Here is a 115,343-nt window from a genome sequence, read left to right on the forward strand (position 1 = left end):
TCGCTTACCTAACCATGGTGAGCCTGTTGAAGAACTTCAAACACGTGGCATATTAATGGATGGCACCATTGAAGATGGCCCTCGATTACTGCTTCAAATATTCTCTGAAACCCAGTTGGGTCCGGTATTCTTTGAATTTATTCAGCGCAAAGGCGATGACGGTTTTGGTGAAGGTAACTTTAAAGCATTATTCGAATCTATTGAACGTGACCAAATTAATCGTGGTGTGTTGAATACTGGAAAAAAATGAGAAAAGGGGGGCGTCTGAGCCACCCAATCCAACTAAATGGTTTTCATCATGTAGCTTATCGCTGCAAAGATGCTAAAGAGACTGTTGAGTGTTTAAACAGCACATCGGATTTCGGGGAAAGTTTACTTAACCCAGCCTACTTTAAGGGATTAAGTTAACTGTTCCCAGAATCCCTCCCAATAATTGCACGAATTACGGGACAGTTTACTTAATTCAATCTGCGAATTACGGGACAGTTTACTTAATTCAACCTGGCTTAGGACTAGCTACGTGCGGACTTTACATACGAATCGCACATAGCGTTTTACTAAGAGTGATGTAGCTTGATCCAAGTATCGCACCCAGATGTTTAAATAGGTATTGGATAATGTCTGATTAATACCGGACGTTTAAAGTAGCTATAACAAATACAGCGTCTGATACGTGCTCAACTACTGAATGCGCAAAACACCTGAATAAAAAATACTATTACCGTTGTGATGGTGGTGACTGCCCTATACAAGCAAACACTTGGTATTCTATTCTTGGTAGCTGCACTTCTGGCGGACAGTCGTACCTTTCTTCATGCAAAGTATACTTTGGCTCAGTTGACGCATGCAGTTAATTTCCTCTAAACAGACTGTTATGTGTTTAAACAGCACACCGGATTTCGGGGACAGTTTACTTAACCCAGCCTACTTTAAGGAATTAAGTAAACTGTCCCCGTAATTATCATACCTTTGTCGAATATAGTTTATCGCACCAGCGCTGAGGAATTGAGTAAACTGTCCCCGGAATTCCTGCCCGGAATTACCAATTCTATTTAAGGAAGAATATTGATGAAGTTAAAATCCACCGTATTATCTTTATTGGCAGTCACAGCCATTGCACACGCTCAAACATCGTATGCTGAGGCTTGCTACGATGTCAGCGGTTCTATTAAAACCAAGAATATCTCCCCTACTGCTCAAGTTGGAGAAATAGATTTAACCTTGCAAAATGACTCTGGGGTGTTTTTTAGTGAAAGTGGATCCTTAGACGGTAAGGTGACTAGCAGCTCTGCAGAACTTGGAACAACTATTTTGGATCACAAAGTTAAATTCCCAAAAGGCAACCACTTCAAAACGAAGGGTGATTTGGCGAAAATAACCGGAATATCAGGGGCTGAACAAGATGGCACGCCTTGTGCGTTTTTTGTTAGTGAAGCAATAAGTGACATTCCCAAGGGAACTAGAATGTTTAAAAATGTTACCAGTGTCAACGTTACCGCAAACGGGGTTCTGAATAATTGTTCTTACCTCAATGAAAACGTTTTGACGCTCTCAGGGCAAATTTGCTTAAAGTAACGTACTAGCACTTGGCCTCAACTAGAACTGCTGTTGAAAGGTTCATCTAAATGATGAAGCTCTGTATAGTTCAGTTCGGGGCTTCTATCCCTTTGTTCAGTTTCCTGCTGGGCTGTAAGCTATTTAACAATTCCAGTAAGACACATTTTTTCTGCGACTGAAAAATATTTTTGACGTCGCTGCTTTTCCGCCGTGCCACAAAATAACTTCGTTAATTGTTCTTGATCTACCGTTGTGCAAGATGAGTAATCAGTCGATCCTATTTATTTCTATTCATTAAACAGTCACCACAAAACATTCGTCATCCTATCTGACCAGACTCTTCTAGCCGAGACTTCCAGCTTAAGTTTAAGCTACTACATATTAGTCATATTTTTTCTGACTAATGGCGGCGGACTTTTGACTAACTTGTAAGCGCCTGACTTGTAAGCGCCTGACTTGCAGGCGCTTAGCCAGGCTACCCTGCTAGAATTATTGAATTTTTATTTTACTCAAAAAACGTGACTTCGCCCGTTTCCAGCGAATATTTGGCACCGATGATTTTTAAATCACCTTTCATCACCAGTTGCTCAAGGATCTGTGATCCGTGTCTGAGATGATTGGTGGCGGCTAGCATATTGGCATGGATGCAGGCGGTTAACAGTTTATCCGGATCCTGATGCACCCCTGACTCAAACAGGGGTTGTATGCTGGGCCTGATGCGATTGACGATGGACATTACATTGGATGACGATGTGGCCTGCGACGGATTTTTTAGCTCATTCAGCGTTGCGGTCACTGCGCCACATTTTGAGTGGCCAAGCACAACAACTAATGGGGTGCCGAATTGTTCGGCAGCAAATTCAACGCTACCCACTTGAGAGGGCGCAACTATATTACCGGCGACCCGGATAACAAACAGATCGCCCAGCCCCTGATCAAAGATAATTTCTGCGGGGACTCTGGAATCTGAGCATCCCAGCACGATAGCGAACGGTTCCTGCCCTCCGACAAAACCTGCCCGGTTAGTTGATTTTATGTCAGTCTCGAGGCTGCGCACGCCTGACATAAAACGCTGATTGCCTGCTTTCAATCTTGCGAGTGCTTCATTTGCTGTAATCATGGTGCCCTGCTTATAAACATTGCTAAATTAATTTTTTATGGCTTTGGCTGGTGGTTTTTTCAGCATCGCCATTAATCCTGCCAGTGTTATTAACATCATGCCCAGCCAGGTGTTCCAACCGAGGCTTTCTTCCCAGATCCACCAGCCAAACAGTGCCGCAAACACAACCGAGCCATAAGTAAACGGCCCTAACTGCCCTGCGGGTGCGTAACTGTAGCCTTTACTGAGCAACAATTGCGCTACCGTAGAGGTGGATGCCAATAGTATTAACCACCCGTATTGAATGGTCGTTGGCGTTTGCCACACCAGCAAAGCGGGAATAGCTGATAATGTAGCACTGAAAAAGGCGAAGTAAAATACGATTCTTTGCGGACTTTCTGTACCCACCATGCGGCGGATAGTGACTTTTGCCAGTGCGCCTAGCATGGCACCTAACACAGCGATGATGACAACAAAGTTGAGACTGCCTTCATGCGGGTTAAGAACAAAGTAGACGCCTATAAAGCCAACCAGTATTGCCAGTTTAGCGCGTCCGCTGATACTTTCGCCCAGCCAATAAAGCGCGATTAACGGCATAAAAAACGGCGCAGTTTGTTTAAGCAATGCCGCCTGCGCCAGCGGGAGGTGTCCCCATGAATAGAACAAACAGCTCATGGCGGTTACGCCAACGGCAGCACGCATAATATGAAAGCGTAACAGCTGTGTGCGGATCGCTTTACTGCCATTTCTGAGCAGCCAGGGTATGAGTAACATCAGCCCAAACAGGTTGCGCATAAAAACGATAATTTCGGTGGGTAATTCACCGCTGATCTGCTTAATGACCATCCCTGAAAAAACCAGAAACAGTTCAGCCAGCAGGATCAGTAAGGCGCCTTTATAGATGGCGTTATCTGTAGCGGTGGAGTTCGTCATAACGACAAGAGCACCCTTGCGGGTGCTCCAATGGCCTTTTGCTGATGGGATGGCTTACAGCGCGATCACTTCAAACTGATCGGCCAGGCTTTTGGCTTTTTCGACACTGGTGACTGCCGCAATACTCGCCAATTCAGGCTTAAGGTACTGCGCGGCAACACGTTTCAGATCTTTCAGGCTGACCTTGAGAATCTGCTGACGGAATGCACGGCGCTGTTCTGCCGTACGACCAAACAAGGCGCTGTGATATGCCCCTTTCGCTTCGCCTGCGGGTGAGCCGGGTTTATCGATAGAGCTGACGACACCGAGTATCGCTTCTTCCAGCTTGGCTGCATCGTGTTCATTATCCAGCAACCAGTTTATCGATGCGTCAAAATCCTCCAGCGTTTCCGTTAAGCGCGGATCACGGTAGGAGAAGAAACGGAATACCGCTTCGCCGCTATCCTGCCCTGCTCCCGAACCATAAGCGCCGCCTTTTTCACGGATGGCGCGATGCAGGTAACCATTTCGCAGAAAATCTCCCAGAATGGTCAGCGGTGCCGCATCAGCATGATCTACCGGTACCGTTGGGTAGGCTTTTGCACAGAAGCTGACTTGTGTGCTGGTAGTCCAAAGCTGCTTAACCGTTTCACGGGTTGCTTTCAGTTTCAGGCGTGAAACGCTGGCCACTGGTGCTGTCTGCCATTGATTCTTCAACGACGTAATGAGCTGATCCTTCTGCTCTGGCTCAGCCACTAAGAGGAAGCGACGTGGTGCCTGTTTGATTTTCTCATGCATCGCCACCAGCTTGGCTGAGAGCGCCTGCAAGGCAGCGGCATCATCCAGCTGCTTATCCAGCGTTTTAACAAAACGGATGCTTTCCAGCCCGCGGGATTGTTGATCAACCCATGCTGCAGGACTGAGACGCGCCGCCGCTGCCATGATCGCCAGACTATGACCCTGGCCGGTGATGCTCTGTTCTTTACGGCTACGTTGTTGTGAAACAATTTCACGTAGACGTGTAGTTTCGTCAAAACGTGCATCGTTGAGTGTTTCATATAGTAGGTGCGTTAGCGCCTCCTGATTATGTAACAATGCTTTACCAGAGATAACAAAGTAACCACTGACGTTTTGTTCATCATCAGTTGCACCTCGCATGGTAGAGAAGGCATGGACGCCACCGGATACCTGCACATGATACTGCTGGTTTTCCTGATAAGAACGTTCGCCACATCCCAGCTCTGTCAGACAGTGACTGAACAGCGGCATAATCTGTAGTTCTTCTTCACTCAACTCAGGAAGGTCGACAATTACCTGCTGATAAACAAGGCCGTTGGTGCCCTGCCCATACCAATCCAGTGACTGCCCTGCCAATACCTGCTGCTCACTTACCGGAACATGCATCTCGACGGGTACATCCTGCAGGGTGACTTTAGGTAGGATTGATTCATCATCCTGTTGCGTCTGACGTGCTTCCAGCGCCGCTGCCTGATCTATCACAAACTGTTTTTGCTCGTCTGACATAGCCGCTTTTATGGTGGCCAGCTTGGCTTTTTCGTCACGCTCTTTACGTTCTGTCATTTTATTATCAGGACGTAAGGTTAGGCGTACACGATGGGTGTTTTCAATCAGTAGTTCGCGAATCATCGAAGGAATAAAGTCGGTATCCTTAATCAACTCGTGCAGCTCTTCCAAGACAGGGTCAAGATTCAAGAGTGCAATGGGATCACCACGATGAACCGCGGATGATACCGATGCCATGATCAGATTAAGACCATAAGGATAGCCATCACCGCTAATCTCGCGCTGACCTAATTCCAGCTGATGCAACTGCGCTTCAACCATGGATTGGGGTACGCCCTCTTCTGCAACGCGTTGCAATGTATCGATGACCAGCTTTTCAAACGCCGCAGCGCTTTCCGGCTCACTGCCTTCAAGACCGCACATGAAAGACATCTGGCGATTGGAATCTTCCAAACCACATAAAGGCGAAGGCGCGCTACCCAGCTCGGAAGACTCCAGTGCATAACGCAATGGCGATGCACTGTTATCCAGTAATACGCGTGATAACAGATGGGCTTTGAGCTGTTCTTTCAGGTCAATTGAATTCCCCAGCAACCAGGACATTACATGATGGGTTTTGCCAGAAATATCTTCTTCGTCCAATGCGTATGCTTCTTCTACGCTTAACGGCGCAAACAGACGCTTTTCATCGGTCACAGCAATATTAATATCCAGCTTTTCAAACGTATTGAGCGCCTGATCTTGCATACGGCTTTGTAACTCTTCAGCCGGGATGTTACCAAACGTCATAAAGACGGCGTTACTTGGGTGGTAATGCGTACGATAAAAAGCCAGCAACTCGTCATAGGACAGATCAGTAATGCTGTCTGGATCACCACCGCTGTTGTAATGATAAGTAACCGTCGGGAACAGGTACTTAGTCGCTGTTTGCCATAAAGTAGAAACAGGTGAGCTCATGGCTCCTTTCATTTCATTAAGAACCACACCTTTATACACCAGCGCGGATTCTGCGTTGTCTGCTTCTTCAAACTCGACACGATGACCTTCCTGAGCAAAGTCGAGCGGATCCAGGCGGGAAAAGAAAGTTGCATCCAGATACACATCCAGCAGATTGAAAAAATCTTTACGGTTCTGGCTGGCAAAAGGATATGCCGTCCAGTCTGAGCTGGTGAATGCATTCATAAAGGTATTTAAAGAACGGCGGGTCATCATGAAGAACGGATCACGAACCGGATAGTGTTCACTGCCACACAAGGCAGTATGCTCGAGGATATGAGCCACTCCTTTTGAGTCCATGGGCACTGTTCTGAACGCTACCAGAAACACATTTTCATCTTGGTCTGCTGCGATGTGATAATGCATCGCACCAGTCACTTTATGCTTGTACTCTTCTACACAGACATTAAGCGACTCTATTTTTTCAGAACGGATAAAGTCAAAACTGGGATGACCATTTGCTGCTGGCATATAAATTTACTTTCCTTATTTCATCAATCTGTAACAGGCTCTCAGCACACTATTGTGCGTTGCGTAAGTGAATTGTAACGGCAAAAGGTGGCTTTGCGTATCAGATTTAGGCCAAGTGCACCTGCAAAATAGATTTTTTCTTATTTAAGATATGAAAATATATTGATAACAATCAAATCAATTTTTTTTAAGATATGCTCAAATAGCTTGATTAAACTTCATAAATACAAACAATTACCTCTTTTTGATTGCACCTATAAAATATTTTATTGCGCTGCACAAAAAGGATTGACAAGCGAAAAATCAATCTCTATTATTAGCCCATATGTTGCATCGCAACAAAAAAGAAAAACTGCTGCTTACCGAGGATTTTAAAATGTACGAAGATATGATGAAAGATGTTCATACTAAAATGAAGCCTGTAACTGATATGGCTGAAATCAATAAAACTACTGCTGAAAAACTTATATCTCTGCAGACTGAATACGTTACTGACCTGTTCAATTCTGGTCTGGCTCAGATGAAAGCATTGAGCGAAGTTAAAGAGCCTAAAGCAGCTATCGAACTTCAGGTTAAATACTTCAAAGACTTAGAAGCTAAGCTGACTAACGTTGCTGAAAAAGAGATCGCTACTCTGACTTCTGCTAAAGAGCAGTTGACTGAGCTGGTAGAGAAAGGCGTTTCTGAAATGTCTGACGTTCCAGCAATGGCTGATGTAACTAAATTCATGCAGACAGCTCAGGAAAAAATGACTGAACTGACTGAAACTCCAGTTGTGGCTGAAATGACTAAGTTCATGCAGACTGCTCAGGAACAGATGACTGAAGCTGCTAAAGCTTTCACTCCAGAAGTTGTTGCTCCTAAAGCTGCTCCAGCTCCTGCTGCTCCTAAAGCTGCTCCTGCTGCTGCCGCTCCTAAAGCTGCTCCTAAAGCTGCTGCACGCAAAGCAAACTAAGAAATATAATCAGGAGGTTTTCGCCTCCTGATCATCTAAAAAGCCGCTTCTATAGCGGCTTTTTTGTGTCTGCTTTCCTGCTCTATAACGCTTGTTCCTTAGTCTTGATAACTCCCGTTTGTCACACTTGTTTACTCATTATCTCTTGCAAAGATCACAGCGTAAGATCAGGCCTGATAACAAAGTCGTTGTAGGACTCATCAAGTTCAACTGTTTCAGAAACTACATCAACAACATTGGCGAGTTCCGGGCCTAGTTGCAACCAGGCTTCAACCTGTCTAACCGCATTACTTTCACCACACAGCATCACCTGCACACGCCCATCAGACACGTTGCGGGCCCACCCGGTTAAACCTTGAGATAATGCCTGATCAACCGTAGACTGGCGAAACCATACGCCTTGCACATGCCCGCTGACAAAAGCACTGATACAAATTTTTGCCACAGCTACCTCCCTCTCTTTAAACATTTTGGTTGAACGTTGATTATACTTTATGCATAGAACGTATATTGGCAAAACGTACTTACACTTTACCTGCATCGTCAAAGAGCTGCTCAAGCGTAATGCTGAGCTCCTTATTTTGAAGATTTTTTACTTCCAACAGATGTTGATCCAGATTTTTTTGCCAGCTCGTCTCGCTGCCTGTTGGTTCCAACGGGTCCGGGATTGGCCAGGGCAGGCGCCGACACAACTCATTCAAGGTGAAAGCCCCTAACCCTCTGGATAGCAAAAACTCGCCCTGATCGGTTCGTCGAATAATATCTTCCTGCAACAGCATTTGTGAATATTCATCCCAGCGCGACTGCTCCAGGCCAACCACCTGTTGTAACAGCTGGTCATCTGATAGCGCCTGCCCTGTTTGCTGCCCCTGCCATAAGCGATGCAAAATACCCACAATAGTATGCAGATGTGATTTCTCATAGACTCTGCCCTGAGATTGATACACCGTCAGTGCGCGGGTCAGTTCGCAGCCCATCAGAATAATAAACCAGGAGATAAAAATCCAAAATAAAAACAACGGAATAGCAGCAAAAGCACCATAAATAAGCTCGTAAGACGGGAACTGGGTCGCATAAAAAGCGAAGCCTCGTTTTGCGCTTTCAAATAAAATGGCCACCACAACCGCACCAATAAACGCATTTTTTAACGGCACTTTACAATTAGGTACCGCTGCATAGAGGAGTGTAAAAGCAGCCGTTGACATAACAATCGGTAATACCGTCAGTAATCGTGCCTTTCCTACCAGATTTGTCGCGTCAGATATAAAAGACAATGAGGCGATGTAAGACGATACTAATATTCCAAGTCCTATTAAAATAGGACCCAGACTCAACACTGCCCAATAAAGCAGAAAACTGGACATGCCTTTTCGCTGATCAGACACGCGCCATATTCTGTTAAAGGCCACTTCGATATTGCGCATCATCATGATGGAGGTCACCGCTAAAAAAGCAACACCGACCGCTGTCAGCTTTTGTGCCTGACTGGTAAAATCTTTCAGGTAGTTCTGAATCTCTTCACCCGTCGTTGGAACGAAATTTGAAAAAACCCATCCCTGCACCTGCTCTCCAACACCCTGAAAATCAGGTATCGCTGCCAGCATCGCAAAGGACACCGTCATCAACGGAACGACAGCAAACAATGTTGTGTAGGTTAATGCCGAGGCATTGATCACTCCACCATTGTCTAAAAACTGATTAAATAAATAACGTAAAAAACGTATGGCCGGAACATCCAATAACCCACTCATCAAGCAATTCCTTACAGTAAACTTTAATGTGAACCTTTTTTTGTGTGAACCTTTTTAATCTGAACCTTTGTTGCGACTTCCGAGACGTATACAATAACGACTTCTTCAGTTTAATGGCTGTTTTATAACAGTTTGCACGGGAAATCATTATGAGCCAAGTGACAATCTACCATAATCCACGTTGTTCAAAATCGCGCCAGACATTAGCGCTGCTAAAAGAACAGGGTATCGAACCCGATATACGTGAGTATTTGAAGGATGCACCTTCCGCTGCTGAGTTAACACAGGTACTGGATTCACTCGGCCTTTCTGCCCGGGCACTGCTGCGAAAAAATGAAGCTGAATACAAAGAAAACAACCTGAGCAACCCTGAATTAACCGATGAGCAAATAATCACGGTGATGGCGGCTAACCCGAAGCTCATCGAACGCCCTATCGTTTTGAAGGATGGTCAAGCCCGTATCGGACGCCCGCCAGAATCCGTTTTGGAAATCTTATAAGTGTCATCACCTTATGTCTTAGTGCTTTATTACAGCACACATGGCGCGACTCGTCAGATGGCTCAGCAGATTGCCCGCGGTATTGAACAAGCAGGCGTGGAAGCTCGCTTACGTACCGTGCCAGCGATATCAACAGTCTGCGAATCAACCGCTGCCGATATTCCTGATCAGGGCGCGCTGTATTGCAGCGAGGATGATCTAAGCCAGTGCGCGGGCCTGGCGCTGGGAAGCCCCACCCGCTTTGGTAATATGGCGGCCGCTTTAAAATACTTCATTGACTCTACCAGTGGCATCTGGATGTCTGGTGGGTTAATCGGCAAGCCAGCAACCGTTTTCAGCTCTACTTCCAGCCTCCATGGAGGCCAGGAAACGACGCTGATCAGTATGATGCTGCCGTTGTTGCATCATGGCATGGTGATCAGCGGCATCCCTTACAGTGAAACTACGCTACTGACAACGCAATCGGGTGGCACCCCTTACGGCGCAACTCACGTGGCAGGACGCGACAACAAACGTGCCCTGGATAAAGATGAAATTTCCCTGTGCACGTCACAAGGTAAGCATTTGGCGCTGCTCAGCAAAAAACTTTCTGCTTAATATTTCTTCTTAACATTTGTTCTTAATATTAGTAAAACGACACAGGATAACAGATGGAAGCATTACGTAAAAAAGCCCGCATCACACGCGTGATAACCATTGCCAGTTACATTGGCCTGATGCTGCTGTTTACGCTCTGGTATATGGTGATACACCCTCTTGAGGTAGGAAAGCCCTGGGTTATATGGGCGCTGCATGTATTACCATTAGCGTGCTTTATTCCAGCACTTAAATCAGGCAACCCGCGAAGCCATGCCTGGCTCTGCTTTGTTTTACTGCTGTATTTTATTGAGGCGGTGTTAGCCACAACAACCAGTGTTGAGACACGTATATTTGGCGCAATCTACACACTACTTACCGCGACTTTATTTACTGCTGCGATGATGTACGCCCGCTGGGGTGGCCGGTTTGCTAAGGCATCTCAGCAAGCAGAGAAAACATCCGACTAAATATGTCTGATTTCAAAACGTTTGACGCCAATAAAGCGCGCCGCGACTTCCCGATTCTTTCAAGTAAGATCAATGGGCAAGCATTGATCTATCTTGATAATGCAGCAACTACGCAAAAGCCTCGCTGTGTTATTGATGCGCTTTCACGCTTTTATAAACTCAGTAACAGCAATGTACATCGTGGCTCTCATACTCTTTCCAACCGTGCTACCAGCGATTTTGAAGCGGCACGTGAAACTGTTGCCGGGTTTATCAATGCTGCGTATTCCCAAGAGATAATCTGGACACGCGGCGCCACTGAAGCGATCAATCTGATTGCACATGCTTTTGCTGATACTCAACTACGTGCCGGTGACACTGTGTTGGTGTCTGTGATGGAGCATCATGCCAATATCGTTCCCTGGCAACAGATAGCCATCAAAAACAAAGCACAGGTCATCCCTATTCCGCTAACACCGGAGGGCCGCTTAGATCTGATTGCCTATCAACAACTGCTCAATCAGTTCCAGCCAAAAATAGTCGCGATTACGCATGTCTCTAACGCGTTGGGGGTTATCAACCCTGTGGTCGACATAACCCGGATGGCCAAGAGCGTGGGAGCAACCGTTGTGATTGATGGCGCACAGGCGATTGCTCATGAGGTCGTTGATGTCCAACAAATAGGCTGTGATTTTTATCTCTTTTCTGGCCACAAATGCTACGGGCCGACAGGCATTGGCGTGTTGTGGGGACGCAAAGCATTACTAGAGGAGATGCCACCATGGCAATGCGGAGGCGAGATGATTGAGCGAGTCAGTTTTGCAGGCACAACATTTAATACACTGCCTTTTAAATTTGAAGCAGGCACGCCCCCGATTGCTGATGCTATCGCTTTTGCTGAAGCGCTTCGCTACCTGAACAGCTGGGATCGTAAAGCTATCGCTAAGCACGAACAGGCCCTGCGCCAACAGGCCGTTGCCCTCTGCCAGAAAATTGAAGGCGTCACGGTCTTGGCCGCCGCCCCTGATAATGTCGGTATCCTCTCATTTATTGTTGACGGCGTTCACCCTCAGGATTTAGCTACCTTACTGGATCAGTCAGGCATTGCTATACGCAGCGGCCATCATTGCACCATGCCATTAATGGAATACCTGGGTTGCAGTGGTACGATACGCGCTTCATTTGCCTTATATAACACAGCAGCCGAGGTTGAACTTTTTGCTGGCGTATTGAAGCAATACATCTCGCAGTTGCGCAACACAGCTCTACCCTTTGCAGCCTCAGGCGCAGACCTACTCAGTGCAGACCTACTCACAGACTCAGGCAATACAGATATCATCTACTGTGATTCTGCCGATCAGCAGCAACTGATCGATGCTCTTTCTTCTACTGCTGACTGGCAGGCACGTTTTGCACTGCTGTTGAGTTTAGGTAACCGTTTACCGGCTCTGGCCAAAACCTATAGAAGCGAAGAAAACAGAGTCAGCGGCTGCGAATCCAACGTATGGCTTATTGCTACACAGCAAGCCGATCTTTCGTGGAAGTTTGCAATCGATTCGGATGCGCGCTTAATGCGTGGGATCAGCTATCTGATTCTCAGCGCTATTCAACATCAGCACAGCGCAAGCCTAAAGACACTGAATATAGATCAGCTGCTGCAATCATGTGACCTTAGCCATTATTTGAGCCCGTCACGTACCAACGGCGTGCAAGCCATTGTAGAACGGGTTAAATACCTGACTGAATAGACAAACTCGCGCTGTGCTTGATATTTATTCAACAATAACAGAAGATTATGTTTATTCCTGCAGGTTGGCAGCCAAAAGAAGCATAATAATATTACGCTCCCCTGCGCACTATTTTTCGGACTTAGCTACTCTTCTCAGCTTTTTTCAACTTTCTTAATTATCCTCAACTAAGCGACGACACTATGAATCTTAATGACGTAAGCCTTTTTATTCGCATCGTTGAAACAGGTAGCTTTACCTCTGCAGCAGAAAGCCTGGGGATACAAAAATCTACTATCAGCCGTCGTATCGCGCAACTTGAAGATGATTTAGGTGTTCGTTTATTGCAAAGAACAACACGTAAACTCAAGCTTACCGACGACGGGGAGGAGCTGTTTGCCCGCTGCCAACCGCTTATTAATGAACTGGATACAGCAAAAGATTACCTCTCTTCTACGCAGATAAACCCACGCGGGCGCTTAAAGATTACGATGCCATCCGATCTTGGCGTATTTATGATGAACGAGGTCGTGGGGACCTTCATGAAGCGCTACCCTCTGATTATGCTTGAGGTTGAATTGAGCACCCGGCTGATTGACCTGATTGAAGAAGGGGTTGATCTGGCAATTCGGGTTGGCGAGCTGGCTGACTCCAGTTTAATCGCACGCCGCGTTGCGACGGTGTCGCGAGGACTATACGCCTCGCCTGCTTATCTTAAACAGCACGGAACACCGAAAACGCCTGATGACCTGCAAAATCATGAATGCTATGGCGTTCTTAAAGCCGTTGACCTATGGGAGTTTGATAACTGGGATGAAGCCGTTGAGGTCAAAGGAAAACTCAAAGCTAACAGCATCAGCTTCATTCGCGAAATATTATTACAGGATATGGGCATTGCCAGAATGCCTAAAGTCTTTTGTCGGGACAGTGTACAACAAGGTAAACTGGTAGAAATTCTCGAAAGCTATGTATCATCACCAATAGAAGTTAATGCCCTGTACCCCAGCCGTCGCCACCTGAACCCCAAAGTACGCCTCTTTATTGACCATATGATGGAGATGATAGGTGACCATCCCTGGGTCACTGAGCAGATGATAGTGCCTGTAGCTGGCCCTAAAAAATATTAGCGTCTAACACAGACCTGGCACGCTGATAACTCAGAGATATCCATCTTATTAACCCCTATGTATACAAGTATCATTGCTATCGGTGCAAGCTCCGGCAGCAGGCATGCAGACAGAACAAATTGGCCACTATAACGGTGCTTTGATTAAAGCATCCGTGTGCTGGACCCGGCATAATCAGCAATCTGCGCGCGCCTATCCTGTTTTATCGCTATACTGACAACCAGTTTTCGTCAGCGACGTTTTTTGAGTGGTATGGTTAACAGGACGCTATGGATACCAATACATTATCTGCCTTTATTGCGGTCGCAGAAAGCCACTCTTTCTCGCTGGCCGCCGAACAGCTTTTCATAACGCAATCGGCTGTCAGTAAACGTATCGCTCTGCTTGAAGAGCAGCTCAGCCAGAAACTCTTTGACAGAATAGGACGAAAAGTTACGCTGACCGAAGCAGGCCGAGAGTTGCTCCCCCGTGCTAAAACGATCATAAGCGCCATTAAAGATGCAGGTCGCGCCATGGGTAACCTTTCAGGAATAGTCAAAGGCCCACTATCGCTCGCCGCCAGCCACCATATCAGTTTGCATCGCTTACCTCCGGTACTGCGCCGCTTCACGAAAGAACATCCGGATGTACAACTGAATTTACGTTTTGATGAATCTGAAATTGCTTATAACGGCGTTTTGCACGGTGATTTGGAATTAGCCCTGATTACTTTGGCGCCCCAGCCTGATCCAGCCATTTATTCACAATCCATCTGGATTGATCAGCTGCAGTATGTGGTCTCACGAGATCATGCGCTGGCCGATAAAAAACATGTCAGCTTAGAGGAGTTAACCAATTATGCAGCGATCCTGCCGGGAGCATCCACCTTTACCCAACAGATTGTAACCGAACAGTTTCGCAGAAAGGCGCTTGATCTAAATGTAGGAATTTCAACGAATTACCTTGATACGATACGAATGATGGTTAGTATTGGCTTGGGTTGGAGCCTGTTACCTGAGACAATGATCGATTCAACGCTGACCGTCATTGAAACGGGTTCAGCGCCAATTCAGCGTCACTTAGGTTATATACACCATCGGGATAGAACGCTGTCTAATGCAGCAAGCAAATTGGTTGAAATGTTATCTTATTCATAGCGCTTATACATAGTTTCTATCCATAGTGCCTATTCATAATGCACACTAACTCCATTAAACTCTTTTTTTTAAGTACGATTTGAGGTAAGTGCGTGTCCGCTGATACAAATGAACCGATGCAGGCGCTACTTCAACAGCAGCAAGCACTTTTCAAACAATGGATTGATGAGCAAACCTCACGCGCTGAGCCAGCGGAAAAAATATCGCCTGATACATCTCGCGATATGGCACGGGTCGCTGCAATTTTATCTTCTCAAACCACTGACTTTTTACAGTTCGGCAATAACATTCTTACTCAGTTGGAAACTAACCCTACAAAAAGCAGCCTTGAAGAACCCTTAACTCAGTTTCGGGATTTTGTTCAGCAGCAAAGCGGTGAAGCACTGCTCACTCAATGGCAACTACCCGAAAATGTAGCCGCGTTATTTCGTACCCACAGTTTTCAGGATGACATTCTTTTTGAGAACCCCTACACCAGCGGGCTGAAAAGTTTACTTAATTTCCCCTCCGTTGGCGCTACCCATGAATTTCAGCAAAATACTCGCGATGGTATTAAGTACCTGCTGGAATACCAGGATGCAATGAGTGAATATATTGAGCAATACAGTCAGATTAATCTACAAGCAACCAAAGCCCTGATGCAAGACCTGACCGAAGGCTCTGATGTCATTGAAACACTGGGGCAATTACATGACCTCTGGGTCAATTGCTATGAGCGTACTTATGCTGATTGTCTTTACACCGAAACATATCAGAAAAGCCATGGAAGAGTTTCCAATGCGGTCATGCGATTACGCAAATATGCGCAGGATATGCGTGACATCCAGTTTGAAGCGCTAGGCCTGGCCACACGTAAAGGGCTGGATACCGCCTTGCAACGCCAGCACACACTGCGCAAAGAGATGCGAAAAATAAACAAAACCCTGTCCTCACAAGATACGCCTCTGGTTGCGGATCGCGTTGAAGAGTTAACCACTATTATTCATCAACTATCAGCAGATATGACCCAGTTACAGCAAGAGCTTGCAGAACTTAAGTCACAGACTGTCTTAACTACGGGGGTCATAAACGATGAAAAATCTTAAACTGGACCCCAATAAAATCGAAGAAGAACTGATCGCGTTTGATGAAAAACTTCAACGCAGTTATGAGACGCTTAAAGCGATTTCTCAGATTGATGTAGCGCAGTCAAAAGGGATAGAAATATTTTCACAGGACAAACTGAAACTTCTCTTTTTTGGCGGCAATAAGCACATTAGTAAACGCTGTCGCACACCGCTTCTCATTACCTATGCGTTAGTTAACCGCTGGTATATGATCGACCTCGAGCCGGAGAAATCACTACTAAAGGCGCTGAACGATCTGGGGCTTGATGTCTATGTCATAGATTGGGGCTATCCAGACCAGGCCGATCGTTTTCTCGATCTTGATGACTACATCAATGAGTACATGAACAACTGTGTAGAGCATGTTTGTATGCACTCAGAAGCAACCCAGGTTAACTTATTAGGTATCTGCCAAGGTGGCACACTGAGTCTTTGCTACACAGCGATTTATCCTGAGAAAGTCAGAAACCTGATCACCATGGTGACGCCTGTAGATTTTCAAACAGAAACTAACCTGCTAAGTCTGCTGGCACGCTCTGTTGATGTCGATCTGGCAGTTTCAACCTACGGAAATATTCCGGGTGAAATGCTCAATGATTCTTATAATTCACTCATGCCGATGCGGCTGGGCATTCAGAAAAACCTGGGCATGCCTAAGCAGTTGAATACAACTGAAAGTGCCTTGAGTTTCTTGCGTATGGAAAAGTGGATCTATGACAGCCCGGATCAGGCCGGAGAAGCATTTCGACAATTTATCAAATGGTTTTTCCAGGAAAACCTTTTAATAAAAGGTCAAATTACTATTGGTGATTATCCGGTCAGACTGTCCGCTATCACACAGCCAGTACTGAATATTTTCGGCGCTTATGATCACCTTGTTCCCCCTGATGCATCCCTTGCGCTAGGCGATCATGTCGGCAGTCAGGATTATCAGACGTTGGAAATAAAAGCGGGACATATCGGGGTATTTGTCAGCGGAAAATCACAGGCGATAGTACCCGCGAACATTAACGATTGGTTATTGCGAAGAGATTAAGAAAGACTAGAAGCAGTACGCCTTTCTTAATCCCGGGACTCTCAATTAGGCCCTATCGATAAGGCTCTGTAAATTAAGAGTCTGTAAATAAGCCCTGTAAATAATTCTGTTGGCTTATTTGACAGGCTTTTCAGGTGCTTTAGTAGGCTTTTTAGCCTCCGGCGCATCCTTAGGGGTGGGCTCTGAATCGTTTTCAGCTTTGCCGTCAGCAGGCGGTTTAAACATATTCCACACCGCCATATTACGATCAGCAAGGCTGTTCATCATCGTCAGCGGGTTGGCAACCCCCATCATTGTTTGCATCTGTTCTTTAATGCGATCCTGATGTTCCAGAAACGAAGCGATACTCTGCTCCAGATACTGACTCATCATTCCCTGCATACTATCACCATAAAAACGAATCAATTGCTGTAAAACCTGATTTGTCAGTAGCGTTCCATGCCCCTCACCTTCTTGCTCACTAATAATTTGAAGAAGGATATTTCGAGTCAGATCATTACCTGTTTTCGAATCGAGTACTTGAAATGCTTCGCTGTTTAAAACCAGTTCTTTGACATCTTCAAGCGTGACATAGCAACTGCGTGAAGTATCATAAAGGCGTCGATTGGTATACTTTCGAAGAATTCGCAACGTGTTCTCTCTCTCTTTACTACAGCATCATTATCGATGAGTGATGATTAGCTTTTTTTACTATCGGATTTTACAGAGCCCTGCATCATATTAAGTATTAGCTTTTGCAATGATTCCATCGAGCCAACACTATTGGTGATGTAAGGTTTAAGCAGCGTCATTGGATCATAACCCTCTGCCCCTGCATCCATTTGCTCCCTGACTTTTTTGATCATTTCATCCTGAAGTGATGCAACATCCGGAAGCCCCATAACCTGACGCAACTCACTTGGCGTCATCTCAACATCTACTTTAAAATTCATGTCATAACCCTTTGTTATGCCGCAGAATACAAGACTCTTGTTAACTATATAGCGATACCTACTGCAGTGCAAAATATTAGGAGCTATTTTGCTGCACTTTTTCCGGATGAATCCATACATATGCCAACACGATAGCCACAACAGAAACGAAGACTGCAATAGCAAATGTCACCTGAGCACCATGAGTATCCCATAATAACCCTGCAACAATGGCACCTGCCGCACCGCCGGCTCCAAACCCCACACTGGAAAACAGAGCCTGCCCTCGTCCCTTCATATCCTCGGGGAAGTATTGGTGCACCAAGGATATTCCAACCGCATGCAGACTTGCAAATGTTGCCGCATGCAGCAGCTGAGCGACAATAACCAAGAAGATATTTTCAGGCCAAAAGCCTAGCAGACTCCATCGAATCACACATAAAACCAGACTACTGATCATAATCAATCGCAACCCGAACCGGCTGATCAGCGTATGCATAACAATAAACACCAGCACCTCAGCCACGACACCTAACGACCACAGCATGCCTATTTCGCTCCGACTGTAATTCAGTTCCTGCATCATCAAACTAAAAAAGGTGTAATACGGGCCATGAGAGAACTGAATCAACATGGTTATCACAAAAAAAGCGATAACCTGTGGTTTTTTTATAACCTCTGTAAAACGCAGTGTTGACGAACGCTCTACTTTCGCGGGCAAATTTGCAGCAGGGATGAGCAGTGAGTTAATCCAGATAAGAATCATCAGAATGAGAAGGATAGTGGGTATCCAGGCAACAGAAATACTATCTAAAGCACTGCCTAATAAAAGTACGGAAAGAATAAAGCCAATGGATCCCCAAAGCCTTATACGACTGTATTTAGTCGACGCCTCACCCAGATAATTTAAGGTCACTACTTCAAACTGCGGCAGCACTGCATTCCAGAAAAAACTGTAACCCAGCATAACCAGGCCGATCCCAAGCGCATTTTCCTGCCAGAACATTGCGATAAAAACAATCCAGGTTAACAAAGCTCCCAAACGGATGATTCGTAACCTTTGCCCGGTTTTATCTGCAATCCATCCCCATAATGCCGGCGCAAATATCCTGGAAATATGCAGTGTCGCCATCAGCAAGCCAATGCTTTTGGCATCAAACGCTAATGATTTAAGATATAAAGACCAATAAGGAACCATTGCACCCAATAGTGCAAAATAAAAAAAATAGAAACCTGAAAGACGGATATACGGCAATGCAATTAACCGGTAGCTGAATCGACATTGAGCCAAAATAGCGTCAATGCAATGATGATAAATTAAAGCAGAATAAGAATGAAGGGAAGTAGTACGTTGGCTGATGCAGAAGATCAGCCAACGCAGATTTGTTACAAAGGCTTTACAACTATTTTACAGTTCTGTAACGCCGCCCATATAAGGCTGAAGCGCTTCAGGCACCATAATACGCCCATCGGCAGCCTGGTAGTTTTCCAACACAGCAACCAGCGTACGACCGATCGCTAAACCAGAGCCATTCAGCGTATGCAGCAACTCAGGCTTACCCGTTTCAGGATTTCTCCAGCGGGCTTTCAAACGTCGTGCCTGAAAATCAGTCATATTCGAAACCGAGGAGATCTCACGGAATTTATCCTGCCCGGGCAACCAGACTTCCAGGTCATATGTTTTAGCCGCACCAAAGCCCAAATCACCGCCACAAAGCGCGACAACACGGTAGGGTAAATTGAGTTTTTGCAGAATGACTTCCGCATGGCCGGTCATCATTTCCAGCGTTGCCCATGAGGTCGACGGCTCGACAATCTGCACCATTTCAACTTTTTCAAACTGGTGCTGACGAATCATACCGCGAGTATCTTTCCCGGATGCGCCCGCTTCTGAACGAAAACACGGCGTATGCGCTGTGAATTTAAGCGGTAGCTGCTCAGCGTCAACAATCTCATCACGTACAATATTGGTTACCGGCACTTCAGCGGTAGGGATCAGGTAATACTGACGATCACCAAACGGAACTTTAAACAGATCTTCGCCAAACTTTGGCAACTGCCCTGTTCCTTTTAAGCTGTCTTCATTTACCATATAAGGCACGTAAGCTTCAGTATAACCGTGCTCTTCTGTTTGAACGTCCAGCATAAACTGAATCAGAGCGCGATGCATACGCGCCATTTTACCTGTCATCACGGCAAAACGTGAGCCGGTAATCTTAGCAGCCGTTTCAAAATCCAGACCACCATTTTGCTCGCCTAAGGCGACATGATCTAAAGGCTCAAAATCAAATTCGCGCGGTGTACCCCAACGGCGCACTTCCACATTATCATCTTCGCTTTCGCCAGCAGGAACAGAAGCATCGGGAAGATTGGGAACACCTAACAGGATATCATCCAGATCAGTGGCTATTTCATTTAGCTTTTGTTTTGCATCATTTAGCTGATCACCCAAAGTCTGGACTTCTGCCAAAAGCGGCTGAATATCCTCACCCGAGGCTTTGGCTTTTCCGATCTGCTTTGAACGGGTATTTCGCTCGTTTTGTAGATTTTCACTCAGAATCTGCGCCTCACGACGCAACGCTTCCAGCTCATTAAATCGAGCAACAGGAAAGGCATACTTTTTCTTGGCAAGCTGTGCAGCGACAGCTTCAGGGTTCTCGCGAACAATTTTTATGTCTAACATGAGTTTTTAAACAACCTTATTTAAAACAGGCGGGTGATCCAGATACCCGCTGACAAAGCAGCGATGCACATCAAAACGCTTAATAATACATAAATTAATGCGGACATTATATGTCCTTCCTGCAGCAACGCCACTGTCTCCAGAGAGAAAGAGGAGAAAGTAGTGAAGGCACCTAGAAATCCAACCATCAATAGTGGCCGCAATTCCGGCGAGAGACGTGCTTTCTCCATAATAAGTACAAATAAAACCCCCATCACCAGCGAACCTAAAATATTACATGTCAGGGTACCGATAGGGAGTCTATCCGCTTTCTCATTGAGTATTCCCGCTAGCCAGTAACGACTCACCGCTCCCAGTGCACCTCCTGTGGCGACCGCCAGGATAGTTTGCATACCTTACCCTTTATTCTGATAACGTTTAATTGGGCTTTGCTCATCCAACATTTTAAGCTGTTGAAGTTTAGCACTTATTTTCTGTTCAAGACCACGCTCACTGGGGTGATAATAGTGTCTGGACGTGATCTCTTCAGGCATATACTTTTCGCCTGCCGCATAGGCATTCGGTTCATCATGTGCGTAGCGATATTCGTCACCATAACCCAGATCTTTCATTAGCGACGTCGGTGCATTACGCAGGTGAACCGGTACTGCATAATCAGGATCGCTTTTAATATCGGCACGGCATTGATTAAACGCACTATAAACCGCGTTACTTTTAGGCGCGCTGGCACAATAGATGGCAGCCTGAGCAATGGCACGCTCCCCTTCAGCAGGGCCTACTCTCTCAAAGGCATCCCAGGCAGACAATGCAACCTGCATCGCACGTGGATCTGCGTTACCGATATCTTCCGACGCAATGGCTACCAGTCTGCGCGCGATATAGAGAGGATCACAGCCGCCTTCGAGCATGCGACAATACCAGTACAATGCCCCATCAGGAGATGAGCCACGTACAGACTTATGGAATGCTGAAATCATATCGTAAAAAATATCTCCCTGCTTATCGTAGCGACGCCCGCTACTTTGCAAGACCTCTTTCAACGCTTCAACAGGGACTCTCTCTACACCCTTCTCTGATACTGCCAGATCAACCGCTATTTCTAACAGGTTCAGTGCTCTGCGTGCATCGCCATCAGCAGCCCGCGCCAGCTGTTCTAACGTACCTTCATCAAACACCAGCGGTTTATTAGCAAAACCCCTTTCAGAATCATGTAACGCCTGATGAATCACCTGTAACGACTCCTCATCACTTAAATTACGTAACAGATACACACGTGCGCGCGAGAGCAAAGCATTATTCAATTCAAATGATGGATTTTCAGTGGTCGCACCGATAAACAAAAATGTGCCATCTTCAATATAAGGAAGAAAAGCATCCTGCTGTGATTTATTAAAGCGATGTACTTCATCAACGAATAAAATCACTTTGCACTGGCGGGACAAAGCCACATGCTTCGCTTCCTCGACGGCTGCACGGATCTCTTTCACGCCGGACAGAACAGCAGACAAGCTCATGAAGTGTGCATCACAGGTGTGAGCTATAATCTTCGCCAATGTCGTTTTGCCAACCCCCGGAGGCCCCCATAAGATCATGGAGTGCAATGCCCCCTGCTCTATCGCCTGGCGCAAAGGTTTTCCCGGCGCTAACAGATGAGACTGGCCCACATATTCGCTTAGACTCTTGGGCCGCATCCGAGCAGCCAGGGGCTGATAGACAGGTTTAATATCATCAAACAGATCGCTCATCAGCGCTCATTGCTCACGATGACATCCGTTCCGTTAGGTGGGGTAAATTTAAAAAGAGAAGCATCCATAGGCTCGTTGATGACAGAGTCTTTCAATAAAATCGTGGTCTGCTGGCCTAATACATCCTGTAACATAAGCTCAGACATAACCCCCTGTGTAAAAAACAGTCGAATACGCTGAAAACTGCTTTGTGTATCTTTGGGTAACAGCTCAAAAAGCTGCTGGCTCTCTTCATTGATGGGCAGATAAATCTCAAACTGTTCTGCTAATTCAGCAACATCGCCATTGAGTATCAGTGCGGCACCGTTAGTTTGTTTCGGATCTGCAGGTTTGCGTGTTGCCTGTTCCAGATCTGGATCGTAAATCCAGACATACTCACCATCACTGACAATAAGTTGAGGAAACGGGCTGGCCGTTTCCCAGCGGAACAGACCTGGACGAGAAATTTTCATCGACCCTTTTAACACTTCAGCAGTAGCACCCTGATCTTTACGAGTAACCTGCTCAAAGTTAGCACTAAAGCGGTCGTAGCCTTTAAGCACTTTTTTTAACGACTCCGTTGGTGTTTCAGCCTGAGCCAGTAGTGATACAAGCGCTAAACAAGCCATTGCACAGTATTTACCAATTTTTCTCATATTCATTCCCTTAATATCAGCCTCTGACCGGAGGCGGTGCCAATACTTCACGTAAGCCATTAGAACCGGCTTCAGTTACCACACCTGCGGCCTCCATTGTTTCAATCATTCTGGCGGCGCGGTTATAGCCGATCTTCATCTTTCTTTGCACACTGGAGATAGAAGCCTTACGTGTCTCGGTGACAAAAGCAACGGCTTCGTCATAAAGAGGATCCTGTTCTTCATCGAACAAACCGCCTGACGACCCACCCGAATCACTACCTGATTCATTTAAGACCGCATCAATATAGACAGGCTCGCCTATCAATTTCCAGGCTTCGACGACCCGATGCACTTCATCATCGCCGACAAAGGCACCATGAACACGATTTGGCACGCTGGTTCCTGCTGGCAGATACAGCATGTCACCGTTACCCAAGAGATTTTCTGCACCGGACTGATCCAAAATCGTACGTGAATCGATCTTGGATGAAACTTGGAAGGCAATCCTGGTCGGCACGTTGGCCTTGATCAAGCCGGTAATAACATCTACCGATGGTCTTTGAGTTGCCAGTATCAGATGGATACCTGCCGCACGGGCTTTCTGTGCAATTCGTGCAATCAGCTCCTCTACTTTCTTACCAACAATCATCATCATGTCGGCAAACTCATCAATGATGACTACAATATAAGGTAAGGTTTCCAATGCGGGCGCAGGAGTTCCGAATGGCTCGCCGTGTTCCTCTGCATTCCACAGAGGATCCAGCAAAGGTTTTCCCTGCTGCTGCGCTGCTTTTACCTTGTCGTTAAAACCTCCAAGGTTACGCACGCCCATTTTCGCCATTAATCGATAACGTCGTTCCATCTCACCAACACACCAGCGCAATCCACCTGCCGCTTCTTTCATATCGGTAATAACAGGTGTCAACAGATGCGGAATCCCTTCGTAAATGGAAAGCTCCAGCATTTTAGGGTCAACCATCATCAAACGCACCTCTTCGGGTGTCGCTTTAAATAGCAGACTCAGAATCATGGCATTCACACCCACAGACTTACCAGAACCGGTAGTTCCTGCCACCAACAGATGCGGCATTTTACCCAGGTTAGCGACCACCGGGTTTCCGGCGATATCATTACCAAGCGCCAGGGTTAATCGCGACGAAGCTTCCAGATAAGGTTTAGAGTTAAGCACTTCGCTGAGGCGCACCATCTGGCGACTGGCATTGGGTATTTCGATACCTACAACAGATTTTCCCGGAATAACCTCAACGACACGCACACTGGAGATAGCCAGCGAGCGCGCCAGATCTTTTGCCAGATTAGTGATTTTACTGACTTTGACACCTGCCGCCGGCTGAATCTCAAAACGAGTAATAACTGGCCCGGGATTCACTTCAACGACTTCGGCAATAACACCAAAATCTTTCAGTTTGCTTTCCAGCAAACGCGACATATCTTCGAGCTCTTCTTCTGAATAGCCATGATCAGTTTGTAACTCAGGCGGATCTAACAGATCGAGAGAGGGAATTTTACGTAACGAGCGTACCGGACGACGCTCTTTATTCGATGAGTTTGCATCATGGTCATCGTTCTGAATAGGTTGATGAGCTTCAGCCAGCGGCACAATTTTCAGCTCTTTTTTAGGCAGACCGGAAGCGCTTGCCGAAACAGCAGGACCTGGCGGATGTTGCGACACTGTGCGTAACGGCACAATGTTATCCGCAGCATCGACATCCTCCCAAGAGGGCTCAGCTCTTGCGCCGGACTCCTTAACGCTTTGGTGAGCGCTGATTGCCTCCGTCACTAGAGGCGGTTCTGCAGCGCTCTGCTGATTCACAGTTGCAGGCTGCCCTTTAATCGACTTCAGCGCAGATCCAAATGAGGCATCAGCCGCATCACTAGCGGCTCCTGTTGAGGCGCTGAAAGCAGGCTCCAAACGCGCTCGCATCCGTTCTTTTAAGGATGCTCTTACGCTCTCGTTATGCTGAGCGTGGTTATTCCCGTGATCATTCAAGGCGCTTGATTTATCGGCGTTTTGCTTAGCAGAATCACTCGCCTGAGCAGAGCTATCGTCGTTATGCGCAAACAAAGCAGAAAGGTAACGATAGGCATTTAATACGCCTCCCCCTATGCGATTTTGAATAGCATCCCAGGAAAGCTCCATATAAAAGGTGCAACCAATACCGGCAGCCGTAATAAGAAGTACCGTACTGCCCAGCAAGCTGAACCAGGAAACCATCCAATCCGACAGTGCCTGACCAATAATACCGCCGCTGGTAAAAGGGAAACCTAACGACTGATTAGACAGATGAATTGAAGCCAGCCCGCATAAAGATGCCATTAATAACAAGATGCCCGACGCCCGCAACATAACGAAAGGCAGGCCATCTAACAAAGTCACCTCCCTTCTCAGCATAAAACGAAGCGCAGGCCAGATGATGATAAAGGGTAGAAACCAGGCGCTCACACCTAAAAAAGAAAACAGCAAATCTGTTAACCATGCACCAAAAATACCCGTCCAATTGCGCACACCAGCATGATAGCCAAGATGCGACCAACCAGGGTCTTTTGGGTGATAACCGAGCATAGCTAATAACATATAGGCACAGCTCATAATAATCAGAAACAAAACGCAGACTTTAAGTACACGCGCTAGCAGCTCAGAAAAAGCATGAGGGCTTGTAGGGAGCTTATTTTTCACTCACATTCCTTTTAATCTTAAGTACTTACTACGAAAATAAAAATCATAATTCAGAGCCACACATTGTAGCGCGACTTGATGAGAATCGAAGATTACGACATAGTGATCTTCAAAAAATTCAATTATAACGAACTACCGCCGCACTAATAACCGTCTATAGTTATATTCAGCAGCCAAACCATCCACCAAAGACTCTCTGGGGTTAAAACATGGGTTTATCCAATCTATTTCAAAACAACTCACGTGTACTGACCTTTACGATAGCCGGCAGCCATTTTGGCATAGATGCCTGTAATATCCTCTCTTTTTCAGATGAATATAAACAGATTCAAGCGATCACAAATGAGCAATTCCCCAGCTTTCTTGGCTATCTGGATTACAGAGACACGCTGGTGAATGTCTATGATAGTGCGACATTACTGAATAGAAAGCGAAACCGGGACTATAAAAGCCAGTTAATTACAGAAATTGATACCTATAAACAGTCTCACACAGACTGGGTAAGCGCACTTGAGCAAGCGATCGTCACAAACGAGCGCTTTACCCTGCCACGCGACCCTGATCAATGCACCTTCGGTAAATGGTTCGGTAACTTTAAAACTGAGGACACCGATATTTTGGCACTAATGAGCAAGGTTGATGAACCACATCGACTCATTCACCAGTTAGCAGACACCCTGATAGGACTTCGCGACAAAGGGCAAGGAGAACGTGCAATACGCTTGCTATCTATCGAAAAAGGTACAACGCTGAAAAAGCTGCTGCGAACACTTGAGCAGATACAGGAGATACTCAAACGAGATATACACCCGGTTATTATTCACCTGACAAAAGATGGAACAACCCCCTGTTTCTCATTGGTACTGGACGAAGTCGATGACATTATTGACTATAAAGCCGAAAATCTTGATACCCGGATCACAGACACACTCTGCCATGAACCACTCAAAGGGTATCTTCGCCACTCTTCAGGAAAAAATTATATGATGCTGTGTATCGACAAATTATCGGAGCAGGTCGTAAAAATAACTCCCCTTGAGGATTGTATTTCTTGAACACTCCCCCCATCATCTTTTAGTAAACACAGACACGTTTAGTTTAAGGCAAGTATTCATGAGCGAAACACAGCACCACAAACTTCTTATTCTTGGTTCCGGTCCTGCCGGATACACAGCGGCCATCTATGCAGCCCGCGCTAACCTCAATCCTGTTGTGATTACCGGCATGGAGGCTGGCGGCCAATTAACCACCACGACTGATGTTGATAACTGGCCGGGAGATGTTGAAGGCGTTCAAGGGCCAGAGCTGATGCAGAGAATGCAACAGCATGCTGAACGCTTTGATACAAAAGTTATTTTCGACCACATTCACACTGTCGATGTACAACATCGCCCGTTCACGCTGACCGGCGACATGGGCGTATACACCTGTGATGCACTTATCATCTGTACAGGTGCATCAGCACAGTATCTGGGCCTTGAATCAGAGGAAGCCTTCAAAGGCAAAGGCGTTAGTGCTTGTGCCACATGCGACGGTTTCTTTTACCGCGGCCAGAAAGTCGCGGTTATCGGTGGCGGTAATACCGCGGTGGAAGAAGCGCTTTACCTGTCTAACATTGCAGCAGAAGTTACGCTGGTGCATCGCCGCGACTCGCTTCGCTCTGAAAAGATTCTTCAGGACAAGCTATTTGAGCGTGCTAAAAATGGCAATATCAACATTATCTGGAATCACCAGCTCGACGAAGTCCTTGGTGACAACTCCGGTGTAACCGGCCTGCGATTGAACAGCACTGACGGTAGCTCTACGCAAGAACTGGATGTGTCGGGCGTCTTTATTGCCATCGGACACACACCGAACACGAGTATTTTCGAAGGCCAGCTAGAGATGAAAAATGGCTATCTGAGAATCCAGTCCGGACTTGACGGAAAAGCCACCCAAACCAGCGTTGAAGGTGTTTTTGCTGCGGGCGATGTATGTGATCACGTCTACCGCCAGGCCGTCACATCAGCAGGTTTTGGCTGTATGGCCGCTCTGGATGCTGAACGCTATTTAGATGACCTGGAACAATAGCAAAAGCAGTTAACTGCCACAGACCAAAGGCGCTATACCTTATGAGCTATGCCTTATGAAGCACGCCTTTGGTCTTTTCTGAATACTCCTGATGATTCCTTGGCTGCACCCCACTCACCTGACCTTCCCTGACACCGCGACAGCATTGGATGAGCCTGATGGTCTTTTAGCCGCTGGCGGCGACCTCACACCCAAGCGCTTATTAGCAGCCTACCGTCACGGAATTTTCCCGTGGTTTAGTGACGATGATCCCATCTTGTGGTGGAGCCCTAATCCACGCTGCGTGCTTCTTCCTGATCAAATCCATATATCACGCAGCATGCGTAAACATCTCAAAAAACACGATTACAGCGTGACATTTGATACCGCCTTTAGCGAGGTAATTCGTGCGTGCGCCAGCACCCGTGAAGCGACCACAGGCACCTGGATATCAGCGGACATGCAAAAGGCCTATAGCGAACTCCACCAGCAGGGCCATGCTCATTCAGTTGAAGTCTGGCAAAACCAACAACTGATTGGCGGTTTATACGGATTGGGAATCGGTAAGCTATTTTTTGGTGAGTCGATGTTCAGCCTGCAGAAAAACGCTTCTAAAATTGCATTTATAGCACTCTGCCAACAACTGGAAAAGTGGGGCTACCCGCTGATTGATTGCCAGGTGCATAACAGCCATTTGGAAAGCTTGGGGGCAACAAACATTCCCCGCAATGAATTTATCGATTACATTAGGCACTATATAGATTCAAAAACATCACATGACTGGCGCTTCGATAGTGACAAAGTCATATTGAACAGTGAAAGCGGATGACTGAGTTAAAAGAATTACATTTTTTTGCTACGCCCGAACATAACTGTAGCTATATTGAAGGCTACAAAGCTAAGACTTTGTTCGTCGATCCGCATTCAAGTATCTCGGTCAACGCGTTTAGCCAACTCTCCAATCTGGGATTCAGGCGCAGCGGAAAACATATTTACCGACCGCATTGTGACAACTGCCAAGCCTGCATTTCAGTCAGAGTTCCTGTTAACCTGTTTAAACCGAATAAAACGCAGCGTCGGATTTTCAATAAAAACAAAGACCTTGTCGTTAAAAGAACGACACCTCACTACACTGACGAATATTTCCAACTTTACTCTGATTATATTTCGCAGCGCCATGCTGACGGGGATATGCACCCGCCGAATAAGGAACAATTCATCAATTTTTTAATCGAGGGAGATCAACCCTGTGATTTTCTCGAATTTTATCTGGATGAAAAACTAATCGCGGTGGCCGTTACTGATCAGTTAGTGCAGGGTTTATCTGCTACCTATACATTTTACGACCCTGATCCTGCTTTTAATCAGCGAAGTTTGGGCACATATGCCATTCTCTGGCAGATAGAAGAGTGTCGCCGACTCAATCTTGAATACCTTTATATGGGCTACTGGGTACAATCCTGTCGCAAAATGAAGTATAAAATCGCCTATCGTCCGCTAGAATTTCTAATCGACGGACAATGGATTCTCATAAGATAGTAATTAAACGGCTAATACTCTTTGATATCCTTAGATAAATCAGGCAAAATACTGCGCTCTGATAATAGGACATTGTTCGAAATCAGCCCTTTCACAGGTAGGTAATGAATGGCTAAAGAAGATAGCATTGAAATGGAAGGTACCGTGGTTGACACGCTGCCAAACACCATGTTCCGCGTAGAGCTCGAGAATGGTCATGTAGTTACCGCTCATATCTCTGGCAAAATGCGTAAAAACTATATCCGTATTTTAACGGGTGACAAAGTAAAAGTTGAACTAACACCATACGATTTGACCAAAGGCCGCATCGTATATCGTGCCCGTTAGTACAATCGATCTGGCTTAACCTCCTTTGGCTTAACACCAAATAGTTAAATACCAGATCCTGAAATTCCCCCAGTGGCAGCCTTAGGCTGCCACTGTTACATTCAGCGCTATTTCATTCTGATCATCCACCGATACCTGAACTTCCCCACCCTCTTCAGCTAATTCACCAAACAGAATCATTTCAGCCAGTGGTTTTTTCAATTTGTCCTGAATCAGACGCTTCATAGGACGCGCGCCCATTTTTTCATCATAACCATGCTCAGCAAGCCATGTTCGCGCATCATCATTGACGTGCAGCACGACACGCTTATCGTCCAACTGTGCCTGCAACTCTGTCAGGAACTTATCGACAACACCAATAATGATATCTGGCGGCAATGATTTAAACTGAATGACCGCATCCAGACGATTACGAAACTCAGGAGAGAACAGACGCTTGATCGCCTCCATACCGTCCGTTGAGTGATCCTGATGCGAAAAGCCGATAGAAGGACGGCTCATAACATCAGCGCCTGCATTGGTTGTCATCACCAGAATTACATTCCTGAAATCTGCTTTACGGCCATTGTTATCCGTTAACGTTCCGTTATCCATCACCTGCAAAAGAATATTAAAAACTTCAGGATGGGCTTTCTCGATCTCATCGAGTAACAATACGCAGTGAGGTGATTTATTCACCGCTTCTGTCAGCAAACCGCCCTGGTCATAACCAACGTATCCCGGAGGTGCCCCGATCAATCGAGACACTGTATGGCGCTCCATATACTCTGACATATCAAAACGGATCAGCTCGATACCCAGAATCCTTGCCAACTGCATGGTGACTTCTGTTTTACCCACACCCGTTGGGCCTGAGAACAAAAAGTTACCGACAGGCTTATGAGGGTCGTTCAAACCGGCACGGGATAACCGAATAGCCGATGACAATGAAGAGATCGCCTCTTCCTGACCCAGCACCACCATTTTCAAATTTGAGTCTAGCTTTTTAAGTTGCTCTTTATCTGATACAGAGACGGTTTTAGGCGGAATACGGGCAATTTTTGCCACGACAGCTTCTACTTCATGCACTCCGATAATCGGGCTGCGATCGGCCTCTTTCAGCAGACGCTGATAAGCACCGGCTTCATCGATCACATCAATTGCTTTATCCGGCATATGCTTATCGTTGATATAACGATCTGCCAGCTCAGATGCCGCTCTTAACGCTTCATCTGTGTATTCAATCTCATGGTGCTGCTCAAACCTCTTGCGCAAGCCACACAGAATCTCGTAAGTTTCCTGAACATTAGGCTCAAGCACATCAACTTTCTGGAAGCGTCGCGCCAGTGCGCGATCCTTCTCAAAAATACTGCGAAATTCCTGAAAAGTTGTCGACCCGATACAACGCAAATCACCCGAACTCAGCAGCGGTTTGAGCAGGTTGGAGGCATCCATAGAGCCGCCGGAAGCAGCGCCAGCACCAATAATGGTATGAATCTCATCTATAAACAGAATCGCATTATCTTTAACTTTCACTTCATTGAGTAACGCTTTTAGGCGCTTCTCAAAATCACCACGGTATTTAGTTCCTGCCAGCAGCGCTCCCAGATCAAGTGAATAAACAATACTGCCGTTCATTACTTCAGGGATTTGGTCTTCAACTATAAGTTTTGCCAACCCCTCTGCGATAGCCGTTTTTCCGACACCGGCCTCACCGACCAGTAATGGATTATTTTTACGCCGACGAGAGAGAATCTGGATAACGCGCTCAACCTCACTACTACGTCCAATCAGTGGGTCAATGCGCCCTTCTGCTGCTTCCTGATTCAGGTTGACTGCATACTTACTCAGCGCACTGGGTTCGTTACTTTTCGATGTACCGTCCGATTCCAGCACACCATCGCCTTCATGATCGTCCTGACCAACACGAGAGATACCATGCGACAGGTAGTTCACCACGTCAACACGCTCAACGCCTTGCTGCTGCAACACATAAACAGCATGGCTTTCTTGCTCACTAAAGATAGCTACAACGACATTAGCGCCTGTTACTTCGCTCTTGCCTGAAGATTGGACATGAAAGACAGCACGCTGCAATACACGCTGAAATCCTAAGGTAGGCTGGGTCTCCATCGCCGGTATGTTGTCCGGTAATAACGGCGTCGTTTCTTCTATAAATAAACTAAGCGCTGTGCGCAGTGCATCTACATCAGCGCCACACGCTGCCAACACTCTGTGAGCATCCCTGTTATCAAGCAGAGCTAACAACAAGTGCTCAACCGTCATAAATTCATGACGACTGTCTCTGGCGCCTTTAAAGGCCGCACTTAATGTTTCTTCCAGTTCACGATTCAACATAGCTATGTCTCCGCTAAACAGCTTCCACTTCAGATAACAAAGGATGCTTATTATCTCTAGAGTATTGATTCACTTGTGCCGCTTTAGTTTCAGCGACATCACGAGAAAATACACCACAATCACCTTTACCTTGCGTATGTACAGCCAACATCACCTGTGTTGCCTGCTCCTGCGTCATACTAAAAAATATCATCAACACCTCAACAACGAACTCCATCGGAGTGTAATCATCATTTAACAACACCACACGATACATAGGAGGCTTTTTAAGTTTGGGTGAAGCCTCTTGTGTGGCAATACTTCCGTCATCAGAAAAAGGCTCATTTCCCTCTTCCCCTTCCGACGAAAGCCGGGTCATTTTTAACTCTCTTTCGGCCTGCATGAACAATCTCTATAAAAATTATGGGTAAACTTAAGAACAATTAGCGTCACCCCATCACAATGTTATACTCGATTTAAACAGGGGCAGTAAACATACTATACATTGTCTCTGAGTCAACGAGTCACACCTTCTATATAGAACATTGTAGCAGGTGTGAGCTTTGCAGTTCAGGCTTACTCTCTGCATGTAAGCCAGTAAATTAGTTAAAATGGGAGTTTGTAATGCAGACAGGGAAAGTAAAGTGGTTTAATAATGCAAAAGGCTTTGGCTTCATTGTAGCGGATGAAAACCATACTGAAGACCTCTTTGCTCATTACTCAGCCATACAAGTCGAGGGTTACAAGAGCCTCAAAGCAGGACAGCCCGTCAGTTTTGAAACTACACCCGGCCCAAAAGGCACACATGCGGTTAACATTACCCCTCTGCCTCAAGCTGAGGCATAAATGGCACCACAAAAACCAGCTACTAGATAGCTGGTTTTTTTCATTTGCCTACATCCCCTTAATAATCGCATCCCCAAACTCTGACGATGATAACAAGGTGGCTCCTTCCATCAAACGCTCAAAATCGTAAGTCACTGTTTTAGCGCTGATGGCAGCATTCATACCTTTTAATACCAAATCAGCTGACTCAACCCAGCCCATATGCCGCAACATCATTTCAGCCGACAAAATCAATGAACCCGGGTTCACCTTGTCCTGGCCTGCATATTTCGGTGCTGTGCCATGAGTGGCTTCAAAAATAGCAATACTGTCAGATAAATTTGCCCCGGGTGCTATTCCGATTCCTCCGACTTCAGCGGCCAGCGCATCTGAGAGGTAATCACCATTCAGGTTTAGCGTAGCAATAACATCGTACTCCGCCGGACGCAGTAGTATTTGTTGCAGCATCGCATCCGCTATCACATCCTTAACGATAATATCTTTACCTGTCACCGGGTGTTTAAACACCATCCATGGGCCGCCATGCAAGAGTTCAGCGCCAAATTCTTCAGCCGCTAACTCGTAACCCCAGTCTTTAAATGCACCTTCCGTGAATTTCATGATATTGCCTTTATGTACCAGCGTCAGTGAGTCACGGTTATTATCGATACAGTACTGTAAGGCTTTACGCACCAGACGCTGTGTACCCTCTTTTGACACGGGCTTGATACCAATACTACAATTTTCTTCAAAGCGAATTTTAGTGACACCCATCTCTTCGGTGAGAAATTTAATTACTTTCTTAGCGTCATCAGAACCCGCTTTCCATTCAATACCCGCATAGATATCTTCTGAGTTCTCTCTGAAAATAACCATATCAACATCTTCTGGCTGCTTAACAGGGCTGGGGACACCTTTGAACCACATCACAGGTCGCTGGCATACATACAGGTCCAACTCTTGGCGCAACGCTACGTTCAAGGAACGAATCCCACCGCCAACAGGCGTGGTCAACGGCCCCTTAATCCCAACAACAAACTCCTTAAATGCTTGCAGTGTTTCCTCTGGCATCCAAGTATCCTGGTCATACACCTGAGTTGCTTTCTCCCCTGCATAAACCTCCATCCAGGAAATTTTACGTGTACCGCCATACGCTTTTTCAATCGCAGCATCAATTACACTGATCATGGGTGGTGTAACATCGACACCAATACCATCACCGGTAATAAATGGAATAATAGGGTTGTCAGGCACGTTCAGTGAGAAATCGGCATTCACTGTGATCTTCTCGCCTTTTGCCGGAATCATAATATTGCTGTAACTCATCGCTCTACTCCAATGAAAATCATTAAATAGATTCGTAGAAATAAGTATCGACAGGCATAATTAACAAAACCTGCAGATCTAGCATATTGCCATACCTTACTCATACTACAGAAATAGGATCCATGTCTAATATCTTAATCATTAACAAGCCATTTCAGGTACTTACACAATTCACCGATCAAGATGGCCGCAAAACACTGGCCGACTATATTCAAAAACCTGGATTCTATGCCGCAGGCAGGCTCGATTACGATTCAGAAGGCTTATTGATACTCACGGACGACGGCTCACTACAGCACACACTGGCACACCCAAAATTTAAAATGGAAAAGACCTACTGGGCTCAAGTAGAAGGCAAGGTAAGCGATGATGCTCTTAAACAGTTGCGCAACGGCGTTGCGCTAAAAGATGGTAAAACACGCCCCGCAAAAGCTGAGTTAATTGCCGAACCTGACATTTGGCAGCGAAACCCGCCCATACGTGAGCGAAAAGAGATACCGACCAGCTGGATTGAACTCAAAATAACCGAAGGAAAAAACCGCCAGGTACGACGCATGACAGCGGCCGTCGGCTTCCCTACATTGCGCCTGATTCGCTATGCAATAGGCACCTGGACGCTGGGCGCATTGCAACCCGGAGAGTACAGAGAAGAAGTTGTCGATATCCCCCCCATCGCTAAGATAGCGAAGCGACAACACTCTTCATCATCGCGCTCATCATCCACTGCTTCAGCCACTGCGGCTAATAAAAGAAGAACCACTCATTCTAAAGCTAAACCCAGAAGTCGCTAAAAACACCTTGATATAGCGTGTCACTGCAACCCGCTCATCCATAAAGTAACACTCAGCAGAGACACAACCGTTGAGACCACGACAATTTGTGATGTTTCTTTTTCAAAAACATCATATTTCAAAGCAACCACATGCGCTAACGCTCCGGTTGGAAGCGCCGTCAATAACACAGTCGTTGCCATCCAGATAGGATCATTGATATCCAGCAACAAAAATGCGCTTAATGTCAGTGCCGGATGCAGACACAACTTTACAAATACCATCCACCCGAGCTCTGCCAAATCGATGCTGGTTTTTGCAAACTGCAAACTCGCCCCAAGACAAAACAGAGCAACCGGTACGGCCGCTGGCGAGAGCATAATTAATAAGGTATCGATCGCATCAGGCATGGGAATCTGATTCGCTGAAACGAACAGCCCTAACATTGTCGAGAGAAAAATCGGGTTACGCAGTAGCGAGCGGTCCAAAATAGACAAAATGGGTTTTAATCCAATCTCTTTCTGGCGAATCGCTTCAATAAAAATCTGAGCACCACCAATCAGAAATACATTACCTACCAAAATAATACTCACCGTTGCCACATACGCCTCCTCTCCGAAAATAGCAAAGGTCAGCGGAATACCCATGTAGGCGTAGTTTGAAAAGGTCCCGTTTAAGGCGCGTAGCACTCGCTGCTCTGCATGCCTGGCATTAAATAATGTACGACTGACAACCAACACAACCATAGCCGTGAGTATCACGCCTATAAAAAAAGCTGCCAAGGCAGGGGCATTGATGAGATTGTCGATAGGCGCTTTACTGGCAGCATTAAACAGTAACGCGGGAACGGCCAGATAATAAACAAACTGATTAAGACCAGGCAGCATTTTGACATCAAAGACGGTACGTTTTGCCAGATACCCTAGTGCAATCATTAAAAACAACGGCAATATTGACTGAAAACTCAACAACATACTGTTATTTCCACTTCTGCGCAGGCGCTTGATAATTGATTAAAAGCTCAAGCAGCTCTTCAGCGTCTGCACTCACCTGCATCATCTGTGCATATTCCGGGCGCATGAACTCCTGATTAACTACCGTATCTATGAAGCCTAATAACTGATCATAATAACCATTAATATTCAGGAAACCGCATGCCTTGTAATGATAACCAAGCTGCCCCCATGTCCAGATTTCAAAAATCTCTTCGAGCGTTCCTATTCCACCAGGCATCGCAATAAAAGCATCTGCCAGCTCTGCCATTTTTGCTTTTCGCTCATGCATGTCGGTAACAATAAATAGCTCGGTCACGCCGCTGTGCTGAATCTCTTTATCTGTTAGTGTAAGCGGCATAACACCATAAACCTTGCCACCCGCCTCAAGCACGCTATCGGCGATCACACCCATCAAGCCGGTCTTACCACCGCCATATACCAGTTCATGCCCTTGCTGTACTAACAACTGCCCCAACTGCCGGGCTTTGTCTGCAAATATTGGATTCACACCACGACCAGACCCGCAAAAAACTGCTATTTTCATTCCCGTTTCACTTCTTTAATGTAACAATGAGATCAGCTTACCAAAATTTTCTATGCAGAGTAGGCACAGATTGTTGCCTATTTTCATGAGGTTACCATGCTAAAATCTTTTGCTGCTTTCACCCTTCTCACCAGCACTCTTATTTTAAGCGGATGTTCTGACAATGAAGTTGGCAACGTCAGCCTGGGTATATTCACCACAAAAGACATCAAACTTGTAATCGTCAAAGACCCTGAAGTGCCAGGTGTCAGTTGTCATATTGCACATGTTGAGGCCAATCTTGATTTTGCAGATCCTTCCGATATGTCAATTGCCTGCCGACAAACCGGCCTCATCACCCTTGCTATGATCGCTGCTATCGATAAAAGCAAAGATGGCGAAGTGGTTTTTAAAACATCTAAAAGCATTCTTTTCAAAAGCCTGAAAGTCCGACGCATCTATGATGCGGAGAATAAAACGCTCATCTATGTCAGTTACTCAACCAAAGAGATAGAAGGAAGCCACAAACACTCGTTATCGACCGTGCCGCTCTGGGGCAATCCAGTGTGGAAAGAGGTTGATCAATTAGCAACGCAATAACAGTAAGAAAAACAATACTGATGCTTTACTAATACGTTGTTAAGAGAACATCCACTAAGCCCTTCGCGGCGGCAGATAATGGATAGCGCCGTCGTGTTATAACCCCTACCTGGCGACTAATCACCGGCGCTTCTAAAGGCCGGCATACAGCACCTAATTCAGTCATCTGCCCTAAACACAGCGAAGGCACCACACTCACACCCAAACCCGTAGCAACCATCCTACCGATGGTAGCCAATTGGTGTGTTTCGAACTGAGGTACAATTGTCATGCCTTGTTTTTCAAGCATTCGATCAACAAGCAGACGAATATTGGAAGGCCGCTGCAAAATGATAAAGTCATCTTGCAACAAAGCTTCCCACTGAACTATGGTTTGACTCAGCAAAGCATGCTGTTGAGGAAGCACGGCAATAAACCGATCATCGAACAGCGAGTGAAACAATAGATCCTCAGTGTCACCAGGATCAAAAGACACCCCCACCTCTACTCGCCCATCGCGTACCATATCAACAACATCTTCAGCGATGACATCATGTACCGTCATATTAATATGAGGATATTTATCCCGGAAATTACGGATTGCAGTCGGCAATTGATTCGAAGCGAAAGATGGCATGCTAGCGATTGCCACCTTGCCACGAAACAGAGAAAAACGACTATGCATTTCATCACACGCTTCATCCAGGTCTGCCAGCAAGCGCTGAGCCCGGGGATAGAAAGCTTCACCCTCCGGCGTCAGCGACAAAGTTCTTGTCGTACGCGATAACAACGGACCTCCTAACCCCTCTTCCAGATTTTTAATAGCCACACTTAATGCGGGCTGCGAAAGATGTACTAACGCACAGGCCTCAGTAAAGCTACGCGTCTTAACAACGGCCACGAACGCACGCAATTGCTTAATAGATATATTCATTTAATAAATTTATTAATTCTTCTATTAATTTCATTGGATAAATATAAAAGAGTATAAGACACTTAACAAACTATAAAACCGTCTCATTTCAGTTCTGCACGAGACGGGCCGAATAACAATAAGCTACAAGGCATGGAGATATTTAATGTCGGGTTTTGATAAAGTAGTACATAGCTACGAAGAAGCGATGGCTGGTCTTGAAGATGGTATGACAGTGATCGCCGGTGGTTTCGGTCTTTGCGGTATTCCTGAGAACCTTATTGCTCAAATGAAAAAAATGGGCACTAAGGATTTGACGATTGTTTCCAACAACTGCGGTGTTGACGGTTTTGGTCTGGGCATCTTGCTGGAAGACCGTCAGGTTAAAAAAATGGTCTCTTCTTACGTCGGTGAAAATGCGCTGTTTATGGAGCAGTTACTCGCGGGTGAGCTGGAAGTAGAATTAACACCTCAAGGCACACTCGCTGAAAAAATGCGCGCGGGTGGTGCAGGTATCCCTGCATTCTTCACCGCGACGGGTTACGGTACACCGGTAGCTGAAGGCAAAGAAGTCCGTGAATTCAATGGCCGTAACTACATAATGGAAGAATCAGTAACCGGTGATTTCGCCATTGTTAAAGGCTGGAAAGCCGACAGATACGGCAACGTCATCTATCGTCACACAGCTCAGAACTTCAACCCAATGGCAGCTACTGCAGGTAAAATCACAGTAGTAGAAGTGGAAGAGATTGTGGAGCCGGGCGAATTAGACCCGTCACAAATCCACACGCCGGGAATCTATGTTGATCGCCTGATTCTGGGTACTTTTGAAAAACGTATCGAACAACGCACAGTCCGTAAGTAAGGGGTTATTAAGATGGCACTAACACGTGAACAAATCGCAATCCGTGTAGCCCGCGAACTGCAGGACGGCTACTACGTAAATTTAGGTATCGGCATCCCAACACTGGTTGCTAATTATGTTCCGGAAGGCATGGAAGTTATGCTGCAGTCAGAGAATGGACTGCTCGGTATGGGACCATTTCCGACTGAAGATCAAATCGACGCCGATATGATCAATGCCGGTAAACAGACAGTAACGGCCGCCACAGGCGCATCTATCTTCTCATCCGCCGAATCATTTGCCATGATCCGTGGTGGTCATGTTGACCTGACTGTTTTAGGTGCATTTGAGGTTGATGTAGAGGGGAATATTGCCTCTTACATGATTCCTGGCAAGCTCATCAAAGGTATGGGCGGCGCAATGGATCTGGTGGCGGGTGCCGATAACATTATCGTCACTATGACTCATGCCTCTAAACACGGTGAGTCAAAACTACTGACTAAATGTTCGCTTCCACTGACCGGCGCAGGCTGTATCAAAAAAGTATTAACTGATCTGGCATATTTGGAAATTGAAGATGGCGCTTTCATCCTCAAAGAGCGCGCTCCAGGTATCTCTGTTGAAGAGATCATCGCTAAAACTGAAGGTAAGTTGATCGTTCCTGATCATGTACCGGAAATGGTTTTCTAAGGACTGCCTGAAAGCAATTATATTGCTGATTACCCGGACTTGTTTACTTCTCTGTTCAAGCAAGTTCGGGATTTTCAGTTAAATCTACTGACGTCCCTTTTACGACCCTTCTCTTACTGTTACTCACTCACCTCTCTGATAATCTTCCAGCCATCTGGTAACTTATAAAGACTCACCTGCTTGTTAGCCACATCACTATAGTTCTTAGCCCGATAGATTTGCCTGAAGCGCGCATGAGCAGTGACTAACGCATCAACCGTAATATCAATATTTTCCAATGTAAGCTGCACCTCTGTAGCTTTATTGATGCGCCTTGTTCTTTCTGCTGCCCATTGCTGATGACTATCATGCTTTACTGACTTGTAACCTTTAATATAAAAGTCCAAATAAGCACTCACATCCTGGCGTGACCAGGCAGCAGCCCAATCCAGCAATGCCTTTTCGACGTCTACTTCAGGGGTTTCCAGAGAGACTACTTCAGCGACTGCATCGATTTCAGCTACTTCAGCTACTTCAGCTACTTCGGCTACTTCGGCTACTTCGGCTACTTCGGCTACTTCGGCTACTTCGGCTACTTCGGCTACTTCGGCTACTTCGGCTACTTCGGCTTCAGAGTGTTTGGCTTGCGGGATAAATAGAGGCAAAACATCTTGCTTAGGATCGATTTCGATGAATGTCGCCGGGATAGAGGAAATTGAAAACTCCGTAGCATCGTGACTTTTTGTTTCCAAAAGTCCGATATCTGAATATTGCAACGCTACCGGCAAGCCTCTTGCCGATAAAAAAATCAGTGAAACATCAGCCTGGTTTTCCACACCGGTTAGATCTGAACTAGCCAGCTCTGTACTAGTCAGCTCTGGACTAGTTAGCTTGGTACTAGAAAGGTTATCCAGATATATCGAAAGGGTATTTATATTCTGAATAATCGTCATATGATCAGATTTGATTTTCTCCGCAGCCAACAACATCTTCATTGCTTCAGCATGCTTACCTTGATGAACCAGCACTAAAGCTAAATCATTGTAAGCTTCAAATTTCTTCGGATGGTCGCTAATAAGGCTTTGAAAGATTCGTTCCGCTTCTGAAAATCGTGCATGCTCAATAAGCAATTGACTGTGAAGAATATCTGCCTCGTAATTACTGATGACACTGTTCTGCCGGCCTTCGCTTATCAAACTCAAAGAACGTAACAAATCTCCCTTGCGAGAATACTCCAAAATCCTCTGATTCCACTTTTCATACATATCATATGAAAAGGACACTTCTTCTACCGGTTCTACAGAGCCTGCATCGCTTTCTACCACTAAATACAAAGATATAATGATAAAAAAAGCGATGATTGCCCACCTACGATCCATGTTTGACCAGCCTGTAAACATTATAAGAAGCCTACATTATTCAATTAGTTAGATTATTTTAAGCTCTAACAACATAATATTGTATTAGCAATTTGTTCGCTACTAACGCCTTTCAGCTTCTAATATGAGCATAAAACACCTAACAGCGACGCCTCAAACCACAAGATATATACAGCGTAGTCCATATTATTCTTTTGCTTCCTATCTTTTAATAATTTAACGTTTATAATCGCTCTTAGTTTACTCTTATTGAGTAATTCCTAAGGGGTGGCATAGAAACAGAGAGTCGATCAAATCCTCTCTTCGCCTGAGATGCATATGGAATGCGAACCCTTTGAACCTGATCCGGATGATACCGGCGTAGGAATAGGACAGTCGCACCACTCCTTTATTTTCCCGCTTCTCAACCGGGTCTCTGAGCTGTTTCCGGAGACTTGAATGACCTTAAAACCTGCCGTATTTATTAAATCCACACTAACACTGGCTGTTCTTTCAGCAAATTACGCCCTTGCCGCTAATGACGCCGATAACAATTTTTCACTTCCGGCCATTGTCGTCACATCAGGTTTTCGTGGTGCCGCCATTCAAGAAGTACCGACAAGCTTAACGGTAGTCAATGACCAAGTTATGGAAGAACGCAACGCAGACCATCTGGAAGACTTGATTAACCTGGCACCCAATGTGAACTCTTCCAGCGGCGCATCACGCGCCAAATACTTCCAGATTCGCGGTATTGGTGAACGTAGCCAGTTCATCGGGCCTATTAACCCATCCGTGGGAGTCATCATGGATGGTATTGATATGAGTAACATTGGCGGCGCAGCCACCATGCTGGATGCTCAGCAAGTAGAAATCCTGCGCGGCCCACAAGGTACATTGTACGGCGCTAATGCGCTGGCGGGTCTGATTAACATCCGCTCTAACGACCCAACTACGGTGACTACGGGCAATATCGAAACCACTATTAGCACCTATAACACGCGTCGCCTTTCCGCTGCTGTCGGCGGGCCGATTAATGATAGCGTAGGTTATCGTGTCGCCTTTGAAAGCAATAAAAGTGATGGATTTACCGAAAACGACTACCTCAACAAAGACAACACTAACAACATTGATGAAGCGCTGTTTCGCGGCAAATTACGCATAGAAGCCAGCGATTACCATATGATCGATCTGACAGCTTTTTATGCCAATATTGATAACGGTTATGATGCTTTTTCACTGGATAACACCCGCACGACATTATCTGATGAGCCAGGACATGACCGCCAGGAGACATCCGCTTTTGCGGCTAAATCCACCTGGACCGGGCATGATGCATTTACACTGGAAACATCACTCAGCTACTCTGATTCTGATCTTGAGTATGGTTACGATGAAGATTGGGCCTATGATGGGTTTCACCCATGGGGATACAACTCTTTTGACAATTACATCCGCAATAATAAAACAACCACCGCTGAAGCACGTTTAATCTCAGCTCCAAACGCAGAAATATTTAACGCAACAACGACGTGGGTAACCGGACTTTACTACTACAACCGTAGTTCTGACTTACAACGCCAATACACCTATTTACCCAATGATTTCACCAGTGAATACGATACAACTCGTATTTCAGCCTACGGTGAATTTGAAACATCACTTTCAGAACAATACATATTAACGACTGGCTTGCGTATCGAGCACTCTGAGTCTGAATACAAAGACAACGATGGCGCTTTTTCAAATCCAGAGGACCTATTAGTGGGCGGCCGGGCTGCTCTGGAATATTTAGTTAACCAGAACACCACAATCTATGGGTTGATCTCACGCGGTTATAAAGTGGGCGGATATAACGCAAATGGCTCGCTTCCGGACAGTTTAAAAGAATTCGATACTGAGTATCTGTGGAACTACGAAGTAGGTTCAAAAAATAATTGGATGAATAACCGTTTACAAACCCAAATTTCCCTCTTTTATCAACAAAGAGAAAATGCACAAATAAAAGGCTACCGAACCATTGCGAATCCCGGGGGCGGCACCAGCTTCATTGATTTCGTCGGTAATACAGATGAAGCATACAGTTATGGACTAGAGGCGGAAGCTCGTTGGGAGGTTAACACATCTGTTTCTTTGTTCGGCTCTTTAGGTTTACTTAACACTAAACTGGAAGATAGCAGCGCAGCCTTTGATGGTCGCGAAGCAGCCCAAGCGCCTAGTTATCAATACACTTTAGGTGCTAACTTCAATCATGGCCAAGGCTGGTTTTCCGGGATTGATATTGAAGGGAAGGATGAGTTCTACTTCTCTGACAGCCATAACCAAACATCAGAAGCTTACACCCTGCTGAATGCTCGCCTGGGCTATAAAACTAAGGACTGGAGTGTAACTTTATGGGGTAAAAACCTCACAGACGAAGATACTTACGTGCGTGGATTCTATTTTGGAAACGATCCTAGAACTGGATATGCTGATACCCTTTACACTCAGTTAGGCGCACCACGTCAACTTGGCCTTACCGCAAAAATGAATTTTTAAGATTTAACAGTAAAGCCGTTCAATAAAAACGCCGCTAACATTAGCGGCGTTTTTATCACACGGTCAGTCTTTAGTAGTGCGTATCAATCAGATCATTTCAACCGCTACCGCAGTAGCCTCGCCACCACCGATACACAGTGAAGCAACACCTTTCGACTTGCCTGCATTTTTCAGTGCATATAACAGCGTAACCAGAATACGTGAACCACTCGAGCCAATGGGATGGCCTAGCGCACAGGCGCCTCCGTTTACGTTGACTTTATCAGCATCCAGACCTAGTTCAGAAATAGCCAGCATAGACACCACAGCGAAGGCTTCGTTGATCTCGTAAAGATCGACATCATCTTTGCTCCAGCCTGCTTTTTTCAGCACTTTCTGAATAGCACCAATCGGTGCAATCGTAAATTCTGCAGGTAATTGCGCATGCGTTGAGTGGGCTACAATGCGTGCCAGCGGCTTCAAACCACGCGCTTTTGCATCAGACTCTTTCATCAGCATTAACGCAGAACCACCATCAGAAATTGAACTTGAATTGGCCGCGGTAATAGTGCCGTCTTTTTTAAACGCCGGATTCAACGAACGGATTTTATCCATGCGAGCATTACCTGGCTGCTCATCTGTGTCGACAATCCGGTCACCTTTACGTGACTTTACGGTAACCGCGGCTATTTCATCTTTGAAAGCCCCCGTCTCAATCGCTTGTAATGCTTTATTCAACGAACCAATAGCGAAGTCATCCATCGCTTCACGGGTCACATTAAAATCATCGGCACTTTTCTGAGCAAAAGCCCCCATCAAACCACCTTCATAGGCATCTTCCAGACCATCAAAGAACATATGATCAATAACTTGCGCATGCCCCATTCGCATTCCGGCACGTGCTTTAGGTAATAAATAGGGTGACTGGCTCATATTTTCCATACCACCGGCCAGCATTATATTCACCTGGCCTGCCATAATCTGGTCATGCGCCAACATCACTGCTTTCATACCAGAACCACACATCTTATTAATAGTGGTCGCACCTGCTGCATCAGGTATACCCGCGGCTCTGGATGCCTGGCGTGCAGGCGCCTGGCCTAAACCCGCAGGCAAAACGCAGCCCATAATCACTTCATCAATATCAGCAGCATTAATGCCCGCTTTCTCTACTGCTGCTCTGATAGCCGTTGCACAAAGATCCGGGGAACGGACATCACTAAAAACCCCCATCATACCGCCCATGGGCGTTCTGGCAGCACTGACGATGACGACTGAATCCTGACTCATAACTAAACTCCAGTTTACGTAAACGTTAAACTATATTAATTAAAAAACCTCGCTATTGATAGCGAGGCTCAAATTGATTAACCGAAATTGCGTTTAACAATTTTCTGGATTTCACCAACAATACCGCCACGAAATGCCAGCACACAAACAATAAAGATCAACCCCATGATGATATGCACATAATTACCAAGCTCACCCCCTGACAGGAAGTTCTGTAGCCCGACAACTGCTGCCGCACCCACCAGAGGACCAAATATTGTGCCCATGCCTCCTAACAAAGTCATTAATACGACTTCGCCTGACATATGCCAATGTACATCAGTCAGTGACGCCAACTGGAAAACCAATGTTTTTGTTGAACCTGCCAACCCGGATAGCGCTGCTGAAATTATAAATGCAACCCATTTATAATCATTTACGTTATAACCCAATGAAGTGGCACGCGGCTCATTTTCACGGATCGCCTTTAAGACCTGACCAAAAGGTGAATGCACCGTACGGTTAATCAACCAGAAACCAAACAAGAAAACAGCCAACACGAAATAATACATATTCAGGTTATCGGAAAGGTCGATAAGTCCGAACAAGTAGCCACGCGGTATCCCCTGCATTCCATCCTCACCGCCGGTAAAAGGCGCTTGCAAGAAGACGAAAAACATCAACTGGGCCAGAGCCAACGTCACCATCGCAAAGTAAATCCCTTCACGCTTAACCGACAACTTACCGTAAATTGCACCTAACAGAGCAGCTGCAACAGTCCCCCCGAGAATACCCAACTCCGGAGTAAGACCCGTGTTCATCATCAGGTAGCCGGTTACATAGCCGCCCGTTCCAAGAAATACAGCGTGACCAAAAGACAACAAGCCAACAAAGCCTAACAACAGATTAAATGCACAGGCGAACAATGCAAAGCACAAGATTTTCATCAATAAAACAGGGTACATTACGAACGGAGCAACCAGAGCAACGCCCAACAAACCAATATACAACTTAGATATTTTCATGATCGGGTCCTCCTCAGGCTTCTTTACCAAATAAGCCAGCAGGCTTGATTAACAGAACAATTACCATGACAAGGAAAATGACCGTATTAGACGCCTCGGGATAGAAGTATTTCGTTAAACCTTCAACAATACCCATACCTAAGCCTGTAATAATTGCACCACCGATCGAACCCATCCCACCGATAACAACGATAGCGAATACGACAATCAGTATGCTTGAGCCCATGTCCGGAGATACCGAATAGACAGGTGCCGCCATTACACCAGCGAACCCCGCTAACGCCACACCGAAGCCAAATGTAAGTGTCACCATTAACGGCACATTGATACCGAAAGCCTGCATCAGAGCGGCGTTTTCAGTGCCTGCTCGCAGATAAGCACCCAGTTTAGTTTTCTCAATCATCCACCACGTAGCAAAACAGACAGTTAGCGAAGCAATAATGATCCAGGCGCGATAACTAGGCAGATACATAAAGGGTAATTTAGTCCCCCCCTTCAATGCATCAGGAATAGCATAAGACAGCCCCGAGGAACCAAACATGTGAGTGAACAAACCTTGTAACACCAGTGCCACACCAAAGGTGAGCAACAATGAATAGAGATGGTCTTCATTGGCTATCGGGCGAATCAGGAAACGCTCCATCAGAATACCCAAAAGGCCGACCACCAGCGGTACAACGATCAGCGCTGCCCAGTAACCAATGCCAAGATACTGCAATCCCAGGTAAGCCCCGAAGGCTCCCAGCATATAAATTGCACCTTGCGCAAAATTGATGATCTTCAGCAATCCAAAAATAATTGCCAAACCAAGACTCAGCAAGGCATAAAAAGATCCGTTGATTAAGCCAACCAAAAGCTGACCAAATAAGCCAAACAGGTTGATTCCCAGAAACGTCGCCATATTTCTACCTCAAAAATTCGACCTGAATTACAAAACAGATGCGAACACGCGCCCGCTCCCCATCCTGACTTACGCGTCCTGATGGGGATTCAGTGAAATCACTGGCAGGCTATTTTTTATTATTTAAAGTCACATTCAGGCAGGATGGGAGCAAATGCCTCATTACCTGGGATAACGCTTTGAATAGCGAAAATATCATCTGGTGATGTACGCTCAGATCCTTTTTTAATTTTGATCAAATACATATCATGCACCATACGACCGTCAGAGCGCAGTGTTGCATTCTTCGCAAAGAAATCGTCTGGGTTATTTGCCTTCATATGCTTCATTACAGTATCAGAATCATCCGTACCTGTTGCTTTAACAGCATTCAGATAATGCATCGTTGCTGAGTACGCACCGGCATGCGGCATAGCAGGGATTGCACCGTGACGCTCTTTAAAACGAGCACTCCACGCACGAGACTCATCATCACGATCCCAGTAGAAACCTGTTGTAGCCAACATGCCACCGGCGATTGCCGGATCCAGCGCCTGCGCGTTTGGCGTAAACACCAACAACCCAGCGACGTCCATCATATCTGTTAAGCCAAACTCAGCCGCTGTCTTCAGAGAGTTTACAAAGTCTGCACCGGCATTTGCCAGGCCGACTACTTCAGCACCTGATGCCTGAACCTGAAGAATGTAGGAAGAGAAATCTGTCGTACCCAAAGGTGCACGTACCGCACCGACAACTTCACCACCTTCTTCCTCAATCACTTTAGTAGCAATACCTTCCAGGGCATGACCAAATCCATAATCGGCGGTAATGAAGAACCATTTTTTCTTACCGCCCTGAACCATGGGCTTAACAGTACCATTCGCCAATGCTGTAACGTTGTATGTCCAATGCGCATTGTAAGGAGAACACGATTTAGTAGTAAAAGCATCGCTGGCAGACGCTGCAATCATGGCTATTTTTTTAGCATTTGTTGTGACTTCAGTAACCGCTCCGGTGACACTGGAAGCAACTAACCCATTGATTACATCAACTTCTTCGTTTTCAATCCACTTACGTACGATGGCAGAACCGACATCAGGTTTGTTCTGATCATCAGCTGACACGACTTCAATTGGCTTACCTAATACAGTACCACCAAAGTCTTCAACAGCCATCTCAACAGCCGTCACACAACCCTTACCGCAGATATCTGCATAAACACCGCCCATATCAGCCAACACACCAATCTTAACCTTGTCATTTGATAAGTCGGCATGTGCAGCTGTAGAGGTTAAAGCCACCGCCATTGCAGCGGATAAAAGTGTTTTGTTCATTGATTTCATTATGACTCTCCTGGTTAGAGCATTTTTTATTGTTATAACTTTAAATAGATATCTGATTAATATCAGACACCCAAATACGTGTTCAAAAGTTCTGTTTTTGCTTTAAGTTCATGCGCATGCACTTGTTCGACGATATGCCCATGCTCCATCACGTAGTGGCGGTCTGCAATCGGAGCCGCAAAACGAAAGTTCTGTTCGACCAGTAAAATGGTTAAACCACGTTCTTTCAGCGCCATCAGCACTTCTGCTAATTTTTGAACGATGACAGGTGCCAAACCTTCGGTTATTTCATCAAGTAGCAAGATGTTTGCACCGGTGCGCAAAATACGCGCTAACGCCAGCATCTGCTGCTCCCCACCTGACAAACGCGTTCCCTGGCTGAAACGTCGCTCATACAGGTTTGGAAACATCTCATAGATCTCTTCAACACTGACACCATCAGAACGCACTGCGGGCGGCAACATTAAATTTTCTTCAACATTCAGGCTGGAAAATATGCCGCGCTCTTCCGGGCAGAAACCTATACCTAAGTGCGCTATTTTATGCGCTGGCATATTGATAGTTTCAGTACCATTAATCACAATCGAGCCGGTACGTCGGCCCACCATGCTCATAATAGCTTTGAGCGTTGTTGAACGCCCTGCTCCATTTCGACCCAACAAAGTAACAAGCTCACCCTGCCCGATAGACATGTCGATACCATGAAGAATATGAGATTCTCCATAAAAAGCGTGCAAATCATTAATACGGATTTTTTCAGGACGTGTAGTACTCATGCTTGCACCTCATCAGCGGCAACACCTAAATACGCTTCCTGAACACGAGGGTCAGCAGAAACTGACTCATAATCACCTTCGGTCAGAACGGCTCCCCGTTGCAGCACCGTTATCTGATCTGCGAGCTTGGAAACCACATGTAAATTATGCTCAACCATCAAAATGGTGCGGTCTTTAGAGACCCGCTTAATCAGGTCAGCAACCACATCTACATCTTCATGCCCCATGCCCTGTGTCGGCTCATCCAGCAACATCAACTCAGGCTCTAATGCGAGCGTAGTCGCAATCTCCAAAGCACGTTTACGGCCATAGGAAAGATCTACCGTTTTCGCACCCGCAAAATCCCCCAAGCCAACCGACTCGAGCAACTCCACAGCCCTGTCATCCAGACGATTAAGCACTTTATCCGATTTCCAAAAATGAAAACTATTACCCTCTTTTCGCTGCAATGCGACACGCACATTTTCCAACACACTCAGATGAGGAAATACAGCCGATATCTGAAACGAACGAACGACACCTCTGCGTGCTATCGCTGCAGATTTCATTGACGTAATATCATTACCATTAAATAAAATCTTGCCTGATGTCGGTGTCAGGAACTTAGTTAAAAGGTTAAAAACGGTGGTCTTACCAGCCCCGTTTGGACCTATCAGCGCATGTATATGACCTCGCTGAATCTTAAGACTCACATCATCTACGGCCGTAAAGCCTTTGAATTCTTTTATGAGATTCTGGGTCTCCAGAACGTAATCTGCACTCATGCGGTACTATGCCTCTTTTGTTCTTATTGTGCATCTTTCGCTGCGCTGAATACTTACTTTTACGTAAGCGCTGTATAGAAATTAGCAATTTCCCTTACTGGAAGCCAAGTAGTACTTTGGTCTAATACCGCCTTATAAAGGCCCTATTATGATGTATTAAACAATATAAAACAAAGACTTAACCAATTAAAAAATAATCATGTATAATTTCACTATGACCTTTTGCTACTTTACGTTTACGTAAACTTCCGCTACATTAACCTTACAGAAAATATGACACACAACTATGGAAAATAAGGCAACATACTCAATCAGCGAACTGGCAACCGAATTTGATATTACGACACGTAGTATTCGGTTTTATGAAGATCAGGGTTTGCTTTCTCCTCGGCGCCGGGGACAAACACGCATTTACAGCCGGCAGGACCGGGTGCGCCTTAAATTAATTTTACGCGGCAAGCGATTAGGCTTTTCGCTTGCTGAAACCCGGGAGTTATTTGACCTTTGGGACGAAACCTTGTCTGGTAGCGAGAAGCAGCTAAATCTGCTATTGAATAAGATCCTGGAGCGTAAAGCAGCTCTTGAACAGCAACTCAACGATATCGCAATGGTTCGATTAGAACTTGAAAGTGCCGAAAACCGTTGTAACGAAGCACTTAAGGAACTAACGGACAAAAAAACAAAAAGCGAACCTGGACTGAACACCATCAGACAGGAATAAGCAAAACTAAGGATGTGAAAGATGATTTCTCAATACACAGAGTTGAACTTCGGACTTGGCGAAACAATCGATATGCTACGCGAACAGATCAATAGCTTTGCGGCTAAAGAGATTGCACCTCGAGCAGAACAGATTGATCACGACAACGAATTTCCAAACGACTTATGGCGCAAATTTGGTGATATGGGTCTGCTCGGCATTACCGTTAGTGAAGAATACGGTGGTGTTGGCATGGGTTACGTTTCCCATATCATTGCAATGGAAGAGATCAGCCGCGCATCGGCGTCAGTTGGTTTATCTTATGGCGCTCATTCAAATCTCTGTGTGAACCAGATTCATCGCAACGGTACTGAAGAACAGAAACACAAGTACTTACCTAAACTGATCAGCGGTGAACACATTGGCGCTTTAGCCATGTCTGAGCCAAACGCAGGTTCTGATGTTGTTTCCATGAAGCTCAGCGCACGTGACAACGGCGATCACTATCTGCTGAACGGCAACAAAATGTGGATCACCAACGGCCCTGATGCCAACACCTATGTCATCTACGCAAAAACCGATATCAAAGCAGGCCCTCGTGGTATTACCGCTTTCATCGTTGAACGTGATTTTCCTGGCTTCTCCCGCCATCAGAAACTCGACAAACTAGGGATGCGCGGCTCCAATACATGCGAACTGGTTTTCCAGGACTGCCCTGTTCCAAAAGAAAACATTCTCGGCGAATTGAATGGCGGCGTGAAAGTACTGATGAGCGGTCTGGATTATGAACGCCTGGTCTTATCGGGAGGCCCGCTGGGTATTATGCAAGCTGCCATGGATATCTGTGTTCCTTATATTCGTGACCGTCAGCAGTTTGGCAAGCCTATTGGTGAGTTCGAACTGGTACAGGGAAAAATTGCCGACATGTACACCCTGATGAACGCCTCAAAATCTTATGTTTACCTGAACGGTATGGCGGCAGAGCGCGGCGAAACCTCGCGTAAAGATGCTGCTGGCTGCATACTCTTTACTGCAGAAATGGCGACTAAAATTGCTCTGGATGCTATCCAGCTGCTCGGTGGTAATGGTTATATCAACGAATTCCCTACGGGTCGTCTGTTACGTGACGCCAAGCTATATGAAATCGGCGCGGGCACCTCTGAAATCCGCCGCATGCTAATCGGACGTGAGCTTTACCTTAACAAGTAACCGCTTTCTTTTTATCAGCTTATATCCCATCAAATACAACTAAACAGATTCAGATGATCATGCATCATCTGAATCTAATGAGGACAGGATATGTCGATCATCCAATCCAAGGTAAACACACGTGCTGAAGATTTCGTCGCCCGTCAGGAGTCGATGCAAACTGCCGTTTCAGATTTACGTGAAAAAGTCAGTGTTATTGAACAAGGTGGCGGCCCCTCTTATCAGGAACGTCATACGGCGCGCGGCAAGTTACTTCCGCGTGATCGTATTAATACCTTAATTGATCCGGGCTCAGCTTTTCTTGAGCTGTCTCAAATGGCCGCTTATAAGGTCTATGAAGACAACATTCCAGCCGCCGGCATTATCACCGGTATTGGCCGTGTATCTGGCCAGGAATGCATGATCATTGCCAACGATGCTACGGTAAAAGGTGGAACTTATTTCCCACTCACTGTTAAAAAGCATCTTCGTGCACAAGAAATTGCAGAACAAAACCACCTGCCATGTATCTACCTGGTTGACTCCGGCGGCGCCAATCTACCTCAGCAAGATGATGTGTTCCCTGATCGCGACCATTTCGGACGTATCTTTTTTAATCAGGCTCGCATGTCCTCTAAAGGCATACCACAGGTTGCTGTTGTAATGGGCTTGTGTACTGCAGGGGGCGCTTACGTACCCGCCATGGCTGATGAATCAATTATCGTTCGCAATCAAGGCACGATCTTTCTGGCGGGCCCGCCGCTGGTTAAAGCCGCCACGGGCGAAGTGGTCAGTGCTGAAGATCTTGGCGGCGCTGATGTTCACTGTAAAGTATCAGGCGTTGCCGACCACTATGCAGAAAACGACCAGCATGCACTGCAGATAGCACGTACCTGTATCGCTAACCTGAACCGTAAGAAAGAGATCAACCTGGACATTAAGCCTTCTGTAGAGCCTCTCTACCCTGCTGAAGAGCTATACGGTATTGTCGGTACTGACCTTAAAAAGCCTTTTGATGTTCGTGACGTGATTGCACGCATTGCTGATGGCTCTGACTTTGACGAGTTTAAAAAGAACTACGGCACCACATTGGTCACCGGCTTTGCACATATCTATGGCTACCCTGTCGGCATTATTGCAAACAACGGTATCCTGTTCAGCGAGTCTGCACAAAAAGGCGCTCACTTCATTGAACTCTGTTGTCAACGTAAAATACCACTGCTGTTCCTGCAAAACATTACCGGATTTATGGTTGGCCAGAAGTATGAAGCGGAAGGTATTGCCAAACATGGAGCCAAGCTGGTTACAGCGGTTGCCTGTGCAGAAGTGCCAAAGCTGACCGTATTGATCGGTGGCTCATTCGGAGCAGGCAACTACGGCATGTGTGGTCGGGCATACAGCCCTAACTTCTTATGGATGTGGCCAAATGCACGCATCTCCGTCATGGGTGGTGAACAAGCCGCTGGCGTTATGGCCACGGTGACACGCGACGGCAAAGAGCGTAAAGGCGAAACATGGTCTGCTGAAGAGGAAGCCAAATTCAAAAAGCCGATTGTTGATACCTACGAACACCAGGGGCATCCTTATTATGCCTCTGCGCGCTTGTGGGATGACGGGGTGATTGATCCTGCCCAAACCCGCGCCGTTATCGGTATGGGATTATCTGCCGCGCTGAATAAACCGGTAGGCGAAACCCGCTTCGGTATATTCCGGATGTAATGGAGTGACTATTATGACCAATAATAATAATCGTGTACTCCTGAGTATTAGTGAAGACGGCATCGCCGAACTGACACTGAACCGTCCGGAAGTACATAATGCTTTTGATGATGATGTAATCGAACAATTGATCGCTCAACTTGAAAGCGTTGCCAATAATGAGGCTGTTCGCGTATTAGTCTTACGCTCAAACGGTAAGAATTTTTCTGCCGGTGCGGACCTTGGCTGGATGCGCCGGATGGCGAAAAACTCCCATCAGGAAAACCTGCAGGATGCAGGTCGCCTCGCCAAACTCATGCAACTGCTTAACGATCTGAATAAGCCGACTATCGGCCTGGTTCAGGGTGCAGCTTATGGTGGTGCAGTCGGACTGGCAGCCTGTTGCGATATGGTTATCGCTTCTGAAGACGCGCAATTTTGTCTGAGTGAAGTAAAGATCGGTCTTATTCCCGCGGTAATAAGCCCCTACGTTGTGCGGGCTATTGGCGAGCGTCAATCTCGTCGCTACTTCCTGACGGCTGAACCCTTTTCTGCTGCTATTGCGCAGAATTTCGGATTGGTACATGAAGTCGTTGCTTCTCCTGAGCTTTTTGATGATGCCTGCGCTCGCATCACTCGCACACTCAGCAAAAACAGCCCACAAGGAATGCGTGCAGCAAAAGAACTTACCTTTGCTGTGAGCCATAAAGTTATTGATCAAACCGTTATCCAGGATACGGCCCAACGCATTGCTGATATACGTGTCAGTGCTGAAGGACAGGAAGGCTTGAGTGCTTTTCTTGAAAAACGTAAACCCAACTGGATTCAGGAGTAAGTCACTATGTTCAGCAAGATTTTAATTGCAAACCGTGGCGAGATTGCCTGTCGCGTCATTCAGACAGCTCACCGCCTTGGTATCCGTTGTGTCGCTGTTTATTCTGAAGCCGACCGCAATGCCCGCCATGTAGCCATGGCTGATGAAGCCTTCTTATTAGGCCCTGCACCCAGCAGCGAGAGCTACTTACGTGCTGATAAAATTTTACAGATCGCCTTAAAATCAGGGGCACAAGCAATCCACCCTGGTTACGGATTCTTGTCAGAAAACACAGAATTCGCCAACGCTTGTGAAGCAAACGATATTGCTTTCATTGGCCCTCCTGCATCCGCTATCGCGGCAATGGGTTCTAAATCCGCGGCGAAAGATATCATGCTAAAAGCGGATGTTCCGCTGGTACCTGGCTATCATGGCGCTGATCAGGACCCCGCCCTACTCAAAGCCGAAGCTGAAAAATGCGGTTTCCCTCTTCTGCTTAAAGCGATTGCTGGCGGCGGTGGTAAAGGGATGCGTGTTGTCACACATATCGGCGAATTTACTGAAGCACTGGCGGCCGCTCAACGTGAATCTCAAAATGCATTCGGTAACCCCGACATGCTGATTGAACGCTATCTGACCAAGCCGCGCCATGTTGAAATCCAGGTATTCTGTGATAAGCAGGGTAACGGCGTTTACTTAGCTGAGCGCGATTGCTCTGTGCAGCGTCGTCACCAAAAAGTCATTGAGGAAGCACCCGCACCAGGTCTTTCAGATGAAACGCGAAAAGCAATGGGTGAAACAGCCGTTGCTGCGGCAAAAGCAATCGACTATGTCGGTGCCGGAACGGTAGAGTTCCTGTATGACGAAGATGGCTCCTTCTACTTTATGGAGATGAACACTCGCTTGCAGGTAGAACACCCTGTGACTGAAATGATCACAGGTCAGGACTTAGTTGAATGGCAGCTACGCATTGCCGATGGCGAGCCCCTACCGCTGCAGCAGGAACAGATTCAGATTCGCGGTCATGCTTTAGAAGCACGAGTCTATGCAGAAGACCCGGACAATGACTTCCTGCCCGTCACCGGTACCCTTCACTACCTGCGCACACCAGATGAAAACGCCCATGTGCGTGTCGACACCGGTGTTATCGAAGGTGATGAAGTCAGCGTTTACTATGATCCGATGATTGCAAAATTGATCGTCTGGGATGAAGATCGTGAACAGGCGATCAACCGTATGGTGCATGCACTTGAGTCTTATCGCATTGGTGGCATGAAAACCAATATCCGCTTCCTGCGTCAACTCGCAGATAGCAAGCCGTTCCGTGATCAGGAACTGGATACCGGCTTTATCGAAAAGCATAACGACCTGCTCTTTCAAAAAGACAAAACCGACATTCAAAGCCAACTTGCACTCGCCACCAGCTATGTACTTGAAACCGAGCGTCAGACTCAGCCTAACAAAGACGATCCTGACTCCCCTTTCAATTTACAAACCAGCTGGCGTTTGAATGCTAACTACTCGCGTCCGATGGAATGGGTCGTCGGCGAAGACCATCATCAGGTCAGCATAGTTGAGCAACAAAACGGCTATGATATCACTGTTGATAATGTCACCTTCAAAGTCTCTGCTACCTTAAGTGATGACCATCTTCGGGTTGTTATCAATGGCCACCGTCTGAGTATTCACGGACATCTGGCAGGCAATGATATGACCCTGTTCCGTGAAGGCCAGCAATTCCAATGCCAGCTCTTCCGTCACACCTTTGATGAAAGTGATCAATCGGCAGGCGGCTCACTGACTGCACCGATGAACGGCGCTATCGTTGCCGTACTGGCAGAAGCCGGACAAATTGTTAAACAAGGCGAAACCCTCGTCATCATGGAAGCTATGAAAATGGAACACAGCATCCGTGCGCCTCATGACGGCACTGTCACAGAAGTGTACTTTGCTGTCGGCGACTTAGTATCTGATGGAGCAGCACTGGTTGCTGTTGCACCGGTCGAGGAGGCATAAAATGGGATTACCCACCAAAGCACGTATTGTTGAAGTCGGCCCACGCGACGGACTGCAAAATGAATCAGGCCCGGTAATTGCCACGGCAATTAAAGTCCAGCTGATCAATCGCCTTGCTGATGCTGGCATTAATCATATCGAAGCGGCCAGCTTTGTCTCTCCAAAATGGGTTCCGCAAATGGGTGATGCTGCCGAAGTGATGGCAGGTATTACGCGTAAAGCGGGGGTAACCTATGCCGCCCTCACGCCTAACCTGAGAGGTGCCGAGGGAGCGATTGTTGCCCGTGCGGATGAAGTGGCGATTTTTAGCGCCGCTTCTGAGTCCTTTACCCAAAAAAACATCAATTGCTCAATTGCTGAGAGCCTTGAGCGTTTTGTACCGGTTATTGAAGCAGCCAAGAAAAACAACATCCGTATTCGCGGTTATGTGTCCACCGTACTCGGCTGTCCATATGAAGGCGAAATTGATCCGGCTCAGGTCGCTGCGGTCGCCCGTGAATTGCTTGACATGGGCTGCTATGAAATCTCATTGGGCGACACCATCGGCGTTGGCACACCGGTTAAAGCACGAAAAATGCTGGCCCGGGTTGCCCATGAAGTTCCTGTGAAGCAACTCGCCGCGCATTTTCATGACACTTACGGTCAGGCATTAGCCAACCTGTATGCTGTCATGCAAGACGGCGTCAGTGTTATCGATACCTCCATTGCAGGCCTGGGTGGCTGTCCTTATGCGAAGGGAGCCTCAGGCAATGTTGCCACAGAGGATGTGGTATACATGCTGAATGGCTTGGGTATCGAAACCGACATCGATCTGGAAAAACTGGTACCGGTAGGCAACTGGATTACACAGCAAATCGGACGCTCCAACGGTTCCAAAGTTGGCCTCGCCCTTGGCTGTGAAGAGTAAATAAATAAGCATGAGGCAAAGTAACATGAGTCAACCAAAGCAGATTACCGCACTTGACCTGCCGATTCCCGAGCATAAAGACCTACCGGAAGAGTTTCAGAAATACTTCGCAAAATGCGAAGAAAAACTGGGTATGGTTCCTAACGTTCTGACCGCTTATAGCCAGAATGTCGCTCAACTTGACATATTTGCACGTTTTTACAACGAACTGATGTTTGGTGAAAGCGAACTTACCCCGCTGGAAAAGGAGATGATAGCGGTAGTCGTCTCTTCACAAAACCACTGTTACTACTGCCTTACTGCGCATGGGGCTGCTGTACGCGAGTACTCTGGTGATCCGGTTTTAGGAGAGCTTATGGTAATGAATTACCGCGCCGCCGACTTGCAACCCCGTCATCTCGCCATGCTCGATTTTGCCTATAAACTCACCTGCCAGCCTGACCAGATTATTGAATCAGACCGGCAAGCACTACGGGATGCAGGATTCAGTGATCAAGGCATCTGGGATATTGCTAATGTTACCGGCTTCTACAATATGACCAACCGAGTGGCCAGTGCAACGGAGATGCAGCCTAACCCGCAATACCATGCCAGCCATCGCGGCGCACGAAACTCATGAACTACCTGATAACAACAAGATTGCAGGGATTTTATTATGACTATTAAATTGCCAAGCTACACCAGCGGCATTTCCAGCAAACCTCTGCTGGGCATGACTATCGGTGATAAATTTGATGAGATTGCAGCGACCTATCCAGACAACGATGCATTGATCGTCCGTCATCAAGGACTGCGTTACTCATACAGCCAATTAAAAGAGGCCGTCGACCAGGCAGCGCGTGCTTTTATTGCCATCGGTGTTGAACGGGGTGACCGTATAGGCATGTGGGCACCAAACTGTGCCGAATGGACTATTACCCAGTTTGCAACAGCCAAAGTAGGTGCAATCCTGGTCAACATCAATCCGGCCTATCGACTTCACGAACTGGAATACGCGTTAAATCAGTCTGAAGCCCGCTTTATCGTGACGGCTGATACCTTTAAAAGCTCAAATTACACAGAAATGCTATTTGAACTGGCACCAGAACTGAAGGCTTCTGCCGAAGGCAAGCTCAAATCAATGAAGCTGACAAGCCTTGAAGGTGTCATCAATCTATCCGATGAAAAATTCTCTGGCATGTGGCGCTGGGCTGACTTTATCACCATGGCTGACAACGTCAGCATTGAGCAAGTTCAACAGGCTCAAAGCGAACTGCAGTTTGATGATCCGATCAACATTCAGTACACCTCAGGTACAACCGGTTTCCCTAAAGGTGCTGCCCTCTCTCATCACAATATTCTGAATAACGGATATTTTGTTGGCGAGAGTATGAACTTAACCGATAAAGACCGCATTGTTATTCCAGTGCCACTGTATCACTGCTTCGGCATGGTGATGGGTAATCTGGGTTGCATGACACACGGCTCTGCGATGATCTATCCTGATGAGGCTTTTGACCCTAAAACCGTCCTGGAAACCGTCGCCGAAGAAAAAGCCACAGCGCTTTATGGTGTACCCACGATGTTTATCTCAGAACTGGATCATCCGGACTTTAGCCAGTATGACCTGAGTTCACTACGCACAGGTATCATGGCGGGATCTATCTGCCCTGCAGAAGTCATGAAAGCCGTTAATACCAAGATGAACATGAAAGAAGTTCAGATTGCGTATGGCATGACCGAAACCAGTCCGGTTTCGACACAGACCGCTGCTGATGATCCGTTCGATAAACAGGTAACCACTGTTGGCCGTACTCAACCACACTTGGAAAGCAAGGTGATTGATCCTGCCACCGGAAACATCCTTGCTCGTGGCGAAATTGGTGAACTTTGTACCCGCGGTTACAGCGTCATGTTGAAGTACTGGAACAATCAAGAAGCCACTGACAAGGCGATCGACTCTTCCGGATGGATGCACACTGAAGATTTGGCAAGCATGGATGATGAAGGCTACATTCAGATTGTAGGCCGTATTAAGGACATGGTAATTCGCGGCGGTGAAAACGTTTACCCCAAAGAAGTTGAAGAGTTTTTGTATACCCACCCAGATATCTCGGATGTACAAGTAACCGGCGTACCGGATAAAAAGTATGGAGAAGAGCTGATTGCCTGGATTAAATTACATCCAAATGCAGATACCGTGACTGAAGATCAGTTACGTGCTTTTTGTAAAGGCAAAATCACCCACTTTAAAATCCCACGTTACTTTAAGTTTGTTGATGAGTTCCCGATGACGGTTACCGGGAAAATTCAGAAGTTCAAAATGCGAGAAATATCTATCGCGGAGCTGGGTCTGGACGACATCTAACATCTGACATCAGCCGAAAAAAAAGCCCCGATTATTCGGGGCTTTCACATTTATACAGATCATTTATCATTAATAGATGGAAAGTTATAAGCGTCTTGCGCGATACGAACGGCCTTTCATCTTGCCTTCAGAAATCTTTTTAAGCGCCACTTTTGCAACATCCTGATTCACAGCCACATAGGATTTATTATCCATCACCTGGATTTTACCTACCTGTTTGCCATCAATGCCATTCTCACCCGTCAATGCGCCTAAAATATCTCCGGCACGAATCTTCTGTTTTTTCCCGCCATCAATCTGGATCGTCGCCATAGCGGGTTTAAAAACCGGCTTATCTAAGACGCTAGCAGAGGGCAAAGATTCAACGCTGATGCGCTGTCCAATGTAGTCTTCAAGACGAGCAACTTTATGCGTTTCTTTATCGCTGAACAAGGTACAGGCAAAACCTTTACGCCCTGCACGCCCGGTACGACCAATACGATGGACATAAACTTCTATATCACGTGCTATCTGATAATTAATAACCGCATCCAACGCGTCAATATCCAAACCACGTGATGCCACATCAGTCGCCACGAGTATTGATACGCTTTTATTCGAGAAGCGTATCAATGTCTGGTCACGATCACGCTGCTCTAAATCTCCATGCAAGGCTACCGCGCTAAAGCCGTAATTGCAGAGTTCGTTAGCGACTTCCTGAGTTTCAATTCTGGTATTACAAAAAACCACCGTCGATTCAGGGCGATGTTTTAATAACAACAAACGCAGAGCCAACATCCGCTCGGATTCATCATTGATCTTAAATAGATGCTGTTGAATACTGCTATCGTCATGCGTAGACGTCACCTGAACCATTTCCGGATCAGTCATGATGCGCTGCGCAATTGACTCAATCTTTTTAGGGAAGGTTGCACTAAACAACATCGTTTGGCGCTGGGCAGGCATCTGATCGATAATCGCATCTAACGCATCCTGAAAGCCCATCTCGAGCATTCTGTCTGCTTCATCCAGTACCAAAGTTTCAACATACTCAAGATTGAGTGTTTTGCGGTTGATATGGTCTTCAATACGGCCCGGCGTTCCTACGATAATATGTGCGCCATGTTCTAAAGAACCTATTTGCGGGCCTAACGGTGTACCGCCACACAGCGTCAGTACTTTGATATTGTGAATGGTACGTGCCAGCGTACGCACTTCCTGAGCCACCTGATCCGCTAGCTCACGTGTAGGGCAAAGCACCAGTGCCTGAATTCTGAAGCGTTTAACATTGAGCTTTTCCAGCATACCTAACACAAAAGCAGCTGTTTTTCCTGAACCGGTTTTTCCCTGCGCTATAACATCCTTGCCTGACAGAATATGCGGCAGACTCTGTTCCTGTATCGGCGTCATGGCCGTATAGCCGATTGAATCAAGGTTCTGAAGTAGCGCAGGTTTTAACTTAAGGGTCGAAAATTCTATTGAGCTCAATGTGCTGTCCTGTACAAGGTCGGTTTTGTAGTAAAGATGACCAAAATGGCGCGTATAATAACAGATCCGCAAATCTTGCGCTGACTAATAGATTTCCCTCTTAAGTTTTAATAAAAAGATACTCATCCATAAAGTCTCCGTCTCTTTGTTCTGAGCGATAATATTGAAGGCTTAAATCAGCAGATAGCCCCAGATACTCCTGTGGTTTAAGACAAAAACGCTCGGAAAATCCTTTATCCTTATGTTGCTGCAGATTAAAACTATTCAGCATCAACCGACCTTGCTCATGTAATAACGCTGGCAAGCAAAGAAATAGCGCCGGCGTTGGACGAAATCGATTGATCACTATGTTGTCATACTGACCTAAACCCGCCAGCGAATCTGTGGCATCAAGATCAAATTGGACAGTACGAATGCTTAACTGTTCGGCTTGTGCGCAGGCATCCAGGCGCTTAAGCCCCTCTTCCGCAATATCGACAGCGGTCACAGCAAAGCCTTGCCTTGCTAAAAACACAGCAGAACCGCCATCGCCAGATGCAAGGTCTAAGACCGAACCCGGCCTTAACAGCGGCCAGCCGAGCTGCAGCGCTACCGGGACTGATGATAACTCCCCTGATTTATCCGCATAGCGACTGTTCCATTTTTCCCGTACTGATGACATATTTACTCCTGAGTTAAGCAGTGTTACGACTGATACAGAATTACTAATACAAAGTTACTAATCTAGAGTTACTCAACGCTGATTTTCGCAATCTTATCTTTAATCAACTGCCCGAGTTGTTTGGTTCCAGGGCCTGCATAATGACCATCACGATAGATAAGATAAAGTTCTACCGAGCGCTCTCCACCTGAAACCAGTGATAAGGGTTTTAACACCCCTTGCTCAAGCTCATTCTGAATTTTAAGCACCGGAAACCAGGCATATCCTAACCCCAATACTGCACAGCGAACCGACGTATTAATATGACTTAAGGTCAAACGCTGCTGCGCACCCAGCCAACCCGAGTCTGTACCACGGCTACCCGAATCCTTAACCACCAGTTGGCGATGTAAACGTAAGTCCTGATAATCAAGTGTCCGGCCAACCTGATGCAACGCATGATCAGGTGCCGCTACCGCTCTAAAGGTCACTTGCATCAATGGATCACCTAAAAAACCCGGCGGAATGCGCCCACTGATAACAATATCAGCTTCCTTCTTTAACAAAGCCTCATCTGAACCGCTAAGCACGGTCTCCTGCAACTCGACTCGGGTCATCGGATTTTCAGTCATAAATGTCTGCACTGCTTCCAGTAACAACCAATCCGGAAACAGAGTATCCATCGCGATCTTAATTTCTGCTTCCATGCCCGCTGAGAATTGCAGCGCCATAGACTCCATCTGCTGCGCCTCTTCCAACAACACTTTTGCCCGACGATAAAGTGTCTGACCCACAGGGGTTAGCACAGCCTTGCGTCCGTCTATTTTAAAAGCACGCAGATCCAGACTCCCTTCCAGCTTTTGAATCGCATAGCTGATAGATGATTGGCTCTTATTCAAGACTTCAGCGGCAGCGGCATAGCCACCACTGTCAACGATTGCAACCAGACATTGCCATTGCTCAAGCGTTACCATTTTGAATAGCTCATATAAGTATGCGTCATAGATATATCTATTAATTAGATTGAATTGAACTAATTTTACCTGTTTTCAATCTTTTTATTAAATATAAAATAGACGCTATAACGTAAAACACTCTCATTAGACAGTAAGAGAGCTTGGCACAAGCCGACATTAATATAGGGATAAACATCATGGCAACACTTCTACATATTAAAAGCAGCATCTTTGGTGACGGCGGAAAATCCAGCCAACTCGCCGTAGATTTTATTAAAAAATGGCAGAAAATAGAGCCTCAGGGCCAAGTGGTTATCCGCGATTTAATCAATAACGCTACTCCTCACCTTGACGCTGATATTGTAACTGCATTGATGACTGTTGAAGCAGACCGTTCAACAGCACAACAAGCAGTAGCAACGCATTCTGATCAATTAATCAACGAAATCCGTCAAGCCGACCTGATTGTAATAGGCGTACCTATGTACAATTTTGGTATCCCTTCTCAAATGAAAGCTTATCTGGATCAGTTAGCCCGTGCCGGTGTTACCTTCAAGTACACAGATCAAGGTCCGATTGGTTTGCTGGAGGATAAACCTGTCTATCTGTTTGCCACGCGTGGCGGCCTGTATCGTGACTCAGGCGCCGATTTTCAGATCCCGTTCATGACGCAGTTTCTCAACTTTATCGGCCTGAAAAATATCGACATTATTTACGCCGAAGGCCTTAACATGGGAGATATGGCGGATACTTCGCTGGCTGCAGCAAAACAACAGATTGCACAAGCGATTAGCTAATTAATTAATCAGGAGAACATGATGGGACTGTTGATTAACGGTACATGGCACGATCAGTGGTATGACACCAAAACACATGAAGGCGAGTTTGTCCGCAATGAATCGCAGTTCCGTCACTGGATAACAACCGACGGTTCTTCTGATTTTCCTGCAGAGGCGGATCGTTATCATCTGTATGTTTCACTCGCCTGCCCTTGGGCACATCGCACCCTTGTGATGCGCGCCTTAAAAGGCCTGCAAAATATCATCACAGTAGATATCGTTCATCCTTTAATGCTCGAAAACGGCTGGAGCTTTAAAAAAGATTCAGTAGCTAACGCAGATTCCCAACTCAGCGCTAACTACCTTTACCAGATCTATACCCATGAAGATCCTGACTATAGCGGCCGCGTTACCGTACCGGTTCTCTGGGATAAAAAACAACAGCGGATTGTAAATAACGAATCTGCCGACATTATTCGGATGTTAAATTCAGCCTTCGACAACCTGGGAGCCACAAAAGGCGATTACTACCCGCTTGCTCTCCACTCGCAGATTGATGAACTTAACAGTTGGATATATGACACCGTTAATAACGGCGTTTACAAAGCGGGATTTGCAACGACACAGGCGGCCTATGACGGGGCCGTAAGCGCACTTTTTAAATCATTAGATAATTTAAATGAACGCCTTAGTACACAGCGTTACCTTCTTGGTGATCAGATGAGCGAAGCGGATATTCGCTTATTCACCACATTGATCCGCTTTGATCCGGTGTATGTCAGCCATTTTAAATGCGACCTCAAACGTATCGCCGATTACCCGGCATTGTCCGGATATTTAAGAGATATCTATCAGACAGCGGGCATTGCTGAAACGGTCGAATTTGATCATATAAAGCAGCACTATTATTGTAGCCATACGATGATCAACCCCACCGGTATCATCCCCGTCGGACCAGCCTATTACCTCAACGCACCACATGGGAGAGCTTCATTATGAATACCTCATTACAAACAAGGGCTGTAGCGCGACTTATCCAAGCCATTGATAGCCAGGATGGAGCAGGCGTAAAACTCAAACGCAGCCTGGGCCGCGGTGCTACGACGCGTGTCGACCCTTTCCTGATGCTGGATGCCTTTTCGTCGGCTAATCCTGATGATTATATTGCAGGTTTTCCGCCACACCCGCACCGCGGCTTTGAAACTGTTACTTACATGTTAGATGGCCACATGCTGCATCGTGATCACATGGGCAACGAAGGCGACCTGCGTGCCGGTGGCGTACAATGGATGACGGCAGGCAGAGGTGTGATTCATGAAGAGCGCCCGCAAATGAGCGAAGGACTGATGCGCGGATTCCAATTATGGATTAACCTGCCCGCCAGTGAGAAGATGAAACCCGCCGCCTATCAAAATATTGAACCAGAAGAGATTCCACTGGTAACACTCAATAACGGCAGTACCATTAAAGCTATCGCCGGAACACTAGCGATTGAAGGGCAGACTATTTCGGGGCCAATCAATAGCGGCGGCACTCAAGCCATCTATCTGGATGTCCAGATTCCTGCAGGACAAAAAATAACACTACCTATAGCGAATCATTTAAGCGCTTTTGTTTACTTGTTTGAAGGCAGTGCAGCGATTGGCGAACAAACGCTGACCGAGAATACAGCCGCTGTATTAGATGCAGGCGACCTGGTAAGTATCAGTGCCCCTAACCAGCCAGCCAGGCTTTTATTGATCGCAGGTAAAGCCATTGGAGAGCCGATTGCTCAATATGGCCCGTTTGTTATGAACACTATGGAAGAAGTTGAACAAGCCATGCAGGACTACCAAAACAATACGCTAACCGACTAAAATCCGCGCAATAAATAATGGGCAGCACTGGCTGCCCACTTAGCATTAATGTGTGGCTTTATCTCCCCAAATCGTTTTCAAACGCTGATCACGACCGCAATTCCAACGATAGGCTTTATAGCGCAGAGGATTATTCTTGTAATAATCCTGATGGTAACTCTCTCTGCCCTGAATCGGATAAAAAACAGAAGCATCTAAAATGGGGGTTATCACTGTCTGATTTGGGAACTGTGCAACGACTTCTTTTCTGGAGACTTCAGCTAGCGCTCGCTCTGTATCGTTAGCGACAAAAATTGCGCTTAGATAACTATGCCCTTTGTCACAAAACTGACCACGCGCATCGAACGGATCAACATTCACCCAATAATGCGCTAACAATTGCTGATAGCTCACTTGCTCAGGATCATAGGTAATCTCTACCGCCTCATAGTGTCCTTCATGATTACCATTGTATGTCGGATTTTTTAAGACGCCTCCAGTAAAACCTGAAACAACATCAGTGACACCATCTAACTTTTCAAAGTCAGCTTCCATACACCAAAAACAGCCTCCTGCTAATACGGCTTTATCAGCCAATACAGTAGAGCCATGCGACAACAAGGCTGAAACTACCGCAAGTAATATCAGTTTATTTTTCATGTAACCTCTCAGAAAAATCGGCTCTTTATAATGATTGTTATAACTTCATCTATAAAGGCCAGTATCAATAACAAGCATCAATAATGGACATCAATAACTAACTGGCGACATCGACATAAAAAACCGATTAAACAGTCGATATGAAAAATAAGACAACAATTTTCGGAAGTTGTTACCTAACGAAACAAAGATTCAGCTAATTACTCGCATACAATTATCAGATCTTCACTATCAAAATGAATAATGTCACCTGATATTATTTTTTTGCGTTTGCGTGTTTCGACTTCACCATTCACCTTGACCAAGCCTTGCTCTATTGCTGATTTTGCTGCGCCACCGCTGGGAGCAAGGCCTTCGAATTTTAGAATTTTAGAATTTTATATAGCTCAACAGGTTCTGTTGTAATCTCTACTTCTCTCATTAATGATCCTTATTGTTAACCCTGAAAACAGGAGGTTAACGTTTACAATAGTAAGAGGTTATTTACTCTCCACTGAAGCGACTGTTTGTGTCTTAAAATCTGCTGGTATAACAATTTCCAGCATTTGGAGCAACGCCCTGTATTATCTCAGCTTGCTAACAGCCGACTTCACTAACACGTTTATTTCTTCATTATTAATACAAGATTTTTCAAGATCAAAATTCTCATAAAAATTAGGCAAAGCATAGCTAGCCAACACTGTCCCGCCAAAAAAGGGGGCTGAGTTTACCGCTTGTGCCAGCACACTTGCACCGCCTCTCGCGCCTGGAGAGGTAGAAAGCAGTATCATGGATTTATTCTGAAAAACTTTCGGATTGATTCTTGAACACCAATCAAACAAATTTTTGTAAGCAGCTGAGTAAGAACCATTGTGTTCAGCGAAAGAGATGATCAAGGCATCACTGCCTTCGATTTTAGCTAAGAAGTCTTTTGCCAGTTCGGGATGACCCAACTCCTCTTCCTTATCCTGACTGAACAAAGGCAGTTCAAAATCATTTAAATCCAGAATATCAATCTCTGCAGAAGTGAGTAAAGATGCCGCATAAGTGGCTAACTTTTTATTGATAGACTTTTTGCTGCTGCTAGCCGCAAACGCTAAAACTTTCATAATGAACCCCTTAAACTAATATCAATGATACCCCTGAGTGCTACATGCCAGGCAATGTAATACTCAACGGCTTTTTAAATCTCTTAGCTATAATATTTAGCGGCTTTACTTAATTATGAGTTGATTTAAATAGTGTGATACTAATCAAGAATCTACCAACAGGTCTTCTGCTAATCGTGCCGAAATAGTGTTTTTTAGTTTTTCTATACGTTTTAGATTAGCGCCAAAATCACTATGCCCCACTCTGGAAGCTGATCGAAAATGAAGCCGATAGTCCTGACTGTCAACACGCAGCTCGACATCATCAACAAAACCAAACAAGGTCGATTGGAATGTAGCAGCCAGATAGAAAGACGCGCCGCGTTGGCTATCATCAACCGGTTGAACTTTACCACCCATTGCTAAAATCGCTTCTTTGGCGATGCGAATAATATCTTCAGGCGAGTGTTTCAACGCTGCTGCTGCAACATCCAAATTGGCCGCTGAAGAAGGAGGTAAGGAGCCATCTGAGGATAGAGGTAAGGTAAGAGGCAGAACAAAGTGTGCATGATCATCAGGATATTCACTGCAAACACAGTTGGGTTTTTGTTCGCACTGAGCCAGCCGGCTATCAACTAAGCCGATAGGGCTGCCTTTTTTAGACAGGTACCCCAGCACAAAGAAATAGATTGTGATGAGCGTAAAAACCACCACGATGATCGATAGTGCGAGCTTCATCGTCTGTTATTCCTTGCGTTCATCAGCACCTGGCATCTGCGCCCTACTGATCAAATTTATAGTATTCGCGATTCAAATAAGCGGCTACATCACTGACATCTTCCGGAAACCAGCCGACATCCAGGTTGGTATTACACCCTTCAACCATCGCCTCTAATTTCGCAAAAGTTGTCACTTTACGATCTTCTCGCAGATAAAACGATGCTTCATGACAGGTCTCACAATTGGCATCTGTGTATTGTTCGCCACGAATCGTTCTTTCGAGCTCTACTTCATGATAAAGCTCAGCCCCCGTATCAGCGTCACCCGCATATACGTTGGAAATACTAAGAAAGAGCATCGCTATAAGGATGTTTTTTTTCATGCCTGACTCCTTGAGGCTCACCACCATCGTGTGAACTTATAGTAGTTACACTCCATCTAATTGTCCTAGATGGCTGATAAAGTCTTCAGGGCCTGTAAAACCAACCAACATTAAATGCGGCTGCATCACACCGGATTGATTATAAAAAATCAAAGCAGGCGGCCCAATAACACTATAACTTTTACTCAGCGCTTTAGCATCTTCATCATTAGCCGTAACATCAACCTTTATGCGCACAAAATTTGCCAGTGCCTGCTTCACCTCAGCGTCTGCAAAGGTGACATGATCAAGCTCAACGCATGTAATGCACCAGTCAGCATAAAAGTCGAGCATTACGGGTTTACCTGTCCGTTTAGCATCCTGCAAAAGCGGCTCCAGTTGTGCGATTGATGTGACGGTAATAAAGCGCATTTCACTCGTTTGTGTATTTGCCGCCGAAACAGACGAGAACCCCTTCAGAGGATAGAGCAGGCTGTTACCGCCTGATAATACTCCCAGCAACAATGCCGCGCCGTACAACAGCAACATTATTCCCACGCCTTTCCATAGCTTGAGCCAGCCTTTCGCACCCTGCGGCAATGAATCTAAGGCACGCATGTAAATAGCGGAAATGATTAAAACAACCGCGGTTAGCCCCATAGTAACGACCACTGGCACAACACGATCCAGCATCCAGATTGCCATCAATAGTAAAGCCACACCAAAGGCTGCTTTTATTGAATCCATCCAATGCCCTGCTTTGGGTAATAATTTACCCGCGGATGCACCTATTAATAGAATCGGCACCCCCATTCCCATGCTCAATGTAAACAAGGCAAGCCCTCCCATCACAGGATCGCCCGTCTGACCAATGTAGATGAGCGCTCCGGCTAAAGGTGCAGCCATACAAGGGCCGACAATAAGCGCTGACAGTAGTCCCATAATCGCGACACCGGAAACCGTACCGCCTTGCTGATGATGGCTGGTGTTATTCAGCTTACTTTGCCAGCTGTTGGGCAGCTGCAATTCATAAAAACCAAACATCGACAATGACAACAGTACAAATATCAGACTGAAAAAACCAATGATCCAGCTGTTCTGAAAAGCAGCCTGCAGATTCTCACCAAACAGGCCGGCCAACACACCCGCTATGGTATAAGTAACAGACACGGCCAACACATAGATCAGCGACAGAAAAGTGGCGCGCCGTGTTGTAATCCTGTGGCCATGCCCGGCAATAATACTGGAGATAATCGGTATCATAGGAAATACACAGGGTGTCAATGAGAGTGCTAATCCGGCTATAAAAAACGCACCCAGCGTTAACAGTAAACTGTCACCTGACAGCATCCGGGCAAACTGATCTTGCTCACTGACTAAAACAGGCGTAACCGGTTGCTCTGATTGTGTTACTTTCAGTGATAATTCAGGCAGCGGATTTGTTAATCTAGTTTCAGTATTTTGGATATCAGCGGGAACATCGGCGACGTCGAGTGTGGTTGTCACGGGCGGGTAACAAATCCCGCCTTCCCAGCAACCCTGATAGGTGACTTTCAGAAAGCCATCGCTTGACGAACCGGTCAGGCTGCGCAGTTGTAGCACGACATCGGCTTTCTTATGAAATACTTCAACCGTGCCAAACAAGGGATCATCTTTGGTATCAGTTTTACTATTTACGCGACTGATAACTTCCAGCGTGTCGGAAGGACTGATGGTTATACGATCCCGGTACAAATAGTAACGTTCCTGAATATCCCAGTGCAGAGTTATTTTTCCGTTATCACCTACCTCAGGAATGAAAATATACGCTTGTTCGACCGGTAGCGGCCCATCGCTAGACTGGCCTGCTGCATTTTTTTTATCAAAAAATCCAGCATGCGCCTGGGACGCACTTAATATAAGCATCCACAGTATCGTCAAAATTTTAAAAGTAGATTTTGTTACGCTCAACACCGCAGAGCTACTCCTGAATCAATATAAGATAGGTTATGGACTACATCTGGCCCATTGAGTTCTATATAAGAGTATGATTTATAGTATATATTCATTTAAACCTAACATGACTCATGTCAACGATCAGATTGCATTATATCACTCATACTGGCTTATATCTTTTCCGCTTTCATGGCAAGTTAGCACGCAACAGCCCTTATAAACGTCATGACTTTATGGTAAAAAGATGCCTACTTATATTTGCGTTCTTATAATCACTTTACCCAGCCAAGATATCGGCTTGTACCGAATAGCTTCAGGAAAAAAGCACCATGACAGATAACCGCGTAGAAAACCTTAATGTCGAATCTCATTCGGTCCTGATTACACCCGAAGATCTGAAAAGAAAATTACCGATCAGCGAAGCTGCTGCATCGTCTGTCATGGAAGGCCGCCAGGTCATCCGTGATATTCTTGACGGCACAGACAAACGTATTTTTGTCGTCATAGGCCCCTGCTCTATACATGATGTAGATGCTGCGCTTGAATACGGTAAGCGTCTTAAAAAGTTATCCGAACAGGTAAACGACTCTATCTATATCGTCATGCGCGTCTATTTTGAAAAGCCACGCACCACCGTTGGTTGGAAAGGATTAATTAACGATCCTCACCTGAATGACTCGTTTGATATCGAGGAAGGTTTACACATTGCCCGTAAGCTGATGTTAGACCTGTCTGAGATGGGACTGCCTTTGGCTACTGAAGCACTCGATCCTACCACTCCGCAGTATATGCAGGATCTGATCTCTTGGTCGGCTATCGGTGCACGGACGACTGAATCACAAACACACCGTGAGATGTCTTCGGGTTTGTCTTGCGCGGTTGGATTTAAAAACGGTACTGATGGCGGCTTAACGGTAGCCACTAATGCACTCAAGTCAGTTAAGCACCCGCATAATTTTCTCGGTATCAGCCCTGATGGCCAGGTATCCATCATTCGTACGAAAGGAAACCAGTACGGACATATTGTACTGCGCGGCGGCGACGGTAAGCCAAACTATGATTCAGTCAGTGTTTCAATCTGTGAACAGGCATTGGACAAGTCCGGCCTGAAGAAAAACATTATGATCGATTGCAGCCACGCTAACTCCAGCAAAGATCCGGCACTACAGCCCCTTGTTGCAGAGAATGCCGCTAATCAGATCCTTGAAGGCAACAAATCGATTGTCGGCCTGATGATCGAATCAAACCTGGAATGGGGCGCGCAGTCTATTCCCGAAAATCTTGCAGATCTTAAATACGGTGTATCTGTTACTGATGCCTGCATTGACTGGCCAGCCACTGAAAAATGTTTGTTGGATATGCACAACAAGTTAAAAGACGTGCTGCCTAATCGATAGAACACTCAATTTAAAAACAACAGGGCCTTTATGGCCCTGTTTTTTTACTTTCGTGTTGTTGGGCATCACTAGGCACACTGAAGCATACCTCCTGCCCGACACCATAATAGCGGAGTCTAAATAGCGGAATAGTTCTAATCATTTTATTGATGCCGGTGGTTCATGATGACGTCAATGTTAAAGCAGAGAACTATAATGGCGGTTTAAGACGGGTAAGCCGACTTCTGGGCTGATTATTGTAGTTAGTAGTAAAACCTCGAATTTCACGATGACTACAATAACTACAAACATTTAAATACAATGAGTCAGCCCCCTTTTGTTTAAAATTTAAGCGTATTTTTAACGGCACTTAAATTTACAATCGAACTCTAACGGTGAAATAATGTTAATGAATTTGTTTTATCGGGAGATCAACTATGAACACTTTATCGATTGATGGCTGGTGCAAGCCCAGCGATAGCGGGAAATCTGTTCCCATTGGTATGTTTCATTTTACGGTCGATGACGCAAGCCACTTGAAAATGGAGCGCGCCGAAGAGCAACTGCAGGAGTCTCAGGAGAAGGAAATATATCTTGATGTCGATATGAATATCATTGAACTGGTAACACCTGACGGCTGCGGTAATTTATCCGATTGCCGGCTGCGTGTTTATCTTAACCCTGAAGATAATCGTGGTCATTTCCACCTGGTTGGTCATCGCGCAAGTGATGGAGAACTCGTCTATACCAATGCTGTTATGGTTGACCAGCTAGGTTAACAAAGAAATACATTCGGCGAACGTTGCAATTCACCGGCTGCCAAAGAAGCGCCGCGGAACTGGCAGTCCGGGTGGATTTTCCTTGTTATGAGGGTTCGCTCACCCAATGAATAATAACCTTTCTTTTTCCCCACTCTTTAGCTTTGTTGATATCTTTACCCATATAAATATCGATTTTTCGTCGCCATCGCTTATTCATTTTATCAAGTACCTTATATTTTCCCTCTAGCCCCTCTATTGAAACCTCAACGCCAGGTCTGAGCCCCTTTTTAACGAGATCTCTTGACACCGCAATTGCCTTCATTCCGGGCTTAAGAGTATGCCCCCAGGCAGCAAGCGAAGGCGTCGAATCTGTTTCATTAGGGTGTGAAGTATATGCTGAAGCGGTAACTTCTAAAGAGGTAGTCTTATCACTACACCCAGACAAGAAATGTATCGCTAGCAAGATTATAAAATATCTAAACCTTCTCATATTTTTCACGCAGTTGTTTTTTCATAACAGCTTATCTATGGACTATGGCCTTCTATTTCTTTGGCGCCCCATTTGGGTTTCATGTAAAACTATCATAGGTATTATCATTATTCCCCTTATTTAAGGACGAAGGGACTGGTTATTTTGGCCGGGTTTAACCTTCATCAGTGACCACGCAAAAGGTGGGGTTAGCCCTTCTGAATAATATTTCTGGCTTACCGATAATATGCGGACGATTTTAAGTCTTTGACTCTATTCCGATATCATCCAGGCACAAAAAAGCCCCATCATTTCTGACAGGGCTTTTTTAAAACCAGCTTAAATTAAGCAGTTTTTTTAGCAGCTTTTTTAGCAGGCGCTTTAGCAGCAGGAACGACAGCGTCCTTGCTTTCAGTCAGGATAGCCTGAACTTCAGCAAAATAAGCCTTGGTGTTTTCTGCAGATGCTTGTACTTCAGTCTGTAGAGCTTCAAGGTTGGCCTTAGCTTCTTCAGATTTTGCCGCTACAAAAGCAGTTAGCGCTTCAACGTCTTTAATTGCTGAAAGGGCTTTGAAATCTGCCTGTGCCTGAGCAATTTGCTTCTCAGCAGTCGCTTTCTGAAGCTCGAATGCCTTAGTAAAAGTTGCTGTGTTTAGTTCAATCAGCTTCTGAACAGGAGCGCCAAAAGCAGAGAAGTCAGCAGTAGGAATATTATTGAACATGATTTACACCCATATAAAAGTAGTTGATGGGTGAATAGTACAGCGCCTTATGCTGCAGTGCAACATTTTTTATATTTATTGCTTTATGCTTTCATTAAATATCTAAAATTTATGGATATATATTAATAGATTTTTTTGTGCAGATGCTTAATCCAGCATACTTTCCGGTTAACCTTCACGGCTTAGCTTTTAACCTCTGACTGAAATATCAATTTGAGCCCTCTTTTAATTCTACTATGGCCATTGACCATCACTATTCCCATCATCACCATGGTGGCCCCCACTATAAAGCTATCTTCAAGCGGCTCGTCCAGCAGCCATACACTGAAGACGATACCAAACAACGGCGTCATAAAAGTAAAAACGCCCAATTGTGATGCTGAATACTGGCGAAGCAGCCAGAACCACAGCAGCAAACTTCCAAACGATACCACGATTCCCTGAAACGCCAGATTGCTTAATACTGCTGTCGTCCGTGTGTACCCGGTCTGCTCCATCGCGATAGCGGCAAACAAAACAAGTATGAAACACATTATCAATTGATAAAATAAAGTTTGAGTGGCAGGCGCGTTCGCTAAGCTTGAGCTACGCACTAATACCGTTGTAGACGCCCAGGATATAGCCGCAAGCAAAGCAAGAAAATCACCCCACAGCATATTCGTTGCTGCAGAACTTGTGTCCTGTGAATCCCTCCAGAGAAATGTCAAAGCAATACCCAAAAAAGCCGTAATGATACCTAGCCACTGTATTGAATTCAGTTGCTCTGAAGTGATTTTGAAATGTAAACATAAAGCGACAAATATCGGGGCACTATAAAGAAAAATAACCATATGCGAAGCGCTCGTGTTGCGTAGCCCTTCACCCACAAAATAGAACTCAAGCGCAAACAGAGTTCCTGCCAGAAGCCCTGCTTTGTAGGTACTACGACTGATTAATTTTTCTTTTCTGCAAAGCATAATCATGGCAAGCAGGAACGCAGCGATACCTGACCTCAATGCTATCTGTAAGACTGGCGACATGTCAGTTGCTACTGCTTTTACAAAGACCTGCTGTACGCCCCAGATTAAACTGACGAACGTAATTATTCCAATCGCCATACCATCAATGTCTTTACGTGCGCTCATAAACAACGCGCTTTTCTTAACAAAAGTGTGGACTGCTTTTCAAGCAAGCTTTTCTCAACGCTTAACAGCTTAAGCAGAAGAACAACGCCAATCATCACCACAGCGGCAGATAGGTATAGCCCAATATCATAGTTGCCAAAAGCTTCGGCAAGATATCCGGTAGGTACAGGTGCAATGATTTGTGCAGCACCATAAGCCAATGTCATTGTGCCCATGAACTTAGCCGGGTTGCTTGGATAAAACTTGCCCGCCATCGTCAATACCAGACTGACACAAGCGATAAAAGTACCACCAAACAGCAGCGCACTTAATATAACAACAGGTAAAGTGTCATTTATGGCAGGGAGAATAATTCCTATCGCTTGTAGGATATAGGCGGCTAATAACGCTCTGAGATAACCAATACTTCTCGCGATTCTATCCCATAAAAGAGCTGCCGGTGTAGCCGCTAATCCAACCAGCAGAAAAGCCAATCCCCCCTGTCCTTGCAAGCCTTCAGCACCCTCTACAATATCCACAATAAAGGTGGAGCTGACGACATAACCATAACCTGCACAAAAATAGGCTAACAACATTATCGATGTGAAAGCTTTACCTGGAGGGTTATCTTTTGCAGCAACCCCTGCCTGACCTGCGGCAGAAGGGTGGGGCATCCATAGCCATGCCGGAATGGCGACTACCGCCGCCATCACAGCTAAAGCCAGCCACTGTTGCTGCCAGTCGGCTGATATAGTCAGCATACCTTCTACGAGTAATGATGTAACAATGATGCTTACTCCGGCACCAGAAAAGTGAATACCTAATTCAGCACGGTGATTATTACTAACCAACCATTTTAATATCAGGCCTGAGGCAATAATCAAACCTCCTGAGGCACAGATTCCGGCAATAAATCGCAGCACAGCCCAAGTAACCATATCAGAAGTCACCACCATCGCGGCTGAGGTGACAACGCTCAAAATAAGATAAAGCCGGTGCAAGTTGTACTTGTAGTTCAGGTTGTGCATGCTGGCAGCAAGCAGCACTCCTAACATATAGCCCATAAAGTTAGTGGTAGCTAACCAGCCTCCACCGGACTCCGTCAGGCCAGCACTTTCCTGCATTATGGGCAATAACAAACTATAGGAGAAACGTGCGACACCAACGGTCACAATTAAACTGCAGATACCTGCAAAATACACACGGCTTTTTGTCAGCTGCGTTAACATGGTTTCACCTTGTTGTTGAAAGATCATTATCCAACTCTACTCTGCCCTGCTAAGATTAAAAATTGAATCATTTAGAACCAAAGCTTCTGATTATGAGAACTATATGGAAATTTTGACACTGAAGACTTTTAAGGCGATTGTTGATGAAGGAGGTATTAAAGGCGCTGCTGATAAGCTACATACGGTCCAGTCCAACATCACCAACCGAATTAAAAAGCTAGAAAGGGAACTGGATACAAAGCTTTTTATTATAGTCGGAAGAAAGCTACAGCTAACACCAAGTGGCCAGCAGCTTTGTGAGTATGCCAATCAGATTCTACAGTTAGAATATCAGGCAACGTCCGCCATTTTACGTGATAAGGGTAGTTATGAATTAAGAGTCGGCATGCCAGAAACATTTGCTGCCGTACATATGCCTCTGGCACTCAAACAACTTAAACAGAATCATCCGCAGATTCGAACGAAAATTTATACTGATACCAGCGACAGGCTAGTATTTGCTGTCCTGGATAACAAAGTTGACTGTGCAGCCTTGGGTAATGCCCCTACACATGAAAACCTTGTTGTCATACCTATATTACAAGAAGAACTGGTACTAGTGACGCCTTTGGAGAGCGATTATGATCCGGTATTGTTTGTCCGGGATGAAGGTTGTGGCTACAGAAAATGCGCTCTTACCTGGAAGCAGGAAGCGGGTCACGCTAGTGACAATCTAATGGTCATGAGCAGTGCTGATGGTGTTTTAGGCTGTATCTCTGCAGGGTTGGGCTACACCATTATTGGTAAAAATATGGTGGTTGGTAGCCGCTATGAGAAGTCCCTTGTTATGACGCCAGTTTGCCATGGCCAAAAACATGTTCAGTTATCAATTGTCTATCGCAAAGACAGTCCATTAGAGGCAGGAACACTCACCCTTGCAAAGCTTTTAACTAAGTAATTGTGCTATTTTCGACAGACTCTTTGTCTAAGATAGCGTCTTGTGTTTATCCATTGAGTCCACAGCACAAAGCAGACAATTAATCACGGATATTGCAAATTCTGTAGGCATTTAGCGGCAATATACAAGCGTAATAACTGGCTTCACGTCCCTACTTCGACGCTAGCTATTTGAGCGGAAAACAATATTCACGGCTGATTTGTGCGACCTGAACACTGTAAGATTCATACCAGTGCTTACGCCCCAGTTGTTGCGCGATCTGATGTTCGGCATGTGATTTCCAATCTCTGATGCTCGCTTCGTCTGGCCAGTACGAGAGTGCAATCTCATTGTTGCCTTCGCTAACGGCAGCAAACTCTATGCAGCCAAATTGTTTAATTGCCAACTCACGCATTCGGTTTGCCACGATAAAATATTCTTCGTCCAGTTCCCGTGTTTTTGCACGGAAGATCACAACATACATAATTACACTCACTCTAAAAAAATCCAGGCCAGCTTGAACTACTAGTTTCAACTACTAACTTCAACAAAAAGGTCAAATGTAACTCATCTCAATCAGCTTTAAGAGCATAGGTTTAAGAGAAGTAGGTTTAAGAGCAATAGATTTAAGACCAGCCGCCTAAAGAAATGATCGCTAGGGGTATATTATCTTTCACCTGCAATTTTGTATCTGCTAAACTTTATTGTTTTTCAGAACTGTTAATTTATAGCTCTGAATGAATAGCTCTAAACACACTGACCTAATGACACTACTCTAACTGCACTGCCCTACATATACTGCCCTAAATACTCAGCTCTCTAAAAGGACCCCTATATCCATGTTTTCGACACTTGCCTGTATTAATCGCTCTTGTTATTTTTGGATCGCGATGATTGTTACCTGCTTATGCATGGAGTCTATAGCGCTTTATTACCAGTATGCTCTGGATTATGGCCCTTGCGTACTGTGTGTTCAGATCCGTGCCTGGGTGTTAGGACTCTTAGTTGTCTCTGTTTTCGGCTTGCTGGTACGTAAAAATAAACTAACCTTGATGATAGCCAATCTGATTACCCTATTTTTTGCAGCAGGAATGCTGGAACGTTCCTATACAACACTCGGGATCGAACGCGGTTTTATAGAAGGTAGCTGCACCCTGAATTCTGGATTTCCTTCCTGGCTGGCGTTGGATAAATGGCTGCCGAGTGTATTTGAACCCTGGGAAGCCTGTGGTTATACCCCTGAGCTTTTGTTTGGCGTTACGATGGCAGAAGGCCTTATTTTATTGGCCGCGGGCTGGGCCATTATTATGCTGCTTATGCTGATCAGCAGTGTGAAAAAATAACGTTTATTGATTTCTGATTAAGCGCGCCTCCCCTCACACCACACCTCACAGCCCCATATTGTGAGGGGAGTTGTGATGAGAGTTGTGATGGGAAGCAGAAATCTATTCAACTTTCCCTAATAAGCCCTAATAAGCGTGCGATTAATGTTGATTGGCTTGGCGAGTCTTAATCGAAGACGTCAAATTTCCAGTAAAGCCAATAGCAATGATCTGGCCCAATTAAACGCATCAACGCAGGCTTAAAGCTTTATAAACGGAATCTTAAGCAGTCAATTTTATTGACACTGAAATTGTTAAGCGTTATTAAATTAACTATCTGCCAATCAAAAACCGCGCCACTTTGTCATTGTTTTCTTTAACGCAGACCAAGCACAGGCGGCAGACATACGTTAGAAAAACACATTTACAATGTGCGTAAATGGACGTTTGCAATGAAAGCCCGAAGCGCAACATCCTTTATTCTGCCATCAGACAAGCTAAATAGCTTGATTCACAGCCTGCAACAAGCGGGGTATCAGGTTGTCGGCCCGGTCATTGTTGATCAGGCCATTATTTACGATCAGATCAAATCAGCAGATGATCTCCCGCAGGGCTGGACGGATGAGCAGGAAGCCGGTCGTTACCGTCTCAAGCGCCGACAAGACGCTGCGTATTTTGGCTTTAACGTCGGCCCAAACTCCTGGAAAAAATACCTGCAACTGCCTCGCCGACAGGTCTGGCAAGCGCACAAAACAGCCGACGGCATCGAGATTGAGCCGGTCAATGCTGCCATCACCCCACTTGCATTTTTGGGTGTTCGTAGCTGTGAGCTACATGCAATAGCTATACAGGATCGCGTCTTTCTTTCGGGCGAATATCATAATGAAGATTATAAACAGCGTCGCCAATCGATTTTCACAGTCGCGGTCAACTGTACCCAGGCAGCCGCTACCTGTTTTTGTACATCAATGAATACCGGGCCAGCCGTATCCTTGCCGTGCGATTTGGAAATCACCGAAATCATTAACGATAACGAGCATTATTTTCTATTACGCAGCGGATCAGAAAAAGGCCAGCTAATCCTGCAGCAGCTGCCAGTTACTCCTGCAACCTCAGCCCACCAGCAGCAAGAAAAAACAGCCATAAACCAGGCAGAAAAGCAGATGTCAGTTGGCCCCAGAGTATTTGACAGTAGCGACCTACAGGCACTGCTATACCGCAATTATGAAAATCCTCTTTGGAGTGATATTGCACAGCGCTGCCTGTCCTGTGCCAATTGCACCATGGTTTGCCCCACATGCTTTTGCTCATCCGTTGAAGACACTACTGATCTGAGCGGTGATCACGCGGAACGATGGGAGCAGTGGGATTCCTGCTTTACCGCTGACTTCAGTTATATCCATGGCGGTTCAGTTCGTCCCGACACGCGTTCACGCTACCGCCAGTGGATGACTCACAAGCTGGCAACCTGGCATGAGCAGTTCAATACCTCCGGCTGCGTCGGTTGTGGCCGTTGCATAGCCTGGTGCCCGGTTGGCATCGACATTACAGAAGAGATTGTGCGCTTCCAGGAGTCTGACACCCCATGAAAACTATTGCGGCCCTATTGCACGAGCACCCCTTCTTTGCGGGTATGAAAGATGAATATATCCAGTTAATCGCTGGCTGTGCGGTTAATCACATATTTAACCAAGGGGAATACATCGCCAAAGAAAGTGATGCAGCCGACTATTTCTACCTGATTCGAAACGGCCGTGTTTCAATCGAGACATCCCAGCCTAATTACGGCGCTGTCATCCTGCAAACACTACAGGATGGTGATATTTGTGGCTGGTCGTGGCTGTTCCCTCCCCACTGCTGGACTTTTGATGCTAAAGCGCAGACAAAAGTTCATACCATTAAATTAGACGGGCGTTGCCTGCGCGGTAAATGTGCTGATGACACCCAGCTCGGCTTTGATCTGATGCAGCGTTTTGCGCGCATTATGACCGAACGCTTACAAGCGACACGCTTGCAACTACTGAATATTTACGGCCGCCCTGAAAATAATAAGGATCAGGAAATATGATTCCTGATATTTTTTATGTGAAACGCCGCACTGAGGAATATCCCGGTACATTCACGCTGCATATCAAAAAAAAAGATGACCAGCCGCAAACCTCTTTTCAGCCGGGGCAGTTCAATATGCTGTATGCCTTCGGCGCAGGCGAAGTCCCCATTTCAATGAGTGGAGCGCCGCACAGCACCTCTGTCTATATTCATACGATCAGAACAGTAGGACTGACAACACAGGCACTGGAACGGTTGCGCGAAGGTGACCAACTGGGTGTACGCGGCCCCTTTGGTAGAGGTTGGCCTGTAGAAAAAACTACTGGCAAGACAATTGTTATCATTGCCGGTGGTTTGGGGCTGGCACCGTTACGTCCATTGATTTACCACCTGCTCAGCAAAAACCGGGATGCAACCGATATTCATATATTCTACGGAGCCAAAAGCCAACCGGAAATGCTGTATAGCGACGAACTAAAAAACTGGGCGCAACAACTCACGCTACAAACCAGTGTCGATATGGCAACACCCGGCTGGCAAGGCAATGTGGGAGCAGTTACCAGCCTGTTAACCACCGCAAAAATCGATCCTGAAAACACGATTGCCTTTATCTGTGGTCCGGAGGTCATGATGCGCTTTGCTATTCAGGAACTGATCAAAAAAAACCTCCCTCGCACATCCATTTACCTGTCAATGGAACGCAACATGAAGTGCGCCACGGGCCATTGTGGCCATTGCCAATGGGGACCCACATTTATCTGTAAAGATGGCCCCGTGTTTTGTTATGAGGAAATTCATGACTGGTTCCACAGAACGGAGGTTTAACCATCCCATGAAAAAGATGCCCAAACTGGCTGTGTGGAAATTCACCTCCTGCGACGGCTGTCAGCTAAGTTTACTCGACTGCGAGGATGAGCTGTTATTGCTCGCCGAGCAGATCGATATTGCCTACTTTATGGAAGCATCAAGCCGTCAAATTGACGGCCCTTATGATCTCTCCATTGTCGAAGGCTCTATTACGACTACCGATGAAGCCGAGCGGATTCAACAGATCCGCCAGCAGTCGCAGATATTAATTACCATCGGAGCCTGTGCGTCATCTGGCGGTATACAAGCATTACGTAACTTTGCAGACGTAAAAGAGTTCACCTCGCTGATTTACGCCAAACCAGAGTATATTGCCACGTTAAAAACCTCCAGCGCCATTAGCGACCATGTGCAGGTCGATTTCGTATTACAAGGCTGTCCTATCAATAAGACACAACTGTTAGAGGTACTCAGCGCTTACCTTAATCAGCGCAAACCACAAATACCGGCACATTCGGTTTGTATGGAGTGTAAGCTAAGAGGAAATATCTGTGTCATGGTTGCCCATGGAACACCTTGTATGGGGCCCGTCACCCACGCTGGCTGCGGTGCCATCTGCCCTGCGTACAATCGCGGCTGCTACGGCTGCTTCGGCCCAAAAGAAAATCCCAATAGCGCATCGCTGAGTCATTGGTGGCAAACAGAACTGGGCAGCGATAAAGCCACCTTGCTGGAAAACTTTCGCAATATGAATGCCGCGGCGCCGGCTTTTGCCACACAAAGCCTGAAATTTATCGAGGCTGACCATGAAAAAAAGTAAAATCATCAAGGTCGATTATCTGGCCCGTGTTGAGGGCGAAGGCGCGCTTTATATCCGTTATGATGAAGCCGGAGTCGATGACGTACAACTGAAAATATTTGAACCGCCTCGTTTTTTTGAAGCCTTTTTACGAGGACGCGATTATCTGGAAGCCCCCGATATCACAGCGCGGATTTGCGGTATCTGTCCGGTGGCCTATCAAATGAGCGCCGTACATGCGATCGAAAATGCACTGCGCATCACGCCCGCCAATGAAATACGTGAATTACGCAGATTACTCTATTGCGGAGAGTGGATCGAAAGCCATGTACTGCATATCTATATGCTGCACGCCCCGGACTTTCTCGGCTACGACAGTGCCGTTGCTATGGCTAAAGATTATCCGCAGATTGTACAACGCGGTCTGCAAATCAAAAAAATCGGCAATGCGATTGTCAGCCTTATTGGCGGGCGCGAAATCCATCCTATTAATGTGCGGGTGGGCGGTTTTTATCGTGCGCCAACCGGCTCTGAGTTACAACCGTTACGCGAAGAGCTACTAAAAGGCCGAGAGCTGGCTATAGCATCCGTTCACTGGGTAGCCAAACTGCCATTTCCACAATTCAAACGCGATGCGCCTTTCGCTTATGAATTTATCGCCCTGTCGCATCCCGACGAATATCCGATGAATGAAGGCAGGATCATCTCCTCCACGGGCTTGAATATTAATGCTCAGCAATATGAAGAGTATTTCGCAGAAGAGCATGTCAGTCACAGTAATGCTTTACACAGCATCATCAAAGGACGCAAAAAAGACAATGATGCTTATCTGGTAGGACCGATGGCCCGCTATAACCTTAACTATGAGCGTCTATCACCGCTGACCAAAAAGGTAGCTGAAGAGATTGGCTTCCCACGATTCTGCGACAATCCCTTTCAGAGCATCATCGTACGCAGCCTGGAAGTTCTCTACGCCTTTGACGAAGCTATACGAATTATTGATAACTACCAGCGCCCCGAGGCTCCCTATCTAGAAACGCAGCCCACTGCCGCAACCGGGTACGCGGTGACCGAAGCACCCCGTGGGTTGCTTTATCATCATTACAGCATGGATGATCAAGGAAAAATAAGTGATGCTAAAATCGTTGCGCCGACTTCTCAAAACCAAAAAACTATCGAGAACGACCTACGTTATCTGATCCCTCACTATATGCACCTTGATGAAGACAAACTTCGCTCGATGTGTGAACAAGCCATCCGCAATTACGACCCCTGCATCTCCTGTGCAACACATTTCCTTAAGATTCATAAGGAGAAAAAAGAATGAAGCCATTGATTATCAGCATAGGGAACCGCTACCGCTGTGATGATGGTGTCGGCCCCTATACGCTTGATCTATTACAACTCGTCCTTGGAGAATCCAGCGATTTTATAGAAAACATTGGCGATACATCCGCCTTGCTTGATATCTGGCAAGATAGGGATAAGGTGGTTTTAATCGATGCGTGTTATGCCGATGACACAGATGACAAGAATCTCGGTCAGATATTCAGGCTGGATGGTCTGAATGAAAGCCTGCCAGCTGACAACCCAGTGTCTTCCAACCATGCCATCAGTATTGCCAATGCCATTGAACTCGGTAAATTACTGCATCAACTACCGCAGTCACTGACTATCTACAGTATTTCAGGCAATAATTTTTCTCAGGGAGAAGCGATCAGCCCACCTCTTCTTATCGCTGCACAACATCTTGTAAGCCTGATTAGCGACGAACTCAACACAGGAATGAAAGCATGCACGAGCACTCCCTGATGAAAGACCTGCTGGATAAAATCCAGCAACTCAGCATGATTGAAAATAAACCACTGATTGCGGTCAACATCCAGCTGGGGGCATTAGCGCACATCTCCAAAGACCACCTGCGCGAGCATTTTGAGCACGAAGTAGCGGGAACAACGTTACAAGGTGTCATACTGAATATCGAACAACTAGACGGGATTGATCACCCCCAAGCTCAGGATATTGTGCTGCAAAGTCTGGAGTTCGAAGACCATGGCGGTTGAACGCTGTTGTATCCAGATCGAAGGCATCGTTCAGGGCGTCGGATTTCGCCCGTTTGTCTATCGGCTCGCTAAGGAAAAATCACTGCATGGCTGGGTTGCTAATCATCCTCAAGGAGTAACTATTGAGGTTCAGGGTGAAACGCTGCTAATCCGTAATTTTCTGCAAGAGCTGACAACAAACAAGCCACAGCTGGCTGAAATTCACACGCTCAATACCCACTTAACCGCATTAACAGAAGACACTTGTTTTACCATCAGAGAGAGCATTCAAAGCAAACCTACACCTGAAAAAAAAGTATCTGAAACGAAAGTACCTGAAAATATAGCACTTGAAAAAAGAGCATCGAAAAAGGAAACATCGGCTACTCCACAGATAAGCGTCCCGCCAGATACCGCCCCCTGTCAGCTCTGTCTCGATGAGATGTTTGATCCTGACAATCGACGCTATCACTACCCTTTTAGCAACTGTACTAATTGTGGACCGCGTTTCAGTATTATTGAAAGCCTACCTTACGACAGAAAAAACACCACAATGCAGCCGTTTACGCTCTGCGACAGCTGCCAACAAGAGTATAAAAATCCACTCAACAGGCGTTTCCATGCAGAACCGACGGCCTGCCCGGATTGTGGCCCGCAGTTACACCTGTGTGATAGCAAGGGGCATCTGATAACCAACCACACAGATGCTCTGCAACAAACGGCCCAGGCTATTCTCAATGGACAAATAGTGGCCATTAAAGGCGTGGGTGGTTTTCAGTTACTGGTTGACGCCACTAACCCACAAGCCGTTGATCGCCTGAGGCAACGAAAAAACAGACCGGCAAAACCCTTTGCTCTGATCTATGCCGATACAGAAAACATTCAACAAGATTGCATCGTCTCTGAAACCGAGACAGCGCTACTGCTTTCTCCTCAGCGCCCTATTGTGCTGCTGGCTAAAAAGAAGGCCCCATACAACGAGCTGGCGATCTCGGTCGCACCGGGTAATAGCGATCTCGGTATTATGCTGCCCGCCTCACCCTTGCACTACTTGCTGATGGCGCTGTTACAGCGCCCGATTGTTGCCACTAGCGGTAATATCGCCGCTGAACCCATCTGTATTAGTAATACTCAGGCACTGCAGCGGCTTTCAACAGTGGCCGATCTGTTTTTAATGCACAATCGTTCTATTGTTCGCCCGTTAGATGACTCCGTTGTCAGGGTAATGAACGGCGTATCGACACTGCTGCGGCGCAGTCGGGGTTATGCGCCATTACCCCTGGCATTATCGCTTCCTGAACCGATGCACTCATCATCGACCTCACCTGATCTACTTGCAGTGGGTGGACAGTTGAAGAATTGCGTGGCGATATCTCATAATAATCACGTCTACCTCAGTCAGCATCTCGGCGACCTGGACAATCGCCACACACAAGAAGCTTTTGAGCATGCCATTATCGATCTGGCACATTTTTCTGAAGTGAGTCCCGATACCATTATTCACGACCAACATCCCAACTATGACTCGACACGATGGGCACTATCCAGTGAAAAGAAGTGCGTTGCAGTACCGCATCATATCGCGCACTTTTTCTCCTGTATGGCTGAGCACCAGCATTTTGGTCGCGCCTTAGGCGTCAGCTGGGACGGCTCAGGTTACGCAAACGACGGTATTCTTCGCGGGGGAGAGTTTTACAGCTGGAACGGCCATGCAGAAATCAACCATCTTGCCTCGCTCCGCTCCTTTCCTTTGCCGGGTGGTGAACAGGCGATCCGTGAACCGCGTCGCCAGGCGGCGGGATTGCTATATGCCCTGCAGGGCGAAGATGCTTTTACTGAATACCCTTTGCTGCGCCAACAATTCAGCACAACTGAACTATACAACCTGCAGAGGATGCTTTCGCGACAACTGAACTCACCTATCTGCTCCAGTGTTGGCAGGCTGTTTGATGCCGTTGCCGCGCTATTGGGCATTGCAACCCACAACCGTTTCGAGGGTCAGGCAGCCATGGCACTGGAAGCCTGCGCTTATCCATCCATAGCCCGCTGGCATTTCCCTTTTGACATCATCAACAAGCAGGGTAGCCAACAACCCGAACAAAGCATCGATTGGGGGCCTATGATCATCGCACTGCTGGACGCTCAGAAGAGTCACATACCCCGCGAAGATATAGCAGCCGCCTTTCACAACACACTGGCGCAGATTATATTAACCATCACGCAAACGTTTGACGGCTATCCGGTATTCCTCTCCGGTGGTGTATTCCAAAACAAGCGATTAACAGAAACCGTTACTCTGTTGTTACGCCAGCATGGTCAGCAGGTTTATCATCATGAGGCAGTACCTGCCAATGATGGCGGCCTTGCTTTAGGCCAGATTTATTACGTACGCTGTCTGGAGAACAGATCATGTGTTTAGCCATTCCGGGAAAAATAGAGCATATCCTTAACGCAGTGCCGATGGAGAGAACAGGCACAGTCAGTTTTGGCGACATCCGCAAAGAGATTAATCTGGCTTTTGTTCCTGAAGCTGATGTAGGTGATTATGTTATTGTGCATGCGGGTTTTGCCATCAGTAAGATCAATCCAACTGAAGCACGAAAAATCTTCCAGTTACTGGCTAATGATGAAACGGATCCCCCTTGTTGAGGCTCTCGGTTAAGGATAGGTTTTTATGAAATATATGCATGAATACCGCCAGGCAGATACCATTAAGCAACTCGCTGACAAAATTGCTGATGTGACCAGCCAACCCTGGACAATCATGGAAGTCTGCGGCGGCCAAACCAACGCCATTGTTAAATTTGGCCTGCAGCAATTCTTACCCTCGCACATAGAACTGGTGCATGGCCCCGGCTGTCCGGTATGTGTTACCCCAGTCGATATCATAGACAACGCTATCGACATTGCCGCACGCCCAAACGTTATATTCTGCTCATTCGGCGACATGCTGCGGGTTCCGGGTAGTGCAAAAGATTTACAATCAGTAAAGGCTGAGGGCGGCGATATTCGCATAGTCTATTCCCCCATGGATGCACTGAAACTCGCTCAGAAGCACCCTGACAAAGAGGTTGTATTTCTCGCCATAGGTTTTGAAACCACAGCACCCGCTAATGCAATGGCTGCTTATCAGGCACGTGCAAAAGGGATCAATAATTTCTCGCTGCTGACGTCTCAGTTTTTAGTGCCGCCAGCCATCGAAGCTATGTGCCAGTCGCCGCAATCAAGGATCCAGGGGTTTCTCGCTGCCGGTCATGTCTGTACCATCATGGGATACGAAAGCTACCCTCAGCTAGCAGAAAAATATGGCGTTCCTATCGTCGTCACGGGGTTTGAACCGCTGGATATTCTGCAAGGTATTTTTCTCTGCGTACAACAGCTGGAACAGGGAAGATCAGAAGTAGAAAACCAATACAGCCGTGTTGTTAGTCAACAGGGAAACGTGCCAGCTCAACAGATGATAACTGAGGTCTTTGAGTGCCAGTCGCAAAGTTGGCGCGGCATCGGGCACATACCACACAGCGGCCTAAGGCTCAGAGAAACATTCAGGCCTTTTGATGCCGGGCAAAAATTCGGTTTACCAGATAGAATCTCATCAGCTAACAGCACAGATGATACGACTGGCTGCATCAGCGGCGAGATCATGCAGGGATTAAAAAAACCCTGCGACTGCATTCATTTCGCTAAACAATGCCGCCCGGAATCGCCTATCGGCGCGCCAATGGTTTCATCAGAAGGTGCTTGCGCCGCCTATTATCGTTACGCCACTTTTAATGAGAGTGTCGCTTTTAATAAGAGAGCCACTGCCCAGACCTCAGAGAAAACGGCCAAAAGGCGAGATCAATGACAAAAAATCAGATTGAGATCAATCCAGAATGCCCGCTACCTTTCTCCGCTAATGAACGCGTCACCTTAGGTCATGGCAGCGGAGGCCAACTCAGCCATCAACTGTTAACAGAACTAATCTACCCCTATTTTGATAACCCTATACTGGCCACAGGCCACGACAGCGCCCTGCTCAGCATAGGCAATCAACGGCTGGCATTCACTACTGATTCGTTCGTCGTCAGTCCGCTATTTTTCCCCGGCGGCGATATCGGAAAACTGGCGATATACGGAACCGTGAATGATTTGGCCATGAGCGGTGCAAAGCCACTTTACCTCAGCTGTAGCCTTATTCTTGAAGAAGGCTTACCCATGAACACCCTATCAACCGTATTAGCATCCATGAGCCACACCGCTGAGGAAAGCGGAATAAAACTGGTAACCGGCGACACCAAAGTTGTTGAAAAAGGCAAGGGAGATGGAATTTATATCAATACTTCCGGAATAGGCGTTGTAGCACACGACATCTGCATCGCCCCACAACAGATCGAAAAAGGTGATCTTATTATCCTCTCGGGTGACATCGGCCGACACGGTATGGCTGTAATGGCAATGCGCGAAGGACTGACATTTGATAATCCCCTTAACAGTGACTGCGCCGCCCTTTCTGATCCTATTCAAAGCCTGTTAAACGAAGGCATCGTGATACATTGCCTACGTGATCTAACCCGTGGCGGTTTAGCAACAGCACTGGTAGAGCTGTCAGAAAGCGCTGAAAAAACCTTCCTTGTAGAAGAAACCGCCATCCCTGTTAGTGATGCCGTCACCGGTGCCTGTGAAATGCTGGGACTCGACCCCTGCTATGTAGCCAACGAAGGACGTTTTATTGCGTTTATACCCGCCGCGCAAGCAGAAGCCGCACTCACACTGCTGCGTAATCACAGCGTAAGCGCAACCAGCTGTATTATAGGTAGCGTAGACGAAGGTAATAAATCTCAGGTGGTCTACAAAACGACCATGGGTAGTGAGCGCTTAATGCAACGCTTACCGGGTGAGCAACTGCCTAGGATTTGCTAGGAGCTTTTCATCGAGTTCTGATTAAGCCCCCACCACAACATTCACGTTATGATGGGGTGTAATGATCTATACAACTATTAGCAGACATAATTCATTCAATCGTTAACTGATAGGTTTGCCAATGCGTTTTAGTCGCCAACTTGTCATACACTGAGCGCGCCCGGTAATTATTCTCGGCAGTGATCCATCTTACCAATGGCCAACCTTGCTTTTTAGCCGCCGCACTCAATTCAGCAAACAACTGATCGACGACCCCCTCACCCCGAACAGCCGGATCGACATAAAGGTCATCCAGAAAACCAACAGCAGCACCTCTTAATGGCGATAACATGGCCCGATAGTGCATCAAACCCACGGCGTTGCCCGCATGATCCTTGGCTATCAATGCATAGAATGCTTGCGAATCATCCGATATCCATGACCAGACTGAATCCAGGATATCCTGATTCATCGGCACCTGATAAAAATCAGCATAGTCATAATAAAGTCTCTGCCATTGCTCCCGATCGTCGGCATGCACTGGCGTAACAGATATTTTTTGCGTTAACGGCATAACGCTTCCTCCGATGTTAATAACATTCCTGTAGACCTTTTGTTTGCTGGCCATGATTATCAAAATTGGTGGTATCCAACCAATCTTCAAGCCCTGCTTTAATCGCCGGCCATTCTTTATCGATCACTGAAAACCAGGCAGTATCCCGATTTCGTTGTTTATAGACAGTGGCCTGTCGAAAAACCCCTTCAAACCGAAACCCAAGTCGAAGAGCCGCCTTTTTTGAGCCTTCATTACACGCATCACACTTCCATTCATAGCGACGATAGCCCAACTCGTCAAACACCCGGCGCATCATCAGGTACATCGCTTCGGTTGCCGCCCGTGTTTTTTGCAGACGAGGCGAAAAGTGAATATGCCCTACCTCGATCACACCAACAGCAGCGTCAATCCGCAAAAAGCTGGTCAATCCAACAGCAACGCAGGTACGCTTATCAATGATGACAAAAAATAGCGGGTCATCTTTACAGCAGTTGTCTGACAACCACTGATTGAAACTCTCGAAGCTCTTGAACGGACCGTAAGGTAAATAGGTCCAGTTAACCTCTTGAGTATCTTCTGCAAAAGCCTGAAACAACTGTTCTGCATGTGCCTCTGGCTGCAACGGTTCCACACTGCAATAACGACCCGGCATTACCTTACGCCCGGGCGTTTCTCTGCTCTGCCAATTCTCAAGCATATCGCCAATCGGCAGTCCTACATTTTTTTTTCTGTTATCCATGATATATCTCAGTCAGGGAAATGAATCAGTAGCACGATTGGCGTTTCACCGATGACTATCACCAAACCATCCAGCATTCAAACTGAATACCTCAATCACATACTGATTAAGGAGAAGATTAAGCGAAATATTGGATCAAAAAAAGATCCATTTTTCACAGTAAAGAGAGAACCACTTTTTTTGGAAGATGATTAGGAGGTGCGGGGATGTAAAAATACTCCATCAGCAGAATGATGGAGCATTTCATTCATTGCTAAGGCTAATCCAGCTCAGGGTTTTCATTCAAAAGCTGGTCGACAAAGAAAACCGGAATTTCCAGTCGATGCGCAATTTCACGCAGGATCACTATTTCAGCATGGTGTGCTTTACCTTCGGCTTTAGCCATCACACAGAGGTCATGCAATACTTGCATACGCTTAGGTATCGCATTGTATTTAACCACTTGATCAGCACGTTTTGGCAGCTCTTCCCGTAACTTTTCATAGTTAAAATCTTCTCTGAATTTATACTGCCCAAAGAATTTCTCAAAAACCGCAACCTCCTGTTTAGAGATCGCGCCATTGGCATTGGCAACCAGTAAACTCCCGGCAAACAGCAAGTGACGCATTGCCAGAGAAGCATCGGTTTTTGATTCAAGATAGCTGGGTTCCATCAGCGTCATAATGCCTTCGACACCTAATTCCAGCGTTGCTATATCAACGCCATCAGGAAGCATATGTTGTGAATGATGAAACAACTGCAATGCTTTTACTCGCAGCGGGCTAAAGGGGTGGGTCATAAACCAATCTTCCATGGGGGCTCCGGCTCCCGGAGCACCGTCCACCAGTTGCATATCATCCATCTGCTTCAGGAAGTCTCCCAGATTGAAGCGAACGATAGAACTCGTCACACCGGATGACAACTTAAACAATGATCGGGCTACAGCGTGTAAGTTTTGGGTACAAAATGCGCCGGCCCTGTCTGCTGAAATTTCAGCGAAACGCGACCAACTTGTCAGTTTTAATGCCAAGTCAGGTGAAATAGGTGTCTTGCCCTTGAGTAAATAGCCCACAGGAATATCATGATGCGCATAAATAAAATGCCCTAATTCATGCCCCATGACAAAACGCAGCTCCTCCTCATCAAAGCTATCCAGCAAGCTTGAAGAGAACATAATAAACAAGCGCCCCTCCTCTGGCTTAACGCAGGCGGCATTAAAGTGCGGGCTGGAATAGGCATACAGCTCAACCGGAAGACCCACCCCCAATTTAGTCATACAGTCCTGAGCAATACGTGTCAGGCTTGGCGCCATCGCAGGACTTAAACGCACAGACGTAGACAAAAGCTTACGTCTTACACCTTGCACACCCTGAGATTCAGCTTGTGCAATTTTCTTATTGATCGCTATAACTTCGGGAGCCTGCATCAATTGTGCAGCTAATGCCAAGTCATGCTGTGAGCGGATAGTATCTGCATTCATTGTAATTATTCTTTGTCAGTGAAAGGGCAACCGCGACGCAGTGAAAAACGTTACGCGCTAATTACACTCTATATTAGACATACTTAGCCATTAACTGCCAGTACCTGTCATACAAAAGCCTAGCTACAAATCTTATTACGTTAACTGCCCTTATTTGCCGTGAAATGGACAAATCATGGACACTATTAAGTACTCCATTTAGACAAAAAACGCCTTTGTATAAGCGCATCTTCAAACTGTCTTCTGAACTGATAAACCGCGTTGTATCTGATGATTGATGACATCGAGGGTAACCGCAACAGATTCAGCGAATTGCTGGCGATCTATCAGCGGTACATTAGGTAAAGTAGTGTTATTTGTGTCCATGTCGTTGTAACCTATGTCGTTAGTTGCCGTTAACATTAAAAATATAATCGTTATAACGAGCAGCTTGACCAAATTAACAAAGCCTTTCCACGGTATGTGTATTGGTTAGCTACTGGAAATACCATTCTAGAATCTTGACAAATTAGCCCAGAATAGAAAAGACAGCGACTAAATACAGCAAAACGGGAACGGGTATCTAATAGCGCAGCAGATACGGGAACGTTGGTACCGGAAATAAAAACAGGGAATGCGCACAAGCAAGGATGCAAAAAATGAAAAGCACTATTACGGCTATATTTTTATTAGCACTATCACTGAACTTATTCGCTTCATCAGCCATCATTCGCCTACCCGATGGGCAACTGGCTCCCCCAGGCTCTAGCGTCAACAGAATCATAAATGCAGGGGGAAACCCTTTATGGGATCTGAGAAGCTAGAGAACCTGTAAGTTTATCCAATTAAAAAAATCCAAATATTGCTCAAGCAGTAGATTTGTCTGGAAAAAAAGATGATATTTACTGGATGGTCCAATAACATGGCACCATGATTATTGATACAAAATGGACACGATTTGAAAGCGGGATTAAGGATGAATTTTAATTATTTTTTTCTATCAAGAGGTAGAAGTCAATATGATTGAGAATGCTGTCATTGTATCCACAGCCATAAACATACTAGAAAAAGGCGGGGAAGTTTTTCTTTCAGAGCTAATAACAAGATCAATAAAATCAATTCTTGAAAAACCTTGGAGGGTTGGACTTTCCCCAGGAAAAACAATTTTAGAAAAACTAAAAGAAGAGGAATACTCAAAAATATATTGCCAAAAAATAGCATCAAAAATTTTATCTGTAAGAACAATTGCTAGCCATGATGTTGATATTTTTATTGATGATATTTATTACCCATTAAAAATACGTGAAGCAACAAATGACTACATTCATACTATAAAAGACAATGTAAGACTTCGCCCTTACAATCCAATAAATATAATTGGAAAAGCTGGGCAAGGCAAGAGCACTATACTAAAGAAATTATTTTTAGAAGAACTAAAAAATGGAGATAAATTTCCTATTTTTGTTGAGCTAAAAAAAATAAAGCAAGAAAAAATAATTCATTTTATACTTAATGAATTTAACAACATTGGAATAAGTTGTCTGGAAGGAGAACTTGTTGATTTACTTAGAAGTAAAAAATCAATATTGTTGATAGATGGTTTTGACGAAGTAATTCCGTCACTTAGAGAAAGTACATATATTGAAATAATAGGCATGTACGAAAGATTTGGTTGCGACATAATAACAACATCAAGACCAGATACAGAAATCTGCAGGTTAACTAGAATAAATAATTATTATGTAGAAGATTTGAGTGCTGATGATGCTAAAGGCTTAATTTCGAAAATAGTAACGGAGGAAAATGTTAAAGAAAAACTGTTCACCAGTCTCAAGGATAATACGGAATTAACTGAGACACTAATAAGCCCGATACTAGTTTACTTACTATATGTAAGCCACCCTTATTGGGAAAGCATCCCAAAGAAACCAGCAGAATTCTATAAAGGGATTTTTGGATTACTATACACTAGACATGATCTATTAAAGAATTTTCAAAGACATAGGCTTTCTAGCCTTTCAATTGAAGAAGCAAGGAAAGCATTTACTGGTTTTTGCTATATAACCTTTATAAAAGAAAAATTGTATTTTGATTCTAGCGATATATCTAAATATTTTGGTGACGCATTAAGCATGCAAGGATCAGACAAAAGCCAAAATGAAAAAATAAAAGAAGACATTATCAGCATTACAGGACTAATTAAAAACGATGGATATGACACATATGTTTTCATTCATCGATCAATACAAGAATACCATACTGCGGTTTTCTTATGTGATCTAGATAAAGAGAATTCAAAACGGCAGTTCAGCTTGATTTTAGAAAATTCAATAAAATCTGAATTTTTCAATAACATAATTAGCTTCATAAAAGAAATTAGTATTGATACTTTCGAAATTGAATTATTAATACCATTTTTAGAAAGACATGGATTCAGTGAAAATAACATAGAACTTAAATTTGATAATATTAATGAATTAATCACATATGACGTCAAAAATGGCATAGTTTTAAACCCGCCTTTTTTTAGCAAGGAATTCTTGAGAGTAGAAACATTCATAGCTGCATTCTATTCAGATATAAAAAATGTATTCGGGAATCAGATACCAACAATAACTGAAAATATTAATAAAATTGATCATCAATCGTTACAAGCATATGTAAACAAATTCCCTAAACGTTTTAGTAAAACTGAAGACAAAGTATCACTACTCGAATACCTTGAGTACAACAACAGAAAAAATGAAATTACAGAGGTTATAATGATTAGCTATAAGCGGATATGGAAACAATATTATATTCCAGTTAAGAATAAGCACAAGAACAAAAAGATTCTTCTAGACGGATTTCTATTAAAGTAAATATGACAATAAAAAAATAGATAAGGGTTACTTTGTTGATTTACGGCCCTATGGATCTGTAGGGCCTCGTATCCGTAAACCTTTTCTACCAAGGGCGAAGATCAACGACGACGTAACAGGCTGTAATACAGCAACGGAATAACTATCAGCGTTAACAACGTATACACCAGCAAACCAAAAATAAGACTGACTGCTAGTCCATTAAAAATAGGGGCGTCCAAGATAAAAAATGCGCCCATCATCGCCGCAACCGCCGTTAATACTATCGGCTTAGCTCTGACACTGGCAGCCTTTACTACAGCGGCTTCAAGGGCTACGCCACGTGCAATCAGGTGGTTGATAAAATCTACCAGCAAAATCGAGTTACACACAATAATACCCGCCAACGCGATCATACCGATCATGGAGATTGCCGTGAACTGCGAGTTCAACAGCGCAGCAAAAAGTCCCAGCAATACCCCAACCAAGGCCAGCAACGGTCTGAGTTGCAAGCGCATAAAACGGTTCGCAATAGCACCTGAAAAACCCAAAGGCTTCTCCATCAACTATTTCCCTCATGAAACTGCAAGCCAGCAGAAACGATTCCCTCCAGAATAGGGCCTGTTGCTATTGTTTCCTCCGCCATCAAGCCAGCTGGTATCTCAACTTTGTCAGCAAATCAATTACCTACCCTCACCTGACGCAACTGAGGCTGTCCAGTCACGACTCTATTGTCAGAACCATTTTTTCTGAATGAATGACATATACACCTGCCACTTCTGAGCGATAAACAATACTAGTGGCAAGCACTAGCAGTCGTTCCCGGTCACCCACCTGAACCGCTACTTTTACCAACTGCCCGGGATATAGGCTCTGCTGAGCCTGAGGTAATTGGAGGCGCATACGCACTGTGCCCGTTCCTGCATCAGCAATGGGGAAAAAAGTGGTTTTCATAGGGAGGACGCTAGCCCCATTATTTAACACGACGCGAATAGTGGGTTTACTTCTGGCAATCGCGGCAATTGACTGCGGCAGCTCAACAAAGACTCGCAAGCTATCTGGATCAAAACCGCTAATTAATGGCATACCAAGCTGCACAGCTTCGCCCACTTAGACATGCCGACCACTGGCTACACCGCCATAAGCCGCTTTTATTTCAGTATAAGAGACCTGCTGCTGAGCACGATTCAGCGCCGCCTTCGCACTGGCAACGCGTGCTTTAGCACTGTTGTAACTAGCGACTGCACTGGCATAACTGGCTTTAGAAAGCAGCTTCTTGTCATACAAAGATTTAACACGCTCTTACTGCTGAGCTTCTGCTTTACGCTGCACCAGAGCCTCGTGTAAAGCTGCCAGAGCCTGATTCAACCCTTCTTTCTGATCGATACTTACGAGTTTCAGGATCACAGTACCCGCTAGGACATGATCTCCAACATCTACTAGTACCTGATCAACTAAACCACTCGTTTAAGCGGAAACAGTAGCCCGGGATATCGCTTCTACACTACCTTCTAAAAAGCGCTCAAAAGGCATCGTTGTTTTAACAACGATTATCGATGCAAGATCTCGCGCTTGAGCGGGCTTATAGGTTACCGCTAGCATTGAGCAAACCATCAATAAATTTGTCAGTGAACGAAACATATAGCACCTCAATATAATCGACTTATCTATTTTAGCATAATCTAATATATATCCTAAAGCCTATTCTTATATGATGATTTGTCGTAGAATAATGACACTATTCTGCAAACATTCAGGTTCGGGTCCCTTTTCTCACATCGAAGCTTTAAATTGTTGAATGATTGTTAAAGATTAATGACTAATATTTAAGCAAAAGAAGTAAAGTAAAATCATTACTCGCCGATAAAATAAACATTGATGTTCGGAGACAGTAGATGGCGTTGTTAATCTATGACAACGGGAACCTTGTAAAGAACCCGTCAGCAGCACAGTTCCCACAGCGTGGTATTGCCGCCACCAACAGGAGCAGTGCATCTAAAAATTCATCCCAAAATAACACCATCAACAATCCTCAAATTACGACACAAAACAAACCTGCCAGCTCTCCACTCACAAACGGTACACGCTCAACACTTGTTTCATCGCGCCTCTACGAAGAAACCGGACGTAAGTCTGACACACTTCAGGACCGTCGGCGTTTGATTGCTCTGCATATCATGAACTCCCCGGTCATTACTGTTGGTCAATTCGATACTGTAAAATTTGCCTGGGAGTTAATGCAGCGCGAAGGTGTTAACCACTTGGTCATTGTTAACGGCAATGCGCACCCTCTTGGGGTTATCACAGGCGAAAACCTGCTCAGATCCGGATCTGACTCAAATAGCTTTGTTGCTAATTTACTCAGTAGTGCACTGATTGCTGTTAGCCCGGATACATTGGTGCGGGAAATAGCGCTGATTTTTATGGAACAAAAGGTAAGCTGTGTCCCTGTCGTAGAACAGGATCACAAAGTGGTTGGTATTGTTTGTCGCAGTGATCTTTTACGCTTGCTGGTCAGCGGCCCCAACCTTGTGCAACGCGTCTGATTCCACTTAACTCATAGCTATAGAGCTGCCATTTACAGAAGCTGCCTGAATCCTAGCGTTAACTGCAGTTCATCTTTATTCAGATAGATCTCATTATCAGTAATCGTCATCGTAACAGAAGTGTTACGCTCAAGCAGAGCGGGAAGTGAAGCGCTTTGCTCTGCATTAAACTGCCAGACAGCCACGCGAGGAAGCCCCTTAAAAGCCTCCTGAGCACGCCCCCACCAGATATCCGATTCACGCCCAAATGCATATAGAGACACCTTAGGAGAGCGACTGACGGCTTTACGGATACGTTCAGGCGTTGCCTGCCCGACTTCAAGCCAGTGATTTACCTGCCCATCTAAACCACATTCCCAAAGATCGGGTTCATCTGTTGCAGATAAACCGCGGCTAAACTGCAAATCTTCATGATAGTTCAGACCATAAACCATCAGCCGGATCATCATGCGTTCTTGAGTTTCAGAGGGATGCTGTGCAAGCGTGAGTTTACAGCTGGTATATAAATCTCGATTCATATCAACCAGCTGCAAATCCACCTTATAGATGGTTGGTTTAAGTGCCATGTGTGTTTAGGAAGTCGTATCCACTTGAACGGGAGTCGTTAAAATCATTAACAGATTTTGAGAATGCTCAGCCGCATCATGCCCAAGGTCTGTCAGATAACCACCATCTTCCTGGCTGATCAGGTCTTTATCAAACAAGCGCTTTGCAGCAGCGACCATTTGCGGCCCTGCGCTATGGTGAACTTTGATACCTTCTTGCGTAGTCCCCAGATTAAAATGGTTCAGTAGATTCAGTTCTGCTACCAGCTCAGCGTCATATGGCATTATGTATTTCCTCACATCATTTCTATGCCAGCAGCATAGAGCTTATACGCGTCTCAGTACAGCCCCATCTTAAAAAGATAGCGCTGCGGTTACGTTAAACGATTAGCTACTGAAGGTATTGCAGCTCTGTACATCGCCACGCGTGAAGCCCTGATTAAACCATTTGACACGTTGCGCCGATGTTCCATGTGTAAACGAATCGCGCACCGCATAGCCTTGAGCACGCTTCTGGATAGCATCATCACCTATTTTACTGGCCGCATTCATTGCTTCATCAATATCACCCGGCTCGACAATGTTCCTGACACGGTTAGCATGAAACGCCCAAATCCCGGCCAGGCAATCTGCCTGCAGCTCCAGCTTAACCGACAAAACATTGGCTTCTGACTTAGGCATGTCACGCTGCATCTGATGAATTTTTTGCAAAATACCAAACTGTTGTTGTACGTGATGGCCTACTTCATGAGCAATAACATACGCCTGAGCAAAATCACCCGGGGCTTTAAATGCATGTTTCAGCTCTTCATAAAAACTAAGATCGATATAGACTTTCTGGTCGCCGGGACAATAAAACGGCCCCATAGCAGACTGCGCCGTTCCGCACGCTGATTTCACAGCACCACGAAACAGCACCAGACGCGGCTTTTGGTATGTTTTACCCATCTGCTGGAATAACGGAGTCCAGGTATCCTCAGTATCGGCCAGCACCACTGAAACGAACTCTGCCATCTCATCAGTCGGTGCCTGACTCGGCGCGATTCGCGACATCGTCTGAGTTTGGACAGGCACAGAGCCACCACCCAGAAGCATATTAATAAGGGTACTCGGATCGCCTCCCATCAGCAGGACAACGACCGCTACCAGAATAATACCAATGCCACCCTTCTTGCCCCCGCTGCCAATACGAAAACCACGTCCTGATCCACCCGAGTCCGCCGACTCAGAACGACGATCTTCAATATTCGTACTGCGACGACTACTTTTCCAACGCATAGGGCTCTCTCCTGGAATCTCGCATAAACTCAATATCATGCAAATAGTGCATGCACTACCGCTTAAACTCAACTGCTTAAACTCAATCATGATGTCACAGCTGACTAACGGCGAGCCAGTCAGATTTGATACACAAGAATAAAGATAACCCTGACATTACCCCGCCTTTCACATAAAATTCAGTCTTTGATAAACAGATTCGGGAATCGTTGTGGAATTAAAGCATCTGGTAATAAGGGAACTGCATAAAGAGGAAGATCAGGCCACTGTTATCAGTGAGCGTGGTGGTAATGTGAACACTCAACATCCGGTAGTTCCAGATATGGTGTTGGCATTAAATAACGCATTAGCACGACGCTCTACGCTGACACACGGATCTTTCAATAAAGAGAACCGTGACGGTTACCCTTTTATCCAGGGGTTTGAGAACTATCTCAGCGAAGAACAGTCGCCTGCCAACTTCCTTAAACTGGCTGACCTGGGGATCGCACAATTGGCCGCCGCGATGGATGCACCCTCGTCGCGAAATGCGACAGGCGGTTATATTATCTTCGCCCACTACCAACAAGAACGTTATGAATTTCTGCTGGTGGCATTAGTGCGCAACCGCTCAGCCATCTCACTTAACGATCAACTCAGCCCTACAGAAGTAAATGAAGTGGATCTGGATAAACTTCATCAGGCAGCCAAGATCAATATCACCTCCTATCAAAAAGGAAAAGACAGCTATTTAAGCTTTATGGGCACAAAAGAAAAAGGCGATGTGACTCATTATTTTTCAAATGCCTTTGGCTGCACTGATGTAATGCCCTCGAAAAAATCTACGGGTGACCTGATCCGTGCCACACGAGATTTCTGCACGCAAAATGGCATGTACGATGAAAGAGAGCAGGTTGTCGAAGATGTCGTCAGCTATCTCAGCCGCCAGCGCTCTGAAAAAAACACGGCAAACCTACCAGACATCGAACAGATCTTTGATCAGCATATTCCAACTGAAAAAACAGAAGAGATCACTGGAAAGTTCGGCCGTTTTGCCAACAGCGAAAAATATCAGGTCAGCCAGGAGTTTCAACCCCATACGCATACTCTGAATGCCCTGACCAAACTAAAAGCAAAAGCAGACAACTGGCAGCTCGACTTTGCCAAACGCTCTTTGGGGCCTCTGGGCTCAGGTAGCGAAATAGAGTTTGATGAGGAAAAACAGGTCTTGCTGATTCGTCGCCTGCCAAGCCGGGTTGTTGAACAGATCAAACGCACCCTGAAAGGCGAAGAAGAATAGCCCCCCACGACCCCCCTTTAGGACAGGGCCAGAACAACAAAAAGGACGCATCAGCGTCCTTTTTTATTCTGTCGAATCAGTACTACTTCTCGGCAGTAGCTTTTGCTTCCTGCGTCTCGTAGATCAAAATAGGCTCAGATGTACCATCTATCACGCCCTCATCAATCACTACTTTACTGACATTTTCCAGAGAAGGTAGCTGGTACATGATATCCAACAAGGTCCCTTCCAGAATTGAACGTAAACCACGCGCACCGGTTTTACGCTCTAAGGCATGTTTAGCGATCGCATGTAATGCCTCTTTACGGAAGTCGACTTCAGCACCTTCCATTTCAAACAACTTAGTATATTGGCGCACTAAGCTATTTTTAGGCTCTGTCAGTATCTGCATCAATGCTTCTTCATCAAGCTCACCCAGCGTGGCTATCATTGGCAGACGCCCTACGAACTCAGGAATCAAACCAAATTTAACCAGGTCTTCCGCTTCAATATCCAGTAACGTATCTGAGATGGATTTTGTATCGGCCTTACTTTTCACGCTGGCATTAAAGCCGATTGAGCTTTTCTCAGAGCGATCACGAATAATCTGCTCCAGACCCGCAAAAGCACCACCACAAATAAACAGGATGTTTGAAGTATCTACCTGCAGGAACTCTTGCTGAGGATGCTTGCGGCCACCTTGAGGAGGAACGGAAGCAACCGTACCTTCGATTAGCTTGAGTAATGCCTGCTGCACACCTTCACCCGAAACATCACGGGTAATTGACGGGTTATCGGATTTTCTTGAGATTTTATCGATTTCATCGATATAGACGATACCCAGCTGTGCACGCTCTATATCGTAATCACATTTCTGTAATAATTTCTGAATGATATTCTCAACATCCTCGCCCACATAACCGGCTTCAGTCAGCGTGGTCGCATCCGCGATAGTAAAAGGCACATTCAGCAGACGCGCCAGGGTTTGCGCCAGCAATGTTTTACCACTACCGGTAGGCCCGATCAGCAAAATATTACTTTTACTTAATTCAATATCTTTGTTTGCTGAGCTGCTTTGAAAGCGTAAACGCTTATAGTGATTGTACACCGCTACGGCCAGTACTTTTTTAGCACGGTCCTGACCTATAACATAATCATCCAGCTTTGCTTTGATTTCAGCAGGAATAGGTAATCGCTCTTGCGCTTCCTGCTCATCGATTTCCCGTATTTCTTCACGAATAATATCGTTACACAGGTCTACACATTCGTCACAAATAAAGACTGACGGACCAGCAATCAGCTTTTTAACTTCATCCTGATTTTTCCCACAGAATGAACAAAAAAGCTTGCCCTGCTCATTATCTTTATCGTCGATATTATCGCTCATTCAACCTACCTCATACTCATTCCAGCAAAGCGGTAATTTAATTAATAGCGGCTGGTGACGACCTTTTCAACTTTCTTTTCAACGCTCAGCCACATTAATAGGTCCCGCTAACCAGACTTTATTGACCCTGACGCTTATCTAATACTGAATCAATCAGACCATATTCTGCTGCTGCAACAGGATCCATAAAGTTATCCCTGTCAGTATCACGTCTGATATTTTCAATGTCCTGGCCGGTATGCTCAGCCAAGATACGATTCAACTTTTCACGAATACTAAGAATTTCTTTGGTGTGGATCTCAATATCTGTTGCCTGGCCTTGATATCCACCTAATGGTTGATGAATCATGACACGCGCATTAGGCAAGGCATGGCGCTTACCTGCCGCTCCGGCAGACAACAAAAACGCGCCCATACTGGCCGCCTGACCAATACACATAGTGCTGACGTCTGGCTTGATGAACTGCATAGTATCGTAAATTGCCAGACCTGCAGTAACAGAGCCGCCTGGGGAATTAATGTACAAATGAATATCTTTATCTGGATTTTCAGCTTCCAGAAACAGCATCTGAGCAACGATCAGGTTCGCCATATGATCTTCAACCTGGCCAACAAGAAAGATAACCCTCTCTTTAAGAAGACGAGAATAGATATCATACGCACGCTCACCGCGAGCAGACTGCTCTACTACCATCGGCACCAGACCAGAGTTCTCAATGATCTTAGCATTATCCTGATGGAATACTGACATGCACTTTACTCCTTATCCTTAATAAACAAAAAACGACAGCGGATCAGCACCAACTGCCGTTTTTCATTCAGTCAATGCGTCACTTTATTGTTGAGCAGGCTTGATTGCATCTTCATAAGCAACCACCGAGTCAGATACTTTAGCAGAAGCAAGCAAGTGCTCAATCACTAAATCTTCCAACACTAAACTCTTAACCTGATTCAGCATTTCATCATTGCTGTAGTACCAGTCAATCACTTCCTGAGGCTCCTGGTAAGTACTAGCCATCTCTTCGATAGTAGAACGTACGCGCGCATCATCCGCTTTGATTTCGTTAGCTTTTATCACTTCCTGTACCAGCAAGCCTACAGTAACACGACGCTTAGCCTGATCTTCAAACATCTCTTTAGGCAACATGTTAGGGTCAATCTCTGCACCGCCACCAAAACGCTGTACTGCTTGCTTACGCAGATTATCGATTTCACTGTCAACCAAAGCGCTTGGCACTTCAATTCCGTTAAGATCGACCAACTGAGTGAAAACCTGGTCTTTAAGTTTCATTTTCAGAGCATTTTTCATTTCACGTTCCATATTAGAACGCACTTCAACTTTAAATGACTCCAGATCAGCGGCTTCAATTCCGAATTTACCAAAAAACTCTTCGTTCAGCTCTGGCAACTCAGGCGTAGACACTGTCAGTACTTTTACGTTGAATGAAGCTTCTTTGCCTTTCAGGTTTTCAGCGTGATAATCTTCCGGGAAAGTCGCTTTAACCTCTACTTCATCGCCCGCTTTAGCGCCGACAAGAGCATCTTCAAACCCTGGAATCATTGAGTTTGAACCCAGAACCAGGTCCATGCCCTCTGCTTTTCCACCTTCAAATGCTTCACCATCGATGAAACCTTCAAAGTCAATCTTCAGACGATCTCCGTCAACAGAGGCGTGTTCGACTTCTGTCCAGTTAGCTTGCTGCTTACGCAACGTATCAATCATCTGCTCCAAATCAGCATCTTTCACTTCAGAGCTCTGTTTATCGATCTCTACAGCAGAAAAATCAGCCAAAGTGACTTCAGGATAAACTTCAAATGTTGCTACGAACTGGAAGTCTTCACCATCTTTATCATTTTTGAATTCGATTTGAGGACCACCAGCAGGGGTAATTTTTTCCTGCTGCACAGCTTCATAAAAGCTCTGCTGAAGGACTTCACTGATAACATCCTGACGAATACCGGCACCGAAACGTTGCTTAGCAACTTTCATAGGAACCTTGCCAGGGCGGAAACCGTCCAAACGCTGAGTACGAGCAGCTTGCTGAACTCTTTTATTTACATCACTTTCAATGCGCTCTGCTGGCACAGTGATTGTCATCTGACGCTCTAGAACGGAGGTCGTTTCAACAGAAACTTGCATGGAATTCCTCACAAAAAAATACTATGTACCGGTTTATCGATCTTTATGAACTAGTTTACCGGAATACTTACCTGATTAGTTCACAAAGTCGTTTAAATAAGACTCGATTATACTTCCAAGTCAAAAATTCTAAAGCGCGAAATTTTCCGGCACTTGAGCATATTAGTCAAGTGATTACGGAAAAACAGGCACTCAAGTTAACTTTATCGGGCAAAGGAGTGAATTATTAATGAAATCAGAGAAAAAAAGATATGGGGTGAACGATGGGGCTTGAACCCACGACCGCCGGAATCACAATCCGGAGCTCTACCAACTGAGCTACGCCCACCACTACAAACAAAAACACCATTTACCAGGACGGTAAATGGTGCGGATGGAGAGACTCGAACTCTCACGCCTTGCGGCACTGGTACCTAAAACCAGCGTGTATACCAATTTCACCACATCCGCATTCGATCTTTTAGCATGGGGTGAACGATGGGGCTTGAACCCACGACCGCCGGAATCACAATCCGGAGCTCTACCAACTGAGCTACGCCCACCATAACTAAAAATCACTTTTTTTACCAGATAAGTATCAAAAGCGCACTTGATTGAAACAGTCTTAAACTCCCTGTCATCAGCGCTTAGGTAGCGCCTCACTCAAGATGGGGCGTATTCTATGGATAGCTTCGCGCACTGTCAACCAATTTATTATGAAATTTGAAAGAAAATTTGCAGTTATTTCAACAGACTAGCTTTGCTATAAAAAAGTTGGATTTTTTAATGACGCAACTTTTTAAAACGGGTGATAAATATTGCTAACGATCCAGACTCCCGCCCGTTAAAACAGAAGTTATCAGCCCTGAGTCAGCTTATCCAATATCGGACAATGTGCCTGATCATCTCCCAAACACTGCCCCACTACCCCTTCCAACACATCACGCATTTGCTGTAACTGCTCAATCTGTTGATTGACCGTATGCAAATGCCGCTCAGCCTTCTGCTTTACCGCTGCACTGGTTCTTTCAGAGTCCTGAGAAATCAGCAACAACTCATGACTATCACTCAAGGAAAAACCTAACGCACGCGCACGCTTAATAAACAACAAACGCTCCAACTGCTCCTTATCATACTGCCGATATCCATTGTCACCCCGCTTAGCGGGCGGAATGATCTGCTGTTGCTCATAATAACGAATTGTCTTGCTGCTAAGACCCGTATGCTTAGCTGCGTCTGCGATATTCATTTTCTCACCTGATCAGTCCTTACTATCTCTGCAACGGCATGTCAGTCGCACTGCAGCCACTTTTATCATTTGACCTTACTGCTACTGTAACCTTTACACTGTAATAAATATTACCTCAATCAGCTTAATCACACGACCAGTTAGCGTGCCAGCAACATTAAGAGGCTTTGATTTATGAACACTATTCTTATTCTTGAAAATGTATCCTGCGCAGGCTGTGTTAAGAAGATAGAAACCTGTATCTCGAAAATTCCTGATATAGAACACGCTGAAGTAAACTTTCCTCAGCGAAAACTCTATATTCAAGGCTCAGTCAATAGCGAACTTGTTATCAGCGAGCTTAACAATATCGGCTACCGCGCCCGCCTTTCGCAAAACGAAGCAGAGGATCGGATTAAACAAAAAGCCAGTGATAGCGCACAATATCGACAACGACTGATTCACTCTGCAGTTGCGCTTAGCCTCGGTATTCCGATGATGCTGGCCGGGTTTTTCATGGATGAGATGAGCGTACAAACGACCAACGACCAGATTCTGTGGGGGATCATTGGCGCTCTGACACTGGCTATCATGTATTTTTCAGGTCGCCATTTCTTTTCAGGTGCTATTACTGCGCTGCGCAACGGCAGCTCAACTATGGACACCTTAATTGCTATTGGAACAGGAAGCGCCTGGTTGTTTTCAATGCTGATTGTATTGTTTCCACAACTATTTCCTGAAAGCGCGCGTCATATCTACTTCGAAGCCACCGTAATGATTATCGGTTTGGTTAACCTCGGGTTGGCAATGGAGCTTAGAGCACGCAGCAGGACATCCGATGCGGTAGAGCGTCTACTGGATCTACAACCTAAAACCGCACGTGTGATTCGCAACGGCAAGGAGCAGGACATACCGCTGGAGCTGGTCAACATAGGGGATCAGATCCGCATTCGCCCCGGCGAGCAAATCCCTGTCGACGCCCGCGTACTTGAAGGGCAAAGCTATATTGATGAATCCATGCTCACCGGAGAACCTCTTCCTGTTAATAAAACCAGCGGCGATACTATTTCAGGCGGCACATTAAATAAGTCTGGCAGCCTCTTAGTCGTTGCCGAGAGAGTTGGCTCTGAAACGGCGCTGAGCCGTATTATTGAGATGATAAAACAAGCGCAAAACAGCAAGCCGGAGATTGCCCGCCTGGCAGATAAAATCTCATCTATTTTTGTTCCGGTAGTCATTCTTATCAGTATCGCCACAGCGACTCTGTGGTATTTTTTCGGACCAGAACCTAAAGTCGCCTACATGCTGATAACGGCCACAACCGTGCTCATTATCGCCTGCCCTTGCGCACTCGGTCTGGCGACACCGATGTCAGTCATGGTTGGCGTAGGCAAAGCCGCAGAACACGGCATACTGATTCGCAATGCCCAGGCCCTGCAAACAGCATCAGCGATCAACACAATCGTCCTTGATAAAACAGGAACGATAACCGAAGGCGCTCCCACACTGACAGACATTATCTCTGTGCATAGCCCAGACGATCGACTACTAGCACTTGCCGCGTCATTAGAGCAGCTATCAGAACACCCATTAGGAGAGGCGGTGGTAAAAGCAGCACAAGAAAAAAATCTTGAATTACACAGCGTTGAGCAATTTAACGCGATCACCGGCCGCGGAGTGAGCGGCAAGATTTCAACGCAAAACATCTTGCTGGGCAACCACGCTCTGATGCATGAGCAAAACATCAACACCCAGGCCGTCAGCGACGCCGTCAAACGCTTAACACAAACCGCTCACACACCCATCTTCATCGCCATAGATGGTCAGCTAGAAGGCGTACTGGCAGTAACCGATCCTATTCGCCACGACTCTGCCAGCGCCATAAAGCGTCTGCAAAAAGCCGGCATTAAAGTGATTATGCTTACCGGCGATAACCAACTGACAGCGGCAGCCATCGCAAAACAGGTGGGCGTTGATGAGTTTATCGCAGAAGTCATGCCGGCGGACAAAGCCAGTAAAGTTAAAGAGCTACAACAGCAAGGTGCTATTGTCGCCATGGCCGGCGATGGTATTAATGACGCCCCGGCTCTGGCACAGGCAGATGTGGGCTTTGCTATTGGCAATGGCACGGATATCGCTATCGAGAGCGCTGATATGGTACTGATCCGCAACTCTTTACACAGTGTGGCTGATGCTATTGAGTTGTCTAAAGCGGCTTTAAAAAATATCCGCCAGAATCTGTTCGGCGCATTCATCTACAACAGCCTGGGAATACCTATTGCGGCAGGGATACTGTTCCCGTTTACAGGCATTCTGCTTAGCCCAATCATTGCAGGTGGCGCTATGGCGTTTTCATCAGCAACAGTGGTCGCCAATGCAAACAGATTAAGATTATTTAAACCATCAGCCTGATAGAAGAAACAAACAGCTAGAGCTTGATGCATGAGGGGTAAAATACGCAGCAGAAAGATAAAAAGAAAGAGGAATAGAAATAACAGCACAATTGCTGTCAGGAATGGCGTCGCCAATGTGACGACGCCAATTACTAGCGTGTAGTGACGCCTTTATCCTTAACTTAATCTTTTTTGATGCACCTAAAACAATAAAGGCTCTCGCTGATAATCTGTAAGGCCAGCTAATGATTAATCCGTCACTCTCTCCATCACTTTCTCCTTCACTATCTCCGATTATTTTTCCGGAACTCTCTCCAACACGTTCTCCGCCCCGCTCTCCGACCCGTTCTCCGGTAGTGTCAGCAGAGCGTCTGTGCCTGAGGTCGCGCTATGAGGTACAGAAAGATGATCAGCACTGGTTTCAATTAGTTTCACCCAATCGGTCATTATATTCAATTGCGCTGCTGCAAGCTTGAGGCATACCAGCAATGGGACGGCTAGCAGCACACCCGCCGCCCCCCAAAGCCAACCCCAGATAAACAGCCACACGACTAGTATCAAGGGATTTAGTCGCAAGTGACGACCCAACACTGTCGGTGTTATAAATTGAGCTTCTAACAGATTAATTCCAAAATAGACGGCGGCCGGCAACAGTGCAACCCACTCCATGCCGTATTGAGTAACGCCCGCAAGACTGAGTACCATTAGAGCGACAATAGGGCCGACATACGGAGCAAAGTTGAGTACGCCAACCAGTGCGCCCCAGAGCAACGCATCGTCTACATCCATCATCCAGAATACGCCCGCAGTGACTATTCCCAGCAGTGTATTGATGATAGTGACCGTCAGAATATAGCGTGATAACTCTTTCTGCAGCTTTCCTTTAAGCGTAGCTGGCCGGCGATGCTTTTGCTCTGATAGGAAGATCTCCAGATAGCTGTCATATAATCGCGGGCCAAAGACCAACAGAAAGAGCACCAGAATAACGAATGCGACAAACTGGGCAATGACTACGGGTGTTGCGCCCAATATAGAGATAATTTTTTCTATCCCACCGCGTATAACATGCTCAGAAAGCTCGCTATTCACATGGGTTTCTACCTCCCCATCTCCGACGATTACTTCTGGCGGGTCATCTTTACTGAAAAAGCCAAATAATTTGAAGCTTTTCTCCTTAGGGGGCGATGCTTGTGTATTTACCTTAGGCGCAGAGTCAGGACTTATAGCCAGGCTAATATCATCCAACTCTTTGGTCAGCTTAGTCGACAACTGAGGCAGTTGTGCCAACCATTTTTGTGCAGGTTCTGTTAGCTCAATAGCCAACATCGTCACAGGCCCGCCAATCATGGCTAGCAGTATAATTGCCGACAGAGTTCGCGGTATGTAAAAGCGCTTAAATAGTGTTACCAACGGGCTGAGTAGCAACGAAAACAGCAGCGCGACGAGTATAGGCATTAATAATGATTTAGCGAAGTACAAGGTATATAAAAGCGCCAGAGCCAGCAGGCCGTAGAGGGAGACCGTATAGACAGAGCGCTTAGGCACATCGGCGTTGGTTAATGGCTTATTTGTAGCGACTTGCCCACTTTCGTTATTAATCATTAGGGTTATTAATCATGATGCGTACTCATTAAACGACGCGCGCAACGTGTCAGAAAGGGATAAAGACTAAAACCAGCGTTCGTCACTGTATAAATTTTACGCCAGCCAATAACACCCGCCATTACTCCGGCACACAGGCCACCGCCTATTAGCCAATAAGGGCTGATCTCTTTCAGGGCGGCTTTTGATTGCTCGTTAGTCAGCTGAAATTGCCCCTGACGTAGACTCAAGCGTTGGTGTACGGACTGTATATCACGACATAAGGATTTACGTGTCACGGCTCTGATCTCCAACCAACTGACTTATATGCTGCCGGGTTAATGGCAGGGTTAGACTTTTCTTGTAATGCTTCCAGCCTATAGAAACACCCACCAGGCCTAAGAACTGGATAATAAAAAAAGTCAGCAAGCCCTGTGTTACTGACGTATTTAATAGGTAAATCAGCCATGCGAGCAGCGCACTAAAACTAACCCATGTTAACATCAGCATCGGGATAAACAGCAACGCCAATACTAGTAAGCGCGGGCTATCAGAAAGAGCGAGTCGCAACTCAAGCTGTAATAGTTTAAGAATATCGGAACCGTTAGCAGACGCCTGCTCTAGCCAACGCGCCCATAACTGCAACTCATCTAACTGCCTGGCTTTGTCAGCATTGTCTTGCGGGCTTGCCGTATCAGACTGCTCAATCATTTACGCGTAAATAATTGAGAAATGACAAAGCCGGTAATAAAGGCAATGCCTAACGTAGCTAGTGGCTTTTCGCGGATAAAACCGGAGGCCTGCTCACCCAGCGCTTCCGTTTTGTCACGGCCTTTAAGCAATTGCTCAGTTGCTTCATCCTTTATGTCGACGCCAGCGGCCTCTGCGGCCAACTTAAAATGCTCTTTCGCCTCTAATAATTTATCGAAAGCGCTCAACACGGCTTCTTTACTGGCGGCTAGTTCATCTGCTTTAGTTTTAGTCGTAGTTGTTGGCATTTTTATTCTCCTTGATGGTTGTTGCATCTTGTCACGGATATCTTCAGGCTACTACAGTCCGCTCTTTAGTGTCACGCCTATACCTCAGGCTGCCGGTTAAAAACCCGTCAACTTCGGGAGCTGGCGATCCATCGTTGCACTCCTGAAAGCTATATACCTGAAAACCATTTATCTGAAAACCATATATTTTAAAACCATATATTTTAAAACCATGTTATGCAGCGACGCATAGTGCTGATTTCGCGCTGAACTTAATCGAATTTTGTCTTAGAGAGCAATATACAATCAATAGAAATTTAATTGGAATATATTATTTTTTGTCTTTCTCGTACTGTTAATTATTCCAGTAATTTATGGATATACTGCAAGGCAGACCACTGATAATTTATTAGCCCACTATTTAAACAATTAAATGTTTTAGGACGGCGTCATGAACACAGAAATCGCTGATGGACAATGGAAACAAATAAAAGCCCAGATCAAATCAAAATGGGTAATTTACCGATACAAGACTGATCAAGCTGAAGGTAACTCAGAATACTTACCAGGAATATTTCAAGATCAAGCCATTCATGAAGCTGGGCGTTTCGATTAAACACCTCATGATCACCAGCGACCCACTCGCGTAATTACAGCCGTCGACCTGTAATCAGACGAATAAGTATCATCACAACCGCAGCCACCAAGAGAACATGAATAAATCCACCTATGGTGTATGAGCTGACCAAGCCTAGCAGCCAAAGTACGATAAGTATAATTGCAATGGTTTCAAGCATTTTACTTCTCCATCATCTAACTGAACGCGGTAAATCGTAAATTTAGTAATCTACTTTCTTCCAACGAACAGAGTCAGGCCAGAGTTAAGTCACAGTTAAGTCTTAGTTAAGTGGCGGAAGCATGCTGTATTAGTGCTGATTTTTCAGTATGTCATATCAGCGAGGTGTATTGATATTTACAGTTCTGAATTGAGGTATTTTTGAGTTCGCACTAAGCTGTTACAAGACTCAGGATCTTGCGCTGCAAGGATAAGCTCATCGCCAAATTAAAAAAAAATGCCGAAAATAACGATACTGCGCTGAAAGAGAGTGATGTTTAGCTTGCGGGTGCGATATCTGATTGGAACCTAGAGGCTTTGAGGCTTTCGCGCCCAAATTTACCAGCATGATTTCTACTAATCCTTTCTACGCCTGAAATGGTGCGCCCAGTAGGATTCGAACCTACAACCTACGCCTTAGAAGGGCGTTGCTCTATCCGGTTGAGCTATGGGCGCGTAGACATCTAAGCGAACTAGATCCTTTATGTGGCCCTGCTGCTGAACCGAGATTCAAAGGCCCCATAAAGGAGGGCGTATCCTAAAGGAGCACTGGTATGCCGTCAATATCTTTTTAAGCTGCATAGCATTTAATCATCCTTCTTAGTCCTAATCACCCAGCGACTACTTGGCCGCAGCGCCTTAACATGAGAAAATCTGCGCTATTTTGATACATTGCCAGCATCGGGAATCGCCAAATACAATGAGCGCACAGATTATTGACGGAAAACAGATTGCTGCCGACGTTCGTCGACAGGTAGCACAACGCATACAAGATCGATTAAACGAAAATAAACGCGCTCCCTGCCTGGCCGTTGTTATTGTCGGCAACGACCCCGCTTCCCATGTTTATGTTCGCAATAAAAAGAACGCCTGCATTGAGGTGGGCATCGAATCAATTTCATACGACCTGCCATTTGAAACAACACAAGAACACCTACTCTCACTGGTAGATGAACTCAACAGCAACGCCGATGTTGACGGCATTCTGGTCCAGCTGCCACTCCCTGCACACCTGAATAGCAATGAGATTCTAGAGCGAATTCAACCCGCCAAAGATGTCGATGGATTTCACCCATTCAATCTTGGCCGATTAGCACAACGACTACCCGCCTTGCGCCCTTGTACCCCGAAAGGGGTTATGAAATTGCTTGAATCTACCGGCATCGACCTACACGGACAGGAAGCCGTGGTGGTTGGGGCTTCAAATATCGTCGGCCGCCCTATGTCGCTTGAGTTACTTCTGGCTGGCTGCACGGTCACAACAACGCATCGCTTCACCAACGACCTGGCCTTTCATGTAAAACGTGCCGATATTGTCGTCGTGGGTGTAGGCAAGCCGGGATTGGTTAAAGGTGAATGGATCAAACAAGGCGCTATTGTTATTGACGTAGGCATAAACCGTTTGAGCGATGGCCGTTTGGTGGGTGATGTAGACTATGACATCGCTGCTAAAAAAGCCGGCTGGATTACTCCGGTACCCGGCGGCGTAGGCCCGATGACAGTGGCTTGTCTGATGGAAAACACACTGGAAGCAGCATCAAAAGAAGATTAACGCTTTTCAGACAATAAAAAGCGAGCTTTCTGCTCGCTTTGCTATATTCAAGCCTAAGCGACTACACCTAAGTTAATTAGCTTTCACGAAACCAGCTGGTCCCTTCACGACTATCCTTTAAAATCACACCCTGCTCAGCCAAAGCATCACGAATTTTGTCCGATTGCGCATAATCCTTATTCGCTTTTGCGGCATTACGCTGCTCAATCAACTGCTCAATGGCAGCGGCATTGATCTCACCCTCTTTATCCGCCCCCTTTAAAAAAGCATCCGGATTCTGCTGTAACAAGCCCAGAATTCCCGCCAATTCTAGCACCTTAGAGGCAAGAGCAACTGCCGCCGATTCAGAGGTTTTCTTTAATTTGTTCAGCTCATTGACCATTTCAAATAGCACCGAGATCGCTTTGGGTGTATTGAAATCATCATCCATTGCCTCATAAAAACGTAATTCAAACGCTTTAGCACCCTCATAACCCGCATCCAAAGATTCATCAGCGCTTTTTGGCAGGCTAACGCCATTCAAAGCCTGATAAAAACGCTCTAACATGACCCGCGCTTCCTTCAAACTGTCTTCGCTGTAATCGATATAGCTTCGATAATGTACGCGCGCCAGGAAAAAACGTACCACTTCAGGATCATACTTAGCTAACACATCTCTGATAGTGAAGAAGTTGCCTAATGATTTAGACATTTTTTCACTGTTCACCCTTACCGGCCCTGCATGCATCCAGTGATTGGCATAGGTACAGCCATTAGCCGCTTCGGACTGCGCTATTTCGTTTTCATGATGAGGAAAAGGCAGATCAGGACCTCCCCCATGAATATCAAATGTATCACCCAAACAACATTTAGACATGGCGGAACACTCAATGTGCCACCCTGGTCGACCCGCCCCCCAGGGAGACTCCCAGCTCACTTCACCAGGCTTAACGGCTTTCCATAACACAAAATCAAGCGGACTCTCTTTAGCCTCATCAACCTCAACACGAGACCCGGAGCGCAGCTCATCAACATTCTGGTTCGTCAACTTGCCGTATTCTGCAAATCTTTCAACACGATAATAAACATCACCGTTTGACGCGGGATAGGCAAAACCTTTTTCAATCAGCGTACTGATAAGCGCAAGGATCTCATCAATATGCGCTGTCGCCTTAGGCTCCTGATCCGGGCGAAGCACACCTAACGCGTCTTCATCCTCGTGCATTGCTGCAATCATTCGCTCCGTCAGTTGCTCAACGGTTTCGCCATTTTCATGGGCGCGCTTAATAATTTTATCGTCAACATCAGTGATATTACGTACATAATTGACACGCCAGTTGCGCGCCCGCAGGTATCGCGTAATGACATCAAAACACACCATCACTCTTGCATGCCCGATATGACAATAGTCATACACGGTAATACCGCAGACATACATATTAATCTGGCCTTCTACTAACGGCTTAAAAGGGGCTTTTTGTTTGGTGAGTGTGTTATAAATCTGAAGCATGATCTACTGATGTATTCCTGAGTAATATAAATAACAAAACTGCTCAATATGACCAGATAAACGACGATTATAATAGAAATCCATGGTTAATGTGGTAATTGCAGCGCTCTTTTGGGCTGCCACCAAACGCTATTTAATCAGATAGCCGTAAACGACCCACCTGCTGCGTTCCCAGGGGGCTCTTTTCAGCCGTCAGCAACAAGGTATTATCATCCTGCCAGATCACCGCCTCCCACTGGCCATAAGGTAAAATCGTGTGATATCTTGCACTTTCCCATACCGGCAGATCAGATTTAACATCAATAATCCAAATAAACGACTGACCAAACACACTGGCTTTCTGGTAGCCAAGCAAGACCAGCTTGCCAGTCTTCTGATTATAATCTGCCGCAGTAATAAGCCCTGAGACAGGTAAAGTGACGCTAGAACGAATGGCTTGTTGAGATTTTTTATCATTTAAAATATACAAGCGAGACTGTGAATCTCCCCGGTTTTTAGTAAACAACCATAGCTTTTCACCGACAACAGTTAATGCTTCACAATCATAATTATGCTCTTTACCGGGATCATCTTCCTCCCGGTCGGCGTACTGAAAACTGATTTTTTTAGCCGTTACCTTCTCTTTATCTTTTGCCTTAATTAGTTTTTTCCAGCTCACCTTATAGATATCAAGTGTCTTTCGCTTTCCCTTGTTGTTACCACAATCAGCTATAAATAAATGTTTATCCGTTTGCGCTAATGACTCCCAATCAATATTTTTGGAATTACCGATCTTTATTCTCTTTTCAAATTCATAACCCTGAGCCCCAAAGGCATAGACCGCATCCTTACCGCCACTGTCATTAATCGTCCACAAATAACCACCGAACAGAGCAAGCCCGGATGTTTCGGATACCTCCTCTGGCAAATACTTTAGGCTTTCAATCGACAAAGTCTGCCCTAACTGATCCTTGGATACCGCTAATGCAGAGCACCCCACTAACAGCCCCGAGATAATTAACAGCAAAAAAAATCTTCTATATATCATTGAAATACCATACATTTTATTAAATTTTGATTTAAACAAACGAGGTTAAAAAACTAACACCAGGTGATTTAATGACGCAATTTTTTTATTGCTGAATATCAGCCTTTCAGTATGTTCAGCACTCAGTTACAAGTAAACACATGTAAACACTGGCTCACGACAGAGTCATGACATTTTTTATACTTTTTTACACTTTATCGAATCTGGTTGTAATAGACTTTTTACGCTACCATTAGGCATACATAGATTCCCTTACGGACATCAATTATGCCCAGCGTTGATAAACATTACAGCCAAAGCTTACAACTGGATGAAATTTTAAAACGGCTTAACGAAGCGTACCCCGACGGCCCCAACGTCTATCAGCTTGCGCCTATTGATCAGTTACATATCGGCGGCATTAAAGCCTCAGAAAAACTGGCTAAACGCCTAAGTGAGTTCAAAGCCAGCAAAGTACTGGATATTGGCAGCGGTCTGGGCGGATTGTTACGCGTGTGCAGCCAACAGCATCAGGCAATTTATGTAAGTCTGGATATCACACATGAACTTAGCTGTATTAACCAACAGCTTAATAAACTAAGCAAAACGAACTGCCCCAGCATGGTTGTCACCGGAAATGGCCAACAACTGCCTTTCCCCGATCAATCATTTGATCTGATTATAATGCAGCACAGCCTGCTGAATATGCCTGATAAGCGCGCTGTACTCAATGAATGTAAACGCATTCTGAGCCCTGACGGACATCTGATCCTCCATGAAGTATTAACAGGAAAAAATTCAGATGAAATGCTATTCCCCGTCCCTTGGGCAAGCACATCTGACCTATCCCACCTTATATCCTCAGCAGAGATCCGCGCACTAATAAGCTCCGTCTCGATGAAAATTCAATCCATGCAAGACTGGTCAGCTGAAGCTTTATCCTGGCGGGCGCGTCAAACCAGCAAGCAGCAAACGCTGCATGCTCCGGTAGTGACACCCGGCATGATTCTAGGTTCTGATTTTGCCTTAATGGGAAAAAATGTTCAGAGCAATCTGGAAAACAGGGCAATAGAGATTGTAGAAGTTGTGATTAGCTAATGAAAAACATTTCAATTATTTGTTTCTCATATACTCAGTAGTATCAAAATAGATGGTTTGCTGGCCCTGCTTCACCTGGCCACTTATATCCGTCAGACGAATACCTAACAACACCGATTCGTAAAATCGACCGCTACTCTCATCTACAGAAGCACCAAGAATATCCCAGCTCAATTGTTTGTTGCGCCCCAACGCCCAAAGTATAGCTATCTGAACGGTTCGTTTATCACGAATGCCATCCTGGTGAATAATGATAGCCGTCTCTATGGTCCGGCCATTCCCACCGGAAATCGCCGCATCAAAACCTGAGTGTTCTAACACTAATGCTTTCAGCTCTACTGACATTACATCCCCAACTAACATCCATATCAACTGAGCATAGCCATAGTTTACAAAATAGCTAATATGCAAAACTAAACACCTGTCCGGGCTTAAAGCCCGGACAGGGGAAATGCGATTATTTAGCCTTCAGCCTTCAGTTCGGCTTCAGCCTCTTCCATTGCAGATTTTGCTTCTTCAGCTGTTTCTTCAACAGCATCTGCAGAACCACCGACGACGTCTGATACAGCATTCTTTGTAGAATCTACAGCACTGCTTGCAGCACTTTTAACTGCATCTACAGTGTTAGCAGTCGCTTCTTTCACAGCATCAACAGCCTCTGCTGAAGCTTCTTTAGCGTCCTCTACTGCTTCAGCCGTGGCTTCTTTAGCACTGTCAACAGCTTCAACT

General features: G+C 45.7%; 118 protein-coding genes, 4 tRNA genes, 3 pseudogenes and 1 riboswitch (1 of these 126 running past the window's edge). Of the genes and pseudogenes, 55 read left to right on the forward strand and 70 right to left on the reverse strand.

Annotated features, from left to right (window positions below; all coding sequences use genetic code 11):
- Positions 1-250 (forward strand): annotated as a pseudogene (locus BM099_RS12945) (4-hydroxyphenylpyruvate dioxygenase); the annotation flags it as partial.
- A gap of 818 nt (positions 251-1,068) precedes the next feature.
- Positions 1,069-1,575: a hypothetical protein gene (locus BM099_RS12950; RefSeq protein ID WP_090728554.1), complete on the forward strand. Its 507-nt coding sequence runs from the start codon at positions 1,069-1,071 to the stop codon at positions 1,573-1,575.
- 123 nt (positions 1,576-1,698) lie between these two features.
- Here the strand turns inward: BM099_RS12950 and BM099_RS20930 are convergent, their stop codons facing one another.
- The 4 genes from BM099_RS20930 to BM099_RS12965 form a co-directional block, all read right to left on the reverse strand.
- On the reverse strand, positions 1,699-1,815 hold the full coding sequence (locus tag BM099_RS20930) for a di-heme oxidoredictase family protein (protein WP_177201176.1): 117 nt from the start codon (positions 1,813-1,815) through the stop codon (positions 1,699-1,701).
- Between the two features lie 247 nt (positions 1,816-2,062).
- Positions 2,063-2,677 (reverse strand): carbonic anhydrase, encoded by a 615-nt coding sequence (locus BM099_RS12955; protein ID WP_090728555.1) that lies wholly within the window; start codon positions 2,675-2,677, stop codon positions 2,063-2,065.
- Positions 2,678-2,704: 27 nt separating this feature from the next.
- Positions 2,705-3,589 (reverse strand): DMT family transporter, encoded by an 885-nt coding sequence (locus BM099_RS12960; protein ID WP_090728556.1) that lies wholly within the window; start codon positions 3,587-3,589, stop codon positions 2,705-2,707.
- 54 nt (positions 3,590-3,643) lie between these two features.
- A complete protein-coding gene (locus BM099_RS12965) occupies positions 3,644-6,559 on the reverse strand; it encodes an insulinase family protein (RefSeq protein WP_090728557.1) in 2,916 nt (971 codons plus the stop codon).
- Positions 6,560-6,935: 376 nt separating this feature from the next.
- On the opposite strand from BM099_RS12965, the gene BM099_RS12970 reads away from it, so the two are divergent.
- Entirely contained in the window at positions 6,936-7,514 is a 579-nt protein-coding gene (locus BM099_RS12970; RefSeq protein ID WP_090728703.1) for a phasin family protein, read from the forward strand.
- A 154-nt stretch (positions 7,515-7,668) separates the two neighbouring features.
- On the opposite strand, the gene yccX is transcribed toward BM099_RS12970, so the two are convergent.
- Entirely contained in the window at positions 7,669-7,959 is a 291-nt protein-coding gene (gene yccX, locus BM099_RS12975) for an acylphosphatase (RefSeq protein WP_090728558.1), read from the reverse strand.
- Positions 7,960-8,038: 79 nt separating this feature from the next.
- Positions 8,039-9,265 carry a YihY family inner membrane protein gene (locus BM099_RS12980; RefSeq protein ID WP_090728559.1) on the reverse strand — a complete coding sequence of 409 codons (1,227 nt, stop codon included), beginning with the start codon at positions 9,263-9,265 and terminating at the stop codon, positions 8,039-8,041.
- A gap of 149 nt (positions 9,266-9,414) precedes the next feature.
- Here BM099_RS12980 and arsC point away from each other — a divergent pair, with 149 nt between their 5' ends.
- The 8 genes from arsC to phaC all read left to right on the forward strand — a co-directional run bounded on the left by arsC (position 9,415) and on the right by phaC (position 16,922).
- Entirely contained in the window at positions 9,415-9,765 is a 351-nt protein-coding gene (gene arsC, locus BM099_RS12985) for an arsenate reductase (glutaredoxin) (RefSeq protein WP_090728560.1), read from the forward strand.
- On the forward strand, positions 9,766-10,362 hold the full coding sequence (gene wrbA / locus BM099_RS12990) for an NAD(P)H:quinone oxidoreductase (RefSeq protein WP_090728561.1): 597 nt from the start codon (positions 9,766-9,768) through the stop codon (positions 10,360-10,362).
- Positions 10,363-10,415: 53 nt separating this feature from the next.
- Positions 10,416-10,811, forward strand: coding sequence for a DUF2069 domain-containing protein (locus BM099_RS12995; protein ID WP_090728562.1), 396 nt, complete (start codon positions 10,416-10,418; stop codon positions 10,809-10,811).
- Positions 10,812-10,813: 2 nt separating this feature from the next.
- Complete coding sequence (locus BM099_RS13000; protein ID WP_090728563.1) at positions 10,814-12,538, forward strand: SufS family cysteine desulfurase; 1,725 nt, start codon at positions 10,814-10,816, stop codon at positions 12,536-12,538.
- Positions 12,539-12,720: 182 nt separating this feature from the next.
- Positions 12,721-13,644, forward strand: a complete 924-nt coding sequence (locus BM099_RS13005; RefSeq protein ID WP_090728564.1) for a LysR family transcriptional regulator — start codon at positions 12,721-12,723, stop codon at positions 13,642-13,644.
- A 269-nt stretch (positions 13,645-13,913) separates the two neighbouring features.
- Complete coding sequence (locus tag BM099_RS13010) at positions 13,914-14,780, forward strand: LysR family transcriptional regulator (RefSeq protein WP_090728565.1); 867 nt, start codon at positions 13,914-13,916, stop codon at positions 14,778-14,780.
- Between the two features lie 92 nt (positions 14,781-14,872).
- Positions 14,873-15,865, forward strand: a complete 993-nt coding sequence (locus tag BM099_RS13015; RefSeq protein ID WP_090728566.1) for a poly(R)-hydroxyalkanoic acid synthase subunit PhaE — start codon at positions 14,873-14,875, stop codon at positions 15,863-15,865.
- On the forward strand, positions 15,852-16,922 hold the full coding sequence (gene phaC, locus BM099_RS13020) for a class III poly(R)-hydroxyalkanoic acid synthase subunit PhaC (protein WP_090728567.1): 1,071 nt from the start codon (positions 15,852-15,854) through the stop codon (positions 16,920-16,922). The genes BM099_RS13015 and phaC overlap by 14 nt, the downstream gene beginning before the upstream one ends.
- A 114-nt stretch (positions 16,923-17,036) precedes the next feature.
- Here phaC and phaR read toward each other — a convergent pair whose 3' ends face one another.
- The 9 genes and pseudogenes from phaR to BM099_RS20940 form a co-directional block, all read right to left on the reverse strand.
- The gene (phaR, locus tag BM099_RS13025) at positions 17,037-17,552 is read right to left on the reverse strand and encodes a polyhydroxyalkanoate synthesis repressor PhaR (protein WP_090728568.1); all 516 of its coding nucleotides are present in this window, start codon (positions 17,550-17,552) and stop codon (positions 17,037-17,039) included.
- Between the two features lie 47 nt (positions 17,553-17,599).
- On the reverse strand, positions 17,600-17,854 hold the full coding sequence (locus BM099_RS13030) for a DUF6489 family protein (protein ID WP_090728569.1): 255 nt from the start codon (positions 17,852-17,854) through the stop codon (positions 17,600-17,602).
- Between the two features lie 76 nt (positions 17,855-17,930).
- Complete coding sequence (locus BM099_RS13035) at positions 17,931-19,124, reverse strand: MFS transporter (RefSeq protein ID WP_232349114.1); 1,194 nt, start codon at positions 19,122-19,124, stop codon at positions 17,931-17,933.
- Between the two features lie 117 nt (positions 19,125-19,241).
- A complete protein-coding gene (serS, locus tag BM099_RS13040; RefSeq protein WP_090728571.1) occupies positions 19,242-20,516 on the reverse strand; it encodes a serine--tRNA ligase in 1,275 nt (424 codons plus the stop codon).
- A 20-nt stretch (positions 20,517-20,536) separates the two neighbouring features.
- Positions 20,537-20,908, reverse strand: a complete 372-nt coding sequence (crcB, locus tag BM099_RS13045) for a fluoride efflux transporter CrcB (protein ID WP_090728572.1) — start codon at positions 20,906-20,908, stop codon at positions 20,537-20,539.
- A gap of 3 nt (positions 20,909-20,911) precedes the next feature.
- Positions 20,912-22,261: a replication-associated recombination protein A gene (locus tag BM099_RS13050; RefSeq protein ID WP_090728573.1), complete on the reverse strand. Its 1,350-nt coding sequence runs from the start codon at positions 22,259-22,261 to the stop codon at positions 20,912-20,914.
- Positions 22,261-22,896 carry an outer membrane lipoprotein periplasmic chaperone LolA gene (lolA, locus tag BM099_RS13055; protein ID WP_177201178.1) on the reverse strand — a complete coding sequence of 212 codons (636 nt, stop codon included), beginning with the start codon at positions 22,894-22,896 and terminating at the stop codon, positions 22,261-22,263. Before lolA ends, BM099_RS13050 begins: the two co-directional genes overlap by 1 nt.
- A gap of 16 nt (positions 22,897-22,912) precedes the next feature.
- Positions 22,913-24,403, reverse strand: a pseudogene (locus BM099_RS20935) (DNA translocase FtsK); the annotation flags it as partial.
- A 609-nt stretch (positions 24,404-25,012) separates the two neighbouring features.
- Positions 25,013-25,576 (reverse strand): annotated as a pseudogene (locus BM099_RS20940) (DNA translocase FtsK 4TM domain-containing protein); the annotation flags it as partial.
- Between the two features lie 209 nt (positions 25,577-25,785).
- Here BM099_RS20940 and BM099_RS13065 point away from each other — a divergent pair.
- The 5 genes from BM099_RS13065 (at position 25,786) to infA (ending at position 29,491) form a co-directional block, all read left to right on the forward strand.
- The gene (locus tag BM099_RS13065) at positions 25,786-26,631 is read left to right on the forward strand and encodes a CZB domain-containing protein (protein ID WP_090728575.1); all 846 of its coding nucleotides are present in this window, start codon (positions 25,786-25,788) and stop codon (positions 26,629-26,631) included.
- Between the two features lie 58 nt (positions 26,632-26,689).
- Positions 26,690-27,646, forward strand: a complete 957-nt coding sequence (gene trxB, locus BM099_RS13070) for a thioredoxin-disulfide reductase (RefSeq protein WP_090728576.1) — start codon at positions 26,690-26,692, stop codon at positions 27,644-27,646.
- Positions 27,647-27,737: 91 nt separating this feature from the next.
- The gene (gene aat, locus BM099_RS13075) at positions 27,738-28,454 is read left to right on the forward strand and encodes a leucyl/phenylalanyl-tRNA--protein transferase (protein WP_090728577.1); all 717 of its coding nucleotides are present in this window, start codon (positions 27,738-27,740) and stop codon (positions 28,452-28,454) included.
- Positions 28,451-29,164, forward strand: a complete 714-nt coding sequence (locus BM099_RS13080; RefSeq protein WP_090728578.1) for an arginyltransferase — start codon at positions 28,451-28,453, stop codon at positions 29,162-29,164. The genes aat and BM099_RS13080 overlap by 4 nt, the downstream gene beginning before the upstream one ends.
- A gap of 108 nt (positions 29,165-29,272) precedes the next feature.
- On the forward strand, positions 29,273-29,491 hold the full coding sequence (infA, locus tag BM099_RS13085; RefSeq protein ID WP_028468938.1) for a translation initiation factor IF-1: 219 nt from the start codon (positions 29,273-29,275) through the stop codon (positions 29,489-29,491).
- Positions 29,492-29,572: 81 nt separating this feature from the next.
- Here infA and clpA read toward each other — a convergent pair whose 3' ends face one another.
- Both clpA and clpS read right to left on the reverse strand, forming a co-directional pair.
- A complete protein-coding gene (clpA, locus tag BM099_RS13090) occupies positions 29,573-31,828 on the reverse strand; it encodes an ATP-dependent Clp protease ATP-binding subunit ClpA (RefSeq protein WP_090728579.1) in 2,256 nt (751 codons plus the stop codon).
- 13 nt (positions 31,829-31,841) lie between these two features.
- A complete protein-coding gene (gene clpS, locus BM099_RS13095) occupies positions 31,842-32,210 on the reverse strand; it encodes an ATP-dependent Clp protease adapter ClpS (protein WP_372742097.1) in 369 nt (122 codons plus the stop codon).
- Positions 32,211-32,431: 221 nt separating this feature from the next.
- On the opposite strand from clpS, the gene BM099_RS13100 reads away from it, so the two are divergent.
- Entirely contained in the window at positions 32,432-32,653 is a 222-nt protein-coding gene (locus BM099_RS13100) for a cold shock domain-containing protein (protein WP_090728580.1), read from the forward strand.
- Positions 32,654-32,701: 48 nt separating this feature from the next.
- On the opposite strand, the gene icd is transcribed toward BM099_RS13100, so the two are convergent.
- Positions 32,702-33,958, reverse strand: coding sequence for an NADP-dependent isocitrate dehydrogenase (icd, locus tag BM099_RS13105; protein WP_090728581.1), 1,257 nt, complete (start codon positions 33,956-33,958; stop codon positions 32,702-32,704).
- A gap of 122 nt (positions 33,959-34,080) precedes the next feature.
- On the opposite strand from icd, the gene BM099_RS13110 reads away from it, so the two are divergent.
- Positions 34,081-34,749, forward strand: coding sequence for a pseudouridine synthase (locus BM099_RS13110; protein ID WP_090728582.1), 669 nt, complete (start codon positions 34,081-34,083; stop codon positions 34,747-34,749).
- 20 nt (positions 34,750-34,769) lie between these two features.
- Here the strand turns inward: BM099_RS13110 and BM099_RS13115 are convergent, their stop codons facing one another.
- Together BM099_RS13115 and BM099_RS13120 are read right to left on the reverse strand one after the other, a co-directional pair.
- Positions 34,770-35,702, reverse strand: coding sequence for an AEC family transporter (locus BM099_RS13115; protein ID WP_090728583.1), 933 nt, complete (start codon positions 35,700-35,702; stop codon positions 34,770-34,772).
- 4 nt (positions 35,703-35,706) lie between these two features.
- The gene (locus tag BM099_RS13120) at positions 35,707-36,267 is read right to left on the reverse strand and encodes an LOG family protein (protein ID WP_090728584.1); all 561 of its coding nucleotides are present in this window, start codon (positions 36,265-36,267) and stop codon (positions 35,707-35,709) included.
- Positions 36,268-36,363: 96 nt separating this feature from the next.
- Here BM099_RS13120 and BM099_RS13125 point away from each other — a divergent pair, with 96 nt between their 5' ends.
- Positions 36,364-36,846 (forward strand): CreA family protein, encoded by a 483-nt coding sequence (locus BM099_RS13125; RefSeq protein WP_090728585.1) that lies wholly within the window; start codon positions 36,364-36,366, stop codon positions 36,844-36,846.
- A 28-nt stretch (positions 36,847-36,874) separates the two neighbouring features.
- Here BM099_RS13125 and BM099_RS13130 read toward each other — a convergent pair whose 3' ends face one another.
- A complete protein-coding gene (locus tag BM099_RS13130) occupies positions 36,875-37,759 on the reverse strand; it encodes a LysR family transcriptional regulator (RefSeq protein WP_232349115.1) in 885 nt (294 codons plus the stop codon).
- A 145-nt stretch (positions 37,760-37,904) separates the two neighbouring features.
- Between BM099_RS13130 and BM099_RS13135 the strand changes: the two genes are divergently transcribed.
- Positions 37,905-38,603 (forward strand): CoA transferase subunit A, encoded by a 699-nt coding sequence (locus BM099_RS13135; RefSeq protein WP_090728586.1) that lies wholly within the window; start codon positions 37,905-37,907, stop codon positions 38,601-38,603.
- Between the two features lie 12 nt (positions 38,604-38,615).
- Positions 38,616-39,272: a CoA transferase subunit B gene (locus BM099_RS13140; protein WP_090728587.1), complete on the forward strand. Its 657-nt coding sequence runs from the start codon at positions 38,616-38,618 to the stop codon at positions 39,270-39,272.
- A 119-nt stretch (positions 39,273-39,391) separates the two neighbouring features.
- Here BM099_RS13140 and BM099_RS13145 read toward each other — a convergent pair whose 3' ends face one another.
- The gene (locus tag BM099_RS13145) at positions 39,392-40,630 is read right to left on the reverse strand and encodes a L,D-transpeptidase Cds6 family protein (RefSeq protein WP_143083774.1); all 1,239 of its coding nucleotides are present in this window, start codon (positions 40,628-40,630) and stop codon (positions 39,392-39,394) included.
- A 253-nt stretch (positions 40,631-40,883) separates the two neighbouring features.
- A riboswitch (TPP riboswitch) is annotated at positions 40,884-41,014 on the forward strand.
- A gap of 54 nt (positions 41,015-41,068) precedes the next feature.
- Between BM099_RS13145 and BM099_RS13150 the strand changes: the two genes are divergently transcribed.
- Entirely contained in the window at positions 41,069-43,147 is a 2,079-nt protein-coding gene (locus BM099_RS13150; RefSeq protein WP_090728589.1) for a TonB-dependent receptor, read from the forward strand.
- An 87-nt stretch (positions 43,148-43,234) separates the two neighbouring features.
- Here BM099_RS13150 and BM099_RS13155 read toward each other — a convergent pair whose 3' ends face one another.
- The 6 genes from BM099_RS13155 to BM099_RS13180 all read right to left on the reverse strand — a co-directional run bounded on the left by BM099_RS13155 (position 43,235) and on the right by BM099_RS13180 (position 49,183).
- Positions 43,235-44,416 (reverse strand): thiolase family protein, encoded by a 1,182-nt coding sequence (locus BM099_RS13155; RefSeq protein ID WP_090728590.1) that lies wholly within the window; start codon positions 44,414-44,416, stop codon positions 43,235-43,237.
- Between the two features lie 77 nt (positions 44,417-44,493).
- Positions 44,494-45,420: a branched-chain amino acid ABC transporter permease gene (locus BM099_RS13160; RefSeq protein ID WP_090728591.1), complete on the reverse strand. Its 927-nt coding sequence runs from the start codon at positions 45,418-45,420 to the stop codon at positions 44,494-44,496.
- Positions 45,421-45,433: 13 nt separating this feature from the next.
- Complete coding sequence (locus BM099_RS13165; RefSeq protein WP_090728592.1) at positions 45,434-46,321, reverse strand: branched-chain amino acid ABC transporter permease; 888 nt, start codon at positions 46,319-46,321, stop codon at positions 45,434-45,436.
- 119 nt (positions 46,322-46,440) lie between these two features.
- Entirely contained in the window at positions 46,441-47,643 is a 1,203-nt protein-coding gene (locus BM099_RS13170; RefSeq protein ID WP_090728593.1) for an ABC transporter substrate-binding protein, read from the reverse strand.
- A gap of 62 nt (positions 47,644-47,705) precedes the next feature.
- Positions 47,706-48,419, reverse strand: a complete 714-nt coding sequence (locus BM099_RS13175) for an ABC transporter ATP-binding protein (RefSeq protein WP_090728594.1) — start codon at positions 48,417-48,419, stop codon at positions 47,706-47,708.
- Positions 48,416-49,183: an ABC transporter ATP-binding protein gene (locus BM099_RS13180; RefSeq protein WP_090728595.1), complete on the reverse strand. Its 768-nt coding sequence runs from the start codon at positions 49,181-49,183 to the stop codon at positions 48,416-48,418. Before BM099_RS13180 ends, BM099_RS13175 begins: the two co-directional genes overlap by 4 nt.
- Before the next feature lie 286 nt (positions 49,184-49,469).
- Between BM099_RS13180 and BM099_RS13185 the strand changes: the two genes are divergently transcribed.
- The 8 genes from BM099_RS13185 (at position 49,470) to BM099_RS13220 (ending at position 58,853) form a co-directional block, all read left to right on the forward strand.
- Positions 49,470-49,904: a MerR family transcriptional regulator gene (locus tag BM099_RS13185; protein WP_090728596.1), complete on the forward strand. Its 435-nt coding sequence runs from the start codon at positions 49,470-49,472 to the stop codon at positions 49,902-49,904.
- A 21-nt stretch (positions 49,905-49,925) separates the two neighbouring features.
- Positions 49,926-51,092 (forward strand): isovaleryl-CoA dehydrogenase, encoded by a 1,167-nt coding sequence (locus BM099_RS13190; RefSeq protein ID WP_090728597.1) that lies wholly within the window; start codon positions 49,926-49,928, stop codon positions 51,090-51,092.
- Positions 51,093-51,182: 90 nt separating this feature from the next.
- Positions 51,183-52,790 carry a carboxyl transferase domain-containing protein gene (locus BM099_RS13195; protein WP_090728598.1) on the forward strand — a complete coding sequence of 536 codons (1,608 nt, stop codon included), beginning with the start codon at positions 51,183-51,185 and terminating at the stop codon, positions 52,788-52,790.
- Positions 52,791-52,803: 13 nt separating this feature from the next.
- Complete coding sequence (locus BM099_RS13200) at positions 52,804-53,604, forward strand: enoyl-CoA hydratase/isomerase family protein (RefSeq protein ID WP_090728599.1); 801 nt, start codon at positions 52,804-52,806, stop codon at positions 53,602-53,604.
- 6 nt (positions 53,605-53,610) lie between these two features.
- The gene (locus BM099_RS13205) at positions 53,611-55,599 is read left to right on the forward strand and encodes an acetyl/propionyl/methylcrotonyl-CoA carboxylase subunit alpha (protein ID WP_090728600.1); all 1,989 of its coding nucleotides are present in this window, start codon (positions 53,611-53,613) and stop codon (positions 55,597-55,599) included.
- 1 nt (position 55,600) lies between these two features.
- Complete coding sequence (locus tag BM099_RS13210; protein ID WP_090728601.1) at positions 55,601-56,506, forward strand: hydroxymethylglutaryl-CoA lyase; 906 nt, start codon at positions 55,601-55,603, stop codon at positions 56,504-56,506.
- Positions 56,507-56,531: 25 nt separating this feature from the next.
- Positions 56,532-57,125: a peroxidase-related enzyme gene (locus BM099_RS13215; RefSeq protein WP_090728602.1), complete on the forward strand. Its 594-nt coding sequence runs from the start codon at positions 56,532-56,534 to the stop codon at positions 57,123-57,125.
- Positions 57,126-57,161: 36 nt separating this feature from the next.
- Complete coding sequence (locus tag BM099_RS13220; protein ID WP_090728603.1) at positions 57,162-58,853, forward strand: AMP-binding protein; 1,692 nt, start codon at positions 57,162-57,164, stop codon at positions 58,851-58,853.
- An 84-nt stretch (positions 58,854-58,937) separates the two neighbouring features.
- Here the strand turns inward: BM099_RS13220 and dbpA are convergent, their stop codons facing one another.
- The 3 genes from dbpA to BM099_RS13235 form a co-directional block, all read right to left on the reverse strand.
- The gene (gene dbpA / locus BM099_RS13225; RefSeq protein WP_090728604.1) at positions 58,938-60,320 is read right to left on the reverse strand and encodes an ATP-dependent RNA helicase DbpA; all 1,383 of its coding nucleotides are present in this window, start codon (positions 60,318-60,320) and stop codon (positions 58,938-58,940) included.
- 100 nt (positions 60,321-60,420) lie between these two features.
- On the reverse strand, positions 60,421-60,981 hold the full coding sequence (locus BM099_RS13230) for a class I SAM-dependent methyltransferase (RefSeq protein ID WP_090728605.1): 561 nt from the start codon (positions 60,979-60,981) through the stop codon (positions 60,421-60,423).
- Between the two features lie 68 nt (positions 60,982-61,049).
- A complete protein-coding gene (locus BM099_RS13235) occupies positions 61,050-61,934 on the reverse strand; it encodes a LysR family transcriptional regulator (RefSeq protein ID WP_090728606.1) in 885 nt (294 codons plus the stop codon).
- A gap of 179 nt (positions 61,935-62,113) precedes the next feature.
- On the opposite strand from BM099_RS13235, the gene BM099_RS13240 reads away from it, so the two are divergent.
- The 3 genes from BM099_RS13240 to BM099_RS13250 are packed head-to-tail and all read left to right on the forward strand — an operon-like array spanning position 62,114 to position 64,551.
- Positions 62,114-62,713 carry an FMN-dependent NADH-azoreductase gene (locus tag BM099_RS13240; RefSeq protein WP_090728607.1) on the forward strand — a complete coding sequence of 200 codons (600 nt, stop codon included), beginning with the start codon at positions 62,114-62,116 and terminating at the stop codon, positions 62,711-62,713.
- 21 nt (positions 62,714-62,734) lie between these two features.
- Entirely contained in the window at positions 62,735-63,694 is a 960-nt protein-coding gene (locus tag BM099_RS13245) for a glutathione S-transferase family protein (protein ID WP_090728608.1), read from the forward strand.
- The gene (locus tag BM099_RS13250) at positions 63,691-64,551 is read left to right on the forward strand and encodes a pirin family protein (protein WP_090728609.1); all 861 of its coding nucleotides are present in this window, start codon (positions 63,691-63,693) and stop codon (positions 64,549-64,551) included. The genes BM099_RS13245 and BM099_RS13250 overlap by 4 nt, the downstream gene beginning before the upstream one ends.
- Before the next feature lie 45 nt (positions 64,552-64,596).
- Here BM099_RS13250 and msrA read toward each other — a convergent pair whose 3' ends face one another.
- From msrA to dsbD, 6 genes are all read right to left on the reverse strand, one after another.
- Entirely contained in the window at positions 64,597-65,190 is a 594-nt protein-coding gene (gene msrA / locus BM099_RS13255; RefSeq protein WP_090728610.1) for a peptide-methionine (S)-S-oxide reductase MsrA, read from the reverse strand.
- Positions 65,191-65,390: 200 nt separating this feature from the next.
- Positions 65,391-65,558 carry an RNA-binding S4 domain-containing protein gene (locus tag BM099_RS20700; RefSeq protein WP_090728611.1) on the reverse strand — a complete coding sequence of 56 codons (168 nt, stop codon included), beginning with the start codon at positions 65,556-65,558 and terminating at the stop codon, positions 65,391-65,393.
- A 195-nt stretch (positions 65,559-65,753) separates the two neighbouring features.
- Positions 65,754-66,278 carry an NADPH-dependent FMN reductase gene (locus tag BM099_RS13265; RefSeq protein ID WP_090728612.1) on the reverse strand — a complete coding sequence of 175 codons (525 nt, stop codon included), beginning with the start codon at positions 66,276-66,278 and terminating at the stop codon, positions 65,754-65,756.
- A 144-nt stretch (positions 66,279-66,422) separates the two neighbouring features.
- Complete coding sequence (locus BM099_RS13270) at positions 66,423-66,995, reverse strand: DUF1499 domain-containing protein (protein WP_090728613.1); 573 nt, start codon at positions 66,993-66,995, stop codon at positions 66,423-66,425.
- 43 nt (positions 66,996-67,038) lie between these two features.
- Complete coding sequence (locus BM099_RS13275; RefSeq protein WP_090728614.1) at positions 67,039-67,359, reverse strand: hypothetical protein; 321 nt, start codon at positions 67,357-67,359, stop codon at positions 67,039-67,041.
- A gap of 45 nt (positions 67,360-67,404) precedes the next feature.
- The gene (gene dsbD, locus BM099_RS13280) at positions 67,405-69,291 is read right to left on the reverse strand and encodes a protein-disulfide reductase DsbD (protein ID WP_280522154.1); all 1,887 of its coding nucleotides are present in this window, start codon (positions 69,289-69,291) and stop codon (positions 67,405-67,407) included.
- Positions 69,292-69,602: 311 nt separating this feature from the next.
- On the opposite strand from dsbD, the gene BM099_RS13285 reads away from it, so the two are divergent.
- Together BM099_RS13285 and BM099_RS13290 are read left to right on the forward strand one after the other, a co-directional pair.
- Positions 69,603-70,670 carry a 3-deoxy-7-phosphoheptulonate synthase gene (locus BM099_RS13285; RefSeq protein ID WP_090728615.1) on the forward strand — a complete coding sequence of 356 codons (1,068 nt, stop codon included), beginning with the start codon at positions 69,603-69,605 and terminating at the stop codon, positions 70,668-70,670.
- A 416-nt stretch (positions 70,671-71,086) separates the two neighbouring features.
- A complete protein-coding gene (locus tag BM099_RS13290) occupies positions 71,087-71,428 on the forward strand; it encodes a hypothetical protein (protein ID WP_090728616.1) in 342 nt (113 codons plus the stop codon).
- 85 nt (positions 71,429-71,513) lie between these two features.
- Here BM099_RS13290 and BM099_RS13295 read toward each other — a convergent pair whose 3' ends face one another.
- The 4 genes from BM099_RS13295 to BM099_RS13310 form a co-directional block, all read right to left on the reverse strand.
- The gene (locus tag BM099_RS13295; protein WP_090728617.1) at positions 71,514-71,900 is read right to left on the reverse strand and encodes a 3D domain-containing protein; all 387 of its coding nucleotides are present in this window, start codon (positions 71,898-71,900) and stop codon (positions 71,514-71,516) included.
- Positions 71,901-72,223: 323 nt separating this feature from the next.
- Positions 72,224-72,601, reverse strand: a complete 378-nt coding sequence (locus BM099_RS13300; RefSeq protein WP_090728618.1) for a hypothetical protein — start codon at positions 72,599-72,601, stop codon at positions 72,224-72,226.
- A 182-nt stretch (positions 72,602-72,783) separates the two neighbouring features.
- Complete coding sequence (locus tag BM099_RS13305) at positions 72,784-73,725, reverse strand: DMT family transporter (RefSeq protein ID WP_090728619.1); 942 nt, start codon at positions 73,723-73,725, stop codon at positions 72,784-72,786.
- On the reverse strand, positions 73,722-74,960 hold the full coding sequence (locus BM099_RS13310) for a YbfB/YjiJ family MFS transporter (protein ID WP_198064213.1): 1,239 nt from the start codon (positions 74,958-74,960) through the stop codon (positions 73,722-73,724). The genes BM099_RS13305 and BM099_RS13310 overlap by 4 nt, the downstream gene beginning before the upstream one ends.
- Before the next feature lie 76 nt (positions 74,961-75,036).
- On the opposite strand from BM099_RS13310, the gene BM099_RS13315 reads away from it, so the two are divergent.
- Entirely contained in the window at positions 75,037-75,870 is an 834-nt protein-coding gene (locus BM099_RS13315; protein WP_090728620.1) for a LysR family transcriptional regulator, read from the forward strand.
- Positions 75,871-76,036: 166 nt separating this feature from the next.
- Here BM099_RS13315 and BM099_RS13320 read toward each other — a convergent pair whose 3' ends face one another.
- Positions 76,037-76,345, reverse strand: a complete 309-nt coding sequence (locus BM099_RS13320; RefSeq protein ID WP_244889942.1) for an antibiotic biosynthesis monooxygenase family protein — start codon at positions 76,343-76,345, stop codon at positions 76,037-76,039.
- A gap of 343 nt (positions 76,346-76,688) precedes the next feature.
- Here BM099_RS13320 and BM099_RS13325 point away from each other — a divergent pair, with 343 nt between their 5' ends.
- The 12 genes from BM099_RS13325 (at position 76,689) to hypE (ending at position 87,770) form a co-directional block, all read left to right on the forward strand.
- Positions 76,689-77,192 (forward strand): disulfide bond formation protein B, encoded by a 504-nt coding sequence (locus tag BM099_RS13325; protein ID WP_090728622.1) that lies wholly within the window; start codon positions 76,689-76,691, stop codon positions 77,190-77,192.
- 431 nt (positions 77,193-77,623) lie between these two features.
- Positions 77,624-78,760 (forward strand): 4Fe-4S dicluster domain-containing protein, encoded by a 1,137-nt coding sequence (locus tag BM099_RS13330; RefSeq protein ID WP_090728623.1) that lies wholly within the window; start codon positions 77,624-77,626, stop codon positions 78,758-78,760.
- The gene (locus BM099_RS13335) at positions 78,757-79,239 is read left to right on the forward strand and encodes a cyclic nucleotide-binding domain-containing protein (protein ID WP_090728624.1); all 483 of its coding nucleotides are present in this window, start codon (positions 78,757-78,759) and stop codon (positions 79,237-79,239) included. The genes BM099_RS13330 and BM099_RS13335 overlap by 4 nt, the downstream gene beginning before the upstream one ends.
- The gene (locus BM099_RS13340) at positions 79,236-80,045 is read left to right on the forward strand and encodes an FAD/NAD(P)-binding protein (protein WP_090728625.1); all 810 of its coding nucleotides are present in this window, start codon (positions 79,236-79,238) and stop codon (positions 80,043-80,045) included. The genes BM099_RS13335 and BM099_RS13340 overlap by 4 nt, the downstream gene beginning before the upstream one ends.
- Positions 80,046-80,052: 7 nt before the next feature.
- Positions 80,053-80,847, forward strand: a complete 795-nt coding sequence (locus BM099_RS13345) for an NADH-quinone oxidoreductase subunit B family protein (protein WP_090728626.1) — start codon at positions 80,053-80,055, stop codon at positions 80,845-80,847.
- Complete coding sequence (locus tag BM099_RS13350) at positions 80,834-82,153, forward strand: Ni/Fe hydrogenase subunit alpha (RefSeq protein WP_090728627.1); 1,320 nt, start codon at positions 80,834-80,836, stop codon at positions 82,151-82,153. The genes BM099_RS13345 and BM099_RS13350 overlap by 14 nt, the downstream gene beginning before the upstream one ends.
- A complete protein-coding gene (locus BM099_RS13355; protein WP_090728628.1) occupies positions 82,150-82,638 on the forward strand; it encodes a hydrogenase maturation protease in 489 nt (162 codons plus the stop codon). The genes BM099_RS13350 and BM099_RS13355 overlap by 4 nt, the downstream gene beginning before the upstream one ends.
- The gene (locus tag BM099_RS13360) at positions 82,620-82,889 is read left to right on the forward strand and encodes a hydrogenase/urease maturation nickel metallochaperone HypA (RefSeq protein ID WP_090728629.1); all 270 of its coding nucleotides are present in this window, start codon (positions 82,620-82,622) and stop codon (positions 82,887-82,889) included. Before BM099_RS13355 ends, BM099_RS13360 begins: the two co-directional genes overlap by 19 nt.
- Complete coding sequence (gene hypF, locus BM099_RS13365; RefSeq protein WP_090728630.1) at positions 82,879-85,287, forward strand: carbamoyltransferase HypF; 2,409 nt, start codon at positions 82,879-82,881, stop codon at positions 85,285-85,287. The genes BM099_RS13360 and hypF overlap by 11 nt, the downstream gene beginning before the upstream one ends.
- A complete protein-coding gene (locus BM099_RS13370) occupies positions 85,278-85,517 on the forward strand; it encodes a HypC/HybG/HupF family hydrogenase formation chaperone (RefSeq protein ID WP_090728631.1) in 240 nt (79 codons plus the stop codon). Before hypF ends, BM099_RS13370 begins: the two co-directional genes overlap by 10 nt.
- A gap of 25 nt (positions 85,518-85,542) precedes the next feature.
- Positions 85,543-86,715, forward strand: coding sequence for a hydrogenase formation protein HypD (gene hypD / locus BM099_RS13375; RefSeq protein ID WP_090728632.1), 1,173 nt, complete (start codon positions 85,543-85,545; stop codon positions 86,713-86,715).
- A complete protein-coding gene (hypE, locus tag BM099_RS13380; protein WP_090728633.1) occupies positions 86,712-87,770 on the forward strand; it encodes a hydrogenase expression/formation protein HypE in 1,059 nt (352 codons plus the stop codon). The genes hypD and hypE overlap by 4 nt, the downstream gene beginning before the upstream one ends.
- A gap of 91 nt (positions 87,771-87,861) precedes the next feature.
- Here hypE and BM099_RS13385 read toward each other — a convergent pair whose 3' ends face one another.
- From BM099_RS13385 to BM099_RS20830, 4 genes are all read right to left on the reverse strand, one after another.
- The gene (locus BM099_RS13385) at positions 87,862-88,323 is read right to left on the reverse strand and encodes a GNAT family N-acetyltransferase (RefSeq protein WP_090728634.1); all 462 of its coding nucleotides are present in this window, start codon (positions 88,321-88,323) and stop codon (positions 87,862-87,864) included.
- Positions 88,324-88,339: 16 nt separating this feature from the next.
- Complete coding sequence (locus BM099_RS13390; RefSeq protein ID WP_090728635.1) at positions 88,340-89,044, reverse strand: GNAT family N-acetyltransferase; 705 nt, start codon at positions 89,042-89,044, stop codon at positions 88,340-88,342.
- Between the two features lie 259 nt (positions 89,045-89,303).
- Positions 89,304-90,503, reverse strand: a complete 1,200-nt coding sequence (locus tag BM099_RS13395) for a M48 family metallopeptidase (protein WP_090728636.1) — start codon at positions 90,501-90,503, stop codon at positions 89,304-89,306.
- Positions 90,504-90,734: 231 nt separating this feature from the next.
- Positions 90,735-90,869, reverse strand: a complete 135-nt coding sequence (locus BM099_RS20830) for a hypothetical protein (protein ID WP_269750508.1) — start codon at positions 90,867-90,869, stop codon at positions 90,735-90,737.
- A 632-nt stretch (positions 90,870-91,501) separates the two neighbouring features.
- Between BM099_RS20830 and BM099_RS13400 the strand changes: the two genes are divergently transcribed.
- Positions 91,502-93,343 carry an NACHT domain-containing protein gene (locus BM099_RS13400; protein ID WP_090728637.1) on the forward strand — a complete coding sequence of 614 codons (1,842 nt, stop codon included), beginning with the start codon at positions 91,502-91,504 and terminating at the stop codon, positions 93,341-93,343.
- Between the two features lie 101 nt (positions 93,344-93,444).
- On the opposite strand, the gene BM099_RS13405 is transcribed toward BM099_RS13400, so the two are convergent.
- The 4 genes from BM099_RS13405 to BM099_RS20460 all read right to left on the reverse strand — a co-directional run bounded on the left by BM099_RS13405 (position 93,445) and on the right by BM099_RS20460 (position 94,963).
- On the reverse strand, positions 93,445-93,885 hold the full coding sequence (locus BM099_RS13405; RefSeq protein WP_143083775.1) for an efflux RND transporter permease subunit: 441 nt from the start codon (positions 93,883-93,885) through the stop codon (positions 93,445-93,447).
- A 157-nt stretch (positions 93,886-94,042) separates the two neighbouring features.
- On the reverse strand, positions 94,043-94,408 hold the full coding sequence (locus tag BM099_RS13410; RefSeq protein ID WP_143083776.1) for an efflux RND transporter periplasmic adaptor subunit: 366 nt from the start codon (positions 94,406-94,408) through the stop codon (positions 94,043-94,045).
- Between the two features lie 24 nt (positions 94,409-94,432).
- Positions 94,433-94,609, reverse strand: a complete 177-nt coding sequence (locus BM099_RS20455) for a hypothetical protein (protein ID WP_177201179.1) — start codon at positions 94,607-94,609, stop codon at positions 94,433-94,435.
- 180 nt (positions 94,610-94,789) lie between these two features.
- Positions 94,790-94,963 carry a hypothetical protein gene (locus BM099_RS20460; RefSeq protein ID WP_177201180.1) on the reverse strand — a complete coding sequence of 58 codons (174 nt, stop codon included), beginning with the start codon at positions 94,961-94,963 and terminating at the stop codon, positions 94,790-94,792.
- A 254-nt stretch (positions 94,964-95,217) separates the two neighbouring features.
- On the opposite strand from BM099_RS20460, the gene BM099_RS13415 reads away from it, so the two are divergent.
- A complete protein-coding gene (locus tag BM099_RS13415) occupies positions 95,218-95,868 on the forward strand; it encodes a CBS domain-containing protein (RefSeq protein WP_090728639.1) in 651 nt (216 codons plus the stop codon).
- A gap of 32 nt (positions 95,869-95,900) precedes the next feature.
- On the opposite strand, the gene BM099_RS13420 is transcribed toward BM099_RS13415, so the two are convergent.
- The 3 genes from BM099_RS13420 to ypfJ form a co-directional block, all read right to left on the reverse strand.
- Entirely contained in the window at positions 95,901-96,434 is a 534-nt protein-coding gene (locus BM099_RS13420) for a YaeQ family protein (RefSeq protein WP_090728640.1), read from the reverse strand.
- A gap of 6 nt (positions 96,435-96,440) precedes the next feature.
- On the reverse strand, positions 96,441-96,698 hold the full coding sequence (locus BM099_RS13425) for a TIGR02647 family protein (protein ID WP_090728641.1): 258 nt from the start codon (positions 96,696-96,698) through the stop codon (positions 96,441-96,443).
- 102 nt (positions 96,699-96,800) lie between these two features.
- Positions 96,801-97,691 (reverse strand): KPN_02809 family neutral zinc metallopeptidase, encoded by an 891-nt coding sequence (gene ypfJ / locus BM099_RS13430; protein ID WP_090728642.1) that lies wholly within the window; start codon positions 97,689-97,691, stop codon positions 96,801-96,803.
- A 211-nt stretch (positions 97,692-97,902) separates the two neighbouring features.
- Between ypfJ and BM099_RS13435 the strand changes: the two genes are divergently transcribed.
- On the forward strand, positions 97,903-98,970 hold the full coding sequence (locus BM099_RS13435) for a nucleoid-associated protein (RefSeq protein WP_090728643.1): 1,068 nt from the start codon (positions 97,903-97,905) through the stop codon (positions 98,968-98,970).
- An 82-nt stretch (positions 98,971-99,052) separates the two neighbouring features.
- On the opposite strand, the gene clpX is transcribed toward BM099_RS13435, so the two are convergent.
- The 7 genes from clpX to cueR all read right to left on the reverse strand — a co-directional run bounded on the left by clpX (position 99,053) and on the right by cueR (position 103,704).
- Entirely contained in the window at positions 99,053-100,336 is a 1,284-nt protein-coding gene (gene clpX / locus BM099_RS13440; RefSeq protein WP_090728644.1) for an ATP-dependent Clp protease ATP-binding subunit ClpX, read from the reverse strand.
- Positions 100,337-100,454: 118 nt separating this feature from the next.
- Positions 100,455-101,087 carry an ATP-dependent Clp endopeptidase proteolytic subunit ClpP gene (clpP, locus tag BM099_RS13445; protein ID WP_090728645.1) on the reverse strand — a complete coding sequence of 211 codons (633 nt, stop codon included), beginning with the start codon at positions 101,085-101,087 and terminating at the stop codon, positions 100,455-100,457.
- Positions 101,088-101,171: 84 nt separating this feature from the next.
- Positions 101,172-102,476, reverse strand: coding sequence for a trigger factor (gene tig, locus BM099_RS13450; protein WP_090728646.1), 1,305 nt, complete (start codon positions 102,474-102,476; stop codon positions 101,172-101,174).
- A 252-nt stretch (positions 102,477-102,728) separates the two neighbouring features.
- Positions 102,729-102,804 (reverse strand) — tRNA-His (locus tag BM099_RS13455).
- 37 nt (positions 102,805-102,841) lie between these two features.
- Positions 102,842-102,926 (reverse strand) — tRNA-Leu (locus BM099_RS13460).
- Between the two features lie 16 nt (positions 102,927-102,942).
- Positions 102,943-103,018: transfer RNA gene (locus BM099_RS13465), tRNA-His, on the reverse strand.
- A gap of 296 nt (positions 103,019-103,314) precedes the next feature.
- Complete coding sequence (cueR, locus tag BM099_RS13470; protein ID WP_090728647.1) at positions 103,315-103,704, reverse strand: Cu(I)-responsive transcriptional regulator; 390 nt, start codon at positions 103,702-103,704, stop codon at positions 103,315-103,317.
- 174 nt (positions 103,705-103,878) lie between these two features.
- Here cueR and BM099_RS13475 point away from each other — a divergent pair, with 174 nt between their 5' ends.
- Positions 103,879-106,095, forward strand: coding sequence for a heavy metal translocating P-type ATPase (locus BM099_RS13475; protein WP_090728648.1), 2,217 nt, complete (start codon positions 103,879-103,881; stop codon positions 106,093-106,095).
- Positions 106,096-106,370: 275 nt separating this feature from the next.
- Here BM099_RS13475 and BM099_RS13480 read toward each other — a convergent pair whose 3' ends face one another.
- The 4 genes from BM099_RS13480 to BM099_RS13495 are packed head-to-tail and all read right to left on the reverse strand — an operon-like array spanning position 106,371 to position 108,655.
- On the reverse strand, positions 106,371-107,678 hold the full coding sequence (locus BM099_RS13480) for an AI-2E family transporter (RefSeq protein WP_090728649.1): 1,308 nt from the start codon (positions 107,676-107,678) through the stop codon (positions 106,371-106,373).
- 8 nt (positions 107,679-107,686) lie between these two features.
- Positions 107,687-107,956 carry a hypothetical protein gene (locus BM099_RS13485; protein ID WP_090728650.1) on the reverse strand — a complete coding sequence of 90 codons (270 nt, stop codon included), beginning with the start codon at positions 107,954-107,956 and terminating at the stop codon, positions 107,687-107,689.
- A complete protein-coding gene (locus BM099_RS13490; protein ID WP_090728651.1) occupies positions 107,946-108,368 on the reverse strand; it encodes a hypothetical protein in 423 nt (140 codons plus the stop codon). Before BM099_RS13490 ends, BM099_RS13485 begins: the two co-directional genes overlap by 11 nt.
- Positions 108,365-108,655, reverse strand: coding sequence for a DUF883 domain-containing protein (locus tag BM099_RS13495; protein WP_090728652.1), 291 nt, complete (start codon positions 108,653-108,655; stop codon positions 108,365-108,367). Before BM099_RS13495 ends, BM099_RS13490 begins: the two co-directional genes overlap by 4 nt.
- Positions 108,656-109,085: 430 nt before the next feature.
- Between BM099_RS13495 and BM099_RS20465 the strand changes: the two genes are divergently transcribed.
- Positions 109,086-109,250: a hypothetical protein gene (locus tag BM099_RS20465; RefSeq protein ID WP_177201181.1), complete on the forward strand. Its 165-nt coding sequence runs from the start codon at positions 109,086-109,088 to the stop codon at positions 109,248-109,250.
- 34 nt (positions 109,251-109,284) lie between these two features.
- Here the strand turns inward: BM099_RS20465 and BM099_RS20340 are convergent, their stop codons facing one another.
- Both BM099_RS20340 and BM099_RS13500 read right to left on the reverse strand, forming a co-directional pair.
- On the reverse strand, positions 109,285-109,431 hold the full coding sequence (locus tag BM099_RS20340; protein ID WP_143083777.1) for a lmo0937 family membrane protein: 147 nt from the start codon (positions 109,429-109,431) through the stop codon (positions 109,285-109,287).
- Positions 109,432-109,848: 417 nt separating this feature from the next.
- A tRNA-Arg gene (locus BM099_RS13500) sits at positions 109,849-109,925 on the reverse strand.
- Between the two features lie 244 nt (positions 109,926-110,169).
- Here BM099_RS13500 and folD point away from each other — a divergent pair.
- The gene (folD, locus tag BM099_RS13505) at positions 110,170-111,021 is read left to right on the forward strand and encodes a bifunctional methylenetetrahydrofolate dehydrogenase/methenyltetrahydrofolate cyclohydrolase FolD (RefSeq protein ID WP_090728653.1); all 852 of its coding nucleotides are present in this window, start codon (positions 110,170-110,172) and stop codon (positions 111,019-111,021) included.
- Between the two features lie 76 nt (positions 111,022-111,097).
- Here the strand turns inward: folD and cysS are convergent, their stop codons facing one another.
- Both cysS and BM099_RS13515 read right to left on the reverse strand, forming a co-directional pair.
- Positions 111,098-112,510: a cysteine--tRNA ligase gene (cysS, locus tag BM099_RS13510; protein ID WP_090728654.1), complete on the reverse strand. Its 1,413-nt coding sequence runs from the start codon at positions 112,508-112,510 to the stop codon at positions 111,098-111,100.
- A gap of 133 nt (positions 112,511-112,643) precedes the next feature.
- A complete protein-coding gene (locus BM099_RS13515) occupies positions 112,644-113,516 on the reverse strand; it encodes a hypothetical protein (RefSeq protein ID WP_143083778.1) in 873 nt (290 codons plus the stop codon).
- Positions 113,517-113,804: 288 nt separating this feature from the next.
- Here BM099_RS13515 and BM099_RS13520 point away from each other — a divergent pair, with 288 nt between their 5' ends.
- On the forward strand, positions 113,805-114,614 hold the full coding sequence (locus BM099_RS13520) for a class I SAM-dependent methyltransferase (protein ID WP_232349117.1): 810 nt from the start codon (positions 113,805-113,807) through the stop codon (positions 114,612-114,614).
- A 15-nt stretch (positions 114,615-114,629) separates the two neighbouring features.
- Here BM099_RS13520 and BM099_RS13525 read toward each other — a convergent pair whose 3' ends face one another.
- Positions 114,630-114,959: a hypothetical protein gene (locus BM099_RS13525; protein ID WP_143083779.1), complete on the reverse strand. Its 330-nt coding sequence runs from the start codon at positions 114,957-114,959 to the stop codon at positions 114,630-114,632.
- 116 nt (positions 114,960-115,075) lie between these two features.
- Positions 115,076-115,343, reverse strand: partial view of a hypothetical protein gene (locus BM099_RS13530; RefSeq protein WP_090728658.1) — the 3' portion only. 176 nt of this gene lie beyond the right edge of the window; only the last 268 of its 444 coding nucleotides appear in the window; its start codon lies off the right edge, out of view; it ends in the stop codon at positions 115,076-115,078.

The organism is Neptunomonas qingdaonensis (assembly GCF_900113275.1).
Lineage (GTDB): Bacteria > Pseudomonadota > Gammaproteobacteria > Pseudomonadales > Balneatricaceae > Neptunomonas > Neptunomonas qingdaonensis.

Bases quoted from the DNA above. Each gene is read 5' to 3' on its own strand.
- BM099_RS12950 (WP_090728554.1), top strand. From the start codon at position 1,069: ATGAAGTTAAAATCCACCGTATTATCTTTATTGGCAGTCACAGCCATT.
- BM099_RS12955 (WP_090728555.1), bottom strand. From the start codon at position 2,677: ATGATTACAGCAAATGAAGCACTCGCAAGATTGAAAGCAGGCAATCAG.
- BM099_RS12960 (WP_090728556.1), bottom strand. From the start codon at position 3,589: ATGACGAACTCCACCGCTACAGATAACGCCATCTATAAAGGCGCCTTA.
- BM099_RS12965 (WP_090728557.1), bottom strand. From the start codon at position 6,559: ATGCCAGCAGCAAATGGTCATCCCAGTTTTGACTTTATCCGTTCTGAA.
- BM099_RS12970 (WP_090728703.1), top strand. From the start codon at position 6,936: ATGTACGAAGATATGATGAAAGATGTTCATACTAAAATGAAGCCTGTA.
- BM099_RS12980 (WP_090728559.1), bottom strand. From the start codon at position 9,265: ATGAGTGGGTTATTGGATGTTCCGGCCATACGTTTTTTACGTTATTTA.
- arsC (WP_090728560.1), top strand. From the start codon at position 9,415: ATGAGCCAAGTGACAATCTACCATAATCCACGTTGTTCAAAATCGCGC.
- BM099_RS12995 (WP_090728562.1), top strand. From the start codon at position 10,416: ATGGAAGCATTACGTAAAAAAGCCCGCATCACACGCGTGATAACCATT.
- BM099_RS13000 (WP_090728563.1), top strand. From the start codon at position 10,814: ATGTCTGATTTCAAAACGTTTGACGCCAATAAAGCGCGCCGCGACTTC.
- BM099_RS13005 (WP_090728564.1), top strand. From the start codon at position 12,721: ATGAATCTTAATGACGTAAGCCTTTTTATTCGCATCGTTGAAACAGGT.
- BM099_RS13010 (WP_090728565.1), top strand. From the start codon at position 13,914: ATGGATACCAATACATTATCTGCCTTTATTGCGGTCGCAGAAAGCCAC.
- phaC (WP_090728567.1), top strand. From the start codon at position 15,852: ATGAAAAATCTTAAACTGGACCCCAATAAAATCGAAGAAGAACTGATC.
- BM099_RS13030 (WP_090728569.1), bottom strand. From the start codon at position 17,854: ATGAATTTTAAAGTAGATGTTGAGATGACGCCAAGTGAGTTGCGTCAG.
- serS (WP_090728571.1), bottom strand. From the start codon at position 20,516: ATGTTAGACATAAAAATTGTTCGCGAGAACCCTGAAGCTGTCGCTGCA.
- crcB (WP_090728572.1), bottom strand. From the start codon at position 20,908: ATGCAAACTATCCTGGCGGTCGCCACAGGAGGTGCACTGGGAGCGGTG.
- BM099_RS13050 (WP_090728573.1), bottom strand. From the start codon at position 22,261: ATGAGCGATCTGTTTGATGATATTAAACCTGTCTATCAGCCCCTGGCT.
- lolA (WP_177201178.1), bottom strand. From the start codon at position 22,896: ATGAGAAAAATTGGTAAATACTGTGCAATGGCTTGTTTAGCGCTTGTA.
- BM099_RS13065 (WP_090728575.1), top strand. From the start codon at position 25,786: ATGGGTTTATCCAATCTATTTCAAAACAACTCACGTGTACTGACCTTT.
- trxB (WP_090728576.1), top strand. From the start codon at position 26,690: ATGAGCGAAACACAGCACCACAAACTTCTTATTCTTGGTTCCGGTCCT.
- aat (WP_090728577.1), top strand. From the start codon at position 27,738: ATGATTCCTTGGCTGCACCCCACTCACCTGACCTTCCCTGACACCGCG.
- BM099_RS13080 (WP_090728578.1), top strand. From the start codon at position 28,451: ATGACTGAGTTAAAAGAATTACATTTTTTTGCTACGCCCGAACATAAC.
- infA (WP_028468938.1), top strand. From the start codon at position 29,273: ATGGCTAAAGAAGATAGCATTGAAATGGAAGGTACCGTGGTTGACACG.
- clpA (WP_090728579.1), bottom strand. From the start codon at position 31,828: ATGTTGAATCGTGAACTGGAAGAAACATTAAGTGCGGCCTTTAAAGGC.
- clpS (WP_372742097.1), bottom strand. From the start codon at position 32,210: ATGCAGGCCGAAAGAGAGTTAAAAATGACCCGGCTTTCGTCGGAAGGG.
- BM099_RS13100 (WP_090728580.1), top strand. From the start codon at position 32,432: ATGCAGACAGGGAAAGTAAAGTGGTTTAATAATGCAAAAGGCTTTGGC.
- icd (WP_090728581.1), bottom strand. From the start codon at position 33,958: ATGAGTTACAGCAATATTATGATTCCGGCAAAAGGCGAGAAGATCACA.
- BM099_RS13110 (WP_090728582.1), top strand. From the start codon at position 34,081: ATGTCTAATATCTTAATCATTAACAAGCCATTTCAGGTACTTACACAA.
- BM099_RS13115 (WP_090728583.1), bottom strand. From the start codon at position 35,702: ATGTTGTTGAGTTTTCAGTCAATATTGCCGTTGTTTTTAATGATTGCA.
- BM099_RS13120 (WP_090728584.1), bottom strand. From the start codon at position 36,267: ATGAAAATAGCAGTTTTTTGCGGGTCTGGTCGTGGTGTGAATCCAATA.
- BM099_RS13125 (WP_090728585.1), top strand. From the start codon at position 36,364: ATGCTAAAATCTTTTGCTGCTTTCACCCTTCTCACCAGCACTCTTATT.
- BM099_RS13130 (WP_232349115.1), bottom strand. From the start codon at position 37,759: ATGAATATATCTATTAAGCAATTGCGTGCGTTCGTGGCCGTTGTTAAG.
- BM099_RS13135 (WP_090728586.1), top strand. From the start codon at position 37,905: ATGTCGGGTTTTGATAAAGTAGTACATAGCTACGAAGAAGCGATGGCT.
- BM099_RS13140 (WP_090728587.1), top strand. From the start codon at position 38,616: ATGGCACTAACACGTGAACAAATCGCAATCCGTGTAGCCCGCGAACTG.
- BM099_RS13145 (WP_143083774.1), bottom strand. From the start codon at position 40,630: ATGGATCGTAGGTGGGCAATCATCGCTTTTTTTATCATTATATCTTTG.
- BM099_RS13150 (WP_090728589.1), top strand. From the start codon at position 41,069: ATGACCTTAAAACCTGCCGTATTTATTAAATCCACACTAACACTGGCT.
- BM099_RS13155 (WP_090728590.1), bottom strand. From the start codon at position 44,416: ATGAGTCAGGATTCAGTCGTCATCGTCAGTGCTGCCAGAACGCCCATG.
- BM099_RS13160 (WP_090728591.1), bottom strand. From the start codon at position 45,420: ATGAAAATATCTAAGTTGTATATTGGTTTGTTGGGCGTTGCTCTGGTT.
- BM099_RS13165 (WP_090728592.1), bottom strand. From the start codon at position 46,321: ATGGCGACGTTTCTGGGAATCAACCTGTTTGGCTTATTTGGTCAGCTT.
- BM099_RS13170 (WP_090728593.1), bottom strand. From the start codon at position 47,643: ATGAAATCAATGAACAAAACACTTTTATCCGCTGCAATGGCGGTGGCT.
- BM099_RS13175 (WP_090728594.1), bottom strand. From the start codon at position 48,419: ATGAGTACTACACGTCCTGAAAAAATCCGTATTAATGATTTGCACGCT.
- BM099_RS13180 (WP_090728595.1), bottom strand. From the start codon at position 49,183: ATGAGTGCAGATTACGTTCTGGAGACCCAGAATCTCATAAAAGAATTC.
- BM099_RS13185 (WP_090728596.1), top strand. From the start codon at position 49,470: ATGGAAAATAAGGCAACATACTCAATCAGCGAACTGGCAACCGAATTT.
- BM099_RS13190 (WP_090728597.1), top strand. From the start codon at position 49,926: ATGATTTCTCAATACACAGAGTTGAACTTCGGACTTGGCGAAACAATC.
- BM099_RS13195 (WP_090728598.1), top strand. From the start codon at position 51,183: ATGTCGATCATCCAATCCAAGGTAAACACACGTGCTGAAGATTTCGTC.
- BM099_RS13200 (WP_090728599.1), top strand. From the start codon at position 52,804: ATGACCAATAATAATAATCGTGTACTCCTGAGTATTAGTGAAGACGGC.
- BM099_RS13205 (WP_090728600.1), top strand. From the start codon at position 53,611: ATGTTCAGCAAGATTTTAATTGCAAACCGTGGCGAGATTGCCTGTCGC.
- BM099_RS13210 (WP_090728601.1), top strand. From the start codon at position 55,601: ATGGGATTACCCACCAAAGCACGTATTGTTGAAGTCGGCCCACGCGAC.
- BM099_RS13215 (WP_090728602.1), top strand. From the start codon at position 56,532: ATGAGTCAACCAAAGCAGATTACCGCACTTGACCTGCCGATTCCCGAG.
- BM099_RS13220 (WP_090728603.1), top strand. From the start codon at position 57,162: ATGACTATTAAATTGCCAAGCTACACCAGCGGCATTTCCAGCAAACCT.
- BM099_RS13230 (WP_090728605.1), bottom strand. From the start codon at position 60,981: ATGTCATCAGTACGGGAAAAATGGAACAGTCGCTATGCGGATAAATCA.
- BM099_RS13235 (WP_090728606.1), bottom strand. From the start codon at position 61,934: ATGGTAACGCTTGAGCAATGGCAATGTCTGGTTGCAATCGTTGACAGT.
- BM099_RS13240 (WP_090728607.1), top strand. From the start codon at position 62,114: ATGGCAACACTTCTACATATTAAAAGCAGCATCTTTGGTGACGGCGGA.
- BM099_RS13245 (WP_090728608.1), top strand. From the start codon at position 62,735: ATGGGACTGTTGATTAACGGTACATGGCACGATCAGTGGTATGACACC.
- BM099_RS13250 (WP_090728609.1), top strand. From the start codon at position 63,691: ATGAATACCTCATTACAAACAAGGGCTGTAGCGCGACTTATCCAAGCC.
- msrA (WP_090728610.1), bottom strand. From the start codon at position 65,190: ATGAAAAATAAACTGATATTACTTGCGGTAGTTTCAGCCTTGTTGTCG.
- BM099_RS13265 (WP_090728612.1), bottom strand. From the start codon at position 66,278: ATGAAAGTTTTAGCGTTTGCGGCTAGCAGCAGCAAAAAGTCTATCAAT.
- BM099_RS13270 (WP_090728613.1), bottom strand. From the start codon at position 66,995: ATGAAGCTCGCACTATCGATCATCGTGGTGGTTTTTACGCTCATCACA.
- BM099_RS13275 (WP_090728614.1), bottom strand. From the start codon at position 67,359: ATGAAAAAAAACATCCTTATAGCGATGCTCTTTCTTAGTATTTCCAAC.
- BM099_RS13285 (WP_090728615.1), top strand. From the start codon at position 69,603: ATGACAGATAACCGCGTAGAAAACCTTAATGTCGAATCTCATTCGGTC.
- BM099_RS13290 (WP_090728616.1), top strand. From the start codon at position 71,087: ATGAACACTTTATCGATTGATGGCTGGTGCAAGCCCAGCGATAGCGGG.
- BM099_RS13295 (WP_090728617.1), bottom strand. From the start codon at position 71,900: ATGAGAAGGTTTAGATATTTTATAATCTTGCTAGCGATACATTTCTTG.
- BM099_RS13300 (WP_090728618.1), bottom strand. From the start codon at position 72,601: ATGTTCAATAATATTCCTACTGCTGACTTCTCTGCTTTTGGCGCTCCT.
- BM099_RS13305 (WP_090728619.1), bottom strand. From the start codon at position 73,725: ATGAGCGCACGTAAAGACATTGATGGTATGGCGATTGGAATAATTACG.
- BM099_RS13310 (WP_198064213.1), bottom strand. From the start codon at position 74,960: ATGATCTTTCAACAACAAGGTGAAACCATGTTAACGCAGCTGACAAAA.
- BM099_RS13315 (WP_090728620.1), top strand. From the start codon at position 75,037: ATGGAAATTTTGACACTGAAGACTTTTAAGGCGATTGTTGATGAAGGA.
- BM099_RS13325 (WP_090728622.1), top strand. From the start codon at position 76,689: ATGTTTTCGACACTTGCCTGTATTAATCGCTCTTGTTATTTTTGGATC.
- BM099_RS13330 (WP_090728623.1), top strand. From the start codon at position 77,624: ATGAAAGCCCGAAGCGCAACATCCTTTATTCTGCCATCAGACAAGCTA.
- BM099_RS13335 (WP_090728624.1), top strand. From the start codon at position 78,757: ATGAAAACTATTGCGGCCCTATTGCACGAGCACCCCTTCTTTGCGGGT.
- BM099_RS13340 (WP_090728625.1), top strand. From the start codon at position 79,236: ATGATTCCTGATATTTTTTATGTGAAACGCCGCACTGAGGAATATCCC.
- BM099_RS13345 (WP_090728626.1), top strand. From the start codon at position 80,053: ATGAAAAAGATGCCCAAACTGGCTGTGTGGAAATTCACCTCCTGCGAC.
- BM099_RS13350 (WP_090728627.1), top strand. From the start codon at position 80,834: ATGAAAAAAAGTAAAATCATCAAGGTCGATTATCTGGCCCGTGTTGAG.
- BM099_RS13355 (WP_090728628.1), top strand. From the start codon at position 82,150: ATGAAGCCATTGATTATCAGCATAGGGAACCGCTACCGCTGTGATGAT.
- BM099_RS13360 (WP_090728629.1), top strand. From the start codon at position 82,620: ATGCACGAGCACTCCCTGATGAAAGACCTGCTGGATAAAATCCAGCAA.
- hypF (WP_090728630.1), top strand. From the start codon at position 82,879: ATGGCGGTTGAACGCTGTTGTATCCAGATCGAAGGCATCGTTCAGGGC.
- BM099_RS13370 (WP_090728631.1), top strand. From the start codon at position 85,278: ATGTGTTTAGCCATTCCGGGAAAAATAGAGCATATCCTTAACGCAGTG.
- hypD (WP_090728632.1), top strand. From the start codon at position 85,543: ATGAAATATATGCATGAATACCGCCAGGCAGATACCATTAAGCAACTC.
- hypE (WP_090728633.1), top strand. From the start codon at position 86,712: ATGACAAAAAATCAGATTGAGATCAATCCAGAATGCCCGCTACCTTTC.
- BM099_RS13385 (WP_090728634.1), bottom strand. From the start codon at position 88,323: ATGCCGTTAACGCAAAAAATATCTGTTACGCCAGTGCATGCCGACGAT.
- BM099_RS13390 (WP_090728635.1), bottom strand. From the start codon at position 89,044: ATGGATAACAGAAAAAAAAATGTAGGACTGCCGATTGGCGATATGCTT.
- BM099_RS13395 (WP_090728636.1), bottom strand. From the start codon at position 90,503: ATGAATGCAGATACTATCCGCTCACAGCATGACTTGGCATTAGCTGCA.
- BM099_RS20830 (WP_269750508.1), bottom strand. From the start codon at position 90,869: ATGGACACAAATAACACTACTTTACCTAATGTACCGCTGATAGATCGC.
- BM099_RS13400 (WP_090728637.1), top strand. From the start codon at position 91,502: ATGATTGAGAATGCTGTCATTGTATCCACAGCCATAAACATACTAGAA.
- BM099_RS13405 (WP_143083775.1), bottom strand. From the start codon at position 93,885: ATGGAGAAGCCTTTGGGTTTTTCAGGTGCTATTGCGAACCGTTTTATG.
- BM099_RS13410 (WP_143083776.1), bottom strand. From the start codon at position 94,408: ATGCCATTAATTAGCGGTTTTGATCCAGATAGCTTGCGAGTCTTTGTT.
- BM099_RS20460 (WP_177201180.1), bottom strand. From the start codon at position 94,963: ATGTTTCGTTCACTGACAAATTTATTGATGGTTTGCTCAATGCTAGCG.
- BM099_RS13415 (WP_090728639.1), top strand. From the start codon at position 95,218: ATGGCGTTGTTAATCTATGACAACGGGAACCTTGTAAAGAACCCGTCA.
- BM099_RS13420 (WP_090728640.1), bottom strand. From the start codon at position 96,434: ATGGCACTTAAACCAACCATCTATAAGGTGGATTTGCAGCTGGTTGAT.
- BM099_RS13425 (WP_090728641.1), bottom strand. From the start codon at position 96,698: ATGCCATATGACGCTGAGCTGGTAGCAGAACTGAATCTACTGAACCAT.
- ypfJ (WP_090728642.1), bottom strand. From the start codon at position 97,691: ATGCGTTGGAAAAGTAGTCGTCGCAGTACGAATATTGAAGATCGTCGT.
- clpX (WP_090728644.1), bottom strand. From the start codon at position 100,336: ATGAGCGATAATATCGACGATAAAGATAATGAGCAGGGCAAGCTTTTT.
- clpP (WP_090728645.1), bottom strand. From the start codon at position 101,087: ATGTCAGTATTCCATCAGGATAATGCTAAGATCATTGAGAACTCTGGT.
- tig (WP_090728646.1), bottom strand. From the start codon at position 102,476: ATGCAAGTTTCTGTTGAAACGACCTCCGTTCTAGAGCGTCAGATGACA.
- cueR (WP_090728647.1), bottom strand. From the start codon at position 103,704: ATGAATATCGCAGACGCAGCTAAGCATACGGGTCTTAGCAGCAAGACA.
- BM099_RS13475 (WP_090728648.1), top strand. From the start codon at position 103,879: ATGAACACTATTCTTATTCTTGAAAATGTATCCTGCGCAGGCTGTGTT.
- BM099_RS13480 (WP_090728649.1), bottom strand. From the start codon at position 107,678: ATGATTAATAACGAAAGTGGGCAAGTCGCTACAAATAAGCCATTAACC.
- BM099_RS13490 (WP_090728651.1), bottom strand. From the start codon at position 108,368: ATGATTGAGCAGTCTGATACGGCAAGCCCGCAAGACAATGCTGACAAA.
- BM099_RS13495 (WP_090728652.1), bottom strand. From the start codon at position 108,655: ATGCCAACAACTACGACTAAAACTAAAGCAGATGAACTAGCCGCCAGT.
- BM099_RS20465 (WP_177201181.1), top strand. From the start codon at position 109,086: ATGAACACAGAAATCGCTGATGGACAATGGAAACAAATAAAAGCCCAG.
- BM099_RS20340 (WP_143083777.1), bottom strand. From the start codon at position 109,431: ATGCTTGAAACCATTGCAATTATACTTATCGTACTTTGGCTGCTAGGC.
- folD (WP_090728653.1), top strand. From the start codon at position 110,170: ATGAGCGCACAGATTATTGACGGAAAACAGATTGCTGCCGACGTTCGT.
- cysS (WP_090728654.1), bottom strand. From the start codon at position 112,510: ATGCTTCAGATTTATAACACACTCACCAAACAAAAAGCCCCTTTTAAG.
- BM099_RS13520 (WP_232349117.1), top strand. From the start codon at position 113,805: ATGCCCAGCGTTGATAAACATTACAGCCAAAGCTTACAACTGGATGAA.
- BM099_RS13525 (WP_143083779.1), bottom strand. From the start codon at position 114,959: ATGTCAGTAGAGCTGAAAGCATTAGTGTTAGAACACTCAGGTTTTGAT.